The sequence below is a fragment of the Arsenophonus sp. PmNCSU2021_1 genome (assembly GCF_036919435.1).
GTDB classification, from domain to species: Bacteria; Pseudomonadota; Gammaproteobacteria; order Enterobacterales; family Enterobacteriaceae; genus Arsenophonus; species Arsenophonus nilaparvatae.
Map to the genome: position 1 here is coordinate 1 of NZ_JAZHPL010000007.1, position 115,343 is coordinate 115,343.

Annotated in this window: 100 protein-coding genes and 23 pseudogenes; 71 read left to right on the top strand and 52 right to left on the bottom strand. The window is 37.9% G+C overall.

Features of this window, described 5'->3' with window-relative positions:
• Positions 1 to 89: 89 nt before the first annotated feature.
• From yciA to V3224_RS17480, 12 genes and pseudogenes are all read right to left on the bottom strand, one after another.
• Positions 90 to 528: pseudogene (gene yciA / locus V3224_RS17420) on the bottom strand (acyl-CoA thioester hydrolase YciA).
• A gap of 69 nt (positions 529 to 597) precedes the next feature.
• Positions 598 to 1,134, bottom strand: a complete 537-nt coding sequence (locus V3224_RS17425; RefSeq protein ID WP_032114988.1) for a septation protein A — start codon at positions 1,132 to 1,134, stop codon at positions 598 to 600.
• Between the two features lie 340 nt (positions 1,135 to 1,474).
• A complete protein-coding gene (locus V3224_RS17430) occupies positions 1,475 to 2,230 on the bottom strand; it encodes a YciC family protein (RefSeq protein ID WP_334472074.1) in 756 nt (251 codons plus the stop codon).
• A gap of 332 nt (positions 2,231 to 2,562) precedes the next feature.
• On the bottom strand, positions 2,563 to 2,877 hold the full coding sequence (locus V3224_RS17435) for a BON domain-containing protein (RefSeq protein ID WP_334472075.1): 315 nt from the start codon (positions 2,875 to 2,877) through the stop codon (positions 2,563 to 2,565).
• A gap of 477 nt (positions 2,878 to 3,354) precedes the next feature.
• The gene (trpA, locus tag V3224_RS17440; RefSeq protein WP_334472076.1) at positions 3,355 to 4,095 is read right to left on the bottom strand and encodes a tryptophan synthase subunit alpha; all 741 of its coding nucleotides are present in this window, start codon (positions 4,093 to 4,095) and stop codon (positions 3,355 to 3,357) included.
• Positions 4,095 to 5,299: pseudogene (trpB, locus tag V3224_RS17445) on the bottom strand (tryptophan synthase subunit beta). Before trpB ends, trpA begins: the two are co-directional and overlap by 1 nt.
• Before the next feature lie 150 nt (positions 5,300 to 5,449).
• A pseudogene (locus V3224_RS17450) lies at positions 5,450 to 5,845 on the bottom strand (transposase); the annotation flags it as partial.
• Positions 5,846 to 6,042: 197 nt separating this feature from the next.
• Positions 6,043 to 6,621 (bottom strand): annotated as a pseudogene (locus V3224_RS17455) (transposase); the annotation flags it as partial.
• 171 nt (positions 6,622 to 6,792) lie between these two features.
• On the bottom strand, positions 6,793 to 7,968 hold the full coding sequence (gene trpCF, locus V3224_RS17460) for a bifunctional indole-3-glycerol-phosphate synthase TrpC/phosphoribosylanthranilate isomerase TrpF (protein WP_334472079.1): 1,176 nt from the start codon (positions 7,966 to 7,968) through the stop codon (positions 6,793 to 6,795).
• Positions 7,968 to 8,456: pseudogene (locus tag V3224_RS17465) on the bottom strand (anthranilate phosphoribosyltransferase); the annotation flags it as partial. The pseudogene V3224_RS17465 and the gene trpCF, both read right to left, overlap by 1 nt.
• Before the next feature lie 191 nt (positions 8,457 to 8,647).
• Positions 8,648 to 9,762: pseudogene (trpD, locus tag V3224_RS30145) on the bottom strand (anthranilate phosphoribosyltransferase); the annotation flags it as partial.
• A pseudogene (locus V3224_RS17480) lies at positions 9,762 to 11,299 on the bottom strand (anthranilate synthase component 1). The pseudogenes V3224_RS17480 and trpD, both read right to left, overlap by 1 nt.
• Before the next feature lie 542 nt (positions 11,300 to 11,841).
• Here V3224_RS17480 and rnm point away from each other — a divergent pair.
• From rnm to V3224_RS17505, 5 genes are all read left to right on the top strand, one after another.
• Positions 11,842 to 12,699: an RNase RNM gene (gene rnm / locus V3224_RS17485; RefSeq protein ID WP_334472081.1), complete on the top strand. Its 858-nt coding sequence runs from the start codon at positions 11,842 to 11,844 to the stop codon at positions 12,697 to 12,699.
• A 121-nt stretch (positions 12,700 to 12,820) separates the two neighbouring features.
• A complete protein-coding gene (locus V3224_RS17490; RefSeq protein ID WP_334472082.1) occupies positions 12,821 to 13,441 on the top strand; it encodes an L-threonylcarbamoyladenylate synthase in 621 nt (206 codons plus the stop codon).
• Between the two features lie 111 nt (positions 13,442 to 13,552).
• The gene (gene rluB / locus V3224_RS17495; protein ID WP_334472083.1) at positions 13,553 to 14,479 is read left to right on the top strand and encodes a 23S rRNA pseudouridine(2605) synthase RluB; all 927 of its coding nucleotides are present in this window, start codon (positions 13,553 to 13,555) and stop codon (positions 14,477 to 14,479) included.
• Positions 14,480 to 14,637: 158 nt separating this feature from the next.
• Positions 14,638 to 15,177 (top strand): hypothetical protein, encoded by a 540-nt coding sequence (locus tag V3224_RS17500; protein WP_334472084.1) that lies wholly within the window; start codon positions 14,638 to 14,640, stop codon positions 15,175 to 15,177.
• Positions 15,178 to 15,229: 52 nt separating this feature from the next.
• Entirely contained in the window at positions 15,230 to 15,541 is a 312-nt protein-coding gene (locus V3224_RS17505; RefSeq protein WP_334472085.1) for a hypothetical protein, read from the top strand.
• Positions 15,542 to 15,636: 95 nt separating this feature from the next.
• Here V3224_RS17505 and V3224_RS17510 read toward each other — a convergent pair whose 3' ends face one another.
• A complete protein-coding gene (locus V3224_RS17510; RefSeq protein ID WP_334472086.1) occupies positions 15,637 to 16,407 on the bottom strand; it encodes a YciK family oxidoreductase in 771 nt (256 codons plus the stop codon).
• 113 nt (positions 16,408 to 16,520) lie between these two features.
• Here V3224_RS17510 and sohB point away from each other — a divergent pair, with 113 nt between their 5' ends.
• The 5 genes and pseudogenes from sohB (at position 16,521) to acnA (ending at position 25,582) form a co-directional block, all read left to right on the top strand.
• Complete coding sequence (gene sohB / locus V3224_RS17515; protein ID WP_334472087.1) at positions 16,521 to 17,567, top strand: protease SohB; 1,047 nt, start codon at positions 16,521 to 16,523, stop codon at positions 17,565 to 17,567.
• 563 nt (positions 17,568 to 18,130) lie between these two features.
• A complete protein-coding gene (topA, locus tag V3224_RS17520) occupies positions 18,131 to 20,734 on the top strand; it encodes a type I DNA topoisomerase (RefSeq protein ID WP_334472088.1) in 2,604 nt (867 codons plus the stop codon).
• A gap of 102 nt (positions 20,735 to 20,836) precedes the next feature.
• Positions 20,837 to 21,362: pseudogene (gene sodC, locus V3224_RS17525) on the top strand (superoxide dismutase [Cu-Zn] SodC).
• 335 nt (positions 21,363 to 21,697) lie between these two features.
• The gene (cysB, locus tag V3224_RS17530; protein WP_334472089.1) at positions 21,698 to 22,672 is read left to right on the top strand and encodes an HTH-type transcriptional regulator CysB; all 975 of its coding nucleotides are present in this window, start codon (positions 21,698 to 21,700) and stop codon (positions 22,670 to 22,672) included.
• 237 nt (positions 22,673 to 22,909) lie between these two features.
• Complete coding sequence (gene acnA / locus V3224_RS17535) at positions 22,910 to 25,582, top strand: aconitate hydratase AcnA (protein WP_334472090.1); 2,673 nt, start codon at positions 22,910 to 22,912, stop codon at positions 25,580 to 25,582.
• Between the two features lie 64 nt (positions 25,583 to 25,646).
• Here acnA and ribA read toward each other — a convergent pair whose 3' ends face one another.
• Entirely contained in the window at positions 25,647 to 26,249 is a 603-nt protein-coding gene (gene ribA, locus V3224_RS17540; protein WP_334472274.1) for a GTP cyclohydrolase II, read from the bottom strand.
• Positions 26,250 to 26,793: 544 nt separating this feature from the next.
• Between ribA and V3224_RS17545 the strand changes: the two genes are divergently transcribed.
• From V3224_RS17545 to yciH, 4 genes are read left to right on the top strand one after another with little or no spacing between them, the layout of a single operon-like run.
• Positions 26,794 to 27,111: a LapA family protein gene (locus tag V3224_RS17545; protein WP_032115008.1), complete on the top strand. Its 318-nt coding sequence runs from the start codon at positions 26,794 to 26,796 to the stop codon at positions 27,109 to 27,111.
• Between the two features lie 6 nt (positions 27,112 to 27,117).
• A complete protein-coding gene (gene lapB / locus V3224_RS17550; protein ID WP_334472091.1) occupies positions 27,118 to 28,287 on the top strand; it encodes a lipopolysaccharide assembly protein LapB in 1,170 nt (389 codons plus the stop codon).
• A gap of 44 nt (positions 28,288 to 28,331) precedes the next feature.
• A complete protein-coding gene (gene pyrF, locus V3224_RS17555; RefSeq protein ID WP_334472092.1) occupies positions 28,332 to 29,072 on the top strand; it encodes an orotidine-5'-phosphate decarboxylase in 741 nt (246 codons plus the stop codon).
• Positions 29,060 to 29,389 (top strand): stress response translation initiation inhibitor YciH, encoded by a 330-nt coding sequence (gene yciH, locus V3224_RS17560; RefSeq protein ID WP_442890651.1) that lies wholly within the window; start codon positions 29,060 to 29,062, stop codon positions 29,387 to 29,389. The genes pyrF and yciH overlap by 13 nt, the downstream gene beginning before the upstream one ends.
• A gap of 59 nt (positions 29,390 to 29,448) precedes the next feature.
• On the opposite strand, the gene osmB is transcribed toward yciH, so the two are convergent.
• From osmB to rsxA, 9 genes and pseudogenes are all read right to left on the bottom strand, one after another.
• Positions 29,449 to 29,670, bottom strand: a complete 222-nt coding sequence (gene osmB, locus V3224_RS17565; protein WP_334472094.1) for an osmotically-inducible lipoprotein OsmB — start codon at positions 29,668 to 29,670, stop codon at positions 29,449 to 29,451.
• Positions 29,671 to 29,828: 158 nt separating this feature from the next.
• Complete coding sequence (locus V3224_RS17570; RefSeq protein WP_334472095.1) at positions 29,829 to 31,778, bottom strand: exoribonuclease II; 1,950 nt, start codon at positions 31,776 to 31,778, stop codon at positions 29,829 to 29,831.
• A 142-nt stretch (positions 31,779 to 31,920) separates the two neighbouring features.
• Positions 31,921 to 32,562 (bottom strand): endonuclease III, encoded by a 642-nt coding sequence (gene nth, locus V3224_RS17575; RefSeq protein ID WP_334472096.1) that lies wholly within the window; start codon positions 32,560 to 32,562, stop codon positions 31,921 to 31,923.
• On the bottom strand, positions 32,555 to 33,289 hold the full coding sequence (locus V3224_RS17580) for an electron transport complex subunit E (RefSeq protein WP_334472097.1): 735 nt from the start codon (positions 33,287 to 33,289) through the stop codon (positions 32,555 to 32,557). The genes nth and V3224_RS17580 overlap by 8 nt, the downstream gene beginning before the upstream one ends.
• A gap of 5 nt (positions 33,290 to 33,294) precedes the next feature.
• A pseudogene (rsxG, locus tag V3224_RS17585) lies at positions 33,295 to 33,922 on the bottom strand (electron transport complex subunit RsxG).
• A 9-nt stretch (positions 33,923 to 33,931) separates the two neighbouring features.
• Positions 33,932 to 35,017 carry an electron transport complex subunit RsxD gene (gene rsxD / locus V3224_RS17590; protein WP_334472098.1) on the bottom strand — a complete coding sequence of 362 codons (1,086 nt, stop codon included), beginning with the start codon at positions 35,015 to 35,017 and terminating at the stop codon, positions 33,932 to 33,934.
• A gap of 26 nt (positions 35,018 to 35,043) precedes the next feature.
• Positions 35,044 to 36,804: an electron transport complex subunit RsxC gene (gene rsxC / locus V3224_RS17595; protein ID WP_334472099.1), complete on the bottom strand. Its 1,761-nt coding sequence runs from the start codon at positions 36,802 to 36,804 to the stop codon at positions 35,044 to 35,046.
• Positions 36,797 to 37,411 (bottom strand): electron transport complex subunit RsxB, encoded by a 615-nt coding sequence (rsxB, locus tag V3224_RS17600; RefSeq protein WP_334472100.1) that lies wholly within the window; start codon positions 37,409 to 37,411, stop codon positions 36,797 to 36,799. Before rsxB ends, rsxC begins: the two co-directional genes overlap by 8 nt.
• On the bottom strand, positions 37,411 to 37,992 hold the full coding sequence (gene rsxA, locus V3224_RS17605) for an electron transport complex subunit RsxA (RefSeq protein WP_334472101.1): 582 nt from the start codon (positions 37,990 to 37,992) through the stop codon (positions 37,411 to 37,413). The genes rsxB and rsxA overlap by 1 nt, the downstream gene beginning before the upstream one ends.
• Before the next feature lie 253 nt (positions 37,993 to 38,245).
• Between rsxA and V3224_RS17610 the strand changes: the two genes are divergently transcribed.
• Together V3224_RS17610 and V3224_RS17615 are read left to right on the top strand one after the other, a co-directional pair.
• Positions 38,246 to 39,292, top strand: a complete 1,047-nt coding sequence (locus V3224_RS17610; RefSeq protein ID WP_334472102.1) for an oxidoreductase — start codon at positions 38,246 to 38,248, stop codon at positions 39,290 to 39,292.
• Between the two features lie 48 nt (positions 39,293 to 39,340).
• Positions 39,341 to 40,314, top strand: a pseudogene (locus V3224_RS17615) (bile acid:sodium symporter family protein).
• 17 nt (positions 40,315 to 40,331) lie between these two features.
• Here V3224_RS17615 and V3224_RS17620 read toward each other — a convergent pair.
• From V3224_RS17620 to manA, 3 genes are all read right to left on the bottom strand, one after another.
• Entirely contained in the window at positions 40,332 to 40,778 is a 447-nt protein-coding gene (locus tag V3224_RS17620; RefSeq protein ID WP_334472103.1) for a hypothetical protein, read from the bottom strand.
• A 72-nt stretch (positions 40,779 to 40,850) separates the two neighbouring features.
• Complete coding sequence (locus V3224_RS17625; protein ID WP_334472104.1) at positions 40,851 to 42,443, bottom strand: YdgA family protein; 1,593 nt, start codon at positions 42,441 to 42,443, stop codon at positions 40,851 to 40,853.
• 89 nt (positions 42,444 to 42,532) lie between these two features.
• Positions 42,533 to 43,708: a mannose-6-phosphate isomerase gene (manA, locus tag V3224_RS17630; protein ID WP_334472105.1), complete on the bottom strand. Its 1,176-nt coding sequence runs from the start codon at positions 43,706 to 43,708 to the stop codon at positions 42,533 to 42,535.
• A 144-nt stretch (positions 43,709 to 43,852) separates the two neighbouring features.
• On the opposite strand from manA, the gene V3224_RS17635 reads away from it, so the two are divergent.
• Together V3224_RS17635 and fumC are read left to right on the top strand one after the other, a co-directional pair.
• Positions 43,853 to 44,827, top strand: a complete 975-nt coding sequence (locus tag V3224_RS17635; protein WP_334472106.1) for an IS701 family transposase — start codon at positions 43,853 to 43,855, stop codon at positions 44,825 to 44,827.
• Positions 44,828 to 44,943: 116 nt separating this feature from the next.
• The gene (gene fumC / locus V3224_RS17640) at positions 44,944 to 46,341 is read left to right on the top strand and encodes a class II fumarate hydratase (RefSeq protein WP_334472107.1); all 1,398 of its coding nucleotides are present in this window, start codon (positions 44,944 to 44,946) and stop codon (positions 46,339 to 46,341) included.
• A gap of 52 nt (positions 46,342 to 46,393) precedes the next feature.
• Here fumC and tus read toward each other — a convergent pair whose 3' ends face one another.
• Positions 46,394 to 47,314, bottom strand: a complete 921-nt coding sequence (tus, locus tag V3224_RS17645; protein ID WP_334472108.1) for a DNA replication terminus site-binding protein — start codon at positions 47,312 to 47,314, stop codon at positions 46,394 to 46,396.
• A 188-nt stretch (positions 47,315 to 47,502) separates the two neighbouring features.
• Here tus and V3224_RS17650 point away from each other — a divergent pair, with 188 nt between their 5' ends.
• The 6 genes from V3224_RS17650 (at position 47,503) to istB (V3224_RS17675) (ending at position 52,061) form a co-directional block, all read left to right on the top strand.
• Positions 47,503 to 48,075: a PhoPQ-activated protein PqaA family protein gene (locus tag V3224_RS17650; protein ID WP_334472109.1), complete on the top strand. Its 573-nt coding sequence runs from the start codon at positions 47,503 to 47,505 to the stop codon at positions 48,073 to 48,075.
• A 227-nt stretch (positions 48,076 to 48,302) separates the two neighbouring features.
• Positions 48,303 to 48,995, top strand: a complete 693-nt coding sequence (gene istA, locus V3224_RS17655; RefSeq protein ID WP_334472110.1) for an IS21 family transposase — start codon at positions 48,303 to 48,305, stop codon at positions 48,993 to 48,995.
• Between the two features lie 57 nt (positions 48,996 to 49,052).
• Positions 49,053 to 50,093 (top strand): IS21 family transposase, encoded by a 1,041-nt coding sequence (gene istA / locus V3224_RS17660; RefSeq protein ID WP_334469113.1) that lies wholly within the window; start codon positions 49,053 to 49,055, stop codon positions 50,091 to 50,093.
• Positions 50,080 to 50,841, top strand: a complete 762-nt coding sequence (istB, locus tag V3224_RS17665) for an IS21-like element helper ATPase IstB (RefSeq protein ID WP_334467780.1) — start codon at positions 50,080 to 50,082, stop codon at positions 50,839 to 50,841. The genes istA (V3224_RS17660) and istB (V3224_RS17665) overlap by 14 nt, the downstream gene beginning before the upstream one ends.
• 60 nt (positions 50,842 to 50,901) lie before the next feature.
• On the top strand, positions 50,902 to 51,276 hold the full coding sequence (locus tag V3224_RS17670; protein WP_334472111.1) for a hypothetical protein: 375 nt from the start codon (positions 50,902 to 50,904) through the stop codon (positions 51,274 to 51,276).
• Positions 51,273 to 52,061 carry an IS21-like element helper ATPase IstB gene (gene istB, locus V3224_RS17675; RefSeq protein WP_334472112.1) on the top strand — a complete coding sequence of 263 codons (789 nt, stop codon included), beginning with the start codon at positions 51,273 to 51,275 and terminating at the stop codon, positions 52,059 to 52,061. Before V3224_RS17670 ends, istB (V3224_RS17675) begins: the two co-directional genes overlap by 4 nt.
• Positions 52,062 to 52,087: 26 nt before the next feature.
• Here istB (V3224_RS17675) and V3224_RS17680 read toward each other — a convergent pair whose 3' ends face one another.
• The 4 genes from V3224_RS17680 to V3224_RS17695 form a co-directional block, all read right to left on the bottom strand.
• Complete coding sequence (locus V3224_RS17680; RefSeq protein WP_334472113.1) at positions 52,088 to 52,909, bottom strand: reverse transcriptase domain-containing protein; 822 nt, start codon at positions 52,907 to 52,909, stop codon at positions 52,088 to 52,090.
• Between the two features lie 375 nt (positions 52,910 to 53,284).
• Positions 53,285 to 53,422: a hypothetical protein gene (locus tag V3224_RS17685; protein ID WP_334472114.1), complete on the bottom strand. Its 138-nt coding sequence runs from the start codon at positions 53,420 to 53,422 to the stop codon at positions 53,285 to 53,287.
• Positions 53,423 to 53,995: 573 nt separating this feature from the next.
• A complete protein-coding gene (locus V3224_RS17690) occupies positions 53,996 to 54,268 on the bottom strand; it encodes an arylsulfatase regulator (protein WP_334472115.1) in 273 nt (90 codons plus the stop codon).
• Positions 54,265 to 54,840, bottom strand: coding sequence for a recombinase family protein (locus tag V3224_RS17695; protein ID WP_334472116.1), 576 nt, complete (start codon positions 54,838 to 54,840; stop codon positions 54,265 to 54,267). The genes V3224_RS17690 and V3224_RS17695 overlap by 4 nt, the downstream gene beginning before the upstream one ends.
• Positions 54,841 to 54,987: 147 nt before the next feature.
• Here V3224_RS17695 and V3224_RS17700 point away from each other — a divergent pair.
• The 3 genes and pseudogenes from V3224_RS17700 (at position 54,988) to V3224_RS17710 (ending at position 60,916) form a co-directional block, all read left to right on the top strand.
• Positions 54,988 to 58,041 (top strand): annotated as a pseudogene (locus V3224_RS17700) (Tn3 family transposase).
• 563 nt (positions 58,042 to 58,604) lie between these two features.
• Positions 58,605 to 59,867, top strand: a complete 1,263-nt coding sequence (gene ltrA, locus V3224_RS17705; protein ID WP_334472117.1) for a group II intron reverse transcriptase/maturase — start codon at positions 58,605 to 58,607, stop codon at positions 59,865 to 59,867.
• Positions 59,868 to 59,962: 95 nt separating this feature from the next.
• Complete coding sequence (locus tag V3224_RS17710; protein WP_334472275.1) at positions 59,963 to 60,916, top strand: PhoPQ-activated protein PqaA family protein; 954 nt, start codon at positions 59,963 to 59,965, stop codon at positions 60,914 to 60,916.
• A gap of 85 nt (positions 60,917 to 61,001) precedes the next feature.
• Here the strand turns inward: V3224_RS17710 and V3224_RS17715 are convergent, their stop codons facing one another.
• Positions 61,002 to 62,234, bottom strand: coding sequence for an MFS transporter (locus tag V3224_RS17715; protein ID WP_334472118.1), 1,233 nt, complete (start codon positions 62,232 to 62,234; stop codon positions 61,002 to 61,004).
• Positions 62,235 to 62,761: 527 nt separating this feature from the next.
• On the opposite strand from V3224_RS17715, the pseudogene V3224_RS17720 reads away from it, so the two are divergent.
• Together V3224_RS17720 and V3224_RS17725 are read left to right on the top strand one after the other, a co-directional pair.
• Positions 62,762 to 64,215, top strand: a pseudogene (locus V3224_RS17720) (DASS family sodium-coupled anion symporter).
• 417 nt (positions 64,216 to 64,632) lie between these two features.
• A pseudogene (locus tag V3224_RS17725) lies at positions 64,633 to 64,959 on the top strand (sugar metabolism global transcriptional regulator Mlc); the annotation flags it as partial.
• A 129-nt stretch (positions 64,960 to 65,088) separates the two neighbouring features.
• On the opposite strand, the gene V3224_RS17730 reads toward V3224_RS17725, so the two are convergent.
• A complete protein-coding gene (locus V3224_RS17730) occupies positions 65,089 to 66,057 on the bottom strand; it encodes an IS110 family transposase (protein ID WP_032115191.1) in 969 nt (322 codons plus the stop codon).
• A gap of 181 nt (positions 66,058 to 66,238) precedes the next feature.
• On the opposite strand from V3224_RS17730, the gene V3224_RS17735 reads away from it, so the two are divergent.
• Together V3224_RS17735 and bioD are read left to right on the top strand one after the other, a co-directional pair.
• Positions 66,239 to 66,760 carry an ROK family protein gene (locus V3224_RS17735; protein ID WP_334472276.1) on the top strand — a complete coding sequence of 174 codons (522 nt, stop codon included), beginning with the start codon at positions 66,239 to 66,241 and terminating at the stop codon, positions 66,758 to 66,760.
• Between the two features lie 112 nt (positions 66,761 to 66,872).
• Entirely contained in the window at positions 66,873 to 67,553 is a 681-nt protein-coding gene (gene bioD / locus V3224_RS17740; protein ID WP_334472119.1) for a dethiobiotin synthase, read from the top strand.
• A 47-nt stretch (positions 67,554 to 67,600) separates the two neighbouring features.
• Here bioD and V3224_RS17745 read toward each other — a convergent pair whose 3' ends face one another.
• The 3 genes from V3224_RS17745 to ydfG form a co-directional block, all read right to left on the bottom strand.
• Positions 67,601 to 67,846: a DUF1161 domain-containing protein gene (locus V3224_RS17745; protein WP_334472120.1), complete on the bottom strand. Its 246-nt coding sequence runs from the start codon at positions 67,844 to 67,846 to the stop codon at positions 67,601 to 67,603.
• A gap of 28 nt (positions 67,847 to 67,874) precedes the next feature.
• Positions 67,875 to 68,192, bottom strand: a complete 318-nt coding sequence (locus V3224_RS17750; protein ID WP_032115029.1) for a DUF1283 domain-containing protein — start codon at positions 68,190 to 68,192, stop codon at positions 67,875 to 67,877.
• 82 nt (positions 68,193 to 68,274) lie between these two features.
• Positions 68,275 to 69,030 (bottom strand): bifunctional NADP-dependent 3-hydroxy acid dehydrogenase/3-hydroxypropionate dehydrogenase YdfG, encoded by a 756-nt coding sequence (ydfG, locus tag V3224_RS17755; RefSeq protein WP_334472121.1) that lies wholly within the window; start codon positions 69,028 to 69,030, stop codon positions 68,275 to 68,277.
• Between the two features lie 266 nt (positions 69,031 to 69,296).
• Between ydfG and V3224_RS17760 the strand changes: the two genes are divergently transcribed.
• The 5 genes and pseudogenes from V3224_RS17760 to V3224_RS17780 all read left to right on the top strand — a co-directional run bounded on the left by V3224_RS17760 (position 69,297) and on the right by V3224_RS17780 (position 72,568).
• Complete coding sequence (locus tag V3224_RS17760; protein ID WP_334472122.1) at positions 69,297 to 70,055, top strand: CDP-diacylglycerol diphosphatase; 759 nt, start codon at positions 69,297 to 69,299, stop codon at positions 70,053 to 70,055.
• Between the two features lie 619 nt (positions 70,056 to 70,674).
• Positions 70,675 to 70,866: a hypothetical protein gene (locus tag V3224_RS17765; RefSeq protein ID WP_334472123.1), complete on the top strand. Its 192-nt coding sequence runs from the start codon at positions 70,675 to 70,677 to the stop codon at positions 70,864 to 70,866.
• A 303-nt stretch (positions 70,867 to 71,169) separates the two neighbouring features.
• Positions 71,170 to 71,661, top strand: a pseudogene (locus tag V3224_RS17770) (transposase); the annotation flags it as partial.
• Between the two features lie 185 nt (positions 71,662 to 71,846).
• Positions 71,847 to 72,302: pseudogene (locus V3224_RS17775) on the top strand (transposase); the annotation flags it as partial.
• A gap of 110 nt (positions 72,303 to 72,412) precedes the next feature.
• Positions 72,413 to 72,568, top strand: a complete 156-nt coding sequence (locus tag V3224_RS17780; protein WP_334472125.1) for a hypothetical protein — start codon at positions 72,413 to 72,415, stop codon at positions 72,566 to 72,568.
• 26 nt (positions 72,569 to 72,594) lie between these two features.
• Here V3224_RS17780 and V3224_RS17785 read toward each other — a convergent pair whose 3' ends face one another.
• A complete protein-coding gene (locus tag V3224_RS17785) occupies positions 72,595 to 73,467 on the bottom strand; it encodes an IS982 family transposase (protein WP_334467716.1) in 873 nt (290 codons plus the stop codon).
• 124 nt (positions 73,468 to 73,591) lie between these two features.
• Here V3224_RS17785 and V3224_RS17790 point away from each other — a divergent pair, with 124 nt between their 5' ends.
• The 3 genes from V3224_RS17790 (at position 73,592) to V3224_RS17800 (ending at position 74,661) form a co-directional block, all read left to right on the top strand.
• Entirely contained in the window at positions 73,592 to 73,741 is a 150-nt protein-coding gene (locus V3224_RS17790; RefSeq protein ID WP_334472277.1) for a polymer-forming cytoskeletal protein, read from the top strand.
• Positions 73,738 to 73,935 (top strand): hypothetical protein, encoded by a 198-nt coding sequence (locus V3224_RS17795; RefSeq protein WP_334472126.1) that lies wholly within the window; start codon positions 73,738 to 73,740, stop codon positions 73,933 to 73,935. Before V3224_RS17790 ends, V3224_RS17795 begins: the two co-directional genes overlap by 4 nt.
• A 306-nt stretch (positions 73,936 to 74,241) precedes the next feature.
• Positions 74,242 to 74,661: a hypothetical protein gene (locus tag V3224_RS17800; protein ID WP_334472127.1), complete on the top strand. Its 420-nt coding sequence runs from the start codon at positions 74,242 to 74,244 to the stop codon at positions 74,659 to 74,661.
• Here V3224_RS17800 and V3224_RS17805 read toward each other — a convergent pair.
• Positions 74,644 to 75,135 (bottom strand): annotated as a pseudogene (locus V3224_RS17805) (transposase); the annotation flags it as partial. The gene V3224_RS17800 and the pseudogene V3224_RS17805 overlap by 18 nt on opposite strands.
• 89 nt (positions 75,136 to 75,224) lie before the next feature.
• On the opposite strand from V3224_RS17805, the pseudogene istA (V3224_RS17810) reads away from it, so the two are divergent.
• Positions 75,225 to 76,264 (top strand): annotated as a pseudogene (gene istA, locus V3224_RS17810) (IS21 family transposase).
• Complete coding sequence (gene istB / locus V3224_RS17815) at positions 76,251 to 77,012, top strand: IS21-like element helper ATPase IstB (RefSeq protein WP_334472128.1); 762 nt, start codon at positions 76,251 to 76,253, stop codon at positions 77,010 to 77,012. Before istA (V3224_RS17810) ends, istB (V3224_RS17815) begins: the two are co-directional and overlap by 14 nt.
• An 872-nt stretch (positions 77,013 to 77,884) precedes the next feature.
• Here istB (V3224_RS17815) and V3224_RS17820 read toward each other — a convergent pair.
• Both V3224_RS17820 and V3224_RS17825 read right to left on the bottom strand, forming a co-directional pair.
• The gene (locus tag V3224_RS17820; RefSeq protein ID WP_026823658.1) at positions 77,885 to 78,217 is read right to left on the bottom strand and encodes a hypothetical protein; all 333 of its coding nucleotides are present in this window, start codon (positions 78,215 to 78,217) and stop codon (positions 77,885 to 77,887) included.
• Between the two features lie 145 nt (positions 78,218 to 78,362).
• Entirely contained in the window at positions 78,363 to 78,560 is a 198-nt protein-coding gene (locus V3224_RS17825; RefSeq protein WP_334472129.1) for a hypothetical protein, read from the bottom strand.
• Positions 78,561 to 78,685: 125 nt separating this feature from the next.
• Between V3224_RS17825 and V3224_RS17830 the strand changes: the two genes are divergently transcribed.
• The 9 genes from V3224_RS17830 to V3224_RS17870 all read left to right on the top strand — a co-directional run bounded on the left by V3224_RS17830 (position 78,686) and on the right by V3224_RS17870 (position 84,941).
• Entirely contained in the window at positions 78,686 to 79,969 is a 1,284-nt protein-coding gene (locus tag V3224_RS17830) for a phage/plasmid replication protein, II/X family (protein ID WP_334472130.1), read from the top strand.
• Positions 79,970 to 79,989: 20 nt separating this feature from the next.
• Positions 79,990 to 80,283, top strand: a complete 294-nt coding sequence (locus tag V3224_RS17835; protein ID WP_334472131.1) for a DNA-binding protein G5P — start codon at positions 79,990 to 79,992, stop codon at positions 80,281 to 80,283.
• 9 nt (positions 80,284 to 80,292) lie between these two features.
• A complete protein-coding gene (locus V3224_RS17840; RefSeq protein ID WP_310513615.1) occupies positions 80,293 to 80,391 on the top strand; it encodes a tail virion protein G7P-2 in 99 nt (32 codons plus the stop codon).
• Positions 80,392 to 80,482: 91 nt separating this feature from the next.
• Entirely contained in the window at positions 80,483 to 80,740 is a 258-nt protein-coding gene (locus tag V3224_RS17845) for a major coat protein (protein ID WP_334472132.1), read from the top strand.
• A 42-nt stretch (positions 80,741 to 80,782) separates the two neighbouring features.
• On the top strand, positions 80,783 to 81,844 hold the full coding sequence (locus V3224_RS17850; RefSeq protein ID WP_334472133.1) for an attachment protein: 1,062 nt from the start codon (positions 80,783 to 80,785) through the stop codon (positions 81,842 to 81,844).
• Positions 81,844 to 82,185: a DUF5455 family protein gene (locus V3224_RS17855; protein ID WP_334472134.1), complete on the top strand. Its 342-nt coding sequence runs from the start codon at positions 81,844 to 81,846 to the stop codon at positions 82,183 to 82,185. Before V3224_RS17850 ends, V3224_RS17855 begins: the two co-directional genes overlap by 1 nt.
• A complete protein-coding gene (locus V3224_RS17860) occupies positions 82,186 to 83,235 on the top strand; it encodes a zonular occludens toxin domain-containing protein (RefSeq protein ID WP_334472135.1) in 1,050 nt (349 codons plus the stop codon). It begins immediately after the preceding gene.
• Complete coding sequence (locus V3224_RS17865; protein ID WP_334472136.1) at positions 83,216 to 84,505, top strand: secretin N-terminal domain-containing protein; 1,290 nt, start codon at positions 83,216 to 83,218, stop codon at positions 84,503 to 84,505. Before V3224_RS17860 ends, V3224_RS17865 begins: the two co-directional genes overlap by 20 nt.
• Positions 84,506 to 84,665: 160 nt before the next feature.
• The gene (locus V3224_RS17870; RefSeq protein ID WP_334472137.1) at positions 84,666 to 84,941 is read left to right on the top strand and encodes a helix-turn-helix transcriptional regulator; all 276 of its coding nucleotides are present in this window, start codon (positions 84,666 to 84,668) and stop codon (positions 84,939 to 84,941) included.
• Positions 84,942 to 85,549: 608 nt separating this feature from the next.
• Here V3224_RS17870 and V3224_RS17875 read toward each other — a convergent pair.
• Positions 85,550 to 85,882, bottom strand: coding sequence for a hypothetical protein (locus V3224_RS17875; protein ID WP_334472138.1), 333 nt, complete (start codon positions 85,880 to 85,882; stop codon positions 85,550 to 85,552).
• 126 nt (positions 85,883 to 86,008) lie between these two features.
• Positions 86,009 to 86,338, bottom strand: a complete 330-nt coding sequence (locus tag V3224_RS17880; RefSeq protein ID WP_334472139.1) for a helix-turn-helix domain-containing protein — start codon at positions 86,336 to 86,338, stop codon at positions 86,009 to 86,011.
• 105 nt (positions 86,339 to 86,443) lie between these two features.
• Between V3224_RS17880 and V3224_RS17885 the strand changes: the two are divergent.
• From V3224_RS17885 to V3224_RS17905, 5 genes and pseudogenes are all read left to right on the top strand, one after another.
• A pseudogene (locus V3224_RS17885) lies at positions 86,444 to 87,727 on the top strand (phage/plasmid replication protein, II/X family).
• Positions 87,728 to 87,747: 20 nt separating this feature from the next.
• A complete protein-coding gene (locus V3224_RS17890; RefSeq protein WP_334472140.1) occupies positions 87,748 to 88,041 on the top strand; it encodes a DNA-binding protein G5P in 294 nt (97 codons plus the stop codon).
• 5 nt (positions 88,042 to 88,046) lie between these two features.
• A complete protein-coding gene (locus V3224_RS17895; protein WP_334472141.1) occupies positions 88,047 to 88,304 on the top strand; it encodes a hypothetical protein in 258 nt (85 codons plus the stop codon).
• Positions 88,305 to 88,311: 7 nt separating this feature from the next.
• Positions 88,312 to 88,557: a hypothetical protein gene (locus V3224_RS17900; protein ID WP_135677416.1), complete on the top strand. Its 246-nt coding sequence runs from the start codon at positions 88,312 to 88,314 to the stop codon at positions 88,555 to 88,557.
• Positions 88,558 to 88,684: 127 nt separating this feature from the next.
• On the top strand, positions 88,685 to 89,395 hold the full coding sequence (locus tag V3224_RS17905; protein WP_334472142.1) for a hypothetical protein: 711 nt from the start codon (positions 88,685 to 88,687) through the stop codon (positions 89,393 to 89,395).
• A gap of 10 nt (positions 89,396 to 89,405) precedes the next feature.
• On the opposite strand, the pseudogene V3224_RS17910 reads toward V3224_RS17905, so the two are convergent.
• Positions 89,406 to 90,176: pseudogene (locus V3224_RS17910) on the bottom strand (IS982 family transposase); the annotation flags it as partial.
• A gap of 57 nt (positions 90,177 to 90,233) precedes the next feature.
• Here V3224_RS17910 and V3224_RS17915 point away from each other — a divergent pair.
• Positions 90,234 to 91,439, top strand: coding sequence for an IS256 family transposase (locus V3224_RS17915; protein ID WP_334472143.1), 1,206 nt, complete (start codon positions 90,234 to 90,236; stop codon positions 91,437 to 91,439).
• A gap of 32 nt (positions 91,440 to 91,471) precedes the next feature.
• On the opposite strand, the pseudogene V3224_RS30150 reads toward V3224_RS17915, so the two are convergent.
• Positions 91,472 to 91,579 (bottom strand): annotated as a pseudogene (locus tag V3224_RS30150) (IS982 family transposase); the annotation flags it as partial.
• Between the two features lie 350 nt (positions 91,580 to 91,929).
• Between V3224_RS30150 and V3224_RS17920 the strand changes: the two are divergent.
• The 5 genes from V3224_RS17920 (at position 91,930) to V3224_RS17940 (ending at position 96,294) form a co-directional block, all read left to right on the top strand.
• Positions 91,930 to 92,349: a hypothetical protein gene (locus V3224_RS17920; protein WP_334472144.1), complete on the top strand. Its 420-nt coding sequence runs from the start codon at positions 91,930 to 91,932 to the stop codon at positions 92,347 to 92,349.
• A gap of 458 nt (positions 92,350 to 92,807) precedes the next feature.
• Positions 92,808 to 93,254, top strand: coding sequence for a hypothetical protein (locus V3224_RS17925; RefSeq protein ID WP_334472145.1), 447 nt, complete (start codon positions 92,808 to 92,810; stop codon positions 93,252 to 93,254).
• Between the two features lie 57 nt (positions 93,255 to 93,311).
• The gene (gene istA / locus V3224_RS17930) at positions 93,312 to 94,352 is read left to right on the top strand and encodes an IS21 family transposase (RefSeq protein ID WP_334472146.1); all 1,041 of its coding nucleotides are present in this window, start codon (positions 93,312 to 93,314) and stop codon (positions 94,350 to 94,352) included.
• Positions 94,339 to 95,100 (top strand): IS21-like element helper ATPase IstB, encoded by a 762-nt coding sequence (gene istB, locus V3224_RS17935; RefSeq protein WP_334472147.1) that lies wholly within the window; start codon positions 94,339 to 94,341, stop codon positions 95,098 to 95,100. The genes istA (V3224_RS17930) and istB (V3224_RS17935) overlap by 14 nt, the downstream gene beginning before the upstream one ends.
• Before the next feature lie 219 nt (positions 95,101 to 95,319).
• A complete protein-coding gene (locus V3224_RS17940) occupies positions 95,320 to 96,294 on the top strand; it encodes an IS701 family transposase (RefSeq protein ID WP_334468125.1) in 975 nt (324 codons plus the stop codon).
• Positions 96,295 to 96,463: 169 nt separating this feature from the next.
• Here the strand turns inward: V3224_RS17940 and ahpF are convergent.
• The 4 genes and pseudogenes from ahpF to V3224_RS17960 all read right to left on the bottom strand — a co-directional run bounded on the left by ahpF (position 96,464) and on the right by V3224_RS17960 (position 100,557).
• Positions 96,464 to 97,987: pseudogene (gene ahpF, locus V3224_RS17945) on the bottom strand (alkyl hydroperoxide reductase subunit F).
• A 70-nt stretch (positions 97,988 to 98,057) separates the two neighbouring features.
• Complete coding sequence (gene ahpC / locus V3224_RS17950; RefSeq protein WP_032115864.1) at positions 98,058 to 98,645, bottom strand: alkyl hydroperoxide reductase subunit C; 588 nt, start codon at positions 98,643 to 98,645, stop codon at positions 98,058 to 98,060.
• 79 nt (positions 98,646 to 98,724) lie between these two features.
• Positions 98,725 to 99,468 carry a hypothetical protein gene (locus V3224_RS17955; protein WP_334472148.1) on the bottom strand — a complete coding sequence of 248 codons (744 nt, stop codon included), beginning with the start codon at positions 99,466 to 99,468 and terminating at the stop codon, positions 98,725 to 98,727.
• A 72-nt stretch (positions 99,469 to 99,540) separates the two neighbouring features.
• The gene (locus tag V3224_RS17960) at positions 99,541 to 100,557 is read right to left on the bottom strand and encodes an NAD(P)H-quinone oxidoreductase (RefSeq protein ID WP_334472149.1); all 1,017 of its coding nucleotides are present in this window, start codon (positions 100,555 to 100,557) and stop codon (positions 99,541 to 99,543) included.
• A gap of 1,619 nt (positions 100,558 to 102,176) precedes the next feature.
• Between V3224_RS17960 and V3224_RS17965 the strand changes: the two are divergent.
• Both V3224_RS17965 and uspE read left to right on the top strand, forming a co-directional pair.
• A pseudogene (locus V3224_RS17965) lies at positions 102,177 to 102,925 on the top strand (FNR family transcription factor).
• A 138-nt stretch (positions 102,926 to 103,063) separates the two neighbouring features.
• The gene (uspE, locus tag V3224_RS17970) at positions 103,064 to 104,008 is read left to right on the top strand and encodes a universal stress protein UspE (RefSeq protein ID WP_334472150.1); all 945 of its coding nucleotides are present in this window, start codon (positions 103,064 to 103,066) and stop codon (positions 104,006 to 104,008) included.
• Between the two features lie 43 nt (positions 104,009 to 104,051).
• On the opposite strand, the gene pntB is transcribed toward uspE, so the two are convergent.
• Together pntB and pntA are read right to left on the bottom strand one after the other, a co-directional pair.
• The gene (pntB, locus tag V3224_RS17975; RefSeq protein WP_334472151.1) at positions 104,052 to 105,440 is read right to left on the bottom strand and encodes a Re/Si-specific NAD(P)(+) transhydrogenase subunit beta; all 1,389 of its coding nucleotides are present in this window, start codon (positions 105,438 to 105,440) and stop codon (positions 104,052 to 104,054) included.
• 12 nt (positions 105,441 to 105,452) lie between these two features.
• Complete coding sequence (gene pntA, locus V3224_RS17980) at positions 105,453 to 106,985, bottom strand: Re/Si-specific NAD(P)(+) transhydrogenase subunit alpha (RefSeq protein WP_334472152.1); 1,533 nt, start codon at positions 106,983 to 106,985, stop codon at positions 105,453 to 105,455.
• Between the two features lie 382 nt (positions 106,986 to 107,367).
• On the opposite strand from pntA, the gene ydgH reads away from it, so the two are divergent.
• Both ydgH and V3224_RS17990 read left to right on the top strand, forming a co-directional pair.
• Positions 107,368 to 108,318, top strand: coding sequence for a DUF1471 family protein YdgH (ydgH, locus tag V3224_RS17985; protein ID WP_334472153.1), 951 nt, complete (start codon positions 107,368 to 107,370; stop codon positions 108,316 to 108,318).
• Between the two features lie 354 nt (positions 108,319 to 108,672).
• The gene (locus tag V3224_RS17990) at positions 108,673 to 110,016 is read left to right on the top strand and encodes a basic amino acid/polyamine antiporter (protein ID WP_442890714.1); all 1,344 of its coding nucleotides are present in this window, start codon (positions 108,673 to 108,675) and stop codon (positions 110,014 to 110,016) included.
• A gap of 187 nt (positions 110,017 to 110,203) precedes the next feature.
• On the opposite strand, the gene V3224_RS17995 is transcribed toward V3224_RS17990, so the two are convergent.
• Positions 110,204 to 110,533, bottom strand: a complete 330-nt coding sequence (locus tag V3224_RS17995) for a helix-turn-helix domain-containing protein (RefSeq protein WP_334472139.1) — start codon at positions 110,531 to 110,533, stop codon at positions 110,204 to 110,206.
• 105 nt (positions 110,534 to 110,638) lie between these two features.
• Here V3224_RS17995 and V3224_RS18000 point away from each other — a divergent pair.
• The 5 genes and pseudogenes from V3224_RS18000 to V3224_RS18020 all read left to right on the top strand — a co-directional run bounded on the left by V3224_RS18000 (position 110,639) and on the right by V3224_RS18020 (position 113,590).
• Positions 110,639 to 111,922, top strand: a pseudogene (locus tag V3224_RS18000) (phage/plasmid replication protein, II/X family).
• A gap of 20 nt (positions 111,923 to 111,942) precedes the next feature.
• Positions 111,943 to 112,236, top strand: coding sequence for a DNA-binding protein G5P (locus V3224_RS18005; protein ID WP_334472155.1), 294 nt, complete (start codon positions 111,943 to 111,945; stop codon positions 112,234 to 112,236).
• A gap of 5 nt (positions 112,237 to 112,241) precedes the next feature.
• Positions 112,242 to 112,499: a hypothetical protein gene (locus V3224_RS18010; RefSeq protein WP_334472141.1), complete on the top strand. Its 258-nt coding sequence runs from the start codon at positions 112,242 to 112,244 to the stop codon at positions 112,497 to 112,499.
• A gap of 7 nt (positions 112,500 to 112,506) precedes the next feature.
• Positions 112,507 to 112,752 carry a hypothetical protein gene (locus V3224_RS18015; protein WP_135677416.1) on the top strand — a complete coding sequence of 82 codons (246 nt, stop codon included), beginning with the start codon at positions 112,507 to 112,509 and terminating at the stop codon, positions 112,750 to 112,752.
• Between the two features lie 127 nt (positions 112,753 to 112,879).
• The gene (locus V3224_RS18020) at positions 112,880 to 113,590 is read left to right on the top strand and encodes a hypothetical protein (protein ID WP_334472142.1); all 711 of its coding nucleotides are present in this window, start codon (positions 112,880 to 112,882) and stop codon (positions 113,588 to 113,590) included.
• Between the two features lie 10 nt (positions 113,591 to 113,600).
• Here V3224_RS18020 and V3224_RS18025 read toward each other — a convergent pair whose 3' ends face one another.
• Positions 113,601 to 114,473 (bottom strand): IS982 family transposase, encoded by an 873-nt coding sequence (locus V3224_RS18025; RefSeq protein ID WP_334467716.1) that lies wholly within the window; start codon positions 114,471 to 114,473, stop codon positions 113,601 to 113,603.
• 350 nt (positions 114,474 to 114,823) lie between these two features.
• On the opposite strand from V3224_RS18025, the gene V3224_RS18030 reads away from it, so the two are divergent.
• A complete protein-coding gene (locus V3224_RS18030) occupies positions 114,824 to 115,243 on the top strand; it encodes a hypothetical protein (RefSeq protein WP_334472144.1) in 420 nt (139 codons plus the stop codon).
• Positions 115,244 to 115,343 lie beyond the last annotated feature (100 nt).

Genomic DNA, 115,343 nt, shown 5'->3' on the forward strand with positions numbered 1-115,343 from the left:
TAAAATCGATGGTTCAATTAATCTTTCTTAAATTGCTTTAGTCATAAAGCTTGCTTAAAGGCCAAGGTAAATTGGCCTTTAAAAATAGATTAATTGGGAGATACGTTATCAGAGTTAGATAATTGGTAATGACGTTTTTCTTCAGGTAAACAACGGGGAGAATTATCCTCATTAACAGCAACATAAGTGAAAATGGCTTCGGTGGCTATAACGTTGGCCTACTGGCTCACTGGAAACTTTCTTGACCCAAACTTCAATATTGATGGTAATAGAGGTGTTACCTGTTTTAATGCAGCGAGCATAACAACAAATTACATCGCCGACTGAGACTGGTTTTTGGAACGTGCTCCCATTGACGGCGACAGTAACAACACGACCAAGTGCAATTTGTTTTGCTAAAATTGCACCGCCAATATCCATTTGTGACATTAGCCATCCGCCGAATATATCACCATTAGCATTTGTATCGGCCGGCATTGCTAATGTACGGAGAACTAATTCTCCTTGTGGTAATTGTTGTTGTGTCATGAAAAATTTACTTCTGTTATTTGCCACAATATACCTGCTGGAAGTAGGTATCCGTTGTTATCATATCAATTACTTTTGTTCTTTAGGTAAATGTTTATAGATATACACCATACTAAGTATTGTAAATATTAGTGTGACCGCGGTCAAACCAAAAACTTTAAAGTTAACCCAGACATCCTGAGGTAGCCAAAAGGCAACATAAATATTTACTAGTGCACAGATAGCAAAAAAGATTGCCCATGATAAATTTAATTTATGCCAAATCTCATCAGCTAAATGGATCTCTTTACCCAGCATTCTCTGGATTAATGGTTTTTGGGTAAAATATTGGCTGACTAACAGTGCTAATGAAAAAATAGCGTAAATAACTGTCACTTTCCATTTAATAAAAAGATCACTGTGGAAAATCAACGTCAGTCCACCAAAAATGATCACGATGACTAAAGTAATTAACGAACTTTTTTCAATTTTTTTGTAGATAAGATAAATGGCTAGCATCGATAAAGCGGTGGCAATCATTAATGCGCCAGATGCGTAAAAAATATCTACTTTTTTATATACAATAAAGAAAACAATGAGAGGAATAAAATCTAATAGTTGTCTCATGAGGGCGCTTATCCTGATCCTTTTCGAGTAAATATGAATTTTTATAATTATTTGATTAATAAATTATAAAATATCCTATTGCCAATTTGTTTTATATTATATTACCTTATTTGATAATAATGTTACACAGTGAGTAGGTGTATATTTTTATCAATAAAATTATCTACTGAGCAATAAAATTCACTATTAATATATTGAAGTAATTAACTTGTTATTACCAATACAGTGCAATTTTGAGTCAGCACGTTGGTTCTGTAATTAATGTTTAATTGTTTAAGTTAATAGTAAATTTTTACCACGCCATCTAATGGTAAATAATAGCCGTGGTATTTTTATTTGGTTAATTTGTTGTTTTTCCAACTAACATGTAAAGGCGGAAAAAATAGATCAATGTAAAAGAGGTAAATAAATTATTCAATGTAAAAGAGATAATATTATTCACCATACTCGGTAAAAAACGAAATTGTCCAAGTAGCATAGTGAGTAACATTTGCAATGCTAGCCAAAGTAATAAAATTGCTAGAATTAACCACCAATGACGAAATGCTATTTTCCAACTTTGACTCATGGCTCGTAGCGGCATAATGTTTTTGACGGTTATTAAGATGATGGGTGATAAGGAAAAACCGATAGCTAAAATGATACCGGGTAAGATGAATAGCATAAAGCCAAAATAAATTATAATTGTGCATATAACTAACAAAATTAACATGTTAGGTAATATACGTAACGAAAGCACAAAAGCTTGCCCTGCACTGATGCTATTGCCGGTACTGAATTCTGACAAATAAGTAACTACTGAAGAAACTAATAATATTAATCCGATAAAAACCGCAGCCAATGAGAGTAGTGAGACTCTCATCATTATCGATTTTTCTTCATCAGATAATTGACTTACCCAGGTTAAAAGTGAAGTTGAGTCATTTTGACCACCAAGGGTTTTGACAATGGTTGCCATTTCATCGATGGGAACCAGAAAATAATAAAGTATTAGACTGATGGTAGCTGAAATGAATGACAGGATAAAAAGGCCGCTCAGCTGATTTTTAAAAAAATTAAAGCTATCGCTGATAAGTGAGTTGGCCGTAATGGACATGAAAACTGCTCCTATAACTGGTTTTTATCATCACATTTTAATTGTATATTGTAACTGACAGTGAAGAGAGCGTATAGCTTTTCTATGGTAAAGCTATTGCTATATCAGTAAATTTTGTGGTTATTCTATAAGTAAGGATAAAATACTAAAAATAGAGTGATATTTATATTATAGTAATTTTGAATATAACAATGTAATGATTGGTTTTAATAATTGATATAGTAATGACTTTATGGTGATAAAAGCGATTATTTTATTATCTGATTTGAGGAGCCAATGGCGATAAATTATATTTATTTCAGCCCCTATATTGGGGCTGAAAAGTAAAACAATCATCGTATTTTCATCGAATCAATGACTGATTCTACACCTGCTACACCTTGTGTTACTTGAATTGCACGCTGAGCGTCGGCACGCGAACTGACAAAACCGCTCAATTGCACACGACCTTTAAAGGTTTCAACATTGATTTGCGTTGATTTCAAGTTTTTTTCTGCCAATAATGCTGTCTTCACTTTAGTTGTAATAACCGTATCATCAATATATCCACCAGTTCCTTCTGTTTTTGCTGTTGGAGCACAAGCAGAAAGGAATAATGCCATAAATAGCACGGTACAGAGCGCTGTCATTGATTTAAGATATTTCATTATTCAATTCTCCATTAATACGAGGGTTATTTTTATTTATCGTATATGAGTGCTAAATGAAAATTTCATCGCAGTCAATATACTGATTATTGATGAAATATAAATAAATTACAAATGAATAGCTGGTATCGATAGCGACTTGTTAATTACAATAGTTTATTAGAATCGATAATTAGTAATTACAAAATAGCAAGACAAACTACCATTTTCGCTAGCTTTAAATTGACTATTTTTGCGTAGCCATTTTCATCTGTGAAACAAACTGTTTTAATTTGGCTAGTAATATATCAGATTGCTGATGATGAATTTCAATTAATCACGAGTTTCGCACCAATAAAAAAACGCTCTATTTTTAAGTTTAATTCAGCATAATATATAAATAGATAAAACCTTATAAATCAAATGCAACTTATTGTAATTTAAGAAAATTCATGTGTTTTAGTAACTTGCAGATTGATCATTGCTTTTAAGCCATTTTTAGAATTTTATATGCCTGTGCGAAACTCGTGTTAATTTTACAACCGCAGAGCCAGATATTGCGCCAACTACCCCATTTTTGATTGCTTCAGTGACTTGTTTTGGTTTAGCAATACCAAAACCTAACAGTGGTGGGGCGGCATGGTAGGCTTGTAGCTTGGTTAATAACTGGCTAGCAGGAATATTGGCTTTTTTTTCTGTGCCTGTTACACCTGAACGCGAGAGTAGATAAGTATAGCCACGACCATATAAAGCAATTTGGCGTAGAAGATCGTCATCAGCATTAGGAGGACAAATAAATATTGGTGCAATATTATGTTGCAACGCTGAAGTGCGAAATGGCAGGGACTCATTCATCGGTACATCGGCGATTAAAACGGAATCGATGCCGGCATTCTGACATTGAGCGTAAAAGTTATCAATATCATAGTTAAAAATCAGATTTGCATAAACTAATAAGCCAATAGGAATCAAAGGGTGCTTTTTGCGGATCTGTGCTAATAACTCAAAACAGGATGTTGGTGTGATGTTGGCATTAAGTGCGCGTAAATTGGCCTTTTGAATCGTTGGACCATCAGCCAATGGATCAGAAAAAGGGATACCAATCTCTAATGCATCGGCTTTTGCTTCAATTAATGTATCAATAATTTTTAATGACATTTCTGCATTGGGATCTCCTAAGGTGATGAATGGGACGAATGCTGCCTGATTTTTAGCATTTAAGGGCTGATAACGCTCCATTAGATCTCTCCTTTGGCTTGCAAAATAGCCTGTACAGTAAAAATATCTTTATCTCCACGGCCGGAGATATTAACAATCAGTAGTTGTTCTTTTTCCGGTTCTGCTTCAATCATTTTTAAGGCGTAAGCCAGGGCGTGTGACGACTCTAAAGCTGGGATAATACCTTCATGATTAGCCAGTTTTTTAAATGCCGATAACGCTTCATTATCGGTAATTGAGACATAATCAGCACGGCCAATACTATTTAAATAAGCATGCTCTGGTCCGACTGAAGGAAAATCTAACCCGGCAGAAATAGAATAAGACTCTTTAATTTGGCCTTCATCGGTTTGCATTAGATGAGATTTCATACCAAAGTAAATACCAAGCCGACCATGTTTTAATGGTGCACCATGGGCGCCAGAGTCGATACCTAGACCGGCTGGCTCAACCCCAATTAGACGTACATTTTGCTCTGATTTAAACGCTGTGAATAATCCGATAGTGTTAGAGCCTCCGCCAACGCAAGCAATTACGGCATCGGGTAGTCGTCCTTCTCTAGCTAAAATTTGTGCTTTGGCTTCATCGCCAATCATACTTTGAAACTCGCGTACTAGCGTTGGATAGGGATGGGGCCCGGCTGCGGTGCCAAGTAAATAGTGGGTGTTGCTATAACTGGCTGACCAATCTCTCAAGGCTTCATTGCAGGCGTCTTTTAAGGTTGCTGAGCCATTATTTACCGTAATAACTTTAGCTCCCAATAATTGCATCCGAAATACATTGGGCAATTGGCGTTGGACATCTTTCTCTCCCATATAGATGCGACATTATAGATGCGACATTTAAGCCCAAGTAATGCACAAGCCAGTGCTGTAGCAACGCCATGTTGTCCAGCGCCAGTTTCTGCAATAATTTCAGTTTTGCCCATCCGTTTGGCTAATAAAGCCTGGCCTAACACTTGATTTGTTTTATGTGCGCCGCCATGCAATAGATCTTCTCGTTTTAGATAAAGTTTAGTTTTAGTACCGATGGTTAAATTGCGACATAGCGTTAAGGCGGTGGGACGGCCAGCGTAATTTTGTAATAGATCGTGAAATTGTTGTTGAAACGTATCATCTTGCTGGGCTTCGATGAAAGCCTGTTCCAGTTCGTTAAGTGCGGGAATAAGAATTTCAGGCACATATTGACCACCAAATTGACCAAAATAGGGATTTAATTTACTCATTACTTTATTCCGTTGTTCTGATCGTTAAATTGTTAATTTGATTGTTACGCTTATAAATAATCAAACAATTTTTCAAAGGTAATCTGTAATTTATGGCAACTTTTTATGCCAGGCCGCTGTTCAACACCAGAACACGAGTTTCGCACAAAACTAATTTGGGTACGCTAATAAAACACGGATTTGCTCAGTAATAGCACTTTTGATTACGTCCCAATTTTGTTGATAAAGGGTTATTTTTTCAGATATACGACGTTTATGTTGTTCAAACCACGCAGAAATAGCGAGAAAAATATGATTTCTTTGCGCTCGGCTCGTGCGAGCCTGACAGCGTTCAATACCACAGTTTTGTTTAACTTCTCGATGATAAACTTCAACAGACCAACGGGCATCCATGATAGATTTGAGGTATTGACGGGTGGGATTCTCTTTGTTTGTTACTATGTAATCAATACGGCCGTTTTTGGCTGTAAATTTGAAAACGGTTACCCAACCATATCCTCGCAAGTGTATTGACGTTCCTTCTTCTGAGATGTCTAACTTGTTCAGTTCACGAGTTTCGCACCAATAAAAAAACGCTCTATTTTTAAGTTTAATTCAGCATAATATATAAATAGAAAAAATCTCATAAATTAAAAATAACTTATTGTAATTTAAGTAAATTTATACGTCTTAGCAAGTTACAGATTAATTATTGTTCTGAAGCCATTTCTAGAATTTTATATGCCCGTGCGAAACTCGTGCAGTTGTTTGTTATGGTTAACAATCCTATTTTTCCTCAGCGTGGTTACCCAGATCCAACCATGAGAGCGAATTGATTTCAGGTTATCCAGGCTAGAATACCAAGCATCCATCACTACGGCTTCTGGCATGATCCCTCTTTTTTTAGCAAGAGTGAGCATTTCGGAAAAGTGCGTGTTTTTTGTTTTTCCATCAGAATCTTTATCATAAATAAGATAATTGATAGGAATTGATTCAACCTTCGTCAGATCATGCCAAAGCAAATTAACTAAACCTATGCCAGCAATAACCTCATGTTCATTACCTGAATATTGATAATGGACCATCACTATTTTTTTACTACGTGTTTTGGCAATCAATGTATCATCGGCAATTAGTACGCAAGGGCTTTTTTTGTCTATAGAAGGTTCAACTAATCGCCATAGGTCTTTAGGTCTAAAACATCTACTTTTTAGCCATCGGCTAACAGTGTCATGAGATAAAGGCGATGGGCTTACTTCTGATAACGCTAAACCAGAGTATCTTAAACTGCTTACTTGTAAGAATGTTTTATAGATATCTTTAATACATGGATAACCCGACAAAATATGAACACCCTGATTTTTTCTTGTTTTTAAATTTATACTTCTTTTTTGGAGATTGCGAAACTCGTGCACAATTGAAATCAAGGCCTACGCAGCTGCTTGTTGGCAGTTGTCTGCATTTAATCCACAGGCTAACATAATTTTATCAAGATGTTTCTCAGGTAGTTTGGATCAATCAAAAGTTTTGCCTGTGCCACCTTCACCATGATCAAGTAAATAGCGATCGATATTTTTTGCGTTGAAACAAGGTGGTGATTGAGCCATATTAACTGCTTGCCATATTTCGCAATTTGTGGGTAATAAAGAACGAAGTTGCTGAATGTCAGCAGCTGTTTTATAACCATGCAACTGGACGGCAAATAAATTTAACTGATGACTAATTTCAGCGATTAATGAATTTACCTGGTGTTGAAAAACGCCAACATAGTTAAGAGGGGCTGCGGTTATAACGGCTCTTGCTTGCTCAAGTGTTACTTTGCGTGGCGATTTGTCTGCAAAAATTAAACCGCCATAAATCGCCCCAACTTGATAAGCGCTTTGGGCATCTTGTGGGCGAGTGAGACCACAAACTTTATTGTCACCAATAATTAGCCGACGAATAGCTAACATTAAATTTTCTTCACCCATTAATGCGCGGCCGATCAAAAAACCATTAACTTGTTTACTGAGTTGACGAATTTGTTGGTGGCTATCAATACCGGATTCACTGATGACTAATGTTTTTCCGACTAATTGTGGGGCAAATTGTTTAGTGCGATTTAGATCAATTGACAGATCGCGAAGATCACGATTATTGATACCGACAATATTGGCTTTTAACCTAACCGCTCGTTTTAGCTCTTCTTCGTTACTCACTTCAGTAAGAATGCCCATCTTTAATTTATTCGCCAGTGCCGCTAAAGATTGATAGGTTTGGTCATCTAATATTGATAGCTTCAATAAGATAGCGTCAGCCTGGTAAAAGCGAGCTAAATAGATTTGGTAGGGATCAATAATAAAGTCTTTGCACAAAATTGGTTGTGGCACAGTGTTACTCACCAGGCGTAAGTAATCAAAACTGCCGTGAAAATATTTTTCATCAGTTAACACTGATATTGCTGTTGCATAATGTTGGTAATCTTTAGCAATTTGTACAGGATCAAAGTGATGACGAATAATGCCTTTCGATGGTGAAGCCTTTTTACATTCCAGAATAAATGCCGGATAGCTTTGCGAAAGAGCAGTATAAAAATGGCGTTCACTTGGCGTAATTTGCCCAATAAAGCTAATTAATGGTTGCTTTAATTTTCTTGCCGCTAAATATGTCATCTTATCTGCAATAATTTTTTGTAAAATAGTCGCTTGCATTAGTGAAACTTCCTCCTGTTGGCTAGTGTGGTTAACCGTTGATAGGCTTTTCCAGTACCAATAATCCGCAAAGCAAAATCGGTATTGGTTTTTAGATCTTCATGGTTATTAAGCTTCATCAGTAATGCGACATTGGCAGCAACGGTGCTAGCATGAGCTGGCTTCCCGTGACCCTGTAACAATGTGGTAATAAGTTGATAATTTTTATCAACAGAGCCGCCAGTTAATTCTGATAGAGAGTAGGTTGGTAAGCCAAAATCTTGAGCCGTTAGCTGGTAAGTTAAAATTTCATCTTGTTTTAATTCAGCCACTTGAATAGGGGCATGTAAGGCAACTTCATCCATACCGCCACTATGAACAACAGCAGCACGTTTATATCCTATTAATTGCAATGTCTTAGCAATAGGTAAAATTAGCTTAGGATCATAAACACCAATAAGTGAAATTGGCGGTTTAGCTGGATTGATTAGCGGGCCAAGAATATTAAACACGAGTTTCGCACCAATAAAAAAACGCTCTATTTTTAAGTTTAATTCAGCATAATATGTAAATAGATAAAACCTTATAAATTAAATATAACTTATTGTAAATTAAGTGAATTTATGCATTTCAGTAACTTGCAGATTAATCATTACTTTTAAGCCATTTCTAGAATTTTATAGGCCTGTGCGAAACTCGTGTTAAATAGAGTACGCGTTTTTAATTGACGACGAATCGGTGCAGCATAGCGAAATCCTTGGTGATATTGTGGTGCGAATAAAAAACATATTCCGATCTCATCTAAAGCACGCCGAGCTGAGTTTGGCGGCATATCGAGAGGAATGCCGAAAGATGCCAATAAATCAGATGATCCGGAGCGACTTGAAATACTACGATTGCCGTGTTTAGCAATTTTTAATCCGCACTCGGCGGCAACAAAGGCACTGGCAGTGGAAATATTAATACTATTGCTGTGATCGCCACCAGTACCTACGATATCGCAGAAATCGTAATTAGGCCGAGGAAACGGTTGCGCATTTTCTAAACAAGCTAGCGCGGCACCAACAATTTCATTTGGTGCTTCCCCGCGCATTTTCATGCTGATCAATGCACCGGCTACTTGAGGCTCCGTTAATTCACCTCGCATCATGGCGCTGAAAAGTAAATGACTTTCTTGTTGTGTCAGTATTTGTGCATTAAATAATTTGTCCAAAATAAATTGCATTTTGCTGCTCCTTAATTTAATGCCCATAATAGGGTTTGTGTTAATAAAGAGGTTCCCTCAGTTGTTAAAATTGACTCGGGATGGAATTGAAATCCGCAGACTTTATGTTGGTTATGCCGTACTGCCATTACTGCACCTTGGCAGTGAGCATTAATGATCAAATCAGCAGGAATTTTTTCACCAATCAGAGAATGGTAACGTGCAATTGGTAGTGGATTTGTCAGATCACGGAACATAAGTTGATCATCATGTATCGCTAATGATGATTTGCCGTGGATGATCTCTTTAGCGCATGAAATTTTTCCGCCATAAGCTTCAATAATTGCTTGATGACCAAGGCAAATACCAATCACGGGTATTTGACCTAATACTGATGGCAAAAGTGCAGGCATACAGCCAGCATCGGCAGGTCTACCGGGGCCAGGAGAGAGCATTAGTACAGGCTGAGATATCATTTTAAGCTGGCGCACGATGATAGCTTTCGGCAGCGTATTGCGATAGATAGTGACTGTATGACCTAATACTCTTAATTGATCGACCAAGTTATAAGTAAAAGAATCAATATTATCAAGTAGCAAAATATTAGCCATTAGCTGATCTCCTGGGTTTGATGAGATTGCATAATGGCGTTGATAACTGCCTGGGCTTTATTGCGCGTCTCGTCCGCTTCAGATTGCGGATCCGAATCTAATACCAGGCCAGCACCGACTTGGATAGTGGCAATATTGTCTTCAATATAAGCAGCACGAATAACAATGCAGGAGTCAAAATCTCCACTGCCCTTAAAGTAGCCAATTGCACCACCATAGCTGCCTCGATTTTCATTTTCATAGCCAGCAATAAGTGTCATTGCTTTGATTTTAGGCGCGCCAGTTAAAGTACCCATATTCATACAAGCTTGATAAGCATGTAATATATCCAGATCAGCCCTTAATTTACCAACTACCCGCGAAACGAGGTGCATAACATGGGAATAACGATCAACAGAGGTTAAGTCGGCAACATATCGACTACCCGGCTGACAAATCCGCGCCAAGTCATTGCGGGCCAAATCAACTAACATAATATGTTCAGCCAGTTCTTTCGGATCGGTTCCAGCGCCAGTTCAATTTCACTATCTAAATCAGCATCTATTTCGCCTAGTTCATTACGTCCTCTTGGTCTAGTTCCGGCGATTGGATATATTTCAATTTGTCGACTTTTGGCGTCATATTTGAGCGCGCTTTCAGGCGATGCACCAAATAGGGTAAATTCTTGATCCTGCATATAAAACATGTAAGGGCTCGGATTTTGTATTGTAAGGCGTTGATAGGCGCTTAATGGTGCGGTACATGGCAACATAAATTTACGTGAAGGTACTACTTGAAAAATATCACCTTGATAGATGTATTTTTTTAGTTTTTCAATAATCTGGCAATATTCATTATCGTTTTTATTGACTACTAAAGGTATTGCTAGCTCAGCTGCGATTGGTAAGGGGAGTAGAGGTTGCTGACAGGCTGTAATAATTGCTTGATGACGGTTTAATATCGTATTAGCAATAGATTGTTTTGTTAAAAATTGACAGCTTATCAGTTTTGCAGACTGTTTTTGGTGCTCGATCACAATATAATGTTCAGCTAAATAGAGACAGTAATCAGGACAGCGATTTGATTTTTCTACTGGCGGTAAATTTTCAAAATAAGCAACTAAATCGTAAGCGAATAACCCCGCTAACAGAATTTTATCTGCATCAATAGTGTTATGTTTGGCTAAATTATAAATCAAACGTAGCGCATCAAAGGATGAAGTTGCTTTTAGCCGGCTATCTTCGTCAAGATGTGGCTCTATTGGGGGACAATTAACTACTAATTGACCATCCGATTTGCTCTTTTCTAATTCACTGGGTAGAGCGGTGTAAATATGGCTTAATAGTGCATTTCCATTAGGGCTAAGAGCGGCAAAAGTAACTTGCTGTTGGTTGGCGGTAATTCGTAATGCACTATCAACGATCAGGATACTTTGTAGATTTTGCTTATTATTAACGGTAGCGGACTCTAGCAATAGTGTGCCTGGGCGATTGCTGCATAAATGATGAAATAACAGACAAACTTCAGGCTGATAATTAATTTTACACGAGTTTCGCACAGGCCTATAAAATTCTAGAAATGGCTTAAAAGTAATGATTAATCTGCAAGTTACTGAAATGCATAAATTCACTTAATTTACAATAAGTTATATTTAATTTATAAGGTTTTATCTATTTACATATTATGCTGAATTAAACTTAAAAATAGAGCGTTTTTTTATTGGTGCGAAACTCGTGTTTTATTCTCTAATATGCGAAAAGTTGTTTGATTGACTGCTATGTTTTCCATATTGGTTGCCTTTCATATTATATTAATTGGCTATAAAAAAACCTGCTTCATGGCGGGTCTTGATCTGGTGTTGCGTTATTAATTCACGCGCAGGAAGAAACTGCCTATTTAAGGGAGTTTTGCCACCAACGGATTTTAATGATGATAAAAAATACTAATCTCATTTTTGTTCTTCCTCGCAATATGTCATGATAGGTTAGCGCTATCGCTAACCAACGTACTAGTAAACTAGGTCATTCGGATTGTGTCAAGTAATTTATGCCACACTATGAATTTTTTCTATAATCGTCAGCTGTAAATGAGGATAAAGCTTTGGCCCACGACAATGAGAAGCTGTCTGTTATTTATGATCTACATAGTCACACAAAAGCTTCTGATGGTGATCTCACCCCCTTAGAATTAGTAGACAGAGCGGTATTAATGGGGGTCGATGTATTAGCTATCACTGATCACGATACAGTTAATGGAATTTTGCCAGCATGGCAGTATATTAATGAAAAAAGTAAGCCGCTAACATTAATTGCCGGTGTTGAAATTTCCACAATTTGGGAAAAAATTGAAATTCATATCGTCGGTCTTAACATTAATCTGGATGCAAACTGTCTTAAACATTTACTGGAAATGCAAACTGCACGGCGCAACCTGCGTGCGGAAAAAATAGGCTATAAATTAGAAAAATTCGGTATTCCTGATGCCTGGCAAAATGCTAAAGCTTATGCTGCCGGTGGACAGGTGACACGTAGCCATTTTGCGCGTTATATTATGGATTATGCTAAACAAAAAAGTATCGGCCAAGTTTTTAAAAAATATTTAACCCGAGGTAAACCAGGTTACGTCCCGGCTGATTGGTGTAAGCTTGATGAGGCAATAGACGTTATTCATCAAGCGGGAGGCGTTGCTGTCTTGGCACATCCTGGTCGCTACTCGCTATCAGCAAAATGGCAAAAAAGGTTAGTTTTATATTTTAAACAGCAACAGGGTGATGCGATTGAAATTGCTCAATGCCAACAATCGCCTGATGAACGAAAAAATTTAACTGAATTAGCTAGACTACATGATTTATATGCTTCGGTCGGTTCTGATTTTCATCGCCCCTGCGCCTGGACTGAGCTAGGTAGAAATCTTTGGTTGCCCGCAGGTGTTACACCGATTTGGCAAACCTGGCAATAAAAATTTGGGATTATCGTTTAGGCTTAAATATTATATAGTAAGCAGCTTAGATATATTGATAACTTAATTTTCAAGTTTAATTAAATAATATAGTGATTAAATAAATATATAGAGAACATTCATGGGACAATCTCTCCATATTCACCCACAAAATCCGCAACCTAGATTAATTAACCAATGTATAGAAATATTAAACAAAGGTGGCATTATTGTTTATCCGACTGATTCTGGCTATGCAATTGGCTGTAAGTTAGATAATAAAAACGCGCTTATGCAAATTTGTCGCCTACGTCAATTGGATTCTCGCCACAATTTTACCCTAATGTGTCGTGATTTATCTGAAATAGCTGAATATGCCTATCTAGATAATCAGGTGTTTAGAATGATTAAAAATAGTACACCGGGTCATTACACTTTTATTTTACGTGCAACAAAAGAAGTCCCACGTCGAATAATGAATAAAAAACGTAAAACAATAGGCATACGTTTACCCAATAATCTGATTGCCAGAGATCTGCTTGCCGGAATTGGCGAACCTTTGCTATCGACTAGTTTAATATTGTCAGGTGAAGATTTTGCTCAGTCTTCAGCAGATGAGATAGAAAGTTTAATTGGTCAACAAGTTGACTTGATTATAAATGGGGGTTATTTAAGTGAAAAACCAACCACTGTAGTTGATTTAACAGAGAGTACGCCAAATATCATCCGAGTTGGAATGGGTTCCACGATACCATTTGAATAAAAAAGCTTCAGATGAGGTTAATAGAAAAACGGTGTATAATAACCACAGTTTATTTTTTTAGTTATTTTTATAATTATGACGCCTGTGAAGGTGACACAAGAGGTTTACGCTATGAGCGTTAAAAAGCAGCAAAGTGAAAAGTTACAAAAAGTACTTGCTCGTTGTGGTTATGGATCGCGCAGGGAAATAGAAAGTTTTATTCAATCCGGTAGGATCAGTGTTGATGGTCAATTAGCGACCTTGGGTGACCGAATAGAAGTAAAATCTAACACTAAAATTCGCTTAGATGGTCACCTTTTAAAAATCAAAGAAGCGGAGAAAACAGTTTGTCGGATCTTGGCTTATTATAAGCCGGAAGGCGAATTATGTACTCATCATGATCCAGAAGGACGTCCAACCGTATTTGATCGCTTACCTAAATTAACCGGCTCTCGCTGGATTGCGATAGGTTGCTTAGATGTAAATACCTGTGGTTTATTATTATTTACCACAGATGGGGAACTGGCTAATCGTTTGATGCATCCTCGTCATGAGGTTGAACGTGAATATGCAGTTCGTGTTTTTGGTGAAATTAATGATGCTAAAATTCGGCAATTAACCAAAGGTGTTCAACTTGAAGATGGTGAAGCTAATTTTAAGACACTGAAGTTTCGTGGCGGAGAAGGCATGAATCAATGGTTTAATGTTACTTTAACGGAAGGCCGTAATCGTGAAGTAAGGCGTTTATGGGAAGCGGTAGGCATACAAGTCAGCCGCCTGATCCGCGTTCGTTATGGTGATATTTATTTACCAAAGGGATTACCCAGAGGAGGATGGACGGAATTAGGTTTAGCCCAAATTAATTATTTGCGTCAACTGGTTGGTCTTACAGATGAAACAGCCAGTAAAATATCGGTTGAGCAAGATAGACGGCGTATTAAAGCAAATCAGATCCGTCGTGCTGTAAAACGGCATACCCAAGTTTCTTCGATGCGAGTAACAAATAAACGAGCAACTGGGGCTGCCAGGGGGCGTAATACATCTTCGCGTAAAGGATAATATAAAATTAAAGGCAATATTATAGTCAAATTCAGCTGCCTAATGCTTTTTTAATAGATAAAAATAGTACTATATAAATACTTTTAATTTAATTGAGATGATCCTTAGAATAGGCTACTTTCATTAGGCTAAGTTTGATTAGAAGGTTGAAATTTTATATGCCACAATTTGGGCAAATTATCGCTAGCAGCATATTTATATTGCTGTTAGCAAGCTGTGATGAGCCGCAATTAACCCATTCTGCTGATGGGAAATTTTACGTTAGTCATAATAATAAAGATGCCCTTTATTTTAAGATTGATAATCAACCTGTTAAACTTGTTCAGGGTGAAATTAAACAACTTGATTTACGAGCTGGCAAGCATACGATTGAATACCCCATTGGCCAAAAAACTGAATTTATCATTTACCCTGGTAACCAGGGAGGAATTATTAATCCTACCCGGCAATATTATTATTCTTATAGTTCGGTTTTTAAAGAAATTATTTCTAACCAATTATTCTCTTTGAAATATAATCAAATTGTTGTTGATGGAATAAAAGTACAGGGTCCAATACTAAGTAGTAATGCTTTATTTATTGATAATAATGTTTTTAAATGTGATTACCCTATAGGCGCATCTTTTCTCAATGTTTTCGCTTTGAATAAAAGTAAACAATCAGACGGTCAAGTGAAAGCAAAATGTTTTACCAAATAAGAGTTTATTGATTTTTTGTCAGTAGTAGGATCAAAAGTTAATAATATTCATATTGTTGATAAAGGAACAAAACACGGTAACGCATTCGTTTGAATATGCACTTCCAATTGCAAATTTTAATAATTATTCTTTACAATCTTATGCTAATAGAATTGTTGATGACTTTAAAAACATCAGTAATATAGAGTCAAAAGCGCAAATCTATGATGAATATTACCACTACATTTACAATATGGCGAAAATTTATAGCACTTTCCATTTAGGGCAGAATAAACATGATCGTGATGAGTATTCTGCTTTTATCAATCAAACAAATATGATTTTTAATGCAGGGATATTTATTAAAGCAGCACCCAGTAAATAACTATAAAGCTCATTAATTGACTAGTCACTTTGTTTGATAATTGGTTATATCATTTATTATTAACTTTTATTGCGGTTAGTTTTTATAGCTAAATATTAAATTGCCACACCGGGTTTACGATTAGGCTGTGCATCAAAACTTACTCCTGATTCCTTAATACTATCTTCTCCCATTAGATAAAGATATATCGGCATAATTTCTTGTGGAGTTTTTAGTTGCATAGGATCCTCTGAAGGAAAAGCATTGGCTCTCATTTGCGTTCTTGTGCCACCGGGATTAATGCAATTAACACGTAAATTAGTATCTTTATATTCATCAAATAATACCTGCATTAGACCTTCGGTTGCGAATTTGGAAACTGAATAGGCCCCCCAATTAGCTCGACCTCGTCTGCCGACGCTTGAAGTGGTAAATATTAAGGAACTATTTGGTGCTTGTAGCTGCAGTGGTAGTAGGGCTTGTGTTAGCATAAAAGTTGCGTTAACGTTTATTTGTATAACTTCATGCCAAAGTTTTATAGGTTGATCAATAATCGGCGCAATTTTTCCTAATATGCTTGCGTTATGTAATACACCATCAAGATAGAGATAATGTTGGCTAATGTCAGTTGCTAATTCATGGCATTGTGATTCGGTTATTGTTAATAAATCAAGGGTATAAATAGAGACTGAAGGGGTAAATTTGCTATTAGAAATAATTTCTTGTTTGACTTGTTCTAGTTTTGCGGTTGTTCTACCGACTAAAATAAGATTGGCGCCATAACGTGAATAAGTTAATGCCGCATCACGTCCAATGCCATCGCCTGCGCCTGTAATTAAAATGGTTTTTTGCTTAAGTAAATCAGCTTTAGCTTGGTAAGGTAGCATGATATTTTCCTACTTTTGATTATTCAAATTTATTAATAAGAGCTATAAGCACTTTATCAAGTTTTTAGTTACAATACCCCTATTGTTTATATTCTGTAAAGAAGGATAGAATTGTGGAATTTCTTTCATCGTATGGATTATTTGTTGCTAAAATAGCAACAGTAGTTGTTGCTATTATATTGATTTCATTGGTTATTTTTAGCTTTGGACAGCGTAAACAGAGCAAAAAAGGTGATTTAAAACTTATTGATTTAAGTGAAGCTTATCGTCAACGTCAGCGTGAGATGCAACAGGTTAAGATGAGTGACGCTGAATATAAAGTTTGGTTAAAAACCTATAAAAAACAACGTAAAATTGAAGAAAAAAAGCAAAAATCGGATGCTAAAGTTGGTCAAACAACGTTAAAAAAACCTTGTCTTTTTGTAATTAATTTCAAAGGCAGCATGAATGCTCATGAAGTCAATGCATTACGTGAAGAAATTACTGCAATTTTAGCAATTGCTGATAACAAAGATGAAGTATTGCTTAGGCTTGAAAGTCCAGGTGGCGTTGTGCATGGCTATGGCTTAGCTGCCTCTCAACTAAATCGTTTACGGGAAAAAGGCCTTAAATTAATTGTTTCGGTGGATAAAGTGGCAGCCAGTGGCGGTTATATGATGGCTTGTGTCGCCGATCGTATTGTGGCGGCTCCTTTTGCGATTATTGGCTCTATTGGTGTAGTTGCGCAAGTACCCAATTTTCATCGATTACTGAAGAAAAAGGATATTGATGTAGAATTACATACAGCCGGAGAGTATAAACGTACACTAACTTTATTAGGTGAAAATACCGAGCAAGGACGTAAGAAGTTTGTACAAGATTTAAATGAAACACATCAGCTATTTAAAGATTTTGTGCATCAAAAACGGCCGGCCCTTGATATTAATGCTGTAGCAACAGGTGAGCATTGGTATGGTATCCAGGCAAAGGAAAAAGGATTAATTGATGAAATAGGCGTTAGTGATGACATTATTATCAATCAAATTGATGCTCGTGAAATTATTGAGATAACTTATACTCCGGCCAGACGTTTTATTGATCGTTTAATGGGCAGCATGGTAGAAAATGCAGATAAGTTGTTAATACGCTGGTGGCAAAGAGGACAGAGACCACTGCTTTAAATTATGAATAAGAAATACATACCGGCGTTTTCAGCCGGTATTTTTATAATGTAATAGTTAAAACTTAATTATTTAATTGCAAATAAAATATTAATTAATTAAAAACATGATAAACAATTTTATACAGCACTACTAAGCTATTTTATTTGGAAATTAATTTCTTTCTGAAAATTTTATTTATATATCTGTTTGAACTAGATTTCTGCTACTTTTTATATAATTTTATTGATTTTTTTTATAATCTATTCATAACTTATTGAGGTGGTTTTTGTTGTCATAACAATACCTATGAATAAAATAAGTGGTTGCGCATCATTTTTTATCAGGTAGAGTGTAGGCTTTTTATTACTTATGATGCTTTACTTTTGTCATTGTTTTGCTGACAAAATTGTACTATTGAATCTGATTACAGTATGAATTAACAAAGGTTTTTATCTTTATGGCAAAGTATTTAAGCAAAAAAAAGTTGATATATTGTGAATCTGACGCAATATAAAAAGAGATTTCATTCCATCTGGCTGGAAAGTCAGTACGCTTAGACAATATTTTAGGTAAAGATAACTATGGGTAAAGCTCTTGTTATTGTGGAGTCCCCGGCAAAAGCCAAGACTATCAACAAATACCTTGGTAATAACTACGTTGTTAAAAGTAGCGTAGGGCATATACGTGATTTGCCAAAAAAAAGTGGTGGTTCCAGCTCACAAAAGAATACAAACTCAGCCAACAAGGTTAAAAAAGTAAAAAAAGATGAGCATGAGGCGCTTGTAAATAGAATGGGAGTTGACCCATATCATGGCTGGAAAGCCAATTATCAAATTTTACCTGGCAAAGAAAAAGTCGTTGCTGAATTAAGATCGCTTGCTTCCGACGCAGAGCATATCTATCTGGCAACGGATCTCGATCGTGAGGGGGAAGCAATTGCCTGGCATTTGCGAGAAGTGATTGGCGGTGATAATCAGCGCTTTAGTCGAGTAGTTTTTAATGAAATTACTAAAAATGCAATTAAGCAAGCTTTTGATAATCCTGGTGAATTAAATATTGATCGTGTTAATGCTCAACAAGCTCGGCGTTTTTTAGATCGGGTTGTTGGTTATATGGTTTCACCGTTATTATGGAAAAAAATTGCTCGCGGCCTTTCTGCCGGTCGTGTTCAGTCAGTCGCTGTACGTCTGATTGTAGAACGGGAACGGGAAATTAAAGCATTTGTCCCACAAGAGTATTGGCAGCTGCATACTGAGTTACTGACCGTAGATACGGCATTGATTCGAATGGAAGTGACACATGAAAAGGGTAAGCCTTTTAAACCTGTCACCAAAGCACAAATTGATGCTGCTGTTGGATTATTAAAAAATGCCCATTATCAGGTGTCAGATCGTGAAGATCGGCCCACAATTAGTAAACCCAGCGCCCCTTTTATTACCTCAACCCTGCAACAAGCGGCAAGTACACGTCTTGGCTTTGGCGTTAAAAAAACCATGATGATGGCACAGCGTCTTTATGAAGCAGGTTATATTACCTATATGCGTACTGACTCAACTAACTTAAGTCAGGATGCTTTAAGTATGGCTCGCAATTATATTGACCATAAATTTGGCAGCAAATACCTGCCTAAACAGGCGAATGTTTACACCAATCAAAAAAGTTCGCAGGAAGCACATGAAGCTATTCGTCCTTCTAATATTGACGTTGGTGTTGATGCTCTAAAAGAGATGGAAGCGGATGCCAAAAGACTATATCAGCTGATTTGGAACCAATTTGTTGCTTGTCAAATGACACCAGCTGAATTTGATTCAACGACAATAACCGTCAAAGCTGGAGATTTTGAGTTGAAGGCTAAAGGGCGTATTTTGCGTTTTGATGGTTGGACTAAAGTTATGCCCGCATTGCGCAAAGGTGATGAAGATAAAATATTACCTATGGTCAAAGTTGGTAGTCAGCTTGAATTGGATAAATTGTGTCCTAGCCAACACTTTACTAAACCTCCAGCACGTTTTGGCGAAGCTTCTCTGGTTAGAGAACTTGAAAAACGTGGCATTGGTCGGCCATCAACCTATCCGGTTATTATTTCAACTATCCAAGATCGGGGCTATGTAAAAATTGAAAATCGCCGTTTTTATGCTGAAAAAATAGGTGAAATAGTTACTGACCGGTTAGATGAAAATTTTAGTGAATTAATGGACTATGATTTTACTGCGCGAATGGAAGATCAGCTTGACTTGATAGCAGAAGATCGTATCGAGTGGAAGAGTGTATTAGATGAGTTTTTTGCTGCTTTTACCGAACAGCTAGAAAGCGCAAATAAAGCACCCGAGGAAGGTGGCATGCGCCCCAATCCGATGGTATTAACATCGATTGAATGTCCTGACTGTCACCGCCAAATGGGAATTAGAACTGCTTCTACGGGGGTTTTTCTGGGATGCTCTGGTTACAGCTTACCAGCAAAAGAGTGCTGCAAAAAAACCATTAATTTAATTCCTGAAGATGAATTATCAAATATCCTGGTAGCAGAAGAAGAGGATGTGGAAACGCATGCTTTGCGAGCCCGCCGGCGATGCCCTAAATGTGGTACCGCGATGGATAGCTACCTTATTGATAATAAACGTAAATTACATGTATGTGGGAATAATCCAGTATGTAATGGTTATCAGGTTGAAGAAGGTGAATTTCGCATTAAAGGCTATGATGGGCCAATTATTGAATGTGATAAATGTGGCTCAGAAATGCATCTGAAGATGGGTCGATTTGGAAAATATATGGGCTGTACCAATGAGGCTTGTAAAAATACTCGCAAGATCTTGAAGAATGGTGAAGTGGCTCCGCCTAAAGAAGATCCTATTCCATTGCCGGAACTAGTTTGTGAAAAATCTGATGCTTACTTTGTATTAAGAGATGGGGCAGCGGGAATATTTTTAGCCGCTAACATTTTTCCAAAATCAAGAGAGACCCGCGCACCATTGGTTGAAGAATTGGTACGTTTTAAAGATCGTCTGCCAGCTAAATTTAGCTATTTAACCCTGGCGCCATCGGTCGATCCTGAAGGTAATAAAACGATTGTTAGATTTAGTCGTAAGACTAAACAACAATATGTTTCCTCAGAAAAAAATGGTAAAGCCACTGGCTGGAGTGCATTTTATATCGATGGCAAATGGATAGAAAAAAACAAATAAAAATTTATCTATTTTCTATAATTAAACAAGGCTACTGAAATCAGTAGCCTAATTTTTAGTTTATATATCGTCGCTATTTCAAATCATAACCTGGATTAATATATGAAATTGAAAATGTTACTAATTATGGGCACTTTTTTTGCTGCAACATCGCTAGCCAATACAATTATAGTTCCAATGAACATAGTTACTAAAAAAGATAACGGCCAATCGGTAGGTGAAATTAAGATTACGGAAACAAAATTTGGTTTATTATTTACCCCCAAATTACAAGGATTAGCGCCTGGAATACATGGTTTCCATGTTCACGAATATCCTAGTTGTGATGCTTTGCAAAAAGATGGAAAGTTAATCGCAGCAGGAAAAGCCGGTGGCCATTTTGATTCTAGTAAAACAGCCCAACATAAAGGTCCATAATAGTAGTAGTGGCCATTTAGGTGATCTACCGGGTTTAGTTGTTAATGCTAATGGTAGTGCTGACTATGCCATTTTAGCGCCGCGGTTAAAATCAATAAGTCAAATTAAGCATAGAGCATTAATAATCCATGAAGGTGGAGATAATTATTCAGATCATCCAGAAACATTAGGCGGTGGTGGTTTAAGGGTAGTTTGCGGTATTATTAAATAAATTAATTTATTTATTTTAGGCCATTCAAAGTTAGTTTAGGAAATCTTTAGTAATAGTAAACGGCGTTGTTTGGCTTTTTATTTTAGCATTCAGTTAATTAATAATCTTGCCAAAATTTATATTCATTATAACTAATAAACATATAATTAATTGTTAGTAAAATAAGCTCATTATATAAATAATATTTAATTTGTAATTTATTTGTTGTTATATTTTCAATCGTATATATTATTGATTATAATAAATAATGCTTATATTTATTTTTGTTATAATAAAATTACTATAAGTTATTAAATAATTAATCCTTTATTCAATTTATAAGGACGCTGAATAAGATGAAATTACAGCAATTACGTTACATTGTAGAGATTGAAAATCATAATTTAAATGTTTCATCAACAGCAGGAGGGTTATACACATCACAACCAGGTATAAGCAAACAGGTTCGTATGCTTGAAGACGAATTGGGAGTGCAAATTTTTGGACGCAGTGGTAAACACTTAACTCATGTTACTCCAGCCGGAAAGGAAGTAATTAAAATTGCTCGAGAAGTGATGACGAAAATGCACGCTATCCGAGCAGTCGTTGGTGAACATACTTATCCTGATCGTGGCATATTAGCCATTGCTACCACACATACTCAAGCAAGGTATGCTCTTCCTCCGGTTATTAAACAATTTATCGAACATTATCCACAAGTTTCATTACATATGAGTCAGGGTTCGCCAATACAAATTGCGGAAGATGTCAGTAAAGGAAATAGCGACTTTGCTATTGCGACTGAAGCGTTACATCTTTACAAAGATTTAGTGATGTTACCTTGTTATCATTGGAATCGTTCGGTTGTCGTTAAAGCTGATCATCCTTTAGCTGACAAGAAAAATATTACCATTAGTCAACTAGCTCAATACCCGATTGTGACTTATACCCATGGTTTTACAGGCCGCTCTGAATTGGATGAGGCTTTTTATAAGGCAGGTTTACAGGCTAAGATTATTTTTACCGCCACTGATGCTGATGTTATTAAGACTTATGTAAGATTGGGATTAGGTATAGGAATTATTGCTAGCATGGCAGTTGACCCTAATCAAGATCAGGACTTAGTTATTATTGATATGCGGGATAAGTTTAGCTATAGCACTACAAAAATAGGTTTTCATCGTAATAGTTTTTTACGTAGCTATATGTATGATTTTATTTGGCGTTTTGCACCACATTTAACGCCTGATGTTGTTGATAAAGCGATTGCTTTACGTTCAAATGAAGAAATTGAAGAAATGTTTAAAGAGATTCAATTACCAACAATATAATTTTAATAAAAATTAGAGTTTATTTTCTATTCATGATTTTTTATTTTATATTTTTTCTTATGCACTAATTCCACATCAAGCCAGGGCTATTTAGCGTTAATACTTTTAATTTATTTTGAACAAAATCATATTTAATGATCATTATGTGTTACATAACCGAAAAATATTTCTAATATATTATCTTTATAAGATGCGTCATCTTAGTTATCTAGATAAAAAATAATAAAAGGAGGAGTTATGTCGTTAAGTCTAAGAACGGACTGTGCATCCACACTCTCCGCTGGAAGTAAACACTATGAATATTTTAGCTTACCTATTGCAGCCAAACAGTTAGGTGATATTTCGAATCTGCCAAAATCACTTAAAGTACTATTTGAAAATTTGCTGCGCCATCTGGATGGAAAATCTGTTGTATTAAAAGATTTGCAGGCTATGGTTGATTGGCAGCATACGGGGCATGCCGAGCGTGAAATTGCCTATCAACCAGCCCGAGTTTTGATGCAGGATTTTACTGGTGTGCCAGCAGTGGTTGATCTCGCTGCAATGCGGGAAGCTGTGCAGCGATTAGGTGGTGATGTTAATAAGGTAAATCCATTATCGCCGGTCGATTTAATTATTGACCATTCGGTTATGGTCGATGAATTTGCCACTCCTCAAGCCTTTAGTGATAACGTAAAATTTGAAATGCAACGCAACCATGAACGTTACCTATTTTTACGTTGGGGACAAAAGGCATTTAATCGTTTTAGAGTTGTGCCGCCCGGAACAGGTATTTGTCACCAGGTAAATTTGGAGTATTTAGGTAAGTCGGTGTGGTATGAAGAACGAGAAGGAAAATTGTTCGCTTATCCAGACACATTGGTTGGTACTGATTCTCATACCACGATGATCAATGGTTTAGGAGTTTTAGGTTGGGGAGTGGGCGGTATTGAAGCAGAAGCCGCAATGTTGGGACAACCGATTTCGATGCTCATTCCAGATGTAGTTGGTTTTAAATTAATTGGCAAACTAAACGAAGGGATCACCGCTACTGATTTAGTTTTGACTGTCACCCAAATGCTGCGTAAACATGGCGTAGTGGGTAAATTTGTTGAATTTTACGGTGATGGTTTAGCTGATTTACCGCTCGCGGATCGGGCTACTATTGCCAACATGTCTCCTGAATATGGCGCTACATGTGGTTTCTTCTCGGTTGACGAAATCACTTTAAGCTATATGCGGTTAACAGGGCGTTCGGAAGATGAAATTGCTTTAGTTGAAAATTATACTAAAACACAAGGATTATGGCGCCATCCAGGTGAAGAGCCTATTTTTACCAGTACCTTAGTATTAGATTTAGCATCGGTGGAAGCTAGTCTGGCTGGACCTAAACGCCCTCAAGATCGGGTTGAATTAAGCCAGGTTCCGCATGCGTTTAAAGATTCAGTCGAGCTTGAATTAAATAAATCAACCAAAGAGCCAGCGCCATCCGTCAGTTATGATGGTAAAAATTTTCAGTTACAAGAGGGAGCGGTTGTTATTGCGGCGATAACTTCCTGTACCAATACTTCAAATCCAATTGTTTTAATGACGGCAGGATTACTTGCTAAAAAGGCGGTTGAAAAAGGTTTAGTGCGTAAACCTTGGGTAAAATCTTCGTTAGCACCAGGTTCGAAAGTGGTTACTGATTATTTAGCTAAAGCGGGATTGACTAATTATTTAAATCAATTAGGTTTTAATCTAGTTGGCTATGGCTGCACCACTTGCATTGGTAACTCAGGGCCACTACCGGCGCCAATAGAAGAAGCAATCAAAAAACATGATCTAACTGTAGGTGCAGTGCTATCAGGCAATAGAAATTTTGAAGGTAGGATCCATCCATTAGTAAAAACCAATTGGTTGGCATCACCACCTTTAGTGGTAGCTTATGCGTTAGCGGGTAATATGCAAGTAAATCTTGCTGATGAGCCGTTGGGACAAGATAAAAATGGTAAAGATGTTTTACTAAAAGATATATGGCCTACCAGTCAGGAAATTGCTGAGGCAATACAGTTAGTAAAATCTGACATGTTCCATAAAGAATATAATGCAGTTTTTGATGGTGATGAAGCATGGCAGGCACTTGATGTAAAACGTTCAGCCACTTATTCATGGCAACCTGATTCAACTTATATTCGTAATCCTCCGTTTTTTGATGGCATGCAGCTTGCGCCGGCGCCGATCACTGATATTCATGCTGCTCATATTCTTGCAATCTTGGGTGATTCTGTTACGACCGATCATATTTCACCAGCTGGAAATATTAAAGCGGATAGCCCAGCCGGCCATTATTTACAGTCCCATGGCGTACAAGCAACAGATTTCAATTCGTATGGTTCGAGGCGAGGTAATCATGAAGTTATGATGAGAGGCACATTTGCCAATATTCGTATTCGTAATGAGATGCTTCCTGGGGTTGAAGGGGGATTTACTCGCTATATACCAACACAGACTCAGCTAGCAATCTATGATGCCGCCATGCAATATCAGCAAAAAAAGATACCTTTAGCAATTATTGCTGGCAAAGAGTATGGTTCCGGTTCTAGTCGTGACTGGGCGGCTAAAGGAACCCTATTACTCGGGGTAAGAGTGGTTATTGCTGAATCTTATGAACGAATTCATCGCTCTAATTTGATTGGTATGGCGGTCTTACCGTTAGAATTTCCGGCTAATGTAAACCGTAAAACGTTAAAATTGACCGGTGATGAGACAATTGACATTGCAGGCTTGCAATCGATTACCCCAGGCGAGATGATTACAGTAACCATTACTGATAAAAATGATCAGAAAACGACAATAGCGATGCATTGCCGCATTGATACGATGACTGAATTAGAATATTTTCGTCATGGCGGTATTCTGCAGTATGTTATTCGTCAAATGTTAAAATAAACGGATTTAAACCATCAAAAACTGCTCTGTTAAAAGCAGACAGTTTTTGATAATAATTGATTGATTATTTTTTCGCATTATCAGATAGAATATGACCTAATTTGCTGGCTTTTACATTGAGATAGTCACTATTTTTGGGATTACGACCAACAATGAGAGGAACTCGTTCTACGACATTGATTCCAGCTTCTTTCATAATTTCTAGTTTTTTAGGATTATTGGTTAATAATCTCACTTCATTTATTGCTAATAATTTATACATATCAGCACAGACATTAAAATCACGTTCATCGGGTTTGAACCCGAGTTTTAAATTGGCCTCAACAGTATCCAGCCCCTGATCTTGCAGAGCATAGGCGCGGATTTTATTTAATAATCCGATATTACGCCCCTCTTGACGATGGTATAGTAGTACTCCGCTACCTTCTTCGGCAATTTGTTTAAGTGCTGCTTCTAGTTGAAAACCACAATCACAACGTAAACTAAATAAGGCATCTCCGGTCAAACATTCCGAGTGAATACGGGAAAGAACGGGTTTTCCATTAGTAATATCACCATAAATAAGTGCGATATGATTATTACCATTAACAATTTCTTCAAAACCAACAAGTAGAAACTCACCAAAAGGAGTAGGTAATTTGGCTTCAGCTATATGTTTTAACTGCATAGTGTTATACATAATGAACGAAACTCTGGATTTAAAATTAAGGAAAAGCGCGTTAAAAAATAGTTAAATATAGTTATCAAATTATTTTTACCTATATATTTTACTAGGCTAGTGGATATCATCAGTAGATAAGTTTATGTTCATATTACTACAATATGATTATTAAAAAATTAACTATTTTAACTATAAGCACATTTTGTTTATTAATTTAGATTGAGGTTTGCTGATTGAGACCGGTGCCTAATATAAATAAATGTTCTGAGATTTTTTCATTTATTGAAAAAAATAGTCAGCAACACTAGTATTTCGTTAAATGGGATAAATTCAATAAGGAATTTTTTGATTAAAAATATTTTTGCACCATTAACATGTTATAGGAAAATTTTTGTGGTAACTCATTATGTTATCTACCATTGAAATGTTTATTTAAATAAAAAGGTGAGTGTTGATATAATTCACTTTCTTTATTGGGTTTAGATGCTAAGTTAAGCAACGAAAAGTGTTTCCAGCGCTTTTCTATCATTAAGCAACAATAGGAAAAAATGTGAAATATTTTTTAATTTTATTACTTGCTGTAGCCATTTTTATTGTTTCCGTGACACTTGGCTCAAGCAATAATCAGATAGTAACATTTAATTATTTGATTGCTAAAGGTGACTATCCAATATCGACATTACTAGCCGTCCTTTTTGCGGTTGGATTCTTGCTGGGTTGGCTTATTTGCGGGATGTTTTACGCTAAAACATTAATTTCATTATCAAATGCAAGACGTAAGATTAAACGTTTAGAAAGTCAATTAACCGAATCAACTCAAAGTGAACACGATACTAAAGTGGCAGTTGTTACAAATGAAAAAAGGTAATTTTTTATGTTAGAGCTGCTATTTCTGCTACTGCCTATTGCCGCTGCCTATGGTTGGTATATGGGACGCAGAAGTGCTCAACAAGATAAACAACAAAATGCTGATCGTTTATCCCGTGAATATGTAGCTGGTGTCAATTTCTTGCTATCTAATCAACAAGATAAAGCCGTTGATCTGTTTTTAGATATGCTTAAAGAAGATAGCTCGGCGTTTGAGGCTCATTTGACATTAGGTAATCTTTTCCGTTCAAGGGGGGAGATTGAACGGGCTATCCGTATTCATCAATCCTTGTTTGAAAGTAACTCATTATCCTTTGAGCAGAAACTATTAGCCACACAGCAGCTTGGGCGAGATTATTTAGCAGCAGGAGTTTATGATCGGGCGCGAAATATTTTTTTGCAGCTAGTTGATGAGCAAGATTTTCGCTTTAGTGCGTTACAATCTTTACTTACTATTTATCAAGCAACTAGCGATTGGTATAAAGCAATCGAGGTTGCCGAAAAATTAGTCAAAATGGGCAATCCTCAATTTAAACAAGAAATAGCTCATTTTTATTGCGAACTGGCACTATTGGAGCTGAGTAGTGACGATCTTGATGGCGCATTTCTTTTACTAAATAAAGCCGCTCAACCAAATAAAAACGCTACTCGAGTTTCTATTATGAAAGGGCGCATTCATATCGCCCGAGCTGAATATGAAAAAGCCATTTCAGTACTTAAACAAGTTTTTGATCAAGATAGAGATTTAGTCAGTGAAACTTTAACCATGCTTTATGAATGTTATCATCATTTAGCGAATTGGCATGATTGGGAAGCTTATATCCAACAATGTGTTGCTGGCGATTGCGGCGCAACTGCTCAGCTTTATCTGGCGGAAATAATTGAAAAAAGAAAAGGGCTAGAAAAAGCGCAAATATTTATTAAACAGCAACTTGAACGTCATCCAACGATGCGATTGTTTTATAAACTGATCGATTATCATTTGGCAGACGCAGAAGAAGGCAGAGCAAAAGAGAGTCTGGAATTACTGCGCAATATGGTTGGCGAGCAAATCCGCTCTAAACCTGATTACCGTTGCCGCAAATGTGGTTTTACTACCCATTCTTTATATTGGTATTGTCCTTCATGCCGCTCTTGGGATACGATCAAACCAATAAAAGGCCTTGATGGTCAGTGACAACGTAACATATATTGCATTCATTAAATTTAAAAAGGTTAAAAATGATAGCCAGCACGCAAAATACACTTCCTGTCTCTACTAATTCCCCGGTTATTGTTGCATTAGATTATCATGATCTGGCTAAGGTATTATCTTTTGTTGACAACCTCAGCCCGCAGGATTGCCGCCTGAAAGTGGGTATGCAGATGTTTACTTTATATGGCCCACAATTTATTCAAACTTTACATAACCGAGGGTTTCAGGTTTTTTTGGATTTGAAATTTCATGATATTCCTAATACGGTGGCGCAAGCTGTTAAAGCAGCGGCGGAAATCGGGGTTTGGATGGTTAATGTACATGCCAGTGGTGGGGTCAGAATGATGATGGCGGCTAAAGAGGCACTAGTTGAATATGGTAAAGATGCTCCACTATTGATTGCGGTTACCATATTAACCAGTATGGAACAAGCGGATCTGCACCAGATTGGTATTATTACACAACTGCCGGCTGATCGCGCCTTGCAGCTAGCAAAATTAGCCAAGGAGTGTGAGTTGGATGGTGTAGTCTGTTCAGCACACGAAGTAGCAACACTGAAATCAGCTTGTGGTAGCGATTTCTTATCAATTACGCCAGGCATTCGCCCCATTGGTGCAGAAGCCTATGATCAGCGGAGAATTATGACGCCAGAGCAGGCTATTAATGTTGGCGTTAATTATATGGTTATTGGTCGTCCTATTACCCATAGTGCCGATCCAGTGTTAACGCTGGCGCAAATTAATCGTTCAATTGGATGGATAACATGAGTGACTCGCGTTTAGTTTATTCGACGGAAACTGGCAGAATAGTTGAAGTAGAAAAAAAATCAGTGCCAACCAAAGGCGACGGTATGGTTCGTATCAGACGTGAAAGCTCAGGCCGAAAAGGCAAGGGCGTTTGTGTTATTACTGGCTTGGATTTGAATAAAGATCAATTAATGATGCTTGCTGCTGAATTAAAGAAAAAATGTGGTTCAGGCGGAGCAATCAAACAAGGTAATATTGAGATCCAGGGTGATAAACGCGAGCTTATTAAGCAATTATTAGAAGCTAAGGGAATGAAAGTTAAACTGGCCGGCGGTTAATCATATTTATAAATAAAGCCAGATAATGAACTGGCTCTATTATGGTTTGTTGGGTGCGATTATTTCTTACCGACTTGGTGACCAATTAGACCACCAATAGCAGCACCACCTACCGTACCTAATCCACTACCTTCAGTCAGAATCGCACCACCTACTGCCCCTATGCCAGCACCAATAGCGGTATTTTTGTCGCGTTTTGATATATTAGAGCAGGCTGTAATAGACATGAGGGAAATGACAGATATTAACATCAGTAATGTGTGTTTTTTTGAACTCTTCATTCTTCTATCCTATTGATATAATCAATTAAATTCAAATTAACCTAGATAGCAACTTTTTTTAATCAGATTTTTCGGCAAGCTAAATGAAATTGCAAAAATAATAAAGCCGCTATTCTGTACAGATAGCTTATTATCAGTAAGCTATCTGTGAAATGTCCTTAGGATACCAGTCGTGCAATAATATTGCGGGTTTCCATTCGAACTTCTTCAAGTTGAACATTAATCACATCGTTAAGTTTATGAACAGCAACACCTTTAATAATTATAGCGCCTGCTTCTTGACTACATTGTATTTCTTCTCGCACAGAATGGATAAAAGGTGCCGGAATAAAGGCATTGGCGCCATTGTCGGTTAAACGGATCCGGAGCCCACCTCGCGTAATGTCGGTTATTTCAGCAGCAAAAATAGTGTTAGTTTTGGCGAAAGGTTTTAGATAACGTGCATATAACCAGTCACCGACATCGCGTTCAGCTAAACGATTAGCGCGCTTGCGATCAGTAATTTTTGCCATCAAAGTTTCAGAAGGTTTTGTGATATTATGCTGCTCATTATTGATTATGGCTTTTAAAAAGCGGTGATTGATGATATCTGTATACTTGCGGATAGGGGATGTCCAGGTTGCATAGGCATCAAATCCCAAACCATAATGGGCAGCTGGCGTAGTTTTAATTTCAGCAAAAGCTTGAAAACGGCGTATTCGACTATCTAGAAATTTAGTGGGTTGGTCATCTAATAAACGCCGTAAACGACAAAATCCTTCAAGTGTTAACAGTGTTTGGGCATTTTGTTCGATATCATGTTCTTGCAAAATGGCAACAACGTTATCAATTTGACTGGGTTCAAAGCCATTATGAACATTAAAAATACCGGTTGCTAATTTATCTTTTAATACTTTTGTTGCACAAAGATTGGCTGCAATCATCGCTTCTTCGACGATACGATTAGCAATCCGCCGTTTCTCTGCCAATATATTCGTGACATTACCATTCTCATCAAGTACAAAGCGATAATCAGGACGCTCTTTAAATACTAATGCATGAGTTAGGCGCCAGGCGGCCCGTTTTTCGCACATTTCATTGAGCAATGAAATGTGCTGTTTGATAATTTCATTTTCGGGTTGCCATTTATCTTGTTGCTCTTCTAGCCAGTCAGAGACATCATCGTATACCAATTTATTTTTTGATTCGACCCATGCCAGGCAAAATTGAATATTATCAGCCAATTGTCCATCTTGTTTAATATCAAATTGACAGACTAGTGCAGGGCGGCGCTCATTAGGACGCAGAGAACACAAATTATCTGATAATTCACGTGGCAACATCGGAATATTGAAGCCAGGTAGATAATTGGTATAGCAACGTTGTTGGGCAATGGTATCTAACTCACTGTTTACCGGGATATAACTGGTAGGATCGGCAATAGCAACAAATAGACGCAATTGATCATCGCCAATACGCTCTATATAAAGCGCATCATCCATATCTTCGGTACTAGCACTGTCAATGGTAATAAAGTTGAGGTGAGTGAGATCAAGGCGTTCTGCTGTCTGCTCCTCAATGGTACAATTTTGCATTTCCGGCGCTTCGCGCTCTAATTGATGCCGACTCAATGTTACCCACCAAGGGGCAAAATGGTCATCGCCATGGGTAATATATTGGATTATTTCTGCTTGAAATCCGCCTTGATTTTTTAATGGATGACGACGGATTTCTGCTATTACCCAATCATCTTGCATCAAATCATTAGCTAGATGTTGCGCCGGACGACAAAAAATATTTTCTTTTAATACTGGGTGATCGGGTTTCACATAAAGCCGATTATCATTATTTCTTTTTTGAATACGTCCTACAAATCGGGTAAGAAAGGGCTCAATTAATTGTTCTGGTTCAACAATTTCACGATCTTTATTTGTGTGAATGGTGGCGATAATTCGATCACCATGCATTACTTTTTTCATTTGTGGCGGTGGAATGAAATAAGTTTTCGTTCCATCGACCTCAAGAAAACCAAAACCTTTTTCGGTACTTTTGACAATCCCTTCAACACGAGGCGTTTGGGCATGTAATTGCTGTTTTAGCTGCGCTAGCAGCGGGTTATCTTGAAACATACTATCCGTATTTGCGTCGTTAAATTAAAATTTACCCACATTTTGCTCAAGTTGAGTGCTATGGGCAAGCAGAATAATAATATTTGTCACTTCAATAAATGGCATATATAAAGTTGTCATGAAAATTCGTTAGTTAATCGCGTTAGGTTGTGGGGTATTGTTTGTCGTTAAATTCACATAAATCTTCAATAATACAAGAGCCACAGCGTGGCTTTCTGGCAATACACGTGTAACGGCCATGTAGTATAAACCAGTGGTGGCAATCCACTTTAAATTCAATCGGTACTACTTTGATTAACTTTTGTTCAACCTCGATAACATTCTTACCTGGGGCAAAATTCGTGCGATTACAAACGCGAAAAATATGGGTATCAACAGCAATTGTTGGCCAGCCGAAGGCGGTGTTCAATACCACATTTGCCGTTTTGCGGCCGACACCGGGTAAGGATTCCAAGGCTTCGCGATTTTCTGGCACCTGGCTATTATATTTATCAATTAATATCTGACAGGTTTTAATAATATTTTCAGCTTTGGTATTAAATAAGCCAATTGTTTTTATGTAATGCTTTATTTCATTGATGCCTAGAGCTAGCATTTTTTCAGCGGTATTTGCAATCGGGTAGAGTTTTGCCGTTGCTTTATTGACACTAATATCGGTAGCTTGAGCGGAAAGTAATACAGAAATAAGTAGTTCAAAAGGCGAATTAAAAACAAGCTCCGTTGTTGGTGTTGGATTGTTGTCACGTAAGCGAGTCAGGATGTCTATCCGCTTTTGTTTATTCATATTTTATTTGCTCTCGATCCTTGGCTAAATGATTTTTATTGGGGAAAGCCGCCGATTTTACCGCAGATTGCTGTTGTTTGTGACTAATATATTTTTTTACTTTTTCATCGATTAAATATTTACCTGCTAGCATCAAACCTAATCCAATGAAAGCCCCTGGGGGTAATATAGCTAATAAAAAGGGAGAATTAAGATGAATAACTTCAATACGTAATATTTTCGCCCATTCTCCTAACAGCAAATCTGCACCATCAAACAGCGTACCATTACCTAAAATTTCTCGCATGGCACCTAAAAGAAACAGTGCTATCGTGGCACCCGCTCCCATCGCTAAGCCATCAATTGCTGAGTTATAGACATTATTTTTGGCGGCGTAAGCTTCAGCTCGCCCAATAACAATACAGTTAGTAACAATCAGCGGAATAAAAATACCTAAAGATTGATATAAATCAAAAGCATAGGCGTTAATTAACATCTGCACACAGGAGACGACCGATGCGATAATCATTACATAGATTGGAATACGTATTTCGCTTGGGATCCAATGACGAAAAGTTGAGACGGTAATATTAGTGAAAAACAGCACTAATGTTGTTGCCAGTCCCAATCCTAACGCATTGGTGGCTGTCGAAGAAATCGCTAGCAACGGGCACAGACCTAATAATTGAACCAGTGCTGAATTGTTTTTCCATAATCCTTGGATAAAAAGTTTCTTAGTTTCATTCATGGTAATTAATTTGCGCATGCTGGATAAGTTGATAATTTTTGCGGCATCGACTGTATAAACCAGGCAGCACGCTTAGTGGCATTAATAACTGCTCTTGGTGTAATGGTGGCACCAGTAAATTGGTCAAAATCGCCGCCATCTTTTTTTACCGCCCAATGGGGACTATGTTCTGAGTCAATTTTTTTACCTGAGAAATAGTTGATCCAATTTGAAATACGAATATCAATTTTATCACCTAATCCAGGTGTTTCATGATGTTCAGTTACACGAACACCAAGCACTTTACCATGAAAATCGGCTGCGATTAGCAATTTTATTGCTCCCGAGTAACCATCTGGTGCGATACTTTCTATGATGGCAGCAATCGGTTTTCCCTCTTTTCTGGCAATATAGAGATGATGGGGCAGTTCGCTACCTAATGCTTCATTTTTACTTACTAAGTAACACTCTTTGGTTAAATTATTATCATAAAATTCAGGATCAATAATTTGATCAAACAGTTTTTGTTGTTGGATAAGTAGCTGGTTATTAATGGTACTTTTGGTGATGGTATAAACCACTGCTGTCAGTCCAGTCGTAGCGGCAGCAAAAACAGCCAATAATCAAGCCATGATGTCTAATGGATTTTAGCATAACCACTCCTTATTTATGGCCATAAACACGCGGCTGGCTATAGTGATCAATCAGCGGTACAGCGATATTGGCCAGTAATACTGCAAAAGCAACAGCATCAGTATAACTACCATAAACACGAATGATCCAAATTAATAATCCAATCATTGCACCATAAATAAGACGACCACGCGGTGTAGTTGCCGCCGTAACTGGATCAGTGGCGATAAAAAAGGCACCAAGCATGGTTGCTCCTGAAAACAGATGTATCATAGGAGAAGCGTATTGTGATGGCATAATAAGCCAGCTCAATAATGAGCAGAATATTAGCGTGGCTAAAAATGCCAGCGGAATTTGCCAGCTGATTATTCGGCGATAAAGCATAATAATGCCACCAAACAGATAAGCAATATTAACCCATTGCCAACCGATGCCAGCTAAAGAACCTTGTAAAATAGGTTGTTGCAGTATTTGGCTAATTGAGTGTGTTAGTAAACCCGTTTTAAAGCTATCGAGTGGTGTCGCTTGAGTTAGACCATCAAAACCTAACGTTAATTGGTTTAAAGTTGCTCCTGTATCGGTATGGCCGGAAAAAATGACTTGTAGGCTAGCTAAAGTATCGGCATGGATCGATTGAAGCTCTGTCGGCGGTAACCAACTTGTCATTTGAACAGGAAATGAGATCAATAATACCACATAACCTACCATGGCTGGATTAAATGGATTTTGGCCTAATCCGCCATAGATGTGTTTAGCTATTAATATGGCAAAGGCCGTACCTAAAACTACCTGCCACCAGGGTGATAATGGTGGAATACTAATAGCCAATAATAAGGCGGTTACTAAGGCGGAATTATCTTTTAAATGGGTTATAAACGGTAATTTTCGTAGCTGTAAAGCTGCCGCCTCACAAATAAATGCGGTTATGATAGCGAGTAAAATTTGGTAAATCGTTCCACTACCAAAAAAGTAAATTTGGCAGGCAATACCGGGAATGGCAGCAATAACAACCCACAGCATGAGTTTACTGGTACTTTGGTTTTCATGCATAAAGGGTGAAGTCGTCATTTTTAATCGGTTGACCCGACTATTAGTCGGTATTGGTCTGAATTTCATTTTTCAGCTCATATATTGTTCAATTATTAGGGAGTTTTACTCTGCGCATCACGTTTGGCTTTAGCCCGAGCAATAGCGGCGGCAACGGCCGCTTTACGTGGATCAACTGGCTGCGGCTCGCTTGTTGTTTCTGTTGCTACAACTGATTGGCTTTCGGCTGCTTGTCTGGCAGCTTGAATAGTGCGCAGTTGGGCTTTTCTGGCTTGATGCGCTTCAATCGCTGCTTGGTTATTCAATGGTTCAGTTCTACTATTGTCAGCCTGATTTTTTTGTGCATTAATTCGCATTAATGCAGCATTAATTGCGGCTTTGTCGGTTGCTTCGGGCTTAACAGCCGCTTTATTATGCCGTTGCTGACGCAGAATTTTTTCTCGTTCAAGCCGGCTTTTTTTAGCCTCAAACCGTTGCTTAGCATCCGATGTACGTTGTTTTTCTTGAGTAATGGTTTTAATTTCAGCCTTTTCTTGTCGATAGTATTGGACCAGTGGAATATTACTTGGGCAAACATAAGCACAAGCACCACATTCTATGCAATCGGATAAATTATATTGTTCCGCTTTTTCATGCTCCTGTCCTCGACTAAACCAATAAAGCTGTTGTGGTAATAAATTAGCTGGACAAGCTTGGGTACAAAGACCACAGCGAATGCAAGCTTCTTCAATATTAGGTTCACCGATTTCTGCTATGGTAGGAGCAAGGATACAGTTGCTAATTTTAACAATAGGAGTGGTTAAATCAGACAAAGTAAAGCCCATTAGTGGCCCTCCCATAATAACCATTTGCTCTGATTGTGGCACCAGACCGACCTGTTGTAATAGAAAATTGATCGGGGTACCCAAACGAACCCAATAATTACCAGGCTTTTGTATAGCATCGCCGGTTAATGTAACCACCCGTTCAATTAATGGTTCTCCATCGATAATGGCTCGTTTAATCGCAAACACAGTACCAACATTTTGCATCAATATACCAATGAACGAAGAGTGAACGCCGTTGGGTATCTCCTTGCCGGTTAATATCTTAGTTAATTGTTTAGCGCCGCCTGAAGGATACTTTGTTGGGATCACTCGTAATTTAATCATAGCTTGTTGGCCTAAAAGTGCTTCTTTTAAGGCGGCTATTGCTGCGGGCTTATTATCTTCAATACCAATCAGGACTTCTTTCGGTTTTAAAATATCTATCAGTATCAGTATACCTTCGATAATTTCATCAGCATGCTCCTGCATTAATCGATCATCGGCGGTTATATAAGGTTCACACTCTGCGGCATTGATAATTAACGTATTAATTAACTTATTGCCATTTTTCAACTTTGTTGCCGTCGGAAAGCCTGCGCCGCCTAATCCTGCTATACCGGCTTGCTCAATATGTGACAATAAGACTTTAGCAGAATATTGTAAGTAGTTGGGTAGAGGTTTGCGCTCACACCATTGATCTTTACTATCTGGCTGTAATCGAATACAAAGCTCTTTTAGGCCGGAGGGGTGTGCGGTTATATGGGGGGCTATGTCAGTAATAGTACCTGAAGTCGTAGCATGGACAGGGATCTGACGATCACAACCTTTAGTTAATGCTTGTCCTTTTAAAACATAGTCATTGGTTTTAACAATGATATCACCCGCTGAGCCTACATGTTGCTGAATAGGAATAATCAATTCATTAGCTAAAGGGAGCGTAACTAACGGAACTTGGCTTGATTGTATTTTCATTTCAGGCGGATGTATGCCACCTGAAAAAGACCAAATTTTTTCTTTATTTGACGTAAGTTTTTTGAAAAAGTTAAACATTTGCTTGCTCCTTGCTAGCAAATGTAACGGTCGCTGTTGAGTTCGATGATGTAGTAATATTTTTTACTGGAATAGTGGTGAGATCCCATTTCCAGTTTTTGATGGTGGTTTTTATTGGTAGCATCGTAATACAGTCTGTTGGGCAAGGGGCAACACAAAGATCACAACCGGTACAGAGATCTTCTACCACTGTATGCATAGCGCGCGTTGCTCCAATAATTGCATCAACGGGGCAAGCCTGAATACATTTAGTGCAGCCAATACAGTTGGCTTCATCAATAAAAGCAACTTTTCGTTCTGGTGTTAATTTATCTTCATCAAGCGCTTGTGGCTCTACATTAAGTAATTCGGCAATTTTTAACATAGCTTGTTCGCCGCCGGGCGCGCACCTATTTATGGTTTCACCATTATTGGCAATTGCTTCGGCATATGGGCGACAACCTGGATAGCCACATTGGCCACACTGGCTTTGTGGTAAAATATGATCAATTTTTTCTACTATTGGATCGTCTTCTACTTTAAAGCGAAGCGCTGCAAATCCTAAAATAAGACCAAAAATAAGGCCAAATCCGGCAATAACACTGATTGCAATTAATAAAGTACTCATTAGAATTTTACCAAACCACTAAACCCCATAAATGCTAAAGACATTAGGCCGGCTGTAATGAGACCAATCGATGAACCGCGAAAGGGAGCCGGAACATTTGCCACTGCGATACGTTCACGGATGGCAGAAAATAGCACCATTACTAAAGAAAATCCTACTGCAGCAGCAAAACCGTAAACGGCAGATTGTAAAAAATTATGTGATTGATTGATATTCAATAAAGCGACACCAAGAACTGCACAGTTTGTGGTAATTAACGGTAAAAAAATACCTAAAAGGCGGTATAGTGTCGGGCTGGTTTTGCGTACCACCATTTCAGTAAATTGAACAACAACAGCAATAACTAATATAAGGCTTAAAGTACGTAAATAGATTAAATCTAACGGTATTAGAACCAATGTATCCATTAGCCATGAACAGATGGATGCTAAAGTCATCACAAATGTTGTAGCAAATCCCATACCAATAGCGGTTTCTAGTTTTTTAGAAACCCCCATAAAAGGGCATAAGCCAAGAAATTTTACCAGCACGAAATTATTTACCAAAACGGTAGCAATAAATAATAAAAAATAATCTGTCATCTGAACGCCTAAATTTTTTATTTAGTCAGTCGAAGTTGTAAACCTAAATGGTCGGCTATGATAGCAACTGATAGTCATATTAGGTTATCGATCTTGTGTGAAAGTCAATTTTAGTCAGTTAATGATTTTTAAGAAAATGAAAAATAGTGATTGCAGCTAAAAAATAAAAAGGTACGCTAAATAATATGCATCGGCTGGTCTGGTTGTAATATATGGTTTTAAGTTTGATATGTCATTGTTTTAAGGGGTAGTTATGAATAAACCGATTAAGGTTGGTTTGATTGGTTACGGTTTTGCCGGTAAAAACTTTCATGTTCCTTTTATTACCACAATAGAAGGATTTCAATTATCAGCTATTGTAAGTAGTGATGAACAAAAAGTAAAAAAAGATTGGCCTAATGTCCCTGTTTTTGCTTCACTTGAACAACTTTTGGCTGAGCAGCCAGAAGTCTCTTTGATTGTTATTCCAACACCAAATAAAACTCATTTCCCATTGGCTAAACAAGCACTCGAAGCCGGTAAACATGTAATCGTCGATAAACCGTTTACCTTGACTGTGCAAGAAGCTGTAACGTTAAATCAATTAGCGCAAACAAAAGGTAAGTTATTATCTGTTTATCACAATCGCCGCTGGGACTCAGGTTTTTTAACGGTGAAATCGTTGCTAGAAAATCAAATATTGGGTGAGCTAAAATATTATGAATCGCATTTTGATCGTTATCGGCCTGATGTGCGTCAACGGTGGCGAGAGTCAAAAGAGGCGGGCAGTGGTCTATGGTATGATTTGGCGCCTCACATGCTTGATCAAGTATTGCAACTTTTTGGCCAACCTAAATCGATTTTTGCCGATATAGCAATGATCCGGCCACAAGCTGAAGCAGTTAATTATTTTCATGTTTGCTTAAATTATCCAACCTTAAAGGTTGTTTTACATGCCACCACCATCGCAGCAGCAGAGTCGCCGATTTATCTACTACATGGTATGGAAGGCAGTTATGTAAAATATGGTCTCGATCCACAAGAAGAGTGTTTAAAAGCAGGGCAATTACCAACAGCAAAAGATTGGGGTAAGGATAGTCACGATGGAAATATGACGTTGTCACAAAATGGTGAGCTAATCGTTAAGCCATTAGAAACTAAACCGGGTAATTATGGTCTCTATTATCGTGCTATTCGTCAGGCAATTACTAATGGTGCACCTAATCCAGTTAGCGCCGAAGAAGCTATTTTGGTGATGAAATTGATTGAAGCGGGAATCGAGTCGGCAAAAATGCAACACACAGTAGAGCTGGCGCTTTAATTTTATTCATTTTGTCTATTCATATTTTTAAATATTAAAGGAAGCGTTATGTGTTGGTGGCGTCGTTTACAAATTGATTATTTTTTGCTGTTTATGTTAATGACTATCATGCTTGCTTCCTTTTTTTCCTTGTCAAGGTAAGGTGAAAATCGTCTTTCAACATTTAACGACTATAGCCATTGCGTTACTTTTTTTTCTCCATGGCGCAAAACTTTCACGCCAGGCTATTTTTGCCGGTATCGGTCATTGGCGATTACATCTGCTAATTTTTTGTAGTACCTTTATTTTGTTTCCGATTATTGGCTTAGCGTTAAAGCCGTTAGTACCTGAGTGGATGTCACCGACTGTTTATATCGGATTTCTTTACCTTTGCGCCTTACCTGCGACAGTGCAGTCTGCGATTGAGTTTACTTCTGTTGCCGGCGGCAATATTGCCGCTGCCATTTGTAGTGCATCAGCTTCCAGTTTGTTAGGGGGGGTTTTTGTCGCCAATATTAGTCAGTTTCTTAATAGATATTGATAATCATCAACAGATTGAGCTGTTGTCAAATATTGGTGCTATTTTATTGCAAATTATGCTGCCATTTATATTAGGTCATTTACTTAGGCCGTTACTGGTACAATGGATTAATCGCTATCGAAAATTAATTACTATTTCTGATCGTTCATCTATTTTATTAGTGGTTTATGTCGCTTTTAGTGAGGCGGTTATTGAAGGGATATGGTATAAAGTTGATGGCTGGTCGCTATTAATGATTGCGATTGTTAGCGGTTTTTTACTTGCTATAGTGATTTTATTTAATATTTACACCGCTCGTTATTTTGGTTTTAGTAAAGCCGATGAGATCACAATAGTATTTTGTGGCTCTAAGAAAAGTTTAGTTAATGGTGTCCCTATGGCTAATATACTTTTTCCTACTCATCTAGTTGGTATTATTTTACTGCCGGTGATGATTTTTCATCAAATTCAATTAATGGTATGTGCGCTATTGGCACAACACTACGCTAAAAAAAGTCGTTAATATGAAAATTATTCAGCTTATTTAATTGATGATACATAGCCATTTAATTTAACTCTCTCATTTTGTGTCTTTTCTTCACATTGCATTTGCTTAACTTGTAGTAGTTTTTGGCTCAATAGAAAGGGGCAAACAGGTAAAGACAAGCTTTCAGTTGAATGTAAGTTTTTTGGCGATCCTTGTAGGGAGACATTTTCTATCGTGGAATTATATTCCTGATTAAGTCGTGAAGTGAGATGATAATGATGATAATTCTTTATTTGAATTGAACTGTCAAGATTTAAACGTAACATGAGTTGGTGATAAAATTTAGCCTTACTTGAATCAATTTTAGTTGAAATATGAATATTATTTTTTACAAAACAGTTTTTTATTTTACTAATTAATGAGTTTGTTTTTAGCTGATTATGTTGCTGGCTAGGTTTTATTAAAGGTCGATCTTTTATGATATTAATTTTATTCAACATAGAAACCCTCAGTATTAAAAATTGATACAAAAGAGCCAGTATCTTAACTGGCTTTTGTCATTTTACTAAGGTTTAATTTGATTGCGGGGTAATTTTCGGCGTTGTTGCAGGCTGAGACGATGGATTGTCCATCAAACCAATATTAATTAAAAACTCAACTAATTTAAATGATTGATTATTCATCTTCAGTTCGTCACCGGCGTAATGAATATCCATCGTCATATTATCTTTGGTTACGAGCATCCATGGCAAAATTGGTCTATCTTCATTCAATTGTGCTTTTTTCTCATCACTGAGGAAGTATTCTGTTGGTGATGTAAAGACATTTTGCTTAGCTGAACTTTCAAATTCACTAATTTGTGTAGTTGCTTTCTGACTAAATAATGTTTTTTGTTCCGGGGTGGTTACTTTATCATCTGAGCCTAGTATTTCTGTTTGGGTAAACATTTCTATCAACATCGGTTTTGATAAATTAACATTGATATTAAAATGATTGAATAGTGCTTTAATAACCTGATCGTATTGGTTATTTTGGCTATAAACAGAGAGTTGATTCAATGTCCAAGGCTTCATATCGATATCTATTTTGATATCGCTTTGACCGGCACTATTTTTCCAATAAAAAGGTTCGATGACAATTCTCGGACTATTCTTCAACAAGCTAGGTAAGTTCTCAACTAATAACTGGGCGAAAATAGTATCTGCATTATAAAGAGGGTTGCCATTTGCTAAGTTGTGAGCAATTTCATCATTATAACTTTTTAGGAAATTACCAAACGCTTTAGCATCCATTCTTTCGATTAATAACGTAAGTTCTCCAGAACCTAAGTTTTGTTCTTTAGCGATAAGATCATTAATGCTATAAGAAATTTTACCGTCAATGCTATCGTCTTTTAGAACAGAATCTAAGTTAATAGCAAAATTTTTAAATGAAAATTTAATGTCATCGCTATTAAAATTAATATCGGAAATATTAAGCGTCTGTTTGCCGGAGTAGAAATTAAACGGAGTCAGTGATAAATCACTTTGGATATTGAGCCCTTTAAGGATCATGCTTTCCGTTTTCTCTTTATTGCCGATAACAAAATTATCACTAACAACGGAAATTTTTATATCTTTAAGATCGGTATTGCCCACATAATTAATTGCACCACCGCTAAACGTTATATTTTTTCCATAAGGATTACCGTCTAGTGGACTTAAATTTAAATTTGCATCTAGGCCTTCATTAAAACCGACGTCAACATCACCAGTTATGAATGCTTGCTCCTGAGTATATTTGAATAGTTCTTCAGTGGTTTCATTTTTAACCAGTTCAATAGTGGTTGAGGCTAATCTTGGTAACAGATTAAGTTTAACTATTTTGTTAATAGGAAAGGGGCCATGAAAGATTTTTGTGGCAAACTTAACAATGGTATTTTTTCTTTCGCTGCTCTCTTTTATATCAATAACGATGTCTGCGTTAGAAGTGAAAATTCCTCGCTGATAATTTTCTGTTTTAACATTAATACCAGCTTCTGGTGCATTATTTTTTAGTGTGGTATTAGTACGTTCAATGAAAGTATCAAACTCTCCCTCAATTTTTTTTCCGGTATACCAAGAGCCAATTGTCCAAATTACGGCAACAATTACAATGACACCTACAGCTACTAACGATTTCTTCATATATCCATCCCTTAAGGATTTTAGCGGGTAAAAGTGATCAAATTTAATAAAATATATTATATACAGCTTTGTATGTATTTTAATTTTTGTTAATAATTAAAAACTCTGGCCAGTTTACCTTTTCCATTAAGCATAATTTGTCTTTTGGATGCAGATATAAATATGGATTCCCCAGATAGGATCTCGGCAGTTTGATTTTTTGAGGTGATAGATATCTTACCTTCAACACAAAATAAAATCGTGGCAGAATTGTTTGCTATCGTAGTCAATTGATTATCAATTAGATATAAGGAAAAAGCAAAATCATCTACCGGAATAGGATAACAAAATTCATTATTATGTATATTCGGTTGTAGCAATAATGTGTCGCAGGGTTTGGCAATGAAATCTAAATTAGCCAGTAATTCAGCAATATCAATATGTTTGTTAGTTAATCCCGCGCGCAGTACATTGTCAGAATTGGCCATTACTTCTAAACCAACACCTTCAATATAAGCATGCGGCGTTCTGGCATAGAGAAACATCGCTTCACCTGGTTGTAATTCAATAATATTCAGTAACAATGGTGCAAATAATCCATTATCTTCAGGGTATAATGGCAACATTTTTTCTATCGTGTTACAAGGTTCCCCTTTTTCTTGCTGTAGAACAGATTTTAAGGCTGCAAGTAGCGGCTGCTTTTCTTTTGTTGTCAGGCTTAACAAATGTTTAAAAAGTTGTGCTAGTTGAGTTTCTGTTGGGGTCTTTAAAAATAGTTGAATAACTGGTGAAGCTTCGGCAATCGGCAGCAATAAATTAGTGATCTCCTTTAAAGGGCGAAATGAATTAAGCGCTTTGAAAGGTGTTAAAGCATAAATCAATTCAGGCTTATGATTATCGTCTTTATAATTACGATTAGGGCAATCGAGCGCAATTCCTGCTGCGTTTTCACGCTTAAACCCAACTTCGGCAGCAATTTTATCTGGGTGTACCTGGATAGAAAGTGGTTGAGTTGCGCAGAGCACTTTGAATAAAAAAGGTAATCGATGAAATTTTTGGGCAATTTTTTCACCGAGATAATAGCTTGGATCGGTTGCGATTAGTTTATCTAACGATATTTTTTGCTGGCTATTTAAATCTTCAACCATAGAGCTGGCTTTAGGATGTGCTCCCATCCATAATTCAGCCATCGGTAAATGCTGAGGATTTTTGATATGGTAAAGCTTAGTTAGGGCATCTTTACTACCCCAATCATAGTGTTGAATTTTATTGATCATTTTAAACATATAATACTGCTCTTAGTTGATAAAAATTTATTTTTAACTGTAATGCAATAAACTCTCTTATCTCTCACATTTTAACACGAGTTTCGCAATCTCCAAAAAAGAAGTATAAATTTAAAAACAAGAAAAAATCAGGGTGTTCATATTTTGTCGGGTTATCCATGTATTAAAGATATCTATAAAACATTCTTACAAGTAAGCAGTTTAAGATACTCTGGTTTAGCGTTATCAGAAGTAAGCCCATCGCCTTTATCTCGTGACACTCTTAGCCGATGGCTAAAAAGTAGATGTTTTAGACCTAAAGACCTATGGCGATTAGTTGAACCTTCTATAGACAAAAAAAGCCCTTGCGTACTAATTGCCGATGATACATTGATTGCCAAAACACGTAGTAAAAAAATAGAGATGGTCCATTATCAATATTCAGGTAATGAACATGATGTTATTGCTGGCATAGGTTTAGTTAATTTGCTTTGGCATGATCTGACGAAGGTTGAATCAATTCCTATCAATTATCTTATTTATGATAAAGATTCTGATGGAAAAACAAAAAACACGCACTTTTCCGAAATGCTCACTCTTGCTAAAAAAAGAGGGATCATGCCAGAAGCGGTAGTGATGGATGCTTGGTATTCTAGCCTGGATAACCTGAAATCAATTCGCTCTCATGGTTGGATCTGGGTAACCACGCTGAGGAAAAATAGGATTGTTAACCATAACAAACAACTGAACAAGTTAGACATCTCAGAAGAAGGAACGTCAATACACTTGCGAGGATATGGTTGGGTAACCGTTTTCAAATTTACAGCCAAAAACGGCCGTATTGATTACATAGTAACAAACAAAGAGAATCCCACCCGTCAATACGTCCAATCTATCATGGATGCCCGTTGGTCTGTTGAAGTTTATCATCGAGAAGTTAAACAAAACTGTGGTATTGAACGCTGTCAGGCTCGCACGAGCCGAGCGCAAAGAAATCATATTTTTCTCGCTATTTCTGCGTGGTTTGAACAACATAAACGTCGTATATCTGAAAAAATAACCCTTTATCAACAAAATTGGGACGTAATCAAAAGTGCTATTACTGAGCAAATCCGTGTTTTATTAGCGTACCCAAATTAGTTTTGTGCGAAACTCGTGTTTAAATTAAAAATAGTGCATGATTTCAAGTACAATCAGTTTATCTGCAAAGATGGATTATGTATATCCAATTATTTTATGCTAAGGAGATAATAATAGTGTCAGAATATCGCATTGAAAAAGACTCAATGGGTGAAATTAAAGTCCCAGCAGATAGGCTATGGGGCGCTCAAACGCAACGTTCGCTGCAACATTTCCATATCTCAGTGGAAAAAATGCCTGTTGCCTTGATCCATGCATTGGCATTAACTAAAAAAGCAGCAGCTGAAGTAAATAGCGATTTAGGTTTGATAGCAAAGGATAAGGCTAATGCTATTATCGCCGCAGCTGATGAAGTCTTAGCGGATAAGCATATGGCTGAATTTCCATTAGCAGTCTGGCAGACCGGCTCTGGTACGCAAACTAACATGAATATAAATGAAGTATTGGCGAACAGAGCGAGTGAAATTTTAGGTGGGAAAAGAGGCCAGCAGCGCTTAATTCACCCGAATGATGATGTAAATAAAAGCCAGAGTTCTAATGATGTATTTCCTACTGCAATGCATGTAGCTGCTGTTATTGCTTTACATCAACATCTGTTACCTAGATTAAAAGAACTACAAACTACTTTTAAGCAAAAATCTGATGCCTTTAATGATATTGTCAAAATTGGCCGTACGCATCTTCAAGATGCAACACCATTAACGTTAGGCCAAGAAATATCAGGGTGGGGAGCAATGCTAGCTCATAATGTCCGCCATATCGAAGAGAGTATTCCGCATCTATCTGAACTGGCATTAGGCGGAACGGCGGTAGGTACCGGTTTAAATACCCATCCTGAATATGCGATTAAAGTTGCCAGTAAAATTGCAAAATTATCCGGCCTACCATTTGTCACTGCGCCTAATAAATTTGAATCTTTAGCTACTTGTGATGCTTTAGTTCATGCCCATGGTGCTTTAAAAGGTTTAGCAGCTTCATTAATGAAAATCGCTAATGATGTAAGGTGGTTAGCATCAGGTCCGCGTTGTGGCATTGGTGAAATTATGATCCCAGAAAATGAACCTGGTAGTTCGATAATGCCAGGAAAAGTTAATCCGACTCAGTGTGAAGCTTTAACTATGCTTTGTGCTCAGGTTATGGGGAATGATGTTGCTATTAATATTGGTGGAGCATCAGGTAATTTTGAACTCAATGTTTTCCGCCCTATGATTATTGATAATTTTTTACAATCAATTCGTTTATTGGCGGATGGTATGCTTAGTTTTAATGATCATTGCGCTAAAGGTATTGAGCCTAATCGCCAACGGATAGATAAATTATTACATGAATCATTAATGCTAGTTACTGCACTAAATACCCATATTGGTTATGATAAAGCCGCTGAAATTGCTAAAAAAGCACATAAAGAAGGATTGACGCTGAAGCAAGCAGCATTAAAACTGGCTTATTTAACAGCCGAAGAGTTTGATAGTTGGGTGCGCCCTGAAAATATGGTTGGTAGTATGAAAAAGTAGTTTTTATATTTATAAAAAAAGAAAACCGAGTTAATAATCTCGGTTTTTTTACTTAAATTTCTTGATAAAGATGTAATCGAGCAATAATTAATTTTAGTTTTTTATTTTTTGGCTTATGTTTTATTTTTATATTATTAATATCATAGTCAGTAAGCGTACCTAATTTTGTCAAATGGTTTGTATCACTACTAAATGATAACAGTGGAAGAGGGCAAGCGTATTGTACTTGTTGTTTTTCATTCGCGTACCAAACTCTGGCAATCGGCTGAACTTTTACGGGGCGTTGTATTTTTAATATGGCAGCATTAGAGATACTATTTAAGTCCTGGATCTCTTTTTCAATTAAAGTACGCCATTGTTGTTTAGTATATGCCGACATTGCTTTTTCAGATTGATAGTTTTTATGTAATCGCTCAAGGATTTGCTCTTTTGTTACTTTATTGACGATATTTTTATTGGCCCAGCCAAAATTAATGCTACTAGGTGACTCAACATAATTGATTTTACGATAGGCATTGAGAGTAATTAAGCCATGTAATTGTTGGTGAATAAATTCAAATCGTTGCTCTTTTTTTATCCCCGATTGATGGGTGACAATATTTTTTAATTCTGTTTTTAACTTATTAATTGTTTCCAGTTGCTGTTTTATGCCTAAATAATTTTCTACTGAAAGATTAAAACATAGGGCACCAGGTAACCTTATTGCAGTTTTATTACTAATGTGTTGCGGGCTATCATGAATAAATAATCGATTGTAGTTTGTTAATGCTAAGTTTAAGGCAGCTTTTCCTGTCAAAGTGCTAATTGCTATTTGGTTAATATCATTATTTTCTTCTCCTTTCTTGGTTTCAGGTAATTTAAATACAATAGCTGAGGTTAGAGATAAGGTATTAAGTTCAGTTAAAAAACAAGCTAGTTCAGCTTTCAATAAATCAAAACATTTTGATAATTTATATCTTGCATCATATTTCATATAAAAGTCTCAATTTAGTTACAACATAATTTTTATTCTAATCATAATAGCACCTAACCTACTAAAAAAAATAAAATTTCTACAGAATAGATAAAATCAAAAGGTAGGATTTGCCTTAGCTCACATATTTGATTTAATGCTGACCTTAAATTAACAAAGTAGTACATCTTGTTATCAAAAGGTAATTAATGAAACTTATAAAACTATTTTTTACTCTTTTCGTTTGTTTTTGTACTAAAAGCATTGCCTCAAATATGCAACATTCGATATCACCAGCAAATTTTTTTCAGTTTTCAAATATTATTATCTATTATCAACAATTATTAGCTTCCAATCCGTTAAAATATTCTATATATGGGCAGGAGAAAATAGGCGACATAGAACTTATAAAATACAAAATGGTGTCTCAAGAGTGGTTACCTGAAAAACTAGTTTCCCCACAAACATGGCGTCATAATCTTGATATATACATTCCTACAATACGGAAGCCTAAATATGCTCTTATTATAATAAATAGTGGAGCTAGTTATAATAATAAGAATTTTTCACCAGATTTTAATAAAAAAATGCTGATTGATATTGCAGAAAGAACTAATGTTATTGTTATTTCAATTAATAATATCGTAAATAACTACATTATATCGAATGATGACAATAAATTTCTTAATGAAGGGGTTATCGGGTCGCGCAAGGGAACTTTCCCCCTGCGCTGCCACGGAACCGGACGTGACAGTCTCCCGTCATCCGGCTCTTGTCGTTGACCGTTCACGCCGCGTACAAATTTCCCAGTGTGCAAACAGGCAGGGCTTAGCGCTCTGTATCCTTCTCAACCATTCATATGCCTGAGCCAGGCTACCGTGTACCCGCTTATATTTGCGGGCGACCCATTTCGCAAGGTGCAGATGTCGCTATCAATGTAAAAATGATCCACTTGCTAATGTAAAACTGATCCACTAAGAGTAAATATGGCAGTTTTAAGGTACTGCCGATGATAACATTGGAGATCAGAGTGGAAATTTCTGTTTTACATCGCCAGGGTATGTCTATACGTGCGATTGCGCGACGGCTTTCATGCTCAAGAGTAACCGGGAGGCGATATCTTCGTAGCACTGAAGCGGCGGCGAATATGCGTTATAAATCGAGAGCGCCTAGACCCGGTAAGTTGGATCCCTTCAAGGTATATATTCTCGAACGCGTAGAGGCGGCCAGACCTGATTGGATACCGGCCTGCGTATTGCTACGGGAGATCCGTGAACGAGGCTACACAGGCAGCTATAGCTTGCTGACCGCTTTTCTTCATCCTATGAAAAAAACCGTTATTGAAGATGTTGTCCGCTTTGAGACTGAACCCGGTGAACAGATGCAGGTTGACTTCACGATTATCAGACAGGGGAAGAATCCTTTGATGGCATTCGTTGCCACGTTAGGCTGGAGTCGCTCCACTTTTGTTAGGTTTTACACCTGTCAAAATTCAGCAGCCTGGGGCGACGGGATTGAGTCAGCCCTACAGTATTTTGGCGGTACCCCTCGTCAGCTGCTATTTGATAATGCGAAGACCATTATCATTGAGCGTGATGTTTATGGTCCTGGTAAACACCGCTGGAACCCACAGCTTATCAAACTTGCCGAAAAATATATGCTTTCAGTCCGTGTCACCGATCATGCAAAACTGATCCACTAACGATCATCTAAAACTGATCCACTTGGTATTATTCGCACATTTTTGTACGGATAATTTATGTTAACCAAGGAGATATTTGTGGATATTCATGTTCGCTTTGCACAAGGACAAAGCCTTCGAAAAATTGCCCGTGAATTGGGCATATCCCGTAACACCGTAAAACATCATTTACAACAACAGACAATGCCAACTTATGCTAAAAGAAGTCAACAACCGACTAAATTAGCACCCTTTAAACCTTATTTGCTTCATCGAATTGAACTGGCTAAACCTGATTGGATCCCTGCAACAGTCTTATTTGATGAAGTAGTTGAAAGCGGCTATCAAGGCGGTATTGCTCAATTACGCCGATTTGTTTGTCAATTTAAACCAAGCATTGTTCCCGAAGCTGTCGTCCGTTTTGAAACACAGCCAGGTCAACAAATGCAAATCGACTTCACCAGCATCCGGCGAGGTAAAAAATCACTAAAAGCGTTTGGTGCAACGCTAGGCTATTCGCGTGCGAGTTATGTAAAGTTCTTTGATAATGAACGAGCAGAATCCTGGCAACAAGGTTTACGAGAAGCTTTCGACTATTTTGGTGGTGTACCACAGGAAATATTGTGTGATAACGCAAAATCCCTCATCATCGAACGGGATGCTTATGCAGAAGGTGAACATAAATTACATGTCGAAATGCTTCAAATGTCGAAAGATTACGGGTTTAAATTGTGTGCTTGCAAGCCCTACAGGGCAAAAACTAAAGGGAAAGTAGAGCGCTTTAACCACTATTTAAAAAACAGCTTTATCGTACCATTAAATACCGACCTTCGTGCTCATAATCTTGAACTGGATATTGAGATAGCTAATGCAAGAGTGGGGCCCTGGTTACAACGCGTTGCCCATCAGCGGATTCATGGAACAACGTTAGAGAAGCCAGCAGATAGACTAGCTAAGGAAGTTAAGTATCTTCTACCCTTACCAGCAAGGGTTTGCCAATCTATCCCGCAGACTGATACGCTTAATATCCGTATCGTACCGCCCCTTGAATCTGTCAGTTTGCAACACTCAATCAGCGTATACGAAGCATTGCTGGGAGGTGAACATGTTATTGCATGAACAAATTGAACACCTGTGTGAGTCATTGAAATTAAATTCTATTCCGACTCATTGGTCATCACTTGCCGAACAATGCATTGCCCAAGACAAAAGCTACGGAGAGTTTTTACTGTCCCTATTAAAATGTGAGCAACAACAACGAGATGAACGAACCCGTAATCTTTTGAGTCGGATGGCAGGATTCCCAGCACATAAAGAACTTAATACGTTCGATTTTAAGTTTGCAACGGGGATCCCCAAACAACACATACAGGAATTAAGCGCATTAACGTTTATTGAACGTAATGAAAATGTCGTGTTGCTTGGCCCAAGCGGTGTAGGCAAAACGCATTTAGCTATTGGGTTAGGATTAAAAGCAGTACAGGCCAAGAAGAAAACCCGCTTTACCACGGCAGCTGAACTGATGTTGCAACTCTCAACTGCCAAACGACAAAATAAGCTCAAACAATATCTATCACGTTCGGTGATGGCCCCGAAATTGTTGATTATCGATGAGATTGGATACCTGCCGTTTGGGCGAGAAGAAGCAAACCTGTTTTTCAATGTGATTGCCAAGCGTTATGAGCATGGCAGTGTCATATTGACGAGTAACTTATCATTTGGGCAATGGCCAAATGCTTTTGCTGATGACGCAACATTAACTGCCGCTATGCTTGATCGTTTACTTCATCATTCGCATGTACTGCAATTAAGCGGTGAAAGCTATCGATTGAAAGATAAGCGGCGCTCAGGAGCAATGACTGAGTAAAAGTGGATCAATTTTGATTGATCGGATTTAGCTAAAAAGTGGATCAGTTTTCGGTGATCGTTGACAAGTCCGAAAGTCTGCCGTCCATACAGGGCGAAGACTAAAGGTAAGGTTGAACCTTTTAATCACTATCTTAAGAACAGTTTCATTGTTCCACTAACCGCGTCATTTCGTCAGGCAGGGCTTACTTTGGATGCTACCGCCGCCAACTCACGTATTGGAGACTGGCTGAGTACAATAGCTAATGTACGTAAACACGGCACTACGGGTGTATCGCCGGAAGAGCGCATGCTACAAGAACGCTTGGCACTGTTGCCGCTGCCGAAAGTCATGCAAGCATTTCCTTTACCGATACATCAGACTCGCCCCATTCCTATCGAGAGCCTACAACATCCTTTGTCCGTCTATCAGTCGATTCTGGAGATGCCGATATGAGTCTTCAGTATGAACGCATCGAAAAATTCTGCCAGCAGCTTAAACTGGACAGACTAAGCACAGAGTGGCCAGCTGTAGCGCAAGGAACTGTCGACAAGAACGGTACACTCGCTGACTTTCTAGAGTCTGTTTTACGACACCAGTATGAAGGACTTACTGAACGTCGGCGTCAAACGATACTCCGTTTATCTGGGCTGCCAGTGATAAAGACGTTGGAGCAGTTTGATTACAAATATGCCAGCGGTGTTCCCCGTAACCAAATACAGGAACTGGCTGGACTGGCTTTTATTGAGCGCCAGGAGAATATCGTGTTGCTAGGTCCGTCTGGTGTCGGTAAGACCCACCTTGCTACTGCCATCAGCTATAGGGCTGCGATGCAGGGATTAAGCATCCGTTTTCTAACTGCGGCGGACATGATGTTGCAGCTGCTTAGCTCTCATCGACAAGGTGACCTTAAAGGATATCTTACCCGAGTTATCAGTAAACCTAGACTATTGATTATCGATGAAGTTGGCTATTTACCTTTTGGCAAGGAAGAAGCAAACCTGTTCTTCCAGGTGGTGGCAAAGCGATATGAAGCGGGTAGTGTGCTCTTAACTAGTAATCTGTCTTTTGCTCAGTGGTCAAGTACATTTGGTGACGATGAGACGCTAACAGCGGCTATGCTGGATAGATTCCTGCACCATGCACATATTGTACAGATTAGTGGACAAAGTTATCGGTTAAAAGACAAGCTAAAAAGCGGTCAGCTACATAAAAAATTGAAACCGGAACTTAGCGAGTAAATTAAAGGGGGTGGATCAGTTTTACTTTAGCAAAGTGGATCAGAATTCAGTTGGCATTGACACAGATCTATATGACTGGCTATACAGTCCATCGCTGACCGATAAAAGCGCCCATAATACTTAATCCAACCTCGTAACATGGGATTGAGCCAGCGTGCCATTACTTCCAAAGACAACGGAGTTTTGTGACTCAGATCCCAGCCCCGTACCGTCTGCCGGATTGCCTTCGCAGCTCTGGCGCTTATCGCTGGCAGGAAATTCACTGACAGCTCTCCCTCTTTCGATAATGACTTTCTTGGCCTGAATGTATAGCCCAGAAAGTCGAAGCTGATTTCAGGATATGCCCCCGTTCTTTCCCTGTCCTTGCAGTAGACGACTTTCGTCTTGCCCGGACTCATTTCCAGCTTACATTCACCCAGGCGCGCTCTGAGCCTGCCACGCAACATCATTGCCTGCGCATGGCTCTTGCAGTGGATGACAATATCATCAGCGTATCGCTCAAACCGGACGACAGGAAATTCCCGTTTCATCCACATGTCGAATGCATAGTGCAGGAACAGATTTGCCAACAACGGACTAATGACGCCCCCTTGAGGCGTAGCTTTATCCCTTGTCTGCACAGTCTCATCCGGCATCTGTACCGAAGCGGTCAGCCATCGCTCAATGTAGAGCAACACCCACTTGTAATCCGTGTGCTTGCGCACCGCCTTCATCAGGAGCTCATGATCGATGTTATCGAAGAACCCTTTGATGTCTACATCCAGCACCCAGTCAGTGCGCCAGCATCGTTGCCGGGCTAGCTTCAGGGCATCGTGCGCAGATTTGTGTGGGCGGTAGCCAGGAGTCATCGTGGAATAGTGGCTCCAGAATCGGCTCCAGCATGTTTTTGACCACCATCTGCGCGATGCGATCCGAGACCGTAGGTATCCCCAGCGGTCTCGTTCCACCCGTCGCCTTTGGTATCTCAACACGCCGAACTACTGGCGGCATATAGCTGCCCGAAGCCATTCGATTCCAGATTTTGTATAGGTTCCCCAAGAGGTTCTTATCAAATTCACGAGTTTCGCACCAATAAAAAAACGCTCTATTTTTAAGTTTAATTCAGCATAATATATAAATAGAAAAAATCTCATAAATTAAAAATAACTTATTGTAATTTAAGTAAATTTATACGTCTTAGCAAGTTACAGATTAATTATTGTTCTGAAGCCATTTCTAGAATTTTATATGCCGGTGCGAAACTCGTGAAATTCCTCGATCGACTGACCATCGATTCCGGCACTGTCTTTGTTGGCTTTTACCTTCTTGTACGCGCACCAGACAGCCTGTCTAGATAACGCAAACGGTTTGGACTGGCTCACAGGCTCCTCCCGCTTGCACGGTTGACCTGTAATACAGCCCCAACGACTGGCCCCCTTCGCTCCACGCCCATTACAGGCGTTTCATCACTACTACGGAACCATCTGCCCCTGTGCCCCGCATTGGTACCTAGGCGCTCACAGGGCTTTTGTTCGACGCCGCTCCCTTCGCATCGGGACGACAGGTTCCCACGTTCCATGCCAGAGCCTGTGTTATGCTCATGCTGTCTATATGCCGGATGCCGACCAGCCAGTAACCAGATAACCGCTGGACTTATCACGCACCGCTTAAAAAGCGCGTTTTTGACATCATCTTGTTCCTTTCGACACTGCATCTACAGTTCACTTTCGTTCATCTTCACAACACATACATGACGCATCTGACTGCGCCTTTTCCCTGACGCTCACCACCACCGCTCTTAACAGCAGCAGCTCAGGGTAGTTTGAAGGCTGCGTCTGGACACCGCCTCCGAGGGGCCGACCCTCATCTCTCGCACAGCATTGCACCCTTATTTGCCACAGGGTGCATTCGTGGCACACCTACGCCGGAACCGCCGAAATTTTGCCGCCTACTTTTTAGTGATTTTTCGGAACCTCGATAACTCCATCGGCAATTCCTTGTGCCAGTCGTTCCATCCATGTTGCAAAGCGAAAAAATCTCGGATATTGCAGATAGATGTAATCCATCTGGATTTTTGATGCGCTGTCCATCACTCGTTTAAATGCATCCATATAGTCATAACAGCCTTGCAATAGCTGAGCATCACCATCTTCTGTCTGAGGAAATCGGGAGGCATAATCATGAACTATTTTTGCCAGCTGTTGCTGCTCTGTGGTTAAGTCGATCATTTTTGTCCTCGTGAAAGCGTTCTATAGACTGTTGGCCGCGACACTGCGAATAGTTCCGCCAGATCGCTGATCGAGTACTGTCCAGTCTCCCGCATACGGCACAGCTCTTTTTGTTGCTTTTCAGACAACTTAGGCTGTTTTCCCCGCAGTTTTCCCTTTGCCCGTGCAATAGCCATACCTTCCCGGGTACGCAGACGTATCAAATCTCCTTCAAACTCAGCAAAAGTGGCCAGCACGTTGAAAAACATCTTCCCCACAGGGTCTGCCGGATCGTAGAGGCTGGCTCCCAGCGCCAGCTTCACGCCTCTAGCCTTTAGTGGATCAGCTATTTCACGTGCATCAGGAACTGACCGCGCCAGACGGTCAAGTTTGGGAACAACCAGTGTGTCACCGCTGCCCACAGCAGCCAGCGCCTGATCCAGTCCGGGCCGTTGCCGGTTTGATCCGGTCAGCCCTTTATCAAGATAAATCCGGTCCGGAGAGACGCCGAGTCTGACTAGCGTTTGCTGCTGGGCAGTTAAATCCTGTTTATCAGTAGAGCATCGGGCATACCCGATCCGTATTTCAGTCATAGAAGTGTACGTTTAAGGGGCCATGAAAGAGATTGATATCGTACCAGTTATGTGAGACAACGTCAGCAGTGATTTTAACTGAAGCGCAAATATTATTTTTTACTGTCCGCAGAGCGTCCTCTTACGGACATTATTTTCGGGGTCAGGATGACAGCTCGTGACAAAGCGACAGGCAAAAGTGAACGATTAGCGGTTTTAAACAGTGCCGAGCAGGAAGCGCTATATGGCCTCCCGGATTTCGATGATGCCCAGCGACTGGAGTTTCTGGCGCTGGATGAATCTGAACTGGCGCTGGCATGCAGCCGTCGGGGGCTTCACGCTCAAATGTATTGCATCATCCAGATCGCTTACTTTAAAGCCAAGCACCTGTTTTTCCACTTCGGGTGGGATGATATTCCGGACGACTGCAGCTTTGCCCTGAGCCGTTATTTCCCCGGGGAGTCACTGCCGGACAAAATACCCTATAAGCACGAACGCTATGCTCAGCGGGAAAAAATCTGCGCGCTGTATGGTTACCGCCCGTGGTCATCGGCACTGTCTTCACAGCTTGAACAACAGGCCGCTCACATTGTTCACCGCTATGTCACTCCCGGCTTTGTCGCCACTGAGTTGATCATCTGGCTCAACGCGCACAAAATCATCCGACCCGGCTATACCACACTTCAGGAGCTGGTAAGCCGGACGCTTTCTGATGAAAGGCAGCGGCTGGGGCGTATCCTGATGGAGCGGTTTGATGACGCCACCATCGATGGTCTGAACACGCTGATTGAACGCGATGATACCCTTTCCCGGCTGGCGATCCTCAGACAGGATGCACGTGATTTCGGCTGGCGTCAGATGGTACAGGAACGGGAAAAATGGGCTATACTGGCGCCATTGCACCGCAAAGCCTGCGACATCCTGCCGGCACTGAATATTTTTCAGCAGAATCTGCTTTACTACGCCAGCCTGGCAAATTTCTATACCGTTTATGATCTCCGTGAACTGAAGCCCGATCAGACCCGCCTTTACCTGCTGTGCTATGCATGGGTTCGTTACCGCCAGTTCAGCGATAACCTGGTGGATGCGATGTTTTTCCATATGAAACAGCTCGAGGATGAGAGCCGCAGCGTGGCCAAACAGCTTCTGGCTGACGTCCGGGAAAAACACCGGCGGGAAACGTCCAAAATCGGACGGCTGTTATCGCTTTACGTTGATGACAACGTTCCGGACCCGACCACCTTTGGCGAAGTCCGTCAGCGAGCATGGAAAATCATGCCGCGGGAAGCGCTGAAAACCACCGCACAGCGCATGAGTGTAAAACCCGTCAGTAAACTGGCGCTGCAGTGGCAGGCTGTGGACGGTATGACGGCATTAATCCGGCGTCACCTGCGGCCATTATTTTTGTCACTCGACCTCACCAGCGTGGTCCACGACAGCCCGTGGGCTGAAGCGCTGAGCTGGCTCAAAATGGTGTTCAGCAAAAAGCAGACGCTTTCACAGCGGTCACTGGCGGAATGCCCGCCCGGCACATTACCGGAGCGGCTGCGCCCGTATCTGTTGGAGTTCGGCGAGGATGGCGAGCCCACAGCCCTGAACGCCGGGCGCTATGAGTTCTGGCTCTACCGCCAGATAAGAAAGCGTTTTCAGGCGGGTGAATTCCACCTCAATGACAGTCTCCGCCACCGCCATCTTTCTGATGAACTGGTACCGGAAGGGGTACAGGCCGCTGTGCTAGCTGAAATGAATATCCCGTTTTTGCAAAAACCGGTTAAATCGCAGCTCAGGGCGCTGGAGTCCGAACTGCACCGGCAGTGGAAAGCCTTCAACCGTGAGCTGAAGCAGGGGAAGCTGAAACATCTGGAATACGATGCAGTAACGCAGAAACTAACCTGGCATAGGTCCGTGGTCAGCCGTCATAAGGCGCAGGAGAAGCGATTTTATAAGCAGTTGCCATTCTGCGATGTAACCGACGTCTTCCGGTTTGTTAACGGCCAGTGCCGGTTTCTTCATGCCATGAAGCCGCTGCAGCCCCGCTTATGCCAAAAAGAATGCCGATGCAGACAGCCTGATGGCGGTCATCGTTGCCCAGGCGATGAATCATGGTAATCATGTGATGGCACGAACCAGCGATATACCGTTCCATGCTCTGGAAACCACGTACAAACAGTACCTCCGCCTGGCGTCACTGGTCACGGCCAATGACTGTATCACCGGTGCCATAGAGGCACTGCCGATTTTCCCGCACTATTCGTTTGATCCGGAAACGCTTTATGGTGCCGTTGACGGGCAGAAGTTTGGCATTGAACGGCCGACAGTAAGGGCCCGACATTCACGTAAATACTTCGGCCGCGGTAAAGGCATGGTGGCCTACACGCTGCTGTGTAACCACATCCCGATCAACGGTTACCTGATTGGCACGAACGACTATGAAGCCCACCATGTCTTTGATATCTGGTACCGCAACACCTCAGAGGTGAAACCCACTGCCATCACCGGCGACATGCACAGCATAAATAAAGCCAACTTTGCGATTCTGCACTGGTTTGGCCTGCGCTTTGAGCCTCATTTTACGGACCTGAACCGGCAGTTACAGGAGCTGTACTGCATCAAAGATCCGTCGGCCTATAAAAAATGCCTGATCCAGCCCGCCGGGCAGATTGACCGGGACCTTATCATCCGCGAAAAAAGCAATCTCGATCGTATAGTCGCCACGCTGGGGCTGAAAGAAATGACGCAGGGGACGCTGGTCCGCAAACTGTGCACGTAGACCACGACCAATCCAATCCGACCCGGCAGGCACTATTCGAATATAACCGGCTGGTACGCAGCATCTACACGCTGAAGTATCTGCGCGATCCGCAGCTGGAACGCAACATCCAGCGTTCCCAGAACCGGATTGAATCTTATCACCAGCTGCGTGCCGCAGTGGCCAAAGTCGGCGGAAAGAAGGAGTTAACCGGAAAAAATGACATTGAAACAGACATCAGTAACCAGTGCGGGCGGCTGATTTCCAACGCGATCGTGTCTTACAACTCGGCGATCCTGTCGCGATTGCTGGAACGACTGGAAGCGGAAGGCAATGCCAAGGGCATTAAGTCTCTGACCCAGATATCACCGGTGGCCTGGCAACACATTTTGCTGAACGGACATTATACCTTCCAGAGCAGCGATGAAATTATTGACATGGATGCGCTGGTTGCCGGGCTGAAACTGGGGTAACGGAAATTTCGGCGGTTCCGGCGTAGGTGTGCCACGAATGCACCCTGTGGCAAATAAGGGTGCAATGCTGTGCGAGAGATGAGGGTCGGCCCCTCGGAGGCGGTGTCCAGACGCAGCCTTCAAACTACCCTGAGCTGCTGCTGTTAAGAGCGGTGGTGGTGAGCGTCAGGGAAAAGGCGCAGTCAGATGCGTCATGTATGTGTTGTGAAGATGAACGAAAGTGAACTGTAGATGCAGTGTCGAAAGGAACAAGATGATGTCAAAAACGCGCTTTTTAAGCGGTGCGTGATAAGTCCAGCGGTTATCTGGTTACTGGCTGGTCGGCATCCGGCATATAGACAGCATGAGCATAACACAGGCTCTGGCATGGAACGTGGGAACCTGTCGTCCCGATGCGAAGGGAGCGGCGTCGAACAGAAGCCCTGTGAGCGCCTAAGTACCAATGCGGGGCACAGGGGCAGATGGTTCCGTAGTAGTGATGAAACGCCTGTAATGGGCGTGGAGCGAAGGGGGGCAGTCGTTGGGGCTGTATTACAGGTCAACCGCGCAAGCGGGAGGAGCCTGTGAGCCAGTGCAAACCGTTTGCGTTATCTAGACAGGCTGTCTGGTGCGCGTACAAGAAGGTAAAAGCCAACAAAGGCAGTGCCGGAATCGATGGTCAGTCGATCGAGGAATTTGATAAGAACCTCTTGGGGAACCTATACAAAATCTGGAATCGAATGGCTTCGGGCAGCTATATGCCGCCAGTAGTTCGGCGTGTTGAGATACCAAAGGCGACGGGTGGAACGAGACCGCTGGGGATACCTACGGTCTCGGATCGCATCGCGCAGATGGTGGTCAAAAACATGCTGGAGCTGATTCTGGAGCCACTATTCCACGATGACTCCTATGGCTACCACCCACACAAATCTGCGCACGATGCCCTGAAGCTAGCCCGGCAACGATGCTGGCGCACTGACTGGGTGCTGGATGTAGACATCAAAGGGTTCTTCGATAACATCGATCATGAGCTCCTGATGAAGGCGGTGCGCAAGCACACGGATTACAAGTGGGTGTTGCTCTACATTGAGCGATGGCTGACCGCTTCGGTACAGATGCCGGATGAGACTGTGCAGACAAGGGATAAAGGTACGCCTCAAGGGGGCGTCATTAGTCCGTTGTTGGCAAATCTGTTCCTGCACTATGCATTCGACATGTGGATGAAACGGGAATTTCCTGTCGTCCGGTTTGAGCGATACGCTGATGATATTGTCATCCACTGCAAGAGCCATGCGCAGGCAATGATGTTGCGTGGCAGGCTCAGAGCGCGCCTGGGTGAATGTAAGCTGGAAATGAGTCCGGGCAAGACGAAAGTCGTCTACTGCAAGGACAGGGAAAGAACGGGGGCATATCCTGAAATCAGCTTCGACTTTCTGGGCTATACATTCAGGCCAAGAAAGTCATTATCGAAAGAGGGAGAGCTGTCAGTGAATTTCCTGCCAGCAATAAGCGCCAGAGCTGCGAAGGCAATCCGGCAGACGGTACGGGGCTGCGATCTGAGTCACAAAACTCCGTTGTCTTTGGAAGTAATGGCACGCTGGCTCAATCCCATGTTACGAGGTTGGATTAAGTATTATGGGCGCTTTTATCGGTCAGCGATGGACTGTATAGCCAGTCATATAGATCTGCACCTTGCGAAATGGGTCGCCCGCAAATATAAGCGGGTACACGGTAGCCTGGCTCAGGCATATGAATGGTTGAGAAGGATACAGAGCGCTAAGCCCTGTCTGTTTGCACACTGGGAAATTTGTACGCGGCGTGAACGGTCAACGACAAGAGCCGGATGACGGGAGACTGTCACGTCCGGTTCCGTGGGAGCGCAGGGGGGAAGTTCCCTTGCGCGACCCGATAACCCCATGAAAATGATCAGCAATATGATTTTATTGCCCGGAACTGGTCGTTATTTATGAATAATCCTGAAAGAAGGGTATTACCATTAGATATACCTATGACTGCCGTTGTTTCACAAACTATTCGGTTTACTAAACAAGAATTAAAAAAATGGAACATCAAAAAATTTATTGTCTCTGGTGTGTCAGCTCAAGGATGTACTGCATGGTTAGCATCTATTGCCAATCCTGACATAGCTGCCATCGTTCCTTTTGCTAATGATGGTCTTAATACAGACAAAATGCTAAAACATGTATATCGGAGTTATGGTAAAAATTGGCCGTTCTCATTTCTTCCTTTTTATAATCAAAAAATTGATCAGATGATCGGCTCATATCGTTTTTCAAAGCTAATGCAAATAGTTGATCCTATACAATATCTTAATTCAGATCATCAAAATCGACTTAGCATACCAAAATATATTATTAATGCTAGCAGTGATGACTTTTATACCCCAGATAACTCTCGTTTTTATTACGATAAATTACCTGGTACTAAATCGTTAAGGATTATACCAAATACCAACCATATTAATATATTAGCTTTTACTGTACCTTCTTTAATATCATTTGTTAATCGCTTAAATAGAAATGTACCTTTACCAAAATTAAGTACCTGCATTTTTAAAAATAAACTTACTGTTCACTTTTCAGAAAAACCAGTCAAAATTACTCGTTGGATAGCCAAAAATCCCGTTGCTAGAGATTTTCGCTACTCATGTGGTATCAGGTATTTACCATCATCAATTAAAATTGGCACAGGTGAAAATATAACGGTCGCCATCAATACAAAAATAATGGGTTGGCAAGCTACTTATATTGAAGCTATTTTTAGTGACGGTTATGTTGCTACAGCACAGGTATATATTACGCCTGATGATAAATTTCCAGTAACTGCACCTCCAGCAAAAAACTCAAGCTGCCAAACTTTACCTGGGCGAATATAGTATGGATATTAAATTTAATTAGTGCTGATCTAAATAAAAGTCTTAATTAAAGCACAAGATTTTGTGTTTAATTAAGACCAGCAGTTTATATTTTCCTTAATTTGATACTAATAATTAATCCTAGAGATGTTAAAAATATAATAAAACCAATAATTCCATTCCATTTCCAATTACTCCAAAATATACCACCTAATGTACCCGCGATGCTTGATCCGCCATAATAGCTGAACAAATACCATGAAGATGCCTGGGCTTTTGCTCGCTTTGCACGTTTCCCAATCCAGCTACTGACAATAGCATGAGCCGCAAAAAAACCTACCGTCATAATCACCATGCCCAATAAAATAAGTAAAATTGGAGAGAAAAAAGTAATCGCGATACCAATAAACATTAAACAAATTGCAATAAATAAAATATCTGAATGGTTATACTTTAATGCTAAAAATCCCGCTTTAGAAGCACTATAGGTACCGGCTAAAAAGATAAAAGCTAATAGACCAATCATAGTCTGGCTAAAATTATAAGGAGCTTCCAATAATCGATAACCTATATAATTATAAAGGGTTATAAAACTTCCCATAATGATAAAACCAATCATAAATAAAAAAGGCAATCCCTTATCTCTAAGATGCACTCTAAAATTAATCCATAGGAAAAGTGGACGGACTGAAGAAGCTCTAAAATGTTGTGAAGGCGGTAATAAGCGCCAAAAGATAATCGCGGCAATAAACGCAAACAAACTGAATACAATGGTTGCTATCCGCCAAGAAAAATGATCAGTTAAAATACCGGTAATTAATCGTCCACTCATACCACCTATAGAGTTACCACTAATATATAATCCCATAGAAAGTGCTAAATAATTGGGATGAATTTCCTCACTGAGGTAAGTCATGGCAACTGCTGCAACACCACTTAAAGCAAATCCAACTAATGCTCTAGTTAATAAAATACCATCCCAGCTTTGCATAAAAGCGCTGATAAAGGTAAAAATAGCTGCGCTTAGTAAAGAGATCACCATAATATTCTTGCGGCCTAGTGCATCGGAAAGAGGGCCAGTTACTAGCAATCCCAATGCGAGGAGGCCAGTGCAAAGTGAAAGTGACATGCTAGATTGAGCAGGTGATATTTTAAATTCACTTGATAAAATGGGTAGTATTGGTTGCACAAAATAGAGTAAAGCAAAAGTCGATAATCCCACCATAAAGAATGACAAAGTCACCCGTATATAAAGTGCATCACGATATTTTATATGATGCTGAAAATTATCCTTTTGGCAACCAACGTTCTCTTTGTTATCTTGTTGAGATATTTTCATCTAATACCTGATAATTATTCACTAATAATTGATACCAGAATAAATAAAACGGCATATTTTGTCCAATATATAAATTGAATAAGCTTATTAAAAATAACAACATAAAAAATCCGACGTTATTTAACTTAATAAAACTCAATTAAAATAACTGGTAAAGTTTTTATTGAATACTATTTTTCTTCTGTTTTCTTATATCTTTACTAATTAATTTTAATATAAGCCATTAAGTTAATAACTTTGAATAAAATTTAATTAATCGTCATCATAAAATACCTAGATATTTATCATTTTTTAATCATCAAAAACAATTTATTAGCCATTTAATTAAAATGTACTAAAAATATTTAACCAAGCATAAGTAAAATTCTCTATATTCAGATACTTTAATTTTTATTATTATTTTTTCTATAAATTTCTTATTTATTTTTATATTAAAAGATATACATTAAAATCTTAACATTCTCAAACTTTTACTGCGCTATTATACTATTGATGAAAATAGAACTGAGCAGAAGGAAGGAGCAGTTATGGCGAGTAAAATAACCAGTCAAGTAAAATGGTTACCCCTAGTAATTATCACTATAGTCGCAACATTTTTTTTGTATCAAAAACCACCGACAGAATTAAGTATTGCTGCCTGGCAAACCGTAATTATTTTTGTAGCAACTATTGCTTCGATTGTTGCTAAAGTATTACCCATTGGCGCAATTGGCCTAATTGGAATTACCATTTTTGCTCTTAGTCACGCCACTGGAGATGAAAGTGCAAGTGATGCCATTATGACTGCACTAAGTGAACTTAATAGTAGTTTAATTTGGCTTATCGTAATTGCTTTTATGATTGCCAGAGGTTTTATTAAAACCGGCTTAGGCAGACGAATTGCATTACAGATGATCCGACTATTAGGTAAAAGAACGCTAGGATTGGCATATGGTCTGGCGGTGGCTGATTTAATTTTATCTCCTGCTATGCGAAGTAACACCGCACGCTGTGGGGGTGTTATTTATCCGATCGCTGATTCATTGGCACGTAGTTTTGACTCCCATCCAGAAAATGAATCACGCCGTAAAATAGGAACTTTTCTGATCACTTGTATTGGCAATATTAATGATATTACTGCGGCAATGTTTATGACTGCTTATACTGGTAACTTACTCGCTGTCAAACTAGCCGCCAACGCAGGTGTTACCTTAACCTGGGGTAGCTGGTTATTAGCAGCTATTGTTCCTTGCCTGATCTCATTCATTATTATTCCATTATTAATCTATTGGTTAGTTCGGCCAACTATTCGTCATACTCCAGATGCACCTAAAATTGCACATGATGAATTAAAAAAATGGGGCCAGTGACACGTAATGAATGGTTAATGTTAGCTACGGTATTGCTACTACTTATACTATGGATATTTGGTGATATATTAGGAATTGATCCCACAACCGCTTCTTTTACTGGTTTATCTGTATTACTACTTACCGGGGTATTAACTTGGGAAGATGTAAAAAAAGAAAAAGATGCTTGGGATACACTTATCTGGTTTGCTGCGCTATTAATGATGGCCAATGAACTAAAGATTCTGGGATTTACAACTTGGTTCGGCAATCTTATTGGTGACAGTCTTAGTCATAGCATGCAAGATACTAATTGAGTTATTATTTTATTAATGCTTAATGCCGCCTATCTTTATATTCACTATTTCTTTGCTAGCGGTAATGCTCAAATAGCTGCACTATATGCCGTCTTCTTAGGAGTCGATATCAATTTAGGTATTCCGACTGTTCCAACGGCATTGATGCTTGCCTTTACTAGCAGCCTTTATTGCTCTTTAACTCAATATTCTCATGCTCGTGGACCTATTCTTTTTGGCGCAGGTTACGTACCAACAGGTGTATGGTGGAAGGTTGGCTTTATTATTAGTTTAGTCAATCAGGCTATTTTCCTTACAATTGGTTTATTATGGTGGAAAGCTGTAGGTTTTTATTAGAATAATATTTATTTATGGCATAAAAACTTATACTTTATGCCATAAATTGCAGCCCAAGATAGCACTACGCACGATTAAGATAATTGCTATCAATAGTCGTTTCTATAAGATGTTTTCACGAGTTTCGCACCAATAAAAAAACGCTCTATTTTTAAGTTTAATTCAGCATAATATGTAAATAGATAAAACCTTATAAATTAAATATAACTTATTGTAAATTAAGTGAATTTATGCATTCAGTAACTTGCAGATTAATCATTACTTTCAAGCCATTTCTAGAATTTTATAGGCCTGTGCGAAACTCGTGGTTTTTTTTATAACTGCACTCCAGATCACAAAATATAAGCCCAAATTCACATATAAAAAAAAATGCTCTTCATAATTGCAGTTGGTTTTAATAAATTGAGTGAAATTTATATGAATGAGCAAGTAGGGCATACTGATGAAATAAAACAGATTAACTTAAAGCTTGTCTATCGACTTATCGATCAACTTGGATCTATTTCTAGAATTTCCTTGGCAAAAAAAGCTCAACTAGCGCCAGCGAGTATCACAAAAATTACCAGAGAACTTATCAATGCACACTTAATAAAGGAGGTTGAATTTCCTGATTTAGGTTTTAGAGGAAGACCAATAACTGGCTTAGAAATTGTTAGCCAAGGTTGGCAATTTTTATGTGTTAGAATTAATAAGGGTTCATTAATTTTATCGCTATATGAACTCAATAATAAACTTTTACATGAAGTACTGCCTGGACTATGAGTGAATTTTTTTCCGGTGCATCTAAGTATAGAAAAAACATTATTCAAATTGTGATTGATGATCATATTAACGCTTGTATCATTACCAAAGCAACTGTCTTGAACAGTATATTTATGGAGCAACGTTATGATACGACTCATCCCATTCTTGGTTCTTTCTGAGAATCGCATTCAGGATAGTCAGCAGTTTGCGCATACAGGCAACCAGCGCCACTTTTTTGGCTTTTCCTGCTGCAACCAGCCGTGTGTAAAATGCTTTTATCACCGGATTGAAACGAGTTGCAACCAGTGCAGCCATGTACAAAGAGGTTCGAACTCCGGCCCGACCGCCAAAAATGGTTCGTCGGCCACGCATGGTTCCCGAGTCTCTATTAACAGGAGCTACCCCAACCAGTGCACTGATCTCCCTGCGCGAGAGTTTCCCTAACTCAGGGACTTCTGCCAGCAATGTAGCAGCAGTCATCATACCAATGCCTTTGATAGTACTTAGCCGCTCTGCAAGCTCGTTGAAATGATCCGTAATATGCTTATGCATATCCTCGTCAATCCGTTTAAGTTCATTTTCTAGTGCATTGATGATGTTACTGATGCTTTTTCTGTTTTGCGGGTGAGATGGATGCATCCGGTTTCTTTCAGCTACAAGCATTGCAATCAGCTGGCGTCTGCGCACCACCATAGCAGCAAGAATCTGACGCTCTGCATCGGGAATAGCCTGGATAAAACGTGACCGCTCAGGATGGCGGTTAATGACATCAGCCATCTGAGCTAAAACTCTGGCATCTATTCTATCAGTCTTTGCCAGATAGCCCATGGATCGAGCAAAGTCTCTGGCTTGCCTGGGATTGATAACGGCAACATCAAAACCTTCAGCCTGAAGAGCGCATGCAATCGCTGCCTCGAGACCACCTGTAGCTTCCATCAGAATCAAGGCTATGTTGTTCTTTTTCAGTTGATAAATGATGGTATCGAACCCGTCAGGGTTATTGCTGACTCTGAACTGCTCAATGTTATTGGTGCCTGCAATATCCAATGAAGCTTTAGAAACATCAATTCCTACACAAATTGGATTTAGCTGACTCATATTACCCATCCTTGCAAATACGTTATGAATTACGGACAACTGTTCGGGTTTCAGATGAGTGGCTAAGTGTATGCATCATTCGCTTTGCTACGGGCTATAAACCCCAGGGACAATCGGATTACATACACCTTGCCAAATCTAATCGCTATTATTATAACCAAATTTCAAGATACAAGGGAGTATTCTAGCTTTAGGTAATAGTCATGCGATTGAAATTGGTCATATTAATATCAATTTTGCGGGTTTAGATTGCTATTGTGGTAATCAAGGCTGTTTGGAAACCCATATTGCGATCCCACGAATATTAAAAAAAGCGCAATCCATCGCTAAACAATATCCCGATTCTAGCCTTAATAAAGAAAAAATCTCTATTAATGATTTTTGTCAGGCTATTAATCTACAAGATCCAATTGCTGTTGATACTCTTGAAAAAGTAGGGCAACAAATCGGTAATACCCTTGCTGTAATGGTTAATATTTTCAATCCCCAATTAATTTTAATTGGCTCACCGCTAAACGAGGTAAAAAATCAGCTATTTCCTGTCATTAGCAAACAAATTCGACAAAAATCCTTACCCTGTTACCAAAATAATGTATCCCTAGTAGCAACTAAATTTAATAATGAAGGAACAATATTGGCGACCGCTATTATTAAAGATGCCTTATATAATGGTTCTCTGCTGGCTAAATTAATGGCGGGATAAAATTTAACAAATGCTAATTAAGTAAAAAATTGAGCTAACGCAATCTTCTAATAATTACAATATCTTAAACTCCATCAAAATTTCTTAATCTATTATAGATAGGATTTAAGATATGTTGACAAGTTTATTTATAACTGGAACAAATACCAATGTAGGTAAAAACAATTGCTACCCGTGCCTTATTACAATCCTTAATGATAACTCGAGTAGTGCAATAGGTTATAAACCTATTATAAAAACAAAATTTCAAGAGACGTCAGTTCTGGATGAAATTAACCAATTTACTAGTACTATTTCACAATCATCACCAATTTCGCTAACTGCTAATGAAATAAATCCGGTGATCATTCAAAATAGCCATGAAAAAGAACTTGTTATTGATTTTAATCAAATTAATAAAAAAATAACTATTCTAAAGCAAAAAGCCAATTATATTCTTATTGAAGGTTGTGGAGGGTGGCGCCACTTAGTGAATTCGCAAACATTTTATTCCGACTGGGTTATCCAACAGGAAATGCCAGTTATTTTAGTTGTTGGCATTCAACCCGGTTGTATTAACCATGCTGTTTTAACAGCGCATGCTATTATTCAAGACGGCGTTAGTTTAGTTCGATGGATAGCCAATCGTATTAATCCTGGATTAACATGTTATGCGCAAATCATTAATAGGTTACAGTGTCACATACCGGCGCCTAAACTAGGGGAAATCCCTTATTTATTACGGCCGGAAGAAAGGGATTTATCAGAGTATATGGATAAAAAGCTTATAAAAAACATAATAAGAGGCTGCTAGTACTAAAGAAAAGGGTGCATCCAATGTCACCCTTAATCATTTAAGTACTACTGATGCAGTAAACGGGTATAAACAATTTTAAATTTATCATTCTGACAATGACCAACAACCTCATCTTTTGTGACGTCTATCTGTTCAGTTGGTACAATTTCTAGTTTAAATGCATCCAAGGAAACGCCATTTTTAACTATTTTTTCTGAAATATTTTTCTTAACATCGTCACAAGATGACGCTAATGCCATCCTTGATACCGCAAAACATAGCAATAAGCTTAATAAAAATATCTTTTTCATGTCCATTCCCTTAATGTTTAACGCGTATTTAAGGACGTATAGGTTGCCCTGTATTACTGTCCAAACAACGCTTAGTCTTAGATTCCCAATAAGCATTTAATTTACCGCTTTTATAGCAAGCTTCACTTTCATTATCTGCTTTATCAGATTTATCAAACTGCCTTTCTGCCCGCTGATTGACTTTTTTACGTAACGATTTTGTTGCATTCCATTGTTCACTCTGTTCACGCGCTTGTTCTTTTGTTAAGGCACTATTACCATCGTGAAGAAATAATTCTACCGCAGAAACAGCTCCACTACACAAATAACAAGCCAATAAGGCTAATATCGATATACTTTTAGACATAATTTACCACCTTCTTGTTAGTACAAAAATATTTACCTAGGTTAAAGAGAACTATATTATAACAAAATATATTTAAAAATTATCAATTATCATTATAAAATTCTTTATCTACGCTTAAACCAGCAAAAGATTGGCAAACAGGCATCATTTCTAAAATATTAACATTGACATGAGCAGGTAAAGTTGAAACCCATAAAACAGCCTCAGCGATATCCTCTGCTGTTAAGGCCTCGGCGCCTTTATAAGTCTCAGATACTTTTTCTAAATTACCTTTAAACCGTATATAAGAAAATTCTGTTCCAGATACCAAACCTGGCTCAATATCCGTTACCCTTATTTTTTTACCTTGTAAATCAGCTCGCAAATTTAAAGAAAATTGTTTCACAAATGCTTTAGTGGCACCATAAACATTTCCTCCCTTATATGGCCAGTTAGCCGCAATAGAACCAATGTTGATGATATGACCATGGTTGGCCACCACCATTCCTGGTAATATTGCGCGGGTCATATGAACTAATCCTTTCACATTGGTATCAATCATAATATCCCAGTCATCTGTATCAGCCATTTCAGCCGTATCTAAGCCTAAAGCCAGCCCGGCATTATTTACCAGTACATCAATTTTTTTGAAATTTAAGTTGTTCACTACATCATTAATAGCTTGCTTATCCCTTATATCTAGCAGGATAGGGTGAAAATTTTTTCCTAACTGTTGATGCAATTTTTTTAACCTTTCTTCCCGTCGACCTGTACCAATTACAATGTGGCCATTAGCAATGAATTTTTTCGTTATTGCTTCGCCGAAACCCGCAGTAACGCCAGTGATAAAAATTATCATTATTAACCTTCTTTTGTTATCTTGATTCTAATTATACGTAAGTAAAAAACCTCACATAAAAAGAGTCAAGAGATATCTTTTAAACATGCGAACTACTCAATAAAGTTATATTCCGTCAAAAAAGAAAAACATTTAGAACATTAAATTAACAAATAGATAGAATAAACTTACACATACCTTATACTAGCTGAGTAAAAAACGCAGATAACCACTAAATCAATCATTCTAAAATGCTTTCAAGGAAAATGTTTATAATAGGATTTTTTATGAAAAAAACTATCAAATTACTGCTCAAGATATTTTTTGCTTTACTCTTATCAATATTAATTTATTTTGCCTATTTAAAAATAAACAGTGATAAGTTATGGCAAACTATTAATCAACAATGTATTCCTGAGTTTAAAAATGGCAGCTTACAATCGCCATGTATCAAAGTTGATCAACAACACCGATATGTTATTTATAAGGATATAAAGGGGCCATTACATGATTTATTATTACCATTAGACAAAATCTCTGGCATTGAAAGTCCTATTTTGCAACAAAAAAACACAGAAAATTATTTCATGTTAGCATGGCAAAATCGGCAGCTATTTATTAAATCAGCAAATAAACCCATTAACGAGCAATATCTTTCTCTCGCTATAAACTCAAAATATGGTCGATCACAAGAACAATTGCATATTCATTTAGCCTGTTTAAAAGCTGAAGTGTATCAAATAATAAAAGAAAATGAAGATACTATAACCAAAAGCTGGCGGCCATTAAAACAAAGAATCAATAGTCATCAATACATAGCTATTAAAATTCCCGCGGCGGACATAAATAAAATATCACCATTTAATTATCTAGAAAAATATGCCGAAGAGCAGGGTGATAATATTGCCTATTATGGCTTAGCGATGATACCAAGCTCGCAAAAAAATGAATTTATTTTGTTGGCGAGCCGATTAAAATTGCTCGATTTTAACCTTGGATCAGCGGGTATAATTCAAAATTATCAATGTAAATTAAGCAATAATTAAAGCTATTCTATTCTTAAACATTAACAAAAAAGTGGCTAAAGTAATATATAATTAGTCGCTTTTAATATGCTATTAATATAAATTATCATTTAAAATAGCTATCGAGTTCATTATATCACTACAACAAAATAACGCTTATATTGTTATCAAAATAGTAACGGTTCATGTTTTATAGTTTTAAAAAATTAACTTGAACAATAAAATAATAATTTATAAATTTGCATATCAGAATAAAAGTATAAAAATTATAAGATAAGTCAATATTTTTGATCGAAGATGCATTGCAATATACTGAAACTAACTAATATAATGAATAATGATTAATTTTGTTGCAATTTAGCTATTTTATAATAGACAAAAAAATGTTATTTATTTTCTCACAATAACAATCCGAGAGCATAAAAAGTGATTTAATTTAAAAATCAATCTACGTGACATTTTAATCAACCATCAATTAACAAAAAAACAAATATTTTAACACCAACATCCACTTTAAATTAAGTGAAACGATTAATAACATAAAATTATTATGGAGATAACAAAAAAAATTTTTACTTTACGCATCATAAACTCTGAATTTAATGCTGTGCTAATTAATTAAAATCCGGTGGAGGACTATGTGCGATTAATCAACGTAGCAATTATTGCATGGTGCGTTTCTATCATCCACGAGTTTCGCAATCTCCAAAAAAGAAGTATAAATTTAAAAACAAGAAAAAATCAGGGTGTTCATATTTTGTCGGGTTATCCATGTATTAAAGATATCTATAAAACATTCTCACGAGTTTCGCACAGACCTATAAAATTCTAGAAATGGCTTAAAAGTAATGATTAATCTGCAAGTTACTGAAATGCATAAATTCACTTAATTTACAATAAGTTATATTTAATTTATAAGGTTTTATCTATTTACATATTATGCTGAATTAAACTTAAAAATAGAGCGTTTTTTTATTGGTGCGAAACTCGTGGATTAATCTACAAGTTACTGAAATGCATAAATTTACTTAATTTACAATAAGTTATATTTAATTTATAAGGTTTTATCTATTTACATATTATGCTGAATTAAACTTAAAAATAGAGCGTTTTTTTATTGGTGCGAAACTCGTGATTCTTACAAGTAAGCAGTTTAAGATACTCTGGTTTAGCGTTATCAGAAGTAAGCCCATCGCCTTTATCTGATGACACTGTTAGCCGATGGCTAAAAAGTAGATGTTTTAGACCTAAAGACCTATGGCGATTAGTTGAACCTTCTATAGACAAAAAAAGCCCTTGCGTACTAATTGCCGATGATACATTGATTGCCAAAACACGTAGTAAAAAAATAGAGATGGTCCATTATCAATATTCAGGTAATGAACATGAGGTTATTGCTGGCATAGGTTTAGTTAATTTGCTTTGGCATGATCTGACGAAGGTTGAATCAATTCCTATCAATTATCGTATTTATGATAAAGATTCTGATGGAAAAACAAAAAACACGCACTTTTCCGAAATGCTCACTCTTGCTAAAAAAAGAGGGATCATGCCAGAAGCGGTAGTGATGGATGCTTGGTATTCTAGCCTGGATAACCTGAAATCAATTCGCTCTCATGCACGAGTTTCGCACAGGCATATAAAATTCTAGAAATGGCTTAAAAGCAATGATCAATCTGCAAGTTACTAAAACACATGAATTTTCTTAAATTACAATAAGTTGTATTTGATTTATAAGGTTTTATCTATTTATATATTATGCTGAATTAAACTTAAAAATAGAGCGTTTTTTTATTGGTGCGAAACTCGTGTCATGGTTGGATCTGGGTAAACACGCTGAGGAAAAATAGGATTGTTAACCATAACAAACAACTGAACAAGTTAGACATCTCAGAAGAAGGAACGTCAATACACTTGCGAGGATATGGTTGGGTAACCGTTTTCAAATTTACAGCCAAAAACGGCCGTATTGATTACATAGTAACAAACAAAGAGAATCCCACCCGTCAATACCTCAAATCTATCATGGATGCCCGTTGGTCTGTTGAAGTTTATCATCGAGAAGTTAAACAAAACTGTGGTATTGAACGCTGTCAGGCTCGCACGAGCCGAGCGCAAAGAAATCATATTTTTCTCGCTATTTCTGCGTGGTTTGAACAACATAAACGTCGTATATCTGAAAAAATAACCCTTTATCAACAAAATTGGGACGTAATCAAAAGTGCTATTACTGAGCAAATCCGTGTTTTATTAGCGTACCCAAATTAGTTTTGTGCGAAACTCGTGTCATCATGTATTCCACTGGATTCTTTTGGGTTTGCTTTAGCAGTGGATTAGTTTCTAGCCGGCTAATTATCTATTATTTTAGGAGAAATATTTTGTTTAAGAAACGGGAAATTGAAAGTACAGAAAATAAGCAAAGCACAGAAAACAATCTTGAAAGCAAAAGTGACAAGAAAACTATTATATGCTCTGAAACTTGTTTCACCGGAGATATTGTCTCAGACGCAGATATACTCATTGATGGTAAATAACCTGAGTTCGGGATAAGCATTATCAATTATACTTGAAGATACGTACCTGCAACAGGTATCTTTGGTTTAGATGGCATTAAACAATATGCAACCAGTCCGCCTAATAAATTCACTACAAAGTTAGCCGGAGAGCGATGTCGCGTATGCTCTATTTGACAAAGATTTTTTAACTCATCAAATACCGTTTCAATGACAGAACGATGACGCAAGATGGCTTTGTCGAAACAAGTCTGTTTAATAGGCTTCATTTTCTTCTTGATATTCGTTATAAGGCTAATTCCCATCGTTTTGAGTTGCTGTTTCAGTGAAGCCGATAAATACCCTTTATCTGCGTACAAACAACCAGAAAGATCCTTTGTCAGCTCAGGCAATGGTTTCCGATCATCGGTGTTTCCTGGTGTGAGTCGAAAACTGAGTATTTCCCCCAAATGATTGATAATTACATGAAGCTTGAAACCAAAGAACCAACCTGTTGAATTTTTTCCCCGTTCAGCTATCCCATTGAAGACTTTATGTCTGCGGATCCGTAAGTTATCACACACCGCTATCGGAGTAGAATCGGCAACCGATAGCCCCGTGCATTTTCCCTTAATTGACTCAAACAGTGCCGTTAACGCTAAGGCACTACGCGGAAGTAACTCTACACAGCGTGAATAGGATGGCAAGTTAGGAAATTCCTTCCGGAGATATAAGCGGACATAATAGAGATAAAATACCTTGAATTGCCTGAATCGGAGTTGATGAAACAACACAACCAGTGTCATCATTTCCGCCAACGAAAGCTGAGTAGACCGTCTACGACGCTTAGTACCGTTAGTCAGCAAATATTCATGCATTTTTGGCTCGAAGTCTTTGCAAAAATCATCCATCAGGCAATAAAGTTCAGTAAGATTTTCCATAATTGTTTAACAATGCTCTACTCTTTAACCAGACTGTTAGAGTATTTTAACAAAACAGGCTCATTCAACTATTTGAATATCAAGACTTTCTCTTTATTTCTTATCCCGAACTCAGGTTAAATATATCGGCAATATTTTATGTAAAGAAAACACGGTTATTGTGACAAGAACTGGTATAGTAACAGGCAGTATATTAGCCAAAAAATCGATTATCGATGGAAAAATTGATGGTCGTGTTGAGTCAAATTTAATTGAAATTCAAAAAATGGCATGATCGAAGGTGAGATTTATAGTGAAAATCTGTCTATTGAGGATGGTGGGTTCTTTATTGGCATATCGAAAAAAATTACAGTAGATCTAAACAAAAAAATACCGGAAGGAAATAACGTGCAAGAGCATAAAAAACATCAAAAAATTGATGCTACCAATGCGATTGCCCTAAAAGAAAAGAAAGAAAAAGTTTCTTAATCACTTATCGAACAGGGATCACTGGAAGCATTAAATATGTTTCCAGTTGTAATATTTACATTAGGACGATATATGTTTGATCACTGTTTTTCTTATGCCGAAAAATATACTCACTTAAAAAAATAAAATAACAAACAGTCCAACAAAATGGATAAGCCGTTATTTTAACAACTGTTATTTATTGGTTGGACTGTTGTTAGTTGGCTATTTCCAAAAAAACTTAAGTATACTTGAGTATACAACTAACGCCCTAATTGGCATTTGGCTTTCTAGAGCTGTAGCTGTCCGTTTGAATTGCTAGATTGATTGCATAATAAAAATTGGCATAATATACAACGCCGTTATGTTGATTTTTCCCCTTGTAGAAAATATAAGATATATCAATGTGAGTATAATATATATATTAGTAAGTTAGACAGAAACGGTGATGAAATTATTGATTCACGTATCGAACTGGCTAACCTTAGTAAAAGAGAATATTTTGAAAACTTCAAAAAAAAATTCTCAGAAATTAAAGAATACAATAGCTATAAAGAAATAGTAGATAACAATTACAAAATAATAAGTGAATTAAAATATTTTAATATCAATATATTAGATAATCTCAAAGAAGTAGCTATTCGTTATACGATAGAAAATAGTTCTAACTATTTGAATAATCCAGACAACTTTGAATTAAAGAAAAAACTACACGAGTTTCGCACAAAACTAATTTGGGTACGCTAATAAAACACGGATTTGCTCAGTAATAGCACTTTTGATTACGTCCCAATTTTGTTGATAAAGGGTTATTTTTTCAGATATACGAGGTTTATGTTGTTCAAACCACGCAGAAATAGCGAGAAAAATATGATTTCTTTGCGCTCGGCTCGTGCGAGCCTGACAGCGTTCAATACCACAGTTTTGTTTAACTTCTCGATGATAAACTTCAACAGACCAACGGGCATCCATGATAGATTTGAGGTATTGACGGGTGGGATTCTCTTTGTTTGTTACTATGTAATCAATACGGCCGTTTTTGGCTGTAAATTTGAAAACGGTTACCCAACCATATCCTCGCAAGTGTATTGACGTTCCTTCTTCTGAGATGTCTAACTTGTTCAGTTGTTTGTTATGGTTAACAATCCTATTTTTCCTCAGCGTGGTTACCCAGATCCAACCATGAGAGCGAATTGATTTCAGGTTATCCAGGCTAGAATACTGTCACCGATCATGCAAAACTGATCCACTAACGATCATCTAAAACTGATCCACTTGGTATTATTCGCACATTTTTGTACGGATAATTTATGTTAACCAAGGAGATATTTGTGGATATTCATGTTCGCTTTGCACAAGGACAAAGCCTTCGAAAAATTGCCCGTGAATTGGGCATATCCCGTAACACCGTAAAACATCATTTACAACAACAGACAATGCCAACTTATGCTAAAAGAAGTCAACAACCGACTAAATTAGCACCCTTTAAACCTTATTTGCTTCATCGAATTGAACTGCCTAAACCTGATTGGATCCCTGCAACAGTCTTATTTGATGAAGTAGTTGAAAGCGGCTATCAAGGCGGTATTGCTCAATTACGCCGATTTGTTTGTCAATTAAACCAAGCATTGTTCCCGAAGCTGTCGTCCGTTTTGAAACACAGCCAGGTCAACAAATGCAAATCGACTTCACCAGCATCCGGCGAGGTAAAAAATCACTAAAAGCGTTTGTTGCAACGCTAGGCTATTCGCGTGCGAGTTATGTAAAGTTCTTTGATAATGAACGAGCAGAATCCTGGCAACAAGGTTTACGAGAAGCTTTCGACTATTTTGGTGGTGTACCACAGGAAATATTGTGTGATAACGCAAAATCCCTCATCATCGAACGGGATGCTTATGCAGAAGGTGAACATAAATTACATGTCGAAATCCTTCAAATGTCGAAAGATTACGGGTTTAAATTGTGTGCTTGCAAGCCCTACAGGGCAAAAACTAAAGGGAAAGTAGAGCGCTTTAACCACTATTTAAAAAACAGCTTTATTGTACCATTAAATACCGACCTTCGTGCTCATAATCTTGAACTGGATATTGAGATAGCTAATGCAAGAGTGGGGCCCTGGTTACAACGCGTTGCCCATCAGCGGATTCATGGAACAACGTTAGAGAAGCCAGCAGATAGACTAGCTAAGGAAGTTAAGTATCTTCTACCCTTACCAGCAAGGGTTTGCCAATCTATCCCGCAGACTGATACGCTTAATATCCGTATCGTACCGCCCCTTGAATCTGTCAGTTTGCAACACTCAATCAGCGTATACGAAGCATTGCTGGGAGGTGAACATGTTATTGCATGAACAAATTGAACACCTGTGTGAGTCATTGAAATTAAATTCTATTCCGACTCATTGGTCATCACTTGCCGAACAATGCATTGCCCAAGACAAAAGCTACGGAGAGTTTTTACTGTGCCTATTAAAATGTGAGCAACAACAACGAGATGAACGAACCCGTAATCTTTTGAGTCGGATGGCAGGATTCCCAGCACATAAAGAACTTAATACGTTCGATTTTAAGTTTGCAACGGGGATCCCCAAACAACACATACAGGAATTAAGCGCATTAACGTTTATTGAACGTAATGAAAATGTCGTGTTGCTTGGCCCAAGCGGTGTAGACAAAACGCATTTAGCTATTGGGTTAGGATTAAAAGCAGTACAGGCCAAGAAGAAAACCCGCTTTACCACGGCAGCTGAACTGATGTTGCAACTCTCAACTGCCAAACGACAAAATAAGCTCAAACAATATCTATCACGTTCGGTGATGGCCCCGAAATTGTTGATTATCGATGAGATTGGATACCTGCCGTTTGGGCGAGAAGAAGCAAACCTGTTTTTCAATGTGATTGCCAAGCGTTATGAGCATGGCAGTGTCATATTGACGAGTAACTTATCATTTGGGCAATGGCCAAATGCTTTTGCTGATGACGCAACATTAACTGCCGCTATGCTTGATCGTTTACTTCATCATTCGCATGTACTGCAATTAAGCGGTGAAAGCTATCGATTGAAAGATAAGCGGCGCTCAGGAGCAATGACTGAGTAAAAGTGGATCAATTTTGATTGATCGGATTTAGCTAAAAAGTGGATCAGTTTTCGGTGATCGTTGACAATTAACCAAAAAAGAGATTGCTTGGGCGCGTGATGTGTCTTATCCGGTGGTAAGAGATACGTTACAAGACACTAAGAATAAATTTCAGTTTTATTCTTTGAGCAACCTTATTTCGACGTTTCATATCCGTTTGGTTTTGTTCGCGTTTTATCAATGTACCTTGCCAAATAGAAAATAGCCGTTTTTCTCTGCAAAGTACCCTACATTTTGTAGGGTACAATCTTTGATTGTCATTTTTTATATTGACTGGGTATTAGGTCATAACTTCTAAAATCAATTATGAAATACCGCCACTTCTGATTTAGAGTCGCATCACACCAATATCAGGGAAACCCGCTAGTTTATTAGCGGGCTTTTTTTATGCTTGGAGATGCTGGATGTGTGTTCCCCTAAATATGGCAAGGTCAGATATTGGGGCATCCAGCCTTAAAATTATAGCAGATATTTTTAAAATGTCCGTCAGGACATGTAAGGCGGCAGATTGAAATCGCAAAGATAACCGACTGCAAAACCGCCGAAGCCAGGGGGGACTTATCGGGTAGCAAGGAACCCACGCGTTAGCGCTCCTGCTAAGCCATCTTTTTACGATAAATAAAGCGACTGAGTAGTTTGAGGGTCGAAGACAAGCGAATCGTTTAGTGATATTTTGTTTGTTTTTTAATTTCACACCAAATCAATAAAATGATTATTCCTAGATTAATATTCCATAATATACCATCAAGGTTCGCACAATGTACAATGCCGTTATGTTGAATAGCCGTCTGCGAAAATAGCTCCTCGCAGACGGCGGCCATTTACACATAACGCTATTGTGCGAACCTGCGGTTATGTCGATCTAGGTAGCCTGACTTGACGCTAAGCCCAAATAGGGGGTTTTTGATTAGTGGAACAACCGCAATATCGAATTTATCAGGTTCTGGTAACAATTCTCTACTTATCAATGCGGGAAATTTTGTATCTTCAAAATAAGCTATTTCAAGATTATCCGTATAGATAGGCATTCCAAATCCATTTTCTTTCATTGTCACAAAACGTCGATTAACGATATTAAACAGGGTATAACCGATGACGTCAGGGTTATTTTTTCTAAATTCAATTTCTATTTCTTTTAGTCGTTTTATTATTTTTTTCTGTTCCATTTATATCAGCCATTTGTTAATTAAATGTTACGTAATCAAGAGTGCATGACTCTTAAAATTATGTACTCTTGTATCATTTTGATATACTTTTACTTAAATTTAACTTTTATTTCCACATTTAATAACAATGATATTGTTATTTTATCTATGCTTTCCTGGCAGTTTTTTTAGCTATTATATCTTTTACTGCATCATCAAGATAATTATCTATAAGATAACTTACTAATTCTGTTTGTTTTAGTATATCTCCTGTTTTATTTCCTATTTCTAGTATTTTCCTTTTTAGTTCTAGCTTTCTTTCTTCGTTTATTCTTACTGTTGTATCTGCTCTTTTGGATGTCATAACAAATTTCCCCTTTTAGTTATTAATCATATCTTTTTTTTATTCAATATTTCACGCATGCGTATTTACAACATGCAAATGTTTCTTATGTCATGTGTGCATGATGTAAATATTGAGATTTGTAAATGATAGATTTCCTTGAATTGCAGATTCCATTTAAAGACGAGTATGTAATTAGAACATCTCGTGATAGAGAACACGGAGGAGGCTCTATCGATTTTATGCAGATTGCTAAATTAAGCGGTATTCGGCTATCTGCTCGCGATGTGGAATTTGAAATAAAAGGGGATTTATCTGTTCAGGAATTAGCGCATCCTTTTGAATCGTTACCAACGCATTTTGCCAGTTTGGGCATGAAGATTTATCAGGGAACTCATTTGATTTTTCCGCGTGTCAATCTTAAGGCTTCACCTGCCAAGCTCTTACAGGGGCATAACGTATTTGGTTCAACCAATATTGCATTATGTGGTTTGGAGTTAATCACTAATTTAGCGGCTTCCATGCCACATCTTTTAAATTTGTTAGATGTCGAGAATAGCGAAGTTTCTGAGCTTCATACAACGTTATCAGTAAGATTACCGACGGAAAGTATTTGTAAACAGGTGATTGCCTATTTCAAAAATATTAGTCATGGACAAACCAAAGCCACGAAATCAAACGATTATGAATCAACCGTCTATTTTAACCGTGGCTCTAAACATAGGGAATTGTGTATTTATTATAAAGCGTTTGAATTGGCAAAACGATTAGGTGAAATACAAAAAAAATTGCGGGTTAATCCTAATGATGAGGTTTTGCTTAATCAGTTTGCTATTTTAAATGATAAACGACTGATTGATTTTGCTAATAATTTGTTGAGATTAGAAGGGCGATTGAAAAAACGGTTTTTAAAAGATAATCAGATTCCGGTTAATTTTTCAGCGCTTTGTCTTTATCAACAACACTATGAACGTGGTAGGGCTAATTTAATTTACGATCTGTGGATGAAAAGTTTTGATGATTTGCTGACGGCACTAAGGGGTATGGAAATGAATATTTATGATGATGAACATATTTTTGAACGATTAAAATCACATTATTATTCCACTACGCCCAAAGGCAACATCTCCTATGCCAAAGCCCAACGGATATTCGGTTTTTATCGCCGTTTAGTCAATGAAGGATTTTACAATGTTCTTAATTCCATGAGTCGAATGACGTTTTGGCGTTATTTGACCTTATTAACCGATATTGGCATCAGCAAATCACAATTACAAAATCTTACGGGCGATAAATCTAACGTCATTCCTTTTTATAAAGTTATCCATATCGATTTTTCTCAACAACGGCCTGACTGGTATGTTGAGCCAGTGAGTGTTTTTGAACGTCAGAATAATATTTATCCATTTAAACAAGTTGCAAACGCTTAAATCAAGAAAGGTGAACCATTATGGCTGCATTGCCCTTATATCAAACGGTGATTAGTGGAAAAGTAACCCGTGTCAGTACTTCTGATGATGGACACGTTTATACCACTGTTATTTTACCTGCGCCTGACCCTTATTCTAAACCGCCTATAGTCAAAATTCGTTCTAAACGACGTGTGGGGACGATTGACTCAGAAATCAATGAACTGGTTTGTCGTATTTCAGGTTATGAGCGTTCCTTTAGATATCCTGATAAAAAAACAGGGCAAATGACACTTGGGTATAAAGTTGAAATGTTCCTTGATTTAGCAGAATAGGTAATCGCTATGGCAACAGTAGGGTTACCGGAAGTATATAACCTGATTTTCGAGATTGGAATTGTCTTATGTTTCGGTCTTGGATTTATAGCAGGAGGACAGAGGTAATGGAGATCGTTTATTTATTCTCGGCTTTTGCTATCGGATGGGGTTTTTCATACTCCATTTTGGTTTTTAAAAAATTAGCGGAGGTTTCAGTATGAAATTTTTATCTAACGCAAAGGCATTTATTTTAAATAAATATCTGGCAGTATCACTTTTTCTTTTTTCAGGAATCGCGTTAGCGGCAGGTGAAGGTGGTGCAGGTACGACAACTGATTACGCGAGTCAGGCGATGGATTCATTGCTTACCCAAGCGAATACCTTAATTGGTAAAGTTTGGCCTGTTGTGGTTGCTGTTGTTGGTGCAGGATTAGCGATTCGCTTATTTAAGAAATTTTCTTCAAAAGCAGTTTAATAGCCTGTTGGGGGGTAATGCCCCCACTTTTAGGGGTTATTTATGAACAACTGGCCTTATATTTTTTTATTATTTTCAATTTCCTTTTTTGCTCATGCTGAGTGGGAAACATCTTATCATGAGTTAGAAGTTATTTGGGATCCTGAAAAAGAAAGTGCTGTCAGGCCATGTGCGGAAGCGAAAGATGCGGCTTTAGATTTTTATGAGAGTGTTAAAGATTCTTTTGTAAATCAAGGGTATCAAATTAAATATGAGTTAGATAAGAGTTGTAAAGTGCCTTCTGCGAGTAAAGATCTTGTGTATGTTAAATGGGGCATTACGGTTTATTGGGGTAAAGATGATGAAAAGGATTGTTTAGCAAAACCGATAGAAGCAAAGACTTATGCTAATGCTTATAAAATCGGTAGTGATTATTATGTCAATATTGAGGGTTGTCAGTATATTGCAACCGGTACGATTGTACCAATTGGTGATACGGTTGCAGCGGATTGGAAACCGACGGGTAAAGTTCTTGAAGAAGGTAAAGGTAAGGGTTCTGGTGGGAATGAGGGCGGCAGTAGTCCGGGTGGTGGTTCCGGCGGGAATGAAGGAAGCGGTAGTGTCGGCGGTGGTTCGGGTGGGAATGATTTAGATGAAGAGGATGATATCGCTTCTGCGGTAGAAACAGCGTTAAAAAAATCGTTAATTGAAGAATATGATAGTGGTAAGGATACCTCAGAGGCGACTAAAAAAACCGATGAATCATTAAAAAGTATTTCAGGATCGTTTGATAATTTATTAAGAGGGGCGGGTAATTTTGCTGATCCTGATACGACTTTATACGGTCAGGGAGAATCGGTATTTGATACAGCGGTTAAGATTGCCAGTCCGTTAGAAATTAAAGAGGGGTCTTTTTGGCGTTCAATTTTTAGTCATGTGTCTATTTTTCCTAATGGTCAGGGTTGTTCTGATTTTATTCTTTTTGCGGACGACGTTTATGAAATCAGAATTGGTTGCGATAAGTTAACCGCAATAAAATCATTACTTTCGTGGGTAATGGCAGCATTGACGTTTTGGTATGTTTTCACTTCGTTAACTTCGTTGTTACGCAAGGGAGGTGATTAATGCCGGTATTATTAGGATTTGCGGCAGTATTACGTTATTTAACGGGTTTTGTTCCTTTGGTATTAAGTTATAGCGCGGTGTTATTTACTAAATTAATCACGAGAACGGGATTAATTGTTACGGCTTTAGTTTCGCTTATTATGACCACAATGATAACCGCGTATGGTTATTTTATTGAAATTGCAGTGACGTATTTACCGACTGATTTTTCCCATTTAATGACATCGATTTTACCCGATAATTTTCATGCTTATATTATTGCGATTATGTCAACCCGAATTGTGGTTTTTTTATTTGATTTAAAAGAAAGGCTTTTAAATTATGCCCATAGGATTTTATAAATGGCGGTTTATTTTGTCACAGGGGCATTAGGGTCTGGAAAATCATTAATTTCCGTGGCGAAGATTCAGGATAAATTAATAAAGGGTTATCCGGTGGCGACAAATATTGATTTAAAACCCCATAATATGCCCGCTGTTGGTAAAATGGCGAAGAAAATAATGATTTATCGTTTACCCGATAAACCGACGTTATTTGATTTAAATGCCATTGGTCGTGGTAATAAAACGTATGATGAAAAATTAAATGGGTTATTAGTGCTTGATGAATGTGGCACTTGGTTAAATACCCGCAGCTGGAATGATAAAAGTCGTCAGCCTGTTTTAGACAGGTTTTTACATGCCCGTAAATTAGGCTGGGATATTATTTTTTTAGTGCAAAATATTTCATTAGTCGATAAACAGGCCAGAGAAGCGTTAGCTGAGCATGTGGTTTATTGCCGACGGCTTGACCGCTTTGCCATTCCATTGATTGGCTCATTATTGAGTATTATTTTTGGTGCCAAAATATCGGCGCCAAAAATTCATTTAGGGATAGTTAAATATGGCGATAATATTCAATCGCCTGTTGTTGAACGTTGGATATATCGTGGGACGGATTTATATGATGCTTATGATACCAAACAACAGTTTTCTTCTTTTTATAATAAGGGCGTTTATTGTCTTTTACCACCTTATTCTATTTATGGTCGCTATCAACAACCCTTAACGTTAAGTAAAATTATGCGATTAACACGTATTCATTTAAAACGTTTTTCAAAATTAAGATTATTAATTTTAGGCGGTTTATTGGGTATTTCTATCGGTTATTTTTTTATTCATCATCCTCAAAAAGAAATATTAGAAACACAGCTAGTTAAGCAATTTGAAATAAATAAATTAAAAATAAAATCATTTAAATTATTAGGTGATGAAACACGGATTTTATTTTTAATGGATAATGAAATGATTGAATCCGGTGAACTTATTCAACAAGGTTACAATATTGAAGTGATGAGTGCCTGTAAAATGAGAATATACGGGAGGGGAAGAAATGCGCTGGTGTCTTGTTAGTTTTATCCTGATATTTTCATTAAATACGTTTGCTGAAAAAATTGCCATGACCAATGTGCCAATATCTGAATTTGTGGATTGGTATTCGAGAAAAACGGGTAAAGGTGTGATTGTACCCAATGATTTTAATGAAAAAATCACCGTTTATAATGCTGATATTTCACCTGAAAATTTACCTGCTTTTTTTGTTTCAGTGATGGCGTCTAGAGGTTATGAGGTCAGTCCCGGTAATCCGGTGATTATTGCCAAAAGTCATCAAGGCAATTATGGCATTTCTGCGTTGGATAAGGCGTTAGAGAATCCATTGCCGGAAGGGTCAAGTTTACATTATTTGCCAGATTATCCTACGCCACAACGGGGTCATTTTTTCACGCAAAAAACGCAAACCTATTCGTTTCATCATGTTCTGGTTAAAGATGTTTTTTCTGTTATTGACATCTTCCTGAAATCGTCACCTTACTCAGGCGGACAGGTGGTGATTGATGAGGGCAATAATCGTTTGGTTGTGACGACAACGCCAGAGAATCATAAGCAGATACAATCTTTTGTGCCGTCTATTGATATACAACGAACGCAAGTGTTAATTGAAAGCATTATGTTTGAAACCACCAACGGCAGTAATTTTGATTTTTCTTTTGGCGTAGGGAAAAAATCAGGGTCAACGGTGGTAGGGGGCGTAAATACGGCTACGCTGGGCGATATTTTGTCCAGTAGCGGTGGGTCATTTGGCATTTTTTCAGGCAATGTTTTAGGTTTGGCATTAACGGCGGTTCAGGGTGATAAGCACAGTAAGTTATTATCTGTGCCGCGTATTTTGACGTTATCCGGTAAACGCGGATTGATTTCATCTGGTCAGAATGTACCGATTGTGACGGGTAAAATTATTGGTCAGGGGGTTGATGTTAAAAATCCTTTTCAGACCATTGAGCGACGTGATGTAGGGATTTCGCTTGATGTAACACCGGTAGTGTTAAATGGTGACAGTGTCATGTTAACGGTGAAATCGAAAGCGGACAGTGTTTCAAATATTTCCAATGCAACGGATATTGTTTTTAATCAACGTTCAATTGATACGACGGTTCAGTTGAAAAATGGCGATACGTTGTTGATTGGGGGCTTAATCCAGCATAATGCGGTCAACTCTACTTCTTCGGTTCCTTTTATTTCTGCCATTCCGTTGATAGGTTGGTTGTTCGATGCCCGGTCAGATACGAAGGATAATACGGTGATGTATATTCTGATTAGAGCACGGGTACTGAATGTTGTTTAACTGACGGAAGGCCATACCCTAACAGGCGCAGCCTGATGGGGTATGGTTGGAGTCAGTTGTTAAATGTTGTTTGTTATGCGTTAAACTGTTTTTTAGCGCTGCATAGCCAGACGTCCATCTGACTATACAGCTATCACATAAACCTTAAGAGGAGGTCTATATGACTGTGTTCGATCCTACTCAATATCCGGAGTTACGCAATCTTTTTCCTGAGTTAACGCCTGTGCAGTTTGAAACGGCAATGTTATATGCTTTAGGATTAACTAAAAAAGAGATTGCCTGGGCGCGTGATGTGTCTTATCCGGTGGTAAGAGATACGTTACAAGACATTAAGAATAAATTTCAATTTTATTCATTGAGTAACCTTACTTCGACGTTTCATATCCGTTTGGTTTTGTTCGCGTTTTATCAATGCACCTTGCCAAATAGAAAATAGCCGTTTTTCTCTTTAAAGTGCCCTACATTTTGTAGGGTACAATCTTTGATTGTCATTTTTTATATTGACTGGGTATTAGGTCATAACTTCTAAAATCAATCATGAAATACCGCCACTTCTGATTTTGAGTCGCATCACACCAACATCAGGGAAGCCCGCTTCTTCTTGGCGGGCTTTTTTTATGCTTGGAGAGGCTGGATGTGTGTTCCCCTAAATATGGCAAGGTCAGATATTGGGGCATCCAGCTTTAAAATTATAGCGGATATTTTTAAAATGTCCGTCAGGACATGGAAGGCGGCAGATTGAAATCGCAAAGATAACCGACTGCAAAACCGCCGAAGCCAGGGGGGGACTTATCGGGTAGCAGGAACCCCTGCGCTTGCGCCTCCTACCAAGCCATCTTTTTACGGTAGCTAAAGCGACTTAGGGGCTTAAGGGTCGAAGACAAGCGAATCGTTTAGCGACAGATTGATTTTTTATCTGCTTTTGTTTGTTGTTTGATTATTCCGTAAAATGCCATTAAGGTTCGCACAATGTACAATGCCGTTATGTTGAATAGCCGTCTGCGAAAATAGCTCCTCGCAGACGGCGGCCATTTACACATAACGCTATTGTGCGAACCTGCGGTTATGTCGATCTAGGTAGCCTGATTTGACGCTAAGCCCAAATAGGGGGTTTTTGATTAGTGGAACAACCGCAATATCGAATTTATCAGGTTCGGGTAACAATTCTCTACTTATCAATGCGGGAAATTTTGTATCTTCAAAATAAGCTATTTCAAGATTATCCGTATAGATAGGCATTCCAAATCCATTTTCTTTCATTGTCACAAAACGTCGATTGACGGTATTAAACAGGGTATAACCGATGACGTCAGGGTTATTTTTTCTAAATTCAATTTCTAGTTCTTTTAGTTGTTTTATTATTTTTTTCTTTTCCATTTACATCAGCCGTTTGTTAATTAAATGTTACACAATCAAGAGTGCATGACTCTTTAATTATGTACTCTTGTTGCAAATTGCAACTTTTTAACCTTGTTAATTATTTATAATAACATTAATTTTACATCATTCTTTATCTAGTTTTTCTGATTCTGCTGTGAGAACCCACATTTTTATTAGTTTTTTTATCATTTTTTGGTCTTCATTTGGCAGCCTGTTTATAGCTTGTGTTAGATAACTGTTTGTTGTGCTTTCATCTCCAAATATCAATTCTTCTATTGTTAGATTTAGTGCGGTTGATATTGATATAACAGTTCTTATTTGTGGATTATTTTGTTCTCCGCTTTCGATTCTTGATATTTGTGTTTTTGAAATACCACTTTTTTCTGCTAAATCTTGTTGGCTTAGATTTAGCATTCCTCTGATGTTTTTAATTCGTTCACCTAAATGAGGCATTTTTACCTCCTAAAATACTTTAATGTCATTTTAACGCCTTTTTGTTGCATATATGAGTTATGTGATGTATATATGACATCATATCGTTACTTATATGGTGTTTCGATGATAGATTTACTTGAGTTGCAGATTCCATTTAAAGATGAGTATGTGATTAGAACGTCTCGTGATAAAGAGCATGGAGGTGGTTCTATCGATTTTATGCAGATTGCTAAATTAAGCGGTATTCGCTTGTCTGCTCGTGACGTGGAATTTGAGATAAAAGGGGATTTATCTGTTCAGGGATTAACCCATCCTTTTGAATCATTACCAACCCATTTTGCCAGTCTGGGCATGAAGATTTATCAGGGAACCCATTTGATTTTCCCGCGTGTCAATCTTAAGGCTTCACCTGCCAAGCTCTTACAGGGGCATAACGTGTTTGGTTCAACCAATATTGCGTTATGTGGTTTGGAGTTAATGACTAATCTAGCGGTTTCCATGCCGCATCTTTTTAATTTGTTAGATGTAGCAAATACCGAAGTTTCTGAGCTTCATACAACGTTATCAGTGAGATTACCAACGGAAAGTATTTGTAAACAGGTGATTGCTTATTTTAAGAATATCAGTCATGGACAAACCAAAGCCACGAAATCAAACGATCATGAATCCACCGTTTATTTTAATCGTGGTTCTAAACACAGGGAATTGTGTATTTATTATAAAGCGCTTGAACTGGCAAAACGTTTGGGTGAAATACAAAGAAAATTGCGGGCTAATCCTAATGATGACGTATTGCTTAATCAGTATGCCATTTTAAATGATAAACGCCTGCTTGATTTTGCCAATAACCTGTTGAGATTAGAAGGGCGATTAAAAAAACGTTTTTTAAAAGATAACTCGATTCCGGTTAATTTTTCGGCGCTTTGTCTTTATTAACAACAATATGAACGTGGTGGGGCTAATTTAATTTACGATCTGTGGATGAAAAGTTTTGATGATTTGCTGACGGCACTAAGGGGAATGGAAATGAATATTTATGATGATGAACATATTTTTGAACAATTAAAATCGCATTATTATTCTACCACGTCCAAAGGCAACATTTCATACTCTAAAGCGCAACGGATATTTGGTTTTTATCGTCGTTTAGTGAATGAAGGCTATTTTAATGTTTTAAATTCTTTAGAACGAACTACTTTTTGGCGTTATTTGACCTTATTAACCGATATTGGCCTCAGCAAATCACAATTACAAAATCTCACGGGCGATAAATCTAACGTCATTCCTTTTTATAAAGTTATCCATATCGATTTTTCTCAACAACGTCCTGACTGGTATGTCGAGCCAGTGAGTGTTTTTGAACGTCAAGATAATATTTATCCATTTAAACAAGTTGCAAACGCTTAAATCAAAAAAGGTGAACCATTATGGCTGCATTGCCCTTATATCAAACGGTGATTAGTGGAAAAGTGACCCGTGTCAGTACTTCTGATGATGGACACGTTTATACCACGGTTATTTTACCTGCGCCTGACCCTTATTCTAAACCGCCTATAGTCAAAATTCGTTCTAAACGACGTGTGGGTGCGATTGACTCAGAAATCAATGAACTGGTTTGTCGTATTTCAGGTTATGAGCGTTCCTTTAGATATCCTGATAAAAAAACAGGGCAAATGACACTTGGGTATAACGTTGAAATGTTCCTTGATTTAGCAGAGTAGCTAGTATGGAAGATGATTTCGATATTACAACTAAATTATGTCATCCCATTATGAATAGTGATGGGAATGAAAATAGTTGTAATGACGTAATTTTGAAATTACCGAAAACAGAAGTTATTAAGCTTCAATCTTTGGTTATTTCAAATAATCCGCCGTTAGGAGAATTCAATGTAAATATCTTAGGGGCTGGGTTAGGGCTTGTCTTAATCTTTTATGTATTAGGTTACGGATTAGGACGAATGATTAAAATGTTAAATTTGTAGGTGTTTTATGAATATTACAAATAGTATTTCTTCTGCTTATTTAAAAACGGGCGTTTTCGCAACAATGGCATTAAGTTCTTTTGCGTTTGCTGAAGATGCGCCTGTATCGGCTAATTATCTTGATGGATTATTAAAAAAGATTGATGTCGCTCCGATTATTACGGGCGTTGTTGCTGTGGCGGGGACAATTATGGGCGTTGCTGTGGTTGTTATGGGCATTAAAAAAGTTGCTCGTATGCTCAATGCGTTTTAGCTGACAGGGGCTTTATTGCCCCTTTTCAGAGGTATTTATGTGGGAACTAATGAGTTTTTTTACCGGTGTATTATGTGGTTGGGCGGTAATACAGGGATTTAATACTTATTGATAATAGGCAATGATAATGAATCGCTATTCTTTGAAGAAAAAAATAGGTGTTTATCATTTGATTGCTATCGTTTTATTTTTTCCGGTTTATTATTCTTATGCGAATCCGGCTATTCTTCTTGCTCGTACGGCTATTGGTGCTGGTTTAGCCAGAATAATAGCGACAAGAGCTTCTGCTATTGCTGCTAATGATGCGGTGTACTTATCCTTAGTGAGTAACACAAGCCGTTCTATTTCAAGTTCACTGTTGAAACGTATTTCATCAAAGATAAGTGATAAATCAATTTATAAGTCCGTTGGCGGCGCGTTGAGTTGGGCTGGCGTGGGTCATAGTATTGGGACTATAAATGAAAATGCTTTTGTTTTTGATGAAATTAAAGTCGCTACGACTGGTAAGAAAAGAGATGATGGTCGGTATGATGTTTTTATAAATGGAAAAAACTATATTTCAGATTTTGAGCCATCTCCAGATAATCCCTTTTTTATAACAATAAATACAACAGAGAATGGCGATGTCATTATTTCGGATTCATTAAATAACTCTTATCGATTTTATACTTATTTTAATAAGAAAATCATACAGTGTTATGATTGGTCAAGGGTTGCTTTGTCTTATTTCTATCAATATAAAAATTCAAATAAACCAAAAGGTTGTGGATTAGCTGGAATCGCTTGTAGTGTTGATTCGCCTAGCGTAAAGCGTATTAATAACCTGAGTTCGGGATAAGCATTATCAATTATACTTGAAGATACGTACCTGCAACAGGTATCTTTGGTTTAGATGGCATTAAACAATATGCAACCAGTCCGCCTAATAAATTCACTACAAAGTTAGCCGGAGAGCGATGTCGCGTATGCTCTATTTGACAAAGATTTTTTAACTCATCAAATACCGTTTCAATGACAGAACGATGACGCAAGATGGCTTTGTCGAAACAAGTCTGTTTAATAGGCTTCATTTTCTTCTTGATATTCGTTATAAGGCTAATTCCCATCGTTTTGAGTTGCTGTTTCAGTGAAGCCGATAAATACCCTTTATCTGCGTACAAACAACCAGAAAGATCCTTTGTCAGCTCAGGCAATGGTTTCCGATCATCGGTGTTTCCTGGTGTGAGTCGAAAACTGAGTATTTCCCCCAAATGATTGATAATTACATGAAGCTTGAAACCAAAGAACCAACCTGTTGAATTTTTTCCCCGTTCAGCTATCCCATTGAAGACTTTATGTCTGCGGATCCGTAAGTTATCACACACCGCTATCGGAGTAGAATCGGCAACCGATAGCCCCGTGCATTTTCCCTTAATTGACTCAAACAGTGCCGTTAACGCTAAGGCACTACGCGGAAGTAACTCTACACAGCGTGAATAGGATGGCAAGTTAGGAAATTCCTTCCGGAGATATAAGCGGACATAATAGAGATAAAATACCTTGAATTGCCTGAATCGGAGTTGATGAAACAACACAACCAGTGTCATCATTTCCGCCAACGAAAGCTGAGTAGACCGTCTAGGTAGTGTTCAAAAATCTGTGTCATATCTTAAACTCTAAAAAGAGAGGTATGACATATGAGAAATCAACCATTTAATTTTGATGAAGCGTTGAAGCAATTACAATCAGGTAAAAATTTACTCGGTACGGATGGAATACTCACACCACTCATAAAACAGCTTACCGAAGCTGCCCTACAGGCAGAAATAGAGCACTACCTGTTGACAACGTCAATCGATACGCGTAAAAATGGCTATACTCGAAAAACGGTTAAATCGACATCAGGTCAATTTGAACTGAAAACGCCTAGAGATAGGTCAGGTGCTTTTGAGCCTCAGCTTATTAAGAAAAATCAGACAAAATTATCAGAGGATATTGATAACAAAATCCTCTCGTTATTTGCGTTAGGTATGAGTTATGGTGATATTCAAAAACATGTTGCAGAATTATATGGACTGGAAATATCAGATGGCGCTATTACGAATATTACTGACAAATTACTCCCTGAATTAAAAGCTTGGCAACAACGCCCTCTGGAGGCGGTCTATCCTTTTGTCTGGCTCGATGCCATTCATTATAAGATAAAGCATGATGGTCACTATATCAATAAGGCAATCTACACAGTACTTGGATTAACCACCGATGGGCATAAGGAATTGTTAGGACTGTATATCGCTGAAACAGAAGGCGCACATCATTGGCTGAGTGTTCTGACTGACTTACATAACCGTGGTATACAAGATATTTTAATCGCTTGTGTTGACGGATTAAAAGGGTTTCCAGAAGCGATAGCCAGCATTTTCCCGCAAACAGAAGTTCAGCTATGCGTAGTTCATCAAATTCGCAATAGCTTACGTTATATTGCCAGTAAAGACCAAAAAGCCTTTATGGCTGATTTAAAGCTTGTTTATCGTGCAGATACTAAAGCGGCGGCTGAGCTTGCCCTTGATGAACTGGAAACGAAATGGGGTGAAAAATACCCGATAGTGCTAGAATCCTGGCGAAAAAAATGGGATTTGCTCAGTGCTTATTTTCGATACCCTAAAGCCATTAGGAAACCGATTTATACCACCAATGCGGTAGAGGCTGTTCATCGGCAGTTTAGGAAATTAACCAAGACTAAAGGGGCGTTTCCTAACGAAAATAGCTTATTGAAATTACTCTATATTGGCATCAATCAGGTATCCAACAAATGGACTATGCCGATTAGTAACTGGGCGTTAACCATTGCTCAATTGTCCATCTATTTTAAAGGTCGCCTGGATGGTATAATGAAAATATAAAATCACCTGACACAGAATTATGAACACCCTCACCGTCTACGACGCTTAGTACCGTTAGTCAGCAAATATTCATGCATTTTTGGCTCGAAGTCTTTGCAAAAATCATCCATCAGGCAATAAAGTTCAGTAAGATTTTCCATAATTGTTTAACAATGCTCTACTCTTTAACCAGACTGTTAGAGTATTTTAACAAAACAGGCTCATTCAACTATTTGAATATCAAGACTTTCTCTTTATTTCTTATCCCGAACTCAGGTTAACTAATGTTGACTTAAGCAATATTGATTTACATTCGGCCATTTTAGAAAAGCTCGATATTAATAACACTAATTTTGCTGGTGCTAGCTTAAACAATACGTTAACTTTAGCGCTCCCTAACAATTGGAGTGCAAGAAACCTAGAGACTAAACTTAATCACTTCAATTATCAAGGTAGTCTATTAACCAGTATCGGAAGTATTGACGATAGATATAATGAATTAAAAATCAAGTTGGCTTGGCAGTTAATCAGTTCATTAAAAGCATCTAATGTTGATCTAAAACAAGTTACTCTACCACTACTAAACATTTTTATAAAAACCCCGTTTACTACCGATAAGAACATTAGCACCTTTGTGAATCAACTAATGAGTGAGCAGCAAAAAAACAATCCATCAAACATGCTAAGGACATTGGAACAACAAGCTGGCATGGCTAATGACTTGCTCAATTATTTCAACCAACAGCCGCAACTGATGGCATCCAAGGAACTTAATAATACCTTTATATCCGCCTTACTGACAGCCAGAACTCAAGGGATTAATATAGTAAATGGGATCACAATCGATAGCCTATATGAAAAATATTTAAACTTGCCAAAAATTCAGCAGCTACACGAGTTTCGCACCAATAAAAAAACGCTCTATTTTTAAGTTTAATTCAGCATAATATGTAAATAGATAAAACCTTATAAATTAAATATAACTTATTGTAAATTAATTAAATTTATGCATTTCAGTAACTTGCAGATTAATCATTACTTTTAAGCCATTTCTAGAATTTTATAGGCCTGTGCGAAACTCGTGAACTAGTCAAACAAGAGGAAATTAAAGGTGTTTTTGGTGATTATGAAGCCAATGCCGATTGGGCAGATAAACATGCAGCAAATTACCTACTTTTATCACCGACAAAACCAGGAAGAACGTTAATCGTTTCTGAAAATATTCTCAATAACATGCTACACCCTAAGCAGGACACTAAATGGGATAACATCGTTCTTTTTCAGGATGGTAAATGTTTAAGCCCGACTGAATACAATCTGACATAATGTTATCAACAAGAATTTCCGCTGTTCTCAATTCCCTTCAAAGATGGGCATTATCAGGCCCCATTGCATAAGCTGATTGAAACACTGGATTTAGGTGAACGCTTTAAGCCACTATTTCTTGATGCGCTTAATTCCAAGAGCCATAACACCAAGCTAGTAGATGATATTGTTCAACAGGAATTAAATAAAATATTTTCTCGTGTGATAGATGCCGAAGAGTATCGATTAAAAGAGCAAAATTATGACCAAATTATCAATTTATTTCATTTAACATCTAGTACCAATAGAGAAAAAGCGGAACATCTGTTCTCATTAGCCACTGTTTTTAGCCGGTATACAAGTAAGGTATTCTTTGGTACCGAAGTTAACTCCCCAATAATACTTAGATATTATGCCTACGCTTTAATGGAAAAAGCCCATCAAATTGATCCCTCTTTACTATCTGATAGGTTTGCTGAATGGAAGAAACAATTACTCGGTGTCACCGATCATGCAAAACTGATCCACTAACGATCATCTAAAACTGATCCACTTGGTATTATTCGCACATTTTTGTACGGATAATTTATGTTAACCAAGGAGATATTTGTGGATATTCATGTTCGCTTTGCACAAGGACAAAGCCTTCGAAAAATTGCCCGTGAATTGGGCATATCCCGTAACACCGTAAAACATCATTTACAACAACAGACAATGCCAACTTATGCTAAAAGAAGTCAACAACCGACTAAATTAGCACCCTTTAAACCTTATTTGCTTCATCGAATTGAACTGGCTAAACCTGATTGGATCCCTGCAACAGTCTTATTTGATGAAGTAGTTGAAAGCGGCTATCAAGGCGGTATTGCTCAATTACGCCGATTTGTTTGTCAATTTAAACCAAGCATTGTTCCCGAAGCTGTCGTCCGTTTTGAAACACAGCCAGGTCAACAAATGCAAATCGACTTCACCAGCATCCGGCGAGGTAAAAAATCACTAAAAGCGTTTGGTGCAACGCTAGGCTATTCGCGTGCGAGTTATGTAAAGTTCTTTGATAATGAACGAGCAGAATCCTGGCAACAAGGTTTACGAGAAGCTTTCGACTATTTTGGTGGTGTACCACAGGAAATATTGTGTGATAACGCAAAATCCCTCATCATCGAACGGGATGCTTATGCAGAAGGTGAACATAAATTACATGTCGAAATGCTTCAAATGTCGAAAGATTACGGGTTTAAATTGTGTGCTTGCAAGCCCTACAGGGCAAAAACTAAAGGGAAAGTAGAGCGCTTTAACCTCTATTTAAAAAACAGCTTTATCGTACCATTAAATACCGACCTTCGTGCTCATAATCTTGAACTGGATATTGAGATAGCTAATGCAAGAGTGGGGCCCTGGTTACAACGCGTTGCCCATCAGCGGATTCATGGAACAACGTTAGAGAAGCCAGCAGATAGACTAGCTAAGGAAGTTAAGTATCTTCTACCCTTACCAGCAAGGGTTTGCCAATCTATCCCGCAGACTGATACGCTTAATATCCGTATCGTACCGCCCCTTGAATCTGTCAGTTTGCAACACTCAATCAGCGTATACGAAGCATTGCTGGGAGGTGAACATGTTATTGCATGAACAAATTGAACACCTGTGTGAGTCATTGAAATTAAATTCTATTCCGACTCATTGGTCATCACTTGCCGAACAATGCATTGCCCAAGACAAAAGCTACGGAGAGTTTTTACTGTGCCTATTAAAATGTGAGCAACAACAACGAGATGAACGAACCCGTAATCTTTTGAGTCGGATGGCAGGATTCCCAGCACATAAAGAACTTAATACGTTCGATTTTAAGTTTGCAACGGGGATCCCCAAACAACACATACAGGAATTAAGCGCATTAACGTTTATTGAACGTAATGAAAATGTCGTGTTGCTTGGCCCAAGCGGTGTAGGCAAAACGCATTTAGCTATTGGGTTAGGATTAAAAGCAGTACAGGCCAAGAAGAAAACCCGCTTTACCACGGCAGCTGAACTGATGTTGCAACTCTCAACTGCCAAACGACAAAATAAGCTCAAACAATATCTATCACGTTCGGTGATGGCCCCGAAATTGTTGATTATCGATGAGATTGGATACCTGTCGTTTGGGCGAGAAGAAGCAAACCTGTTTTTCAATGTGATTACCAAGCGTTATGAGCATGGCAGTGTCATATTGACGAGTAACTTATCATTTGGGCAATGGCCAAATGCTTTTGCTGATGACGCAACATTAACTGCCGCTATGCTTGATCGTTTACTTCATCATTCGCATGTACTGCAATTAAGCGGTGAAAGCTATCGGTTGAAAGATAAGCGGCGCTCAGGAGCAATGACTGAGTAAAAGTGGATCAATTTTGATTGATCGGATTTAGCTAAAAAGTGGATCAGTTTTCGGTGATCGTTGACACTCGGAATCGGAGTAACAAACAATTCCACTTGTACCAATATTTTATCTGACAATATGACTATTTACGCAAGACAGCATTGTAATCACGAGTTTCGCAATCTCCAAAAAAGAAGTATAAATTTAAAAACAAGAAAAAATCAGGGTGTTCATATTTTGTCGGGTTATCCATGTATTAAAGATATCTATAAAACATTCTTACAAGTAAGCAGTTTAAGATACTCTGGTTTAGCGTTATCAGAAGTAAGCCCATCGCCTTTATCTCATGACACTGTTAGCCGATGGCTAAAAAGTAGATGTTTTAGACCTAAAGACCTATGGCGATTAGTTGAACCTTCTATAGACAAAAAAAGCCCTTGCGTACTAATTGCCGATGATACATTGATTGCCAAAACACGTAGTAAAAAAATAGAGATGGTCCATTATCAATATTCAGGTAATGAACATGAGGTTATTGCTGGCATAGGTTTAGTTAATTTGCTTTGGCATGATCTGACGAAGGTTGAATCAATTCCTATCAATTATCGTATTTATGATAAAGATTCTGATGGAAAAACAAAAAACACGCACTTTTCCGAAATGCTCACTCTTGCTAAAAAAAGAGGGATCATGCCAGAAGCCGTAGTGATGGATGCTTGGTATTCTAGCCTGGATAACCTGAAATCAATTCGCTCTCATGGTTGGATCTGGGTAACCACGCTGAGGAAAAATAGGATTGTTAACCATAACAAACAACTGAACAAGTTAGACATCTCAGAAGAAGGAACGTCAATACACTTGCGAGGATATGGTTGGGTAACCGTTTTCAAATTTACAGCCAAAAACGGCCGTATTGATTACATAGTAACAAACAAAGAGAATCCCACCCGTCAATACCTCAAATCTATCATGGATGCCCGTTGGTCTGTTGAAGTTTATCATCGAGAAGTTAAACAAAACTGTGGTATTGAACGCTGTCAGGCTCGCACGAGCCGAGCGCAAAGAAATCATATTTTTCTCGCTATTTCTGCGTGGTTTGAACAACATAAACGTCGTATATCTGAAAAAATAACCCTTTATCAACAAAATTGGGACGTAATCAAAAGTGCTATTACTGAGCAAATCCGTGTTTTATTAGCGTACCCAAATTAGTTTTGTGCGAAACTCGTGGTAATGACACGTTTAAAAAAATTATTCCTCCCGCCTGGCGATAATGCTATTAAAGCTAAATGCTAATGAAACACTTAATAAAAAAAGCCCCCTCATCGAGGGGGCAATCGTTAAATTTAGTCGATATATCGTTATCAATATAAATAACTGTTTATTCCATTACATTCATCAGATAGTGGCTAGCGCTAAGTGATGCCTTCGCCCCTTCTCCTGCCGCAATGATGATCTGTTTATAAGGCACAGTTGTGCAATCGCCGGCAGCAAAGATACCTTTTATATTGGTCTCACCTTTTTCATCAACCTTGATTTCACCGATTGCATTACGTGCAATTACGCCATCTAACCAATGGGTATTAGGTAGTAAACCAATTTGGACAAAAGTTCCAGCAACCTCTAAATCATGGATTGAACCATCCTGCCGATTTTTATATTGTAAGCCAGTCATTTTGATACCATCCCCTTTGACTTCGAGGGTTTCAGCCTGCAAAATAATATCCACGTTACTTAAACTCGCTAGTTTCTGTTGCAATACTGCGTCGGCTCTCATTTCTGGAGCAAATTCTAATAAAGTAACATGCTCAACAACTCCGGCAAGATCAATCGCGGCTTCAACGCCAGAATTACCTCCACCAATCACAGCAACTCGTTTACCCTTAAATAATGGCCCATCGCAATGGGGGCAATAAGTTACTCCTTTGGTACGATATTCTTTTTCGCCTGGCACATTCATATCACGCCATTTAGCCCCTGTGGCAATAATAATGCTGCGGGAACGCAAAGTAGCACCCGATACTGTTGCAATTTTATGCAACTTATCAGCCGCATCGGCGGGAATGAATTTTGCTACCATTTGTGAGTCAATAATATCAATATCATAATCATTGACATGGCCACGTAGTGCAGTAGCTAATTTGGGTCCTTCGGTTTTTGACACAGAAATATAATTTTCAATATCAATAGTATCTAAGACCTGCCCACCAAAGCGTTCGCCGATAATACCGGTACGAATACCTTTACGAGCCGCATAAATAGCGGCTGAAGCACCGGCCGGTCCGCTACCAACAATCAAGACATCATAAGGCAGTTGCTGATTTAATTTTTGGACAGTATTTTTTTCAGCATTAACATCAATTTTAGTGACAATGTCACTTAAAGTCATCCGCCCCTGCCCAAACTCTCTTTGCCATTTAGAAACACAGCAGGCACTGCCATAATATTCCGTTGCTGAACTTCAGACTGAAAAATAGGGCCATCGATGGCAGTATGCGTAATATTAGGATTCAAGACCGCCATTAGATTTAAAGCTTGAATTACATCCGGGCAATTATGACATGACAATGAATAATAGGTTTCAAAATGAAACTTTCCCTCTAATTGACGGATCTGATCTAACAATTCTACCGCTTCTTTCGCTGGATGGCCGCCAACTTGCAATAATGGCAAGCCGTAATCCGCTATCTTTACCTGGATTAGTAATTAAAAACGAGGGTTTACGTACTGTTAGATTATTGTCTTTATTAAAAGTTATTTTATCTGACAGTGTACTAATGTCCTGTAATAATGTGCTTATCTCGGTAGATTTTTCACTATCATCTAAGGTTGCTATCAACTCAACTGGCTGGGTTAATTTTTCTAAATATAGTTTAAGTTGAGATTTCATGTTGCTATCAAGCATTGCTTTATCCCCGAAAAAAACGGGTGCTAATGCACCCGAACACAGTAAAATTATTCACAAAAAATTTTAATTAAATTTTTCCTACCAAATCGAGTGAAGGTGATAAGGTTGCTTCCCCTTCTTTCCATTTAGCTGGACATACTTCCCCTGGATGGCTTGCTACATATTGCGCCGCTTTAATTTTACGTAATAAATCGGATGCATCACGCCCAATACCTTCCGCAGTAATTTCAACTGCCTGGATAATACCTTTTGGATCAACAATAAATGTGCCACGATCTGCCAATCCTAATTCTTTTTGTTCATCATTTTCTTGATATTTGCGCATCACTTCAAAATTACGCGTTAATGTCCAACTAGGATCGCCAATCATGGTATATTTAATTTTACCAATCGTGTCTGAATGACTATGCCACTCTTTATGAGTAAAATGGGTATCCGTTGAAACAGAATAAATTTCGACGCCTAGTTTTTGAAACTCGTCATAGTGATCAGCTAAATCACCTAATTCAGTTGGGCAAACAAAGGTAAAATCAGCAGGATAAAAGAAAAAAATGCTCCATTTGCCTTTAATATCTTTTTCAGATATATCGATAAATTTTCCATCTTTAAAAGCGGTATTTTGAAAAGGTTTAATTTCTGTATTAACCAAAGACATTTTGCTGCTCCCTTCTATTTGATAGGTATTTAATATATAAACATAAAAGTATTACGTCTAATTCCTTTTTACTATTAATTCAATAGGTATTACCTATTGTAAATAAATATAATATAAAAAACCGATGAATAAATCGATTTTGATTTGAGAAATAATGCATCAGATTAACTTTAAGAATATCAATTAGAACATGATAAGCGCCAGCGCAGACATGACTAATTACTGGCAAAGTTATTAGACGATTTATGTGCAGTGACCAGAATATTAAAAATGACTGCTTTGGCACATGATAAAAACTTTGAGGCTGGCTAACAGGTTGAATAACAATGTCACCGGCACGCAATAATTGCTTTTTTCCGCAGCTATTAATAAAGGTAAACGCCGATTCGGTTTCAGGTACAATAAAATAATTCATCATTTTACCGGTCGGAATAAAACGTAAATAATTGGGCTTACTTGATACGGTAACAGGATCATCATAATACTGGTGAAATTTTGCTTTTTCAACCAAATATTGCTCATTACCTGTGGCAGGACAAATATTTTCCACCACCCAATCACCCTCCTCGGCGGGCGACGATATTACCTCAGTTCCAACACCTTTAATGATTGTCTTAATAATTTCACCCGGCGCAGCAAGTCGCGCATAGACCGACTTACTTTTTTGAGCAATGCCAGTTAAACCTTTTTGTTGTGCTTGCTTGAAATAAACCACAATATCTTTAGTTGGATACTGTTCTAACGAAGCTTGTTCATCATAGGCTAAAGCTGGTAAAGGTAATAATATTAGAACTAATTTCAGGTAATTAGACTGTTTATTCATATAATTTAACCATAAATTTTTAACTACAGAGTAGCTCTCAATAAAGTGAAAATAATGCTTAAAATACCAATATTAAAAGTGTTCATTAACTAATACTAATTTACCAATTAAAGCTCCTGACTCCATAAAACGATGCGCTTTTTCTGCTTGTTCTAATGGATAAGTTTTAGCAATAATGGGTTTTATCTTACCTGAATTAATCAGCGGCCAAACCTTATTTTCTAACGCTGTTGCAATCGCTATTTTTTCCGCTAAAGTTCTTGCTCGCATTGTTGAACCAGTATGAACTAATTGTTTAACCATTAATGGCATTAAATTTAACTGCTGAGGTGCCCCACGCATCATACCAACTTGAATGATACGGCCATGTTTAGCGGCAATTTGATAATTTTTATTAACATAATCGCCACCAATCAGATCAACCACCATATCGACCTCTTTATTTTGGGTATATTCAGCTATTTTTTCAGCAAAATCTTCTGTCATATAGTTAATAACTTTATCAGCACCTAAAGAAGATGCCACCTTCATTTTTTCCACTGAACCAACAGTAGTAAATACTTTAGCACCAAAAATTTTTGCTAACATGATGGTAACACTACCAATACCAGAGGTGCCACCATGAACGAGAACAGTTTCATTTTTTTTGAGTTGACCAATTTGGAAAACATTAGCCCAAACAGTAAAAAAGTTTTCTGGCAATGCCGCCGCTTCGATATAACTAAGATCACCAACAGGTAAAGCGATTGCTTCATGTACCAGACAATATTCAGCATATCCTCCACCGGCAACTAAAGCACAAACTTTATCGCCTTTTTTCCAACGCTGACAACCTTCTCCAACACTAACTACCTGACCGGCAATTTCTAATCCTGCTATTGGAGATGCATCCGTTGGTGGTGGATAAACCCCCATACGCTGAAAAATATCAGGACGATTGACACCCGCGGCGGCAACTTTAACAAGTAAATGTGATTTTGGTGGTTTTATTAGTGGTAATTGGGTGGGACTAAGCTTTTCCGGCCCGCCAGGTTCAATAATTTCAATAGCAAGCATCGTTTTTGGTAAAGGGTCTATGAGGTGCGGCATTCAATAATAACTCCATTGCTGAGTCAATCAACTAATTATTGTACTTGAGAGCCGTAAAATTTTCCTCTAATAATTTAACCAATATTTAATATAATATTTTGGTAAAATAGAAAAATAAAACAATAGTTTGATTAGAAATACCACTGCGCAATTAAATCAAATTCAGTTAATTTATAATTAATACCATCTATTTCATTAAGAAATCTCGTCCCAAAACTAACTCTATGATTTATTTTATAATTTATATTAAATTCAATCTCCATAGCATCAAAATTTTTCATTCTATTTAATTCTTTGTGACTAGAAAACTGGCTTAAATTATTAAAATAAAATTTCTTTGTGCTATTGGTAGTAATAAAATTGCCGTTCAACTTATCATTTATATTATTTTTTTGTTGTTTTAAACTCCTTTTAGTGACGGCGTCACTTACCGAGTTACATATATTATTTATTGTTAAACTGGATAGCAGATTATATTGGTTTTTAATATCAATGAAATAACTTATATAACATTTCATTGACATGGGATTTATTTGCGTTTTTTGGTTAGTATGGAAAGTTGGCATTAGCCTTTTTTTTGACTAAAAATGTCTTTTTCATTACTACACGAGTTTCGCACAGGCGTATAAAATACTAGAAATGGCTTAAAATCGATGATTAATCTTCAAGTTACTAAAACACATAAATTTTATTAAATTACAATAAGTTGCTTTTGATTTATAAGATTTTTTCTATTTATATATTATGCTGAATTAAACTTAAAGATAGAGCGTTTATTTATTGGTGCGAAACTCGTGTACTAATCGAAGGATCAAAATTACCAGACCAGTGTTGCCGCTCTGAGAATGGACATGATATTGTTTGCGCAGAAGAAAAAAACAGCATTGCAGCATAGCAGTTGTTAATCTCACGAGTTTCGCACCAATAAATAAACGCTCTATCTTTAAGTTTAATTCAGCATAATATATAAATAGAAAAAATCTCATAAATTAAAAATAACTTATTGTAATTTAAGTAAATTTATACGTCTTAGCAAGTTACAGATTAATTATTGTTCTGAAGCCATTTCTAGAATTTTATATGCCCGTGCGAAACTCGTGAATCTGCAACACGATGATAATAGCAATGCCTAATTGCCAACCTTTCACTCTTCACTACATGCTTAGCTATTTTCTATAAAAAAATAATAAAAAACCAATAAAACTATTTCTATAAGTTATTAATTGATAAAATTTAAAAAAACGTCGGTTTTAATCATATATTGATTAATAAAATCTATCGATATCAATATGTTTTATAATAAAAAACTTTATTAAGTAATATTATTAGAAAATAAATTTTACTAAAAACAAATAAATAAAGTTTAAAGTGAAAAATAATAACATTTTTAAAACTAATTAAAATTTAATATATTATTAGACAAAATTTGATTTTATTTTTACTTTTCTATAAGTTATACAATTAGTTTAAGTAAAATAAATGACTGTCAAGTGAACTGCATATATTGATAATATTAGTTAAATAACAATATAACTAATTATTAATTCTTTTACTCAAGCTTAGAATATGTGTTAAAATTGACTAAAATCAATATTTCTTATCATAATGAGTCAAGTAATCTGATCCCAGAAAAACGCGTTGTTCGCCGAATCCAGTCTGGTGGCTGCGCTATCCATTGCCAGGACTGCAGTATTAGCCAGCTTTGTATTCCATTCACATTGAATGAACATGAACTGGATCAACTCGATAATATTATTGAACGTAAAAAACCAATCCAAAAAGGACAGACTCTATTTAAAGCAGGTGATGAGTTAAAATCACTGTATGCCATTAGATCTGGTACCATAAAAAGCTATACCATTTTACCGAGGAAGGTGATGAACAAATTACCGGTTTTCATTTAGCAGGTGATCTTGTAGGTTTTGATGCTATTATCAATCATAAACACTTAAGTTTTGCCTAAGCTCTTGAAACTTCAATGGTTTGTGAAATACCTTTTGAAACACTAGACGATCTTTCCGGTAAAATGCCTAATTTGCGACAGCAAATAATGAGGTTAATGAGCAGTGAAATTAAAGATGATCAAGAAATGATATTACTGCTTTCGAAAAAAAATGCTGAAGAAAGATTAGCTGCTTTTATTTATAATCTGTCACTCGGTTTTGCTCAACGTGGTTTTTCAGCTAAAGAATTCCGCCTAACAATGACTCGAGGTGATATTGGTAATTATCTTGGATTAACCGTTGAAACAATTAGTCGTCTGTTAGGTCGCTTCCAAAAAAATAATACTCTCAGCGTTAAAGGTAAATATATTACAATTAATGATATGTATAAGCTGACCCAAATTGAAGGTAAAACCTCAGCCTAAACAACAATATAAATGCAAGTCAGATCACATTAACATATTATTTTTTTGTGATTTGGCTATGTTACTATCTATTATCCCAACTCATATTGGTTTATATTTAGTGATATAAATGTTGCCTAGCCTCTAAGAGGAACCATTATGGCTAATTACCGTAATCTGTTAGTTGCTATTTATCCAAATCAGGATGACCAACCTGCACTTCGACGTGCTGTATATATAGTACAACGCAATGGTGGACGCATTAAGGCTTTCTTGCCCATCTATGATCTCTCTTATGATATGACAACCTTATTATCCCCTGGAGAACGCAATGCTATGCGCAAAGGCGTTATTAGTCAGCGAAAAGTATGGATAAAACAGCAAGCACACTACTATTTAGAAGCCGGTATTGATATTGAAATTAAAGTAATATGGCATAACAAACCATATGAAGCGATTATTCAAGAAGTTATTGCTGACAAACATGATTTATTATTAAAAATGGCGCATCAAAATGATCGTTTTGATGCCATGATATTCACTTCCCTTGATAGGCATCTACTTCGTAAATGCCCTTGCCCAGTCTGGATGGTAAAAGATAAAGTATGGCCTAATGATGGCGCTATTGTTGTTGCAGTTAATTTATCTAATGAAGAATCCTATCACGATAAACTTAATATTAAACTCATCAAGGAAACGGAAAATATCAGCCATCAGATTGTTAAAAATCCACATATTCATCTCGTTAGTGCCTACCCTGTCGCGCCAATAAATATCGCTATTGAATTACCAGATTTTGATCCAAATATCTATAATCAGGCTCTGCAGGCACAGCATCTTGTTGCAATGAAAAAATTAAGGCAAAAATTTACCATTGATGAAAAATATACCCATGTTGTTGAAGGGGCCGCTGAGAAAAAAATTCCTGAAACCTGTGACGAATTACATGCAGGTATTGTTGTATTGGGTATTTTAGGCAGAACAGGTATTTCAGCGGCGTTTTTAGGCAATACTGCTGAACAGATCATTGATAAGTTAAAATGTGATTTATTGGCCATTAAGCCGGATGGTTTTGTCTGTCCAATAAATCCAGCAAATAATTAACGACCCAATGGCCCATTCAAATAGGGCCATTATTAGTAAAAACTTATAAAGCGCGCAAAATAGCTTCTACGCTAACTTTGGCATCACCGAAAAGCATTTGGGTATTTTCCTTAAAAAATAACGGATTCTGAACGCCTGCATAACCGGTATTCATTGAGCGTTTAAATACAATAACATTTTGCGCTTTCCAAACCTCCAGGACGGGCATTCCCGCTATTGGGCTATTGGGATCATCTTGTGCGGCTGGGTTAACGGTATCATTTGCCCCGATCACTAATACCGTGTCTGTATTAGCAAAATCATCATTTATTTCATCGAGCTCCAACACGATGTCGTAAGGTACTTTCGCTTCAGCTAATAATACATTCATATGACCAGGCAGGCGTCCGGCAACAGGATGGATCGCAAAGCGAACATTAATCCCTTTTTCGCGTAATTTTGCCGTAATATCGTGAATCGGGTATTGAGCTTGAGCCACCGCCATACCATAACCGGGAGCAATAATTACCGAATGGGAGTTTTTTAACAACTCAGCTACTTCATCCGCTGTAGTTTCCCGATAATTTCCCAAGCTATGTTCATCATCGACTAATATCCCGTCCGTGCCAAACCCGCCGGCTATAACACTAATAAATGAGCGATTCATGGCTTTACATATAATATAAGATAAAATAGCACCTGAAGAACCCACTAGCGCGCCAGTAACAATTAGCAAGTCGTTACTTAGCATAAAGCCTGCAGCAGCAGCGGCCCATCCTGAATAAGAGTTTAGCATTGATACCACAACCGGCATATCTGCACCACCAATTGAGGAAACTAGGTGCCAGCCAAATGCTAACGCAATGATGGTCATCATTAATAAGACAAATACTTGCAAACCAGTAGCTGTCGTTTTTACGAAAATAAATAGCAAAATAAATGAAATTAATAACGCCAATAAATTAAGTTTATGACGATTAGGAAGCATTAAGGGTTTAGACGCTATTTTGCCGCATAATTTACCATAAGCAACAATTGAACCAGTAAATGTTACCGCCCCAATAAAAATACCCAGGAAAATTTCTGTCAGATGAATATTCTCCATGATCCTATCTGAGAATACATCGTGAGCAATAAAGCTATTAAAACCAACTAAAACAGCAGCCAAACCGACAAAACTATGTAAAATAGCAACCAATTCGGGCATCTCAGTCATGGCGACTTTATTTGCTAAACGCACCCCAATAAGTCCACCAATAACCATTGCAATAATAATCCAGCCAATATTATGCGCATCGGGACCTAAGATTGTTGCAATTAAAGCGATTGCCATTCCGGTAATACCTAATATATTACCCCGCTTAGAACTTTCGTGACGAGACAAACCTGCCAGGCTGAAAATAAATAAGATGGCCGCCACGATATATGCAGCTGTTACCGTTCCACTCGACATCATTTTAACTCCTTATCCTTTACGAAACATTTTCAGCATACGTTGCGTGACTGTAAATCCACCAAAAATATTGATACTGGCTATAAGTACTGCAATAAATGAGAAGAAAGTGACCCAACCTCCACTACCAATTTGCAGCAATGCGCCCACCACAATAATACCGGAAATCGCATTGGTTACTGACATAAGCGGTGTATGCAGTGAATGGCTGACGTTCCATACTACGTAGTAGCCAACAACACACGCCAGCGCAAACACGGTAAAGTGAGAAAGGAAGTCTTTAGGCGCTATACGCGCAAAACTACCAAAAAGTATAATCGCCAACAGAAGAGAAATATATTTTAACCAAGGAGAGATTTTTTTTACTGCTGGTTTTTCTTCATATTTTATCAGTTGATTTTTTGTTTGTGGTTGTTGAGATACAGGAATAGGAGGAGACGGCCAGGTAATTTCACCTTCTTTAATAACAGTGATTGTGCGTACAACAATATCATCAAAATCAATGGTTAGTTGCCCATTGTTTTCTTTACAAAGCAACTTGATTAAATTAACAATATTAGTCGCATAAAGTTGTGAGGATTGTGTCGGTAAACGGCTGGGTAAATCGGTATAGCCAATAATTTTAACCTCATGATCAGTAACAATCAGTTTATCTGCCTCGGTTAACTCACAATTACCGCCCGACTGCGCTGCTAAATCAACGATTACACTACCAGGCTTCATCGAGTCAACCATCTCTTTAGTAATCAACTTTGGTGCAGGTTTTCCTGGTATCAATGCGGTGGTAATAATAATATCCACTTCTTTTGCTTGCTTAGCAAATAAAGCCATTTCCGCTTGAATAAATGCCTCGGACATCTCTTTAGCATAACCATCACTGCGTGCCTGATCCTGTTTAAAGTCCAATTCAAGATACTCAGCCCCCATGCTTTGTACTTGTTCTTTTACTTCTGGCCTGGTATCAAATGCCCGCACAATAGCCCCTAGACTACCCGCTGCGCCTATCGCTGCTAAACCGGCAACCCCGGCGCCAATAACCATAACTTTAGCTGGCGGTACTTTGCCGGCGGCAGTAATCTGGCCAGTAAAAAAACGTCCAAATTGATAAGCAGCTTCTACCACCGCCCGATAACCTGCAATATTAGCCATAGAGCTTAAAGCATCAAGTGACTGAGCCCTGGAGATACGTGGCACTGCATCCATTGCTAATACAGTGATTTTACGAGCTGCTAATTTTTGCATTAAATCTGGCTGTTTTGCCGGCCAAATGAAGCAAATTAATATTGCACCTTCTTTAATAAGGGAAATTTCAGCTTCTAGCGGCGCATTAACTTTAAATATAATATCTGCATTCCATACAGATTGTTGCTCGACAATTTCAGCACCTGCTTGCACGAAAGCAGTATCTTCAAAACTAGCAAGCTGACCAGCTTCTCGCTCAACGATGACAGAAAAACCTAATTTTATTAGCTGCTTTATTGTTGATGGTGTTGCTGCAATACGTGTTTCATTGGTAATTCTTTCTTTTGGTACACCAATATGCATAATGATCCCTTATCTAGTCCAAAATTGCTTGATGTTTATTCCCTACTAACATAACTAATTATATTATATATATCTGTCATATTGAGTGAAAAAACATTATTGAAACCTACTGAAAATAGTAATCATGAGCCATAATCTATCGGATTCCTACGACATTAAATTAAATTTTTTTGTCAAAAAATGATATTAGTCAAATAGCTTAAGACTTGATATTAATTTATAAAAATAATTAGCAAAAGTAGTGAGTATTCAACTAAATTAATAGTTTCATAAGAAAACAATGGGACAATTGCAGTTATTACATGTAATAATTATTATCTGTATGATACGACTATTAATTCAGCATTTTGATAGTAAATTGTGTAATGCGGAAGGATTTTGTATGAAGCTGAAAATAACGGCCATCACAACTGCGGTACTTTCACTAAGCAGTATAATAACTGTGCAAGCCGCTGTAGAATTAACACCGGAACAAGCTCAAGAATTAAAGCCTTATCAAAGGATCGCTGTCACAGGCCGCTTTAATGCCATCTATGAAGCATCCGATGCAGTTTCTCGTCGAGCGGATAAAGAAGGCGCCTACTCTTACTATATTCAAAGCCTAGATGATGTAGGCGATAGTGGTAATTTACGAGTAGTTGCTGATTTGTATCGTAAAGATGCTGTAAAAGTAACCAATCCCCCCTATCGTATCTTTGCTGGCATCAAAGAATTGCCGAAAGCAGAAGCAGTAAGATTATTGCCATTTGATACTGTTACTGTCAGTGGTTTGTATAGCTCTGAAGCCGCACTTAATGAGGCGCTAGCTAAAAAAGCCAAGCAAAAAGGTGCTGCTTATTTTTATGTCGTCCGCAGTGTTGCTTTAAATGATGGCGGTAACACACTTGCTACTGCTTATATTTATGCCGCAGATGCACCAAAACGAATAGTGCAAAATGATAATGCCGTAGTACCTGCCGATATAGAAACGGGGAAAGCTTTATTAGCTAAAGGAGGTGAAGAAGCTAAAAAAGTTAAAATACCTGGTGTGGCTTCATCTTCAGCGCCAAAGGAAAACGTAGGCCGCTTTTTTGAAACGTCAATGTCAGGTCCGGGTAAAACGGACGTAACGCTACCTAGTGGATATCATATTGAAGAAGTAAATAAAGCAGCAGCTGCGCAAATGGTTCCTTTCGATTCAATTACTTTCTCCGGTTTCTATACTTCCACTCCAGAGATAAGATATCAAATTGCGAAACGTACAGAGAAAAGAGGGGCAAAATATTTTCATATCACACGTGAATGGCAAGCTAATGGTGGTAGCGTTACTATTAGTGCAGATCTCTATAAATAATAAAAAATCACAATATTATCTTATAGTTAGATAAATAAGTATTTAACGGACTCAATTGTCCGTTTTTCTTTTCAGTAAGAGATAAAATAATAAATAACTGTGCTTTAATAACCAACAAAACGAATATTTTTTTCTTTTTTATGCATATTCAACGATTGCATATCATGTTCCATAACCGTAAAATTCTGCTAAATTTTCTCTTTCTATCTAATTCAAGTCAGTTTGGTTTTTTACTATCTAAACAAGTTGTTATTAATGGCATAAACCAAATTATGGCAAATAGATTTTAGGATATTTTCTTTGAACAATAAAAAATTAAATTTGACGGCTTTAACCGCATTAGTATTAAGTTCAATGGTTGGAGCCGGTGTGTTTAGTCTGCCGCAAAATATGGCTGAAGTCGCTAGCCCCCTAGCACTTATGATAGGCTGGAGTATCACAGGTATTGGTATTCTATTTCTTGCCATATCTTTGCTATTACTTTCACGTATTAGACCGGATCTAGATGGAGGAATTTATACATACGCCAAAGAAGGTTTTGGTGAACTAGTTGGTTTTTGTTCAGCCTGGGGCTATTGGCTATGTGCTGTTATCGCTAATGTTTCCTATTTGGTGATCGTCTTTGCAGCCCTGAGTTTTTTTACTGATCACTCAGGTAATGTGGTTTTTGGTGATGGTAATACTTGGCAATCTTTGATCGGTGAGTCTATCTTACTATGGATCATTCATTGGTTAGTATTAAGAGGTACACAAACTGCCGCCGGTATCAATAAATTAGCGACTTTAGCTAAATTAATTCCCCTGAGCCTGTTTATCATCTTTGCTATTTTTGCGTTTAAGATAGATATCTTTAAATTTGATTTTAGTGGTGCTGAAATGGGCATACCAATTTGGCAACAAGTCAAAAATACCATGCTAATTACGTTATGGGTATTTATTGGTATCGAAGGGGCTGTGGTTGTTTCAGCACGCGCTCGAAGACGTAAAGATGTTGGTTTAGCAACGTTACTTGCCGTAATCTCAGCCTTAAGTATTTATATATTAGTTACCTTGCTCTCCTTAGGCATCGTTCCCAGAGCAGAACTTGCTGCAATGAAAAATCCCTCAATGGCATCACTTATCATCCATATGATGGGAAATTATGGCGAGATTATTATTGCAGCGGGTTTGATTGTTTCTGTTTGCGGTGCATATTTAAGCTGGACAATAATGGCGACAGAAATTCCTTATATTGCTTCGCTTCATGGTTCATTTCCTAAAATATTTAAATCTCAAAATAAAAATAATGCCCCCTCTTCATCTCTTTGGCTTACAAACGGTGCTGTACAATTAGCGTTAATATTAATTTGGTTGAGTGGCAGTAACTATAATATGTTATTAACGATAGCCTCAGAAATGATTTTGGTGCCTTATTTTTTAGTCGGTGCTTTCCTAATCAAAATCTCTTTTGAGCGTGCTAGCAAAGGATTACTTATTATTGGTGCAGTAACTAGTTTATATGGCTTATGGCTACTTTATGCTTCAGGAACAATCAATCTACTGTTATCTGTTATTCTATACATGCCCGGTTTATTTATCTTCCTCTATGCGCAAACCCAAAACAATAATAAAAAATCACTCAGCCGATTAGAAAGAAATGCAATAATTATAATTATTTTCTCTTCTATCCCCGCATTTCGGTATTTACTTCATATTTAATTAACGAGATTTAACAATAACCAATATAGTTGCCATTAGGTGACTATGCTGGTTTTTTTATTAATATGGTAAATTTTCAACTTAAAGCTTCTATCTTGCTGGTTAGAGAGGAGTTTAATTATGTACTCTTGTTGCAAATTGCAACTTTTTAACCTTGTTAATTATTTATAATAACATTAATTTTACATCATTCTTTATCTAGTTTTTCTGATTCTGCTGTGAGAACCCACATTTTTATTAGTTTTTTTATCATTTTTTGGTCTTCATTTGGCAGCCTGTTTATAGCTTGTGTTAGATAACTGTTTGTTGTGCTTTCATCTCCAAATATCAATTCTTCTATTGTTAGATTTAGTGCGGTTGATATTGATATAACAGTTCTTATTTGTGGATTATTTTGTTCTCCGCTTTCGATTCTTGATATTTGTGTTTTTGAAATACCACTTTTTTCTGCTAAATCTTGTTGGCTTAGATTTAGCATTCCTCTGATGTTTTTAATTCGTTCACCTAAATGAGGCATTTTTACCTCCTAAAATACTTTAATGTCATTTTAACGCCTTTTTGTTGCATATATGAGTTATGTGATGTATATATGACATCATATCGTTACTTATATGGTGTTTCGATGATAGATTTACTTGAGTTGCAGATTCCATTTAAAGATGAGTATGTGATTAGAACGTCTCGTGATAAAGAGCATGGAGGTGGTTCTATCGATTTTATGCAGATTGCTAAATTAAGCGGTATTCGCTTGTCTGCTCGTGACGTGGAATTTGAGATAAAAGGGGATTTATCTGTTCAGGGATTAACCCATCCTTTTGAATCATTACCAACCCATTTTGCCAGTCTGGGCATGAAGATTTATCAGGGAACCCATTTGATTTTCCCGCGTGTCAATCTTAAGGCTTCACCTGCCAAGCTCTTACAGGGGCATAACGTGTTTGGTTCAACCAATATTGCGTTATGTGGTTTGGAGTTAATGACTAATCTAGCGGTTTCCATGCCGCATCTTTTTAATTTGTTAGATGTAGCAAATACCGAAGTTTCTGAGCTTCATACAACGTTATCAGTGAGATTACCAACGGAAAGTATTTGTAAACAGGTGATTGCTTATTTTAAGAATATCAGTCATGGACAAACCAAAGCCACGAAATCAAACGATCATGAATCCACCGTTTATTTTAATCGTGGTTCTAAACACAGGGAATTGTGTATTTATTATAAAGCGCTTGAACTGGCAAAACGTTTGGGTGAAATACAAAGAAAATTGCGGGCTAATCCTAATGATGACGTATTGCTTAATCAGTATGCCATTTTAAATGATAAACGCCTGCTTGATTTTGCCAATAACCTGTTGAGATTAGAAGGGCGATTAAAAAAACGTTTTTTAAAAGATAACTCGATTCCGGTTAATTTTTCGGCGCTTTGTCTTTATTAACAACAATATGAACGTGGTGGGGCTAATTTAATTTACGATCTGTGGATGAAAAGTTTTGATGATTTGCTGACGGCACTAAGGGGAATGGAAATGAATATTTATGATGATGAACATATTTTTGAACAATTAAAATCGCATTATTATTCTACCACGTCCAAAGGCAACATTTCATACTCTAAAGCGCAACGGATATTTGGTTTTTATCGTCGTTTAGTGAATGAAGGCTATTTTAATGTTTTAAATTCTTTAGAACGAACTACTTTTTGGCGTTATTTGACCTTATTAACCGATATTGGCCTCAGCAAATCACAATTACAAAATCTCACGGGCGATAAATCTAACGTCATTCCTTTTTATAAAGTTATCCATATCGATTTTTCTCAACAACGTCCTGACTGGTATGTCGAGCCAGTGAGTGTTTTTGAACGTCAAGATAATATTTATCCATTTAAACAAGTTGCAAACGCTTAAATCAAAAAAGGTGAACCATTATGGCTGCATTGCCCTTATATCAAACGGTGATTAGTGGAAAAGTGACCCGTGTCAGTACTTCTGATGATGGACACGTTTATACCACGGTTATTTTACCTGCGCCTGACCCTTATTCTAAACCGCCTATAGTCAAAATTCGTTCTAAACGACGTGTGGGTGCGATTGACTCAGAAATCAATGAACTGGTTTGTCGTATTTCAAGTTATGAGCGTTCCTTTAGATATCCTGATAAAAAAACAGGGCAAATGACACTTGGGTATAACGTTGAAATGTTCCTTGATTTAGCAGAGTAGCTAGTATGGAAGATGATTTCGATATTACAACTAAATTATGTCATCCCATTATGAATAGTGATGGGAATGAAAATAGTTGTAATGACGTAATTTTGAAATTACCGAAAACAGAAGTTATTAAGCTTCAATCTTTGGTTATTTCAAATAATCCGCCGTTAGGAGAATTCAATGTAAATATCTTAGGGGCTGGGTTAGGGCTTGTCTTAATCTTTTATGTATTAGGTTACGGATTAGGACGAATGATTAAAATGTTAAATTTGTAGGTGTTTTATGAATATTACAAATAGTATTTCTTCTGCTTATTTAAAAACGGGCGTTTTCGCAACAATGGCATTAAGTTCTTTTGCGTTTGCTGAAGATGCGCCTGTATCGGCTAATTATCTTGATGGATTATTAAAAAAGATTGATGTCGCTCCGATTATTACGGGCGTTGTTGCTGTGGCGGGGACAATTATGGGCGTTGCTGTGGTTGTTATGGGCATTAAAAAAGTTGCTCGTATGCTCAATGCGTTTTAGCTGACAGGGGCTTTATTGCCCCTTTTCAGAGGTATTTATGTGGGAACTAATGAGTTTTTTTACCGGTGTATTATGTGGTTGGGCGGTAATACAGGGATTTAATACTTATTGATAATAGGCAATGATAATGAATCGCTATTCTTTGAAGAAAAAAATAGGTGTTTATCATTTGATTGCTATCGTTTTATTTTTTCCGGTTTATTATTCTTATGCGAATCCGGCTATTCTTCTTGCTCGTACGGCTATTGGTGCTGGTTTAGCCAGAATAATAGCGACAAGAGCTTCTGCTATTGCTGCTAATGATGCGGTGTACTTATCCTTAGTGAGTAACACAAGCCGTTCTATTTCAAGTTCACTGTTGAAACGTATTTCATCAAAGATAAGTGATAAATCAATTTATAAGTCCGTTGGCGGCGCGTTGAGTTGGGCTGGCGTGGGTCATAGTATTGGGACTATAAATGAAAATGCTTTTGTTTTTGATGAAATTAAAGTCGCTACGACTGGTAAGAAAAGAGATGATGGTCGGTATGATGTTTTTATAAATGGAAAAAACTATATTTCAGATTTTGAGCCATCTCCAGATAATCCCTTTTTTATAACAATAAATACAACAGAGAATGGCGATGTCATTATTTCGGATTCATTAAATAACTCTTATCGATTTTATACTTATTTTAATAAGAAAATCATACAGTGTTATGATTGGTCAAGGGTTGCTTTGTCTTATTTCTATCAATATAAAAATTCAAATAAACCAAAAGGTTGTGGATTAGCTGGAATCGCTTGTAGTGTTGATTCGCCTAGCGTAAAGCGTATTAATAACCTGAGTTCGGGATAAGCATTATCAATTATACTTGAAGATACGTACCTGCAACAGGTATCTTTGGTTTAGATGGCATTAAACAATATGCAACCAGTCCGCCTAATAAATTCACTACAAAGTTAGCCGGAGAGCGATGTCGCGTATGCTCTATTTGACAAAGATTTTTTAACTCATCAAATACCGTTTCAATGACAGAACGATGACGCAAGATGGCTTTGTCGAAACAAGTCTGTTTAATAGGCTTCATTTTCTTCTTGATATTCGTTATAAGGCTAATTCCCATCGTTTTGAGTTGCTGTTTCAGTGAAGCCGATAAATACCCTTTATCTGCGTACAAACAACCAGAAAGATCCTTTGTCAGCTCAGGCAATGGTTTCCGATCATCGGTGTTTCCTGGTGTGAGTCGAAAACTGAGTATTTCCCCCAAATGATTGATAATTACATGAAGCTTGAAACCAAAGAACCAACCTGTTGAATTTTTTCCCCGTTCAGCTATCCCATTGAAGACTTTATGTCTGCGGATCCGTAAGTTATCACACACCGCTATCGGAGTAGAATCGGCAACCGATAGCCCCGTGCATTTTCCCTTAATTGACTCAAACAGTGCCGTTAACGCTAAGGCACTACGCGGAAGTAACTCTACACAGCGTGAATAGGATGGCAAGTTAGGAAATTCCTTCCGGAGATATAAGCGGACATAATAGAGATAAAATACCTTGAATTGCCTGAATCGGAGTTGATGAAACAACACAACCAGTGTCATCATTTCCGCCAACGAAAGCTGAGTAGACCGTCTACGACGCTTAGTACCGTTAGTCAGCAAATATTCATGCATTTTTGGCTCGAAGTCTTTGCAAAAATCATCCATCAGGCAATAAAGTTCAGTAAGATTTTCCATAATTGTTTAACAATGCTCTACTCTTTAACCAGACTGTTAGAGTATTTTAACAAAACAGGCTCATTCAACTATTTGAATATCAAGACTTTCTCTTTATTTCTTATCCCGAACTCAGGTTAACTAATGTTGACTTAAGCAATATTGATTTACATTCGGCCATTTTAGAAAAGCTCGATATTAATAACACTAATTTTGCTGGTGCTAGCTTAAACAATACGTTAACTTTAGCGCTCCCTAACAATTGGAGTGCAAGAAACCTAGAGACTAAACTTAATCACTTCAATTATCAAGGTAGTCTATTAACCAGTATCGGAAGTATTGACGATAGATATAATGAATTAAAAATCAAGTTGGCTTGGCAGTTAATCAGTTCATTAAAAGCATCTAATGTTGATCTAAAACAAGTTACTCTACCACTACTAAACATTTTTATAAAAACCCCGTTTACTACCGATAAGAACATTAGCACCTTTGTGAATCAACTAATGAGTGAGCAGCAAAAAAACAATCCATCAAACATGCTAAGGACATTGGAACAACAAGCTGGCATGGCTAATGACTTGCTCAATTATTTCAACCAACAGCCGCAACTGATGGCATCCAAGGAACTTAATAATACCTTTATATCCGCCTTACTGACAGCCAGAACTCAAGGGATTAATATAGTAAATGGGATCACAATCGATAGCCTATATGAAAAATATTTAAACTTGCCAAAAATTCAGCAGCTACACGAGTTTCGCACCAATAAAAAAACGCTCTATTTTTAAGTTTAATTCAGCATAATATGTAAATAGATAAAACCTTATAAATTAAATATAACTTATTGTAAATTAATTAAATTTATGCATTTCAGTAACTTGCAGATTA

What these genes read in the sequence shown, in the direction of transcription:
- V3224_RS17425 (WP_032114988.1), bottom strand. Translation starts at nt 1,134, where the DNA reads ATGAGACAACTATTAGATTTTATTCCTCTCATTGTTTTCTTTATTGTA.
- V3224_RS17430 (WP_334472074.1), bottom strand. Translation starts at nt 2,230, where the DNA reads ATGTCCATTACGGCCAACTCACTTATCAGCGATAGCTTTAATTTTTTT.
- V3224_RS17435 (WP_334472075.1), bottom strand. Translation starts at nt 2,877, where the DNA reads ATGAAATATCTTAAATCAATGACAGCGCTCTGTACCGTGCTATTTATG.
- trpA (WP_334472076.1), bottom strand. Translation starts at nt 4,095, where the DNA reads ATGGAGCGTTATCAGCCCTTAAATGCTAAAAATCAGGCAGCATTCGTC.
- trpCF (WP_334472079.1), bottom strand. Translation starts at nt 7,968, where the DNA reads ATGCAAGCGACTATTTTACAAAAAATTATTGCAGATAAGATGACATAT.
- V3224_RS17490 (WP_334472082.1), top strand. Translation starts at nt 12,821, where the DNA reads ATGGGACAATCTCTCCATATTCACCCACAAAATCCGCAACCTAGATTA.
- rluB (WP_334472083.1), top strand. Translation starts at nt 13,553, where the DNA reads ATGAGCGTTAAAAAGCAGCAAAGTGAAAAGTTACAAAAAGTACTTGCT.
- V3224_RS17500 (WP_334472084.1), top strand. Translation starts at nt 14,638, where the DNA reads ATGCCACAATTTGGGCAAATTATCGCTAGCAGCATATTTATATTGCTG.
- V3224_RS17510 (WP_334472086.1), bottom strand. Translation starts at nt 16,407, where the DNA reads ATGCTACCTTACCAAGCTAAAGCTGATTTACTTAAGCAAAAAACCATT.
- topA (WP_334472088.1), top strand. Translation starts at nt 18,131, where the DNA reads ATGGGTAAAGCTCTTGTTATTGTGGAGTCCCCGGCAAAAGCCAAGACT.
- cysB (WP_334472089.1), top strand. Translation starts at nt 21,698, where the DNA reads ATGAAATTACAGCAATTACGTTACATTGTAGAGATTGAAAATCATAAT.
- acnA (WP_334472090.1), top strand. Translation starts at nt 22,910, where the DNA reads ATGTCGTTAAGTCTAAGAACGGACTGTGCATCCACACTCTCCGCTGGA.
- ribA (WP_334472274.1), bottom strand. Translation starts at nt 26,249, where the DNA reads ATGCAGTTAAAACATATAGCTGAAGCCAAATTACCTACTCCTTTTGGT.
- lapB (WP_334472091.1), top strand. Translation starts at nt 27,118, where the DNA reads ATGTTAGAGCTGCTATTTCTGCTACTGCCTATTGCCGCTGCCTATGGT.
- pyrF (WP_334472092.1), top strand. Translation starts at nt 28,332, where the DNA reads ATGATAGCCAGCACGCAAAATACACTTCCTGTCTCTACTAATTCCCCG.
- yciH (WP_442890651.1), top strand. Translation starts at nt 29,060, where the DNA reads ATGGATAACATGAGTGACTCGCGTTTAGTTTATTCGACGGAAACTGGC.
- osmB (WP_334472094.1), bottom strand. Translation starts at nt 29,670, where the DNA reads ATGAAGAGTTCAAAAAAACACACATTACTGATGTTAATATCTGTCATT.
- V3224_RS17570 (WP_334472095.1), bottom strand. Translation starts at nt 31,778, where the DNA reads ATGTTTCAAGATAACCCGCTGCTAGCGCAGCTAAAACAGCAATTACAT.
- nth (WP_334472096.1), bottom strand. Translation starts at nt 32,562, where the DNA reads ATGAATAAACAAAAGCGGATAGACATCCTGACTCGCTTACGTGACAAC.
- V3224_RS17580 (WP_334472097.1), bottom strand. Translation starts at nt 33,289, where the DNA reads ATGAATGAAACTAAGAAACTTTTTATCCAAGGATTATGGAAAAACAAT.
- rsxD (WP_334472098.1), bottom strand. Translation starts at nt 35,017, where the DNA reads ATGAAATTCAGACCAATACCGACTAATAGTCGGGTCAACCGATTAAAA.
- rsxC (WP_334472099.1), bottom strand. Translation starts at nt 36,804, where the DNA reads ATGTTTAACTTTTTCAAAAAACTTACGTCAAATAAAGAAAAAATTTGG.
- rsxB (WP_334472100.1), bottom strand. Translation starts at nt 37,411, where the DNA reads ATGAGTACTTTATTAATTGCAATCAGTGTTATTGCCGGATTTGGCCTT.
- rsxA (WP_334472101.1), bottom strand. Translation starts at nt 37,992, where the DNA reads ATGACAGATTATTTTTTATTATTTATTGCTACCGTTTTGGTAAATAAT.
- V3224_RS17610 (WP_334472102.1), top strand. Translation starts at nt 38,246, where the DNA reads ATGAATAAACCGATTAAGGTTGGTTTGATTGGTTACGGTTTTGCCGGT.
- V3224_RS17620 (WP_334472103.1), bottom strand. Translation starts at nt 40,778, where the DNA reads ATGTTGAATAAAATTAATATCATAAAAGATCGACCTTTAATAAAACCT.
- V3224_RS17625 (WP_334472104.1), bottom strand. Translation starts at nt 42,443, where the DNA reads ATGAAGAAATCGTTAGTAGCTGTAGGTGTCATTGTAATTGTTGCCGTA.
- manA (WP_334472105.1), bottom strand. Translation starts at nt 43,708, where the DNA reads ATGTTTAAAATGATCAATAAAATTCAACACTATGATTGGGGTAGTAAA.
- tus (WP_334472108.1), bottom strand. Translation starts at nt 47,314, where the DNA reads ATGAAATATGATGCAAGATATAAATTATCAAAATGTTTTGATTTATTG.
- V3224_RS17650 (WP_334472109.1), top strand. Translation starts at nt 47,503, where the DNA reads ATGAAACTTATAAAACTATTTTTTACTCTTTTCGTTTGTTTTTGTACT.
- istA (WP_334472110.1), top strand. Translation starts at nt 48,303, where the DNA reads ATGATAACATTGGAGATCAGAGTGGAAATTTCTGTTTTACATCGCCAG.
- istA (WP_334469113.1), top strand. Translation starts at nt 49,053, where the DNA reads ATGTTAACCAAGGAGATATTTGTGGATATTCATGTTCGCTTTGCACAA.
- istB (WP_334467780.1), top strand. Translation starts at nt 50,080, where the DNA reads ATGTTATTGCATGAACAAATTGAACACCTGTGTGAGTCATTGAAATTA.
- istB (WP_334472112.1), top strand. Translation starts at nt 51,273, where the DNA reads ATGAGTCTTCAGTATGAACGCATCGAAAAATTCTGCCAGCAGCTTAAA.
- V3224_RS17680 (WP_334472113.1), bottom strand. Translation starts at nt 52,909, where the DNA reads ATGACTCCTGGCTACCGCCCACACAAATCTGCGCACGATGCCCTGAAG.
- V3224_RS17690 (WP_334472115.1), bottom strand. Translation starts at nt 54,268, where the DNA reads ATGATCGACTTAACCACAGAGCAGCAACAGCTGGCAAAAATAGTTCAT.
- V3224_RS17695 (WP_334472116.1), bottom strand. Translation starts at nt 54,840, where the DNA reads ATGACTGAAATACGGATCGGGTATGCCCGATGCTCTACTGATAAACAG.
- V3224_RS17715 (WP_334472118.1), bottom strand. Translation starts at nt 62,234, where the DNA reads ATGAAAATATCTCAACAAGATAACAAAGAGAACGTTGGTTGCCAAAAG.
- V3224_RS17730 (WP_032115191.1), bottom strand. Translation starts at nt 66,057, where the DNA reads ATGAGTCAGCTAAATCCAATTTGTGTAGGAATTGATGTTTCTAAAGCT.
- bioD (WP_334472119.1), top strand. Translation starts at nt 66,873, where the DNA reads ATGTTGACAAGTTTATTTATAACTGGAACAAATACCAATGTAGGTAAA.
- V3224_RS17745 (WP_334472120.1), bottom strand. Translation starts at nt 67,846, where the DNA reads ATGAAAAAGATATTTTTATTAAGCTTATTGCTATGTTTTGCGGTATCA.
- V3224_RS17750 (WP_032115029.1), bottom strand. Translation starts at nt 68,192, where the DNA reads ATGTCTAAAAGTATATCGATATTAGCCTTATTGGCTTGTTATTTGTGT.
- ydfG (WP_334472121.1), bottom strand. Translation starts at nt 69,030, where the DNA reads ATGATAATTTTTATCACTGGCGTTACTGCGGGTTTCGGCGAAGCAATA.
- V3224_RS17760 (WP_334472122.1), top strand. Translation starts at nt 69,297, where the DNA reads ATGAAAAAAACTATCAAATTACTGCTCAAGATATTTTTTGCTTTACTC.
- V3224_RS17785 (WP_334467716.1), bottom strand. Translation starts at nt 73,467, where the DNA reads ATGGAAAATCTTACTGAACTTTATTGCCTGATGGATGATTTTTGCAAA.
- V3224_RS17795 (WP_334472126.1), top strand. Translation starts at nt 73,738, where the DNA reads ATGATCGAAGGTGAGATTTATAGTGAAAATCTGTCTATTGAGGATGGT.
- istB (WP_334472128.1), top strand. Translation starts at nt 76,251, where the DNA reads ATGTTATTGCATGAACAAATTGAACACCTGTGTGAGTCATTGAAATTA.
- V3224_RS17820 (WP_026823658.1), bottom strand. Translation starts at nt 78,217, where the DNA reads ATGGAACAGAAAAAAATAATAAAACGACTAAAAGAAATAGAAATTGAA.
- V3224_RS17825 (WP_334472129.1), bottom strand. Translation starts at nt 78,560, where the DNA reads ATGACATCCAAAAGAGCAGATACAACAGTAAGAATAAACGAAGAAAGA.
- V3224_RS17830 (WP_334472130.1), top strand. Translation starts at nt 78,686, where the DNA reads ATGATAGATTTCCTTGAATTGCAGATTCCATTTAAAGACGAGTATGTA.
- V3224_RS17835 (WP_334472131.1), top strand. Translation starts at nt 79,990, where the DNA reads ATGGCTGCATTGCCCTTATATCAAACGGTGATTAGTGGAAAAGTAACC.
- V3224_RS17840 (WP_310513615.1), top strand. Translation starts at nt 80,293, where the DNA reads ATGGCAACAGTAGGGTTACCGGAAGTATATAACCTGATTTTCGAGATT.
- V3224_RS17845 (WP_334472132.1), top strand. Translation starts at nt 80,483, where the DNA reads ATGAAATTTTTATCTAACGCAAAGGCATTTATTTTAAATAAATATCTG.
- V3224_RS17850 (WP_334472133.1), top strand. Translation starts at nt 80,783, where the DNA reads ATGAACAACTGGCCTTATATTTTTTTATTATTTTCAATTTCCTTTTTT.
- V3224_RS17855 (WP_334472134.1), top strand. Translation starts at nt 81,844, where the DNA reads ATGCCGGTATTATTAGGATTTGCGGCAGTATTACGTTATTTAACGGGT.
- V3224_RS17860 (WP_334472135.1), top strand. Translation starts at nt 82,186, where the DNA reads ATGGCGGTTTATTTTGTCACAGGGGCATTAGGGTCTGGAAAATCATTA.
- V3224_RS17865 (WP_334472136.1), top strand. Translation starts at nt 83,216, where the DNA reads ATGCGCTGGTGTCTTGTTAGTTTTATCCTGATATTTTCATTAAATACG.
- V3224_RS17870 (WP_334472137.1), top strand. Translation starts at nt 84,666, where the DNA reads ATGACTGTGTTCGATCCTACTCAATATCCGGAGTTACGCAATCTTTTT.
- V3224_RS17875 (WP_334472138.1), bottom strand. Translation starts at nt 85,882, where the DNA reads ATGGAAAAGAAAAAAATAATAAAACAACTAAAAGAACTAGAAATTGAA.
- V3224_RS17880 (WP_334472139.1), bottom strand. Translation starts at nt 86,338, where the DNA reads ATGCCTCATTTAGGTGAACGAATTAAAAACATCAGAGGAATGCTAAAT.
- V3224_RS17890 (WP_334472140.1), top strand. Translation starts at nt 87,748, where the DNA reads ATGGCTGCATTGCCCTTATATCAAACGGTGATTAGTGGAAAAGTGACC.
- V3224_RS17895 (WP_334472141.1), top strand. Translation starts at nt 88,047, where the DNA reads ATGGAAGATGATTTCGATATTACAACTAAATTATGTCATCCCATTATG.
- V3224_RS17900 (WP_135677416.1), top strand. Translation starts at nt 88,312, where the DNA reads ATGAATATTACAAATAGTATTTCTTCTGCTTATTTAAAAACGGGCGTT.
- V3224_RS17905 (WP_334472142.1), top strand. Translation starts at nt 88,685, where the DNA reads ATGAATCGCTATTCTTTGAAGAAAAAAATAGGTGTTTATCATTTGATT.
- V3224_RS17915 (WP_334472143.1), top strand. Translation starts at nt 90,234, where the DNA reads ATGAGAAATCAACCATTTAATTTTGATGAAGCGTTGAAGCAATTACAA.
- istA (WP_334472146.1), top strand. Translation starts at nt 93,312, where the DNA reads ATGTTAACCAAGGAGATATTTGTGGATATTCATGTTCGCTTTGCACAA.
- istB (WP_334472147.1), top strand. Translation starts at nt 94,339, where the DNA reads ATGTTATTGCATGAACAAATTGAACACCTGTGTGAGTCATTGAAATTA.
- ahpC (WP_032115864.1), bottom strand. Translation starts at nt 98,645, where the DNA reads ATGTCTTTGGTTAATACAGAAATTAAACCTTTTCAAAATACCGCTTTT.
- V3224_RS17955 (WP_334472148.1), bottom strand. Translation starts at nt 99,468, where the DNA reads ATGAATAAACAGTCTAATTACCTGAAATTAGTTCTAATATTATTACCT.
- V3224_RS17960 (WP_334472149.1), bottom strand. Translation starts at nt 100,557, where the DNA reads ATGCCGCACCTCATAGACCCTTTACCAAAAACGATGCTTGCTATTGAA.
- uspE (WP_334472150.1), top strand. Translation starts at nt 103,064, where the DNA reads ATGGCTAATTACCGTAATCTGTTAGTTGCTATTTATCCAAATCAGGAT.
- pntB (WP_334472151.1), bottom strand. Translation starts at nt 105,440, where the DNA reads ATGTCGAGTGGAACGGTAACAGCTGCATATATCGTGGCGGCCATCTTA.
- pntA (WP_334472152.1), bottom strand. Translation starts at nt 106,985, where the DNA reads ATGCATATTGGTGTACCAAAAGAAAGAATTACCAATGAAACACGTATT.
- ydgH (WP_334472153.1), top strand. Translation starts at nt 107,368, where the DNA reads ATGAAGCTGAAAATAACGGCCATCACAACTGCGGTACTTTCACTAAGC.
- V3224_RS17990 (WP_442890714.1), top strand. Translation starts at nt 108,673, where the DNA reads ATGGTTGGAGCCGGTGTGTTTAGTCTGCCGCAAAATATGGCTGAAGTC.
- V3224_RS17995 (WP_334472139.1), bottom strand. Translation starts at nt 110,533, where the DNA reads ATGCCTCATTTAGGTGAACGAATTAAAAACATCAGAGGAATGCTAAAT.
- V3224_RS18005 (WP_334472155.1), top strand. Translation starts at nt 111,943, where the DNA reads ATGGCTGCATTGCCCTTATATCAAACGGTGATTAGTGGAAAAGTGACC.
- V3224_RS18010 (WP_334472141.1), top strand. Translation starts at nt 112,242, where the DNA reads ATGGAAGATGATTTCGATATTACAACTAAATTATGTCATCCCATTATG.
- V3224_RS18015 (WP_135677416.1), top strand. Translation starts at nt 112,507, where the DNA reads ATGAATATTACAAATAGTATTTCTTCTGCTTATTTAAAAACGGGCGTT.
- V3224_RS18020 (WP_334472142.1), top strand. Translation starts at nt 112,880, where the DNA reads ATGAATCGCTATTCTTTGAAGAAAAAAATAGGTGTTTATCATTTGATT.
- V3224_RS18025 (WP_334467716.1), bottom strand. Translation starts at nt 114,473, where the DNA reads ATGGAAAATCTTACTGAACTTTATTGCCTGATGGATGATTTTTGCAAA.